The sequence below is a fragment of the Beduini sp. genome (genome assembly GCF_047239305.1).
In the GTDB taxonomy this organism is placed as follows: domain Bacteria; phylum Bacillota_I; class Bacilli_A; order Erysipelotrichales; family Coprobacillaceae; genus Beduini.
Map to the genome: position 1 here is coordinate 230,767 of NZ_JBKTEM010000003.1, position 115,343 is coordinate 346,109.

The window sequence follows — 115,343 nt, forward strand, 5'->3', positions numbered from 1 at the left end:
TGGGAAATTGTATATTCTTCATTGTTAATGATAACTTTTGAACCATAGGGCTTCATCTCTAAAATAGCGTCAACTCCATCATCTAATTCTGGACGCTCATAGCCACAGTTTGGGCAATGATATTTTCCTAAATGGTTGTAAGTGACAAAGTCATAATCATAAGGATGCTTGCACACAATACAGTGCTTTGCATCGGTATTCATTTCGATCTGCTGGTCTTGATCATGGGATATATTAAATCCGTAGTAGCGTTTAGGGTTTGGACAGTCTAAATGCCCTAATAACGGCTCATCACCATTTAGAATTAAAAGGGTATCCGGATGATAGGCAACACCTTTCATGATTTTTTCTAAAGTAGTATAGACTTCTCCATAGCGATCGAGCTGATCTCGGAAAAGGTTAGTAATACAAATAATATCCGGTTTAACATGACGGCAGATCAAAGGCACATTGGCTTCATCAATTTCGATGACCGCGGTTTTTTCTTCTTTTTTAAAGAAACGGTAGTGATCAATGAATGAAGTAATGATTCCCCACTCCATATTAGCACCGCTGACATTGCTGAAAGCAGGAATATCAGTCTTATCTGCCATATGATAGACCATGCTGGTCGTAGTCGTTTTTCCGTTAGTTCCAGTAATTAACACGATCTTGACATGTTTTGAGACATGACGCATGATATCCGGGCAGATTTTACTGGCAATCTTTCCCGGTAAACTAGTTCCCTTTTTAAATCCCTTTTTCAAAATGAACGAAGCACTTTTACTGGCGAGGATGGCTAGGGTCGATTGAATCATATATTGCTCACTCCTTTTAATGGTTCCATTATAGTATTTTGAAACGGATTTGAAAAGATAAATGTCATATTAAATCCGAATTGGCTTTCCTTTGTATTCCTTTTCAATTAACGTTAAGCGTTTTTTTAATGGCAAAGCACAGGCATACAGCTTTGTTGCTTTTAACTCTAAATCAAGTAAAGGGCTTTGAGAGGAAGAAAAATTACTGATGATTGGAATCGGTGATTTCTTTTTGATTTGATTTAAATAGCGTTGACCGACAGCATTCATTCCCAAAACGCGTACATAATCGATCGGATAAAGACCGCGAGGCTGATTCATTAATATAGAAAGAATCGTTCTTTGAATACGGGCTTGAGTATAACGCTTGGAAGTAAGAGAAAGAATGAAGTCTTCCATGGAAGCAGCTGTCACAATCTTTTTAACCATCAGTTTATCGATTCCCTCATCTACTAAATGATATTGGTCTAAATGAGGATTAGAAATCAGCTCATAATAAAGAAGATCATAAAAATCTTCCAACAGGATTGGATTTTTTACTAATTCTTTTGCCATCGGTGTTGTCTCGCTAATATCAGTATGGTCTTTCAAGGCTTGACGAATACTGGTTGCAGAACTGATTTTTCCATGAAGAGAACTATCATGAAAATCATTGGTACGCGCAATAGAGATTGGCTGAATCGGGTAATGCTGTTTCATAATTTCTTTAATATAGCTAAAAGCCAGTAAATCGTTAGGCATTCGGATTTCCTTATTTAATAAGACAGAAAGGGCCTGATTGCAGGCAGTGGGATAGCGAGCGCCTTGCTTCATCGCTTCTTTGACCAGTTGATCATAATGATCCTGCTGTGAATTGATGGCTTGTGCGATCTGACAAAGTTCGTCAGTATTATTCGATTCACTCCCGTAAACTAACATATCAATGCCTAAAGCATTTAACAGTGTCAAAGCACCGCCGGCAAAGTAGTCCGCACTTTGAGTGGCATAATTAAAAGGCAGTTCGATCACAAGATCCACGCCATATTCTAAAGCAAAGCGAGTTCGAGTCCATTTGTCAATCACGCTGGGTTCCCCTCTTTGGGTGAAATGTCCGGACATGACAGCGATCAAAACATCGCAGTTTGTTTTTAAGCGGGCTTGTTTTAAATGATGAATATGACCGTTATGGAATGGATTATATTCGACAATAACTCCGGTAACTGGCATAGAAAACCTCCTTGGAAATAGATATATGTTTACTTTATCATACAATTTATCTAAAATCACCATAAAAAATGTATGGAATTTATAAACAATTAAACATTTTTGAAGAAATTCAAGAAAAATAGAGTGTTTAGGCAAAATTAAAAAATCGAGTAATACATTTGAGAGTGAATTAAGAAAAATAACACAAAAAAAGCTTGAAATCCCATAATTGAATGTGAAAATCATAAATTTTATTCTTCCCAATAAAAATAATTGTTTCGATATATACTAATTTTAACAAAAAATATCATTGCTTTATATAAAAAATCTAAATTTAGACCATTAAAAAAGAAAAGTGTCATAAAAAAGTTGTTGACAATTGTATACATTCCGATTAAACTAGAAGCATGAACCAGGTGCTGCCGGTTCAAGTTTAAAAAATTTATAAGGGGGATTTATAATGAAGAAATTACTCTCATCATTATTAGTCGCAGCAATGGCGCTTACTTTAGCTGGCTGTGGCGGTAAAGGCGATTCTTCAGGTTTAACGACTTATCATGATTATGAGTTGACAAGACAAGAAATCGAAAACTTCAATTTGTTGACATCAGCTCAATCAAAAGATTTAAATGTCTTGACAAACTGTGTCGATGGGTTAGTTGAACATGACAAAGATGGTAACATTATTCCGTCATTAGCGGAAAAATGGGAACCAAATGATGACAAAACTGTTTGGACATTCCATTTAAGAGATGGTCTTCAATGGATTAACAACAGTGGTGAAAAAGTAGCTGATTTAACAGCAGAAGATTTCGTTACTGCATTAAAATACATTTTAACAGCAGATAACCAATCTAACAACACTTCAATGCCAATGGAAATGGTAAAAGGAGCGGCTGAATACTATGAAGCTACTTTAGCTGGTACAGCAACTGATGAATTATGGGAACAAGTAGGAATTAAAGCTTTGGATGACAAAACTGTTGAATATACAATGGTAGCTCCAAAACCTTACTTTGATACAGCAACAACTTATGCTGCATTCTATCCTGCACCAACTGAATTCTTAAAAGAAAAAGGGTCTTCTTACGGTACTGGAATTGATACAATTCTTTACTGTGGTGGTTATTATTTAACTAGCTTTGAAAGCGGAGCAAATAAAACTTACAAAAAGAACCCAACATACTGGGATACAAAAAATATTCCGTTTGATGAAGTATCAGTAGTAATGTTAGAATCTCAGGACAGAGCATTAGATATGTTCGAAGCCGGAGAATTGGATCGTGCATTATTAACACAGGAACAAATCGTTACTCAAAACAAAGCAAATGATGAACGTTTAGTAGAAACAAGAGTAGGACAGCACGTTTACTCATTGTATTTCAACTATACATTAGATGCTTCACAAGATGGTTCAGCAGATTGGAATAAAGCTGTAACTAACGAAAATTTCAGAAAAGCTTGGTACTATGGTATGGACTTTACTGAAATCGTTAAGTTCACAAATCCATATAGTTATGAATCAATGATGTCAAATGTATACTCACCTGAAACTTTATCTAAAAATTCTAAAGGGGTTGACTATACAGATTTAGGTGATTTAGCTGCATATAATCCAGATAAATCACAGGCTCGTTTAGACGATGCTAAATTTAAAGAAGCAAAAGAAACTGCAATGACTGAATTATCTTCACAAGGAGTTACTTTCCCGGTTAAAGTATACTTAGCTTACCAATCAGGAAGTAAAACAGAAGAAGATAAATTCCAAATCTCTAAAAAAGCTTATGAAGATAGTTTAGGAACTGATTTCATACAAGTAATCGGTCAGCCTTATATCAAATCTTCAGTAAGTGAAGTTTACAGCAAAAACTTACAGTCTATCATGGTAGGTGGATGGGGAGCTGACTACGGTGATCCATACAACTTCGTGTTCCAGTTATCATCTGAACCAGGAAACTACATGAATGTTAAATATTCTCATTTCACAGATGAAACTTACAACAAAATGGTAGATGAAGCAAACCAGATTACAGAATTAGATGCTCGTTATGAAGCATTCGCTAAATGTGAAGCTTACGCTTTAGAACATGCCTTAATCGTTCCAGGATTTGTAAACGGTGTTGAATGGCAAGTAACTAAAGTCAATGATTACTCAAAACCATACGCTAAATATGGTATTGCCAATAGAAAAATGAAATATTGGGAAACAAAAGCAGAAGCCTATACTGCAGATGAATATAAAACATTAGCTGAGAAAGCCGCTAAAGCTAACTAAGGATAAAGACGTTTATCAATGGTTAAATATTCGATTAAAAGATTGTTACAATCACTTGTAACAGTCTTTATCATTATTACTGTTGTCTTCTTGTTGTTACGTTTGATGCCAGCTACAGGGTACTTCGCAGATGACGAATTATTAAAGATGACACCAGAGCAAATTAACACTCAGCTAAAAATGATGGGATTATTAGATAATCCATTCGTTCAATTATTCAGATTTTATGGGCAAATTTTTACATTTAACTTCGGGCTTTCGATGAAGCTTGCGAAAAATAAACCAGTGACGTCAATTATTGGATCAAAATTTCCAGTATCTTTAGCATTCGGCGTTGTTTCACTGATTATTAGTATTATTTTAGGAGTATTATTAGGGGTTCAGCAGGCACGTAAAAAAGGGAAATTCTCTGATGCGGCTGGAACAGTGTATACGATCTTCGTAAACTCTGTACCACCGTTAGTAACTTATGCTTTGATTTTGGCATTCGGGACACGTGTATTGGGACTTCCGTCACTTTATAAAAAAGGAAATTTAATTTCTGCCATCTTACCGGTTATCTCAATGTCTTTAGGTTCAATCGCAGGATATGCGCTATGGACAAGACGTTACATGGTAGATGAATTAAACAAAGATTATATTAAATTAGCAAGAGCGAAGGGACTTCCATATTCAACCATCATGACAAAACATGTATTGAGAAATGCGTTTGTACCTTTAGCACAGTATTTACCGGCTTCATTCTTATTGACGATCGGTGGATCACTATTAGTTGAAAGATACTATTCAATTCCAGGGATGGGATCATTATTAGTAGATGCGATTCAAAAGCAAGATAATACAGTTGTACAGACATGTGTGCTTCTATATTCTATCTTAGGGATCGTAGGGGTATTCTTAGGGGATATCTTAATGATGATTATTGACCCGAGAATTTCATTAGATTCAAAAGGAGGTACACGTTAATGGAAGAAACGAATTTAACTGAAAAAGAGTTATTTACATTAGTAGAGTATTCTCCTGAAGACGCAGAAAAAACTGGATATTCTGATTATTCTTATTGGAAATCAGTATTTTCAACATTCTTAAAAAATAAAGTAGCTGTTACTTTATTGGTTTTATTTGTTGCTGTCGTAATTTTTTCTTTCGTCGCTTTAAGTATTGCCAAATTCAGCTACAATATGGCACCAAATACACCGGATATGTTATTAACACCAAACTCTACATATTGGTTTGGGACTGATTCTATCGGGCGTGATATGTGGTCACGTGTATGGTATTCTTCACAGGTATCATTGAAACTGGCCGGTATCGTTGCTTTAGGTGAATGTTTGATCGGGGTTATTATCGGATGTTTATGGGGATATATTAGAAAATTAGACCGTTTCTTTACAGAACTTTACAACATCATCGCAAACGTTCCTCAGATCATTTATTTAACACTGATTGCTTTTATCGTTGGTCAGGGGTTCTGGTCACTGGCTATGGCATTGATCTTTACAGGTTGGCTGGCCATGGCACGTAATGTCAGAAACTTAGTTTTAATGTATCGTGACCGTGAGTATAACTTAGCATCAAGATGTTTAGGAACACCTTTAAGACGTATTTTAACGAAGAACTTAGTTCCTTATTTAGTAAGTGTGGTTATTTTGAGATTAGCATTGTCTATTCCAAATACAATCTCACTTGAATCAACCTTATCTTACTTGGGGTTAGGATTACCGCTTGACATACCATCACTAGGTATTTTACTGCGTGATGCACGTACGGTATTCTTGAATTTCCCTCACTTATTAATCTTTCCGGCATTGATCGTATCGCTGATTACCATTACTTTCTATTTGATCGGTAATGCGTTCTCAGATGCATCAGATCCAAGAAATCACGTATAGGAGGTAAAATCATGGAAGAAAGAAAACCAATCTTATCTGCCCAAGATATTGAGATCGAGTTCACATTACGTGGCAGAAAACTAAAACCTATTCGTAAATGTTCATTGGATCTTTATGAAGGGGAAACCCTAGCAATCGTTGGTGAATCAGGTTCAGGTAAATCTGTATTCACAAAATCATTCATCGGAATGTTAGATAACAACGGGGGAATTAAAAGCGGTTCAATCATGTTTGAAGGGGTTGACATCGCTAAATATACAAAAGAAACAGATTGGCTGAAGATTCGTGGTAAGAAAATCGCAATGGTTTTCCAGGATCCAATGACATCATTAAACCCGCTTAAAGTAATTGGGGAACAGATTCGTGAGGTTATTGAACTGCACCAAGGAATCAAAGGCGAAGAATCAAAAGAATTAGCGATTCAAATGCTTGAAAAAGTAGGGATTACCGATCCTAGAAATCGTTATAACCAATACCCACATCAATTTTCAGGTGGGATGAGACAGCGTGTTGTTATTGCAATTGCGGCAGCATGTTATCCACAAATTCTGATTTGTGACGAACCGACAACGGCTTTAGACGTAACGATCCAAGCACAAATTTTGGACTTGATCAGAAACTTACAAAAAGAAATGGGAATGACTGTTATTTATATCACCCATGACTTAGGGGTAGTAGCAAACGTTGCTGACCGTGTAGCTGTTATGTATGCCGGAGAAATCGTTGAAGTTGGAAAAGTAGAAGAAATTTTCTATGATGCACAACATCCATATACTTGGGCGTTATTATCATCATTACCACAATTAGGGGTAAAAGGTGAGCCTTTAGCAACCATCGATGGGACACCGCCAAACCTTTACAATGAAATTAAAGGAGATGCTTTTGCACCACGTAACCGCCATGCTTTAAAAATTGACTTTATTGAAAATCCACCTTATTTTAATGTCACAGAGACACATAAAGCAAAAACTTGGTTATTGGATCCAAGAGCGCCGAAAGTGGAACATCCACATGCAATTCAGAAGTTAAGAGCTAGACTTAAAAGGGAGGGTAATCAGTAATGGCAGAAAAAGAAAAATTAATTGAAGTCAAAGACTTACAGATTACTTTCAGAGTCGGTAAAAAAGACTTCGTTGCTGTTGATGATGTAAATTTTGATATTTACCGTGGAGAAACGTTCTCATTGGTTGGAGAATCAGGATCAGGGAAAACGACAATCGGTCGTGCCATTGTCCGTATTAATCCAACCAGCAAAGGAGAAATCTTATTTAACGGTAAACAGATTAACGGAAAAATTTCTAAAGAATTAGACCGTGAGGTTATTCAAAAATGTCAGATGATCTTCCAAGATCCAATGGCATCATTAAACGAAAGAGCGAAAGTTGATTATATCATTTCTGAAGGATTAATTAACTTCCACTTATATAAAGATGAAAAAGATCGTGCTGCAAAAGTGCAGAATGCTTTAAAAGAAGTTGGACTTTTACCGGAGTTTGCTTCTCGTTTCCCTCACGAATTCTCTGGTGGACAGAGACAGCGTATCGGAATTGCCAGAGCATTGATCATGGAACCGGAATTTGTCGTAGCCGATGAACCGATTTCAGCATTGGATGTATCTATCCGTGCTCAGGTCTTAAACTTATTAAATAACTTAAAACAAAAACGTGGGTTGACTTATCTGTTCATTGCCCATGACTTATCTGTAGTACGTTTCATTTCAGACCGTATTGCGGTTATCCATAAAGGACGTATTGTGGAATTGGCGGAAACGGAAGAATTATTCCATCACCCATTGCATCCATATACAAAAGCGTTGCTTTCTGCGGTACCGACACCGGATCCGGAAATTGAAAAACAAAAGAAATTAATTGTATATGATCCATCTATCCATGATTATTCAGTGGATAAACCAAAATGGGTTGAAATTCTGCCAGGACATTTCATTTATGCAAATGATAAAGAAATTGCAGAATACAAAGAACAAATCAAAGACTAAGATCGCCTTAGTCTTTTTTTATGCGGAAAATATCGAAATGGCAGAAAGGAAAGCGAATACGTTTTTATTCTGTCGAAAAAATTATACATGTATAGATGTTTTTGTGTGCGAAAATCTAAACAGTTATTGACAAATCGATAGAAAATGATAAAGTAATAATTGGGCAAAAACTAGCCTTAGGATAAGGAGGAAAATTATGAAAAAACTTTTAGGCGCATTGCTTGTTTGCGCTATGGTTTTAACCGGATGTGGATCACAATCTGGTGGAGGAGATCAGCTATCAGTTTATCATGATTACGAAACGGCTAACAGAGAAGTTACATCATTCAACTATTTGGGTGACTATCAGGCGATCAACCTGCAAGTAGTAACAAACTTTGTAGATGGTTTAGTAGAACATGATGAAAAGGGGAAATTGATCAACGCATTAGCGGAATCTTATGAAAAGAACGATGATGCAACTGTTTGGACATTTAAACTTAAAGATGGGATTAAATGGCTGAAACGTGACGGAAGCGAATATGCTGACGTAAAAGCAGAGGACTTTGTAACTGCAGTAAAATATACTTTAACAGCAGCAAACAAATCTTCAAATATACCAATGGTAACTTCATTTATTAAAGGTGCAGAAGAATATTACAAAGCATCTGATGAAGGGACAGCAACTGATGAATTATTTGAAAATGTTGGGGTTAAAGCTTTAGATGACAAAACAATTGAATTTACAATGGTAGCATCTAAACCTTATTTCGATACTGCTTTAACTTATGGATGTTTCTATCCTGTAAATGCTGATTTCTTAAAAGAAGTTGGGGAAACTGCTTTTGGGTCAGATCCAGATAAAATTCTTTATAACGGATGTTATTTAATGAAGGAATTCACTAAAGATTCATATAAAGAATATGTAAGAAATGAAAAATACTGGGATGTTAAAAACGTTCCATTTGAAACAGTGCAAGTAACAATCATTGAATCTTTATCAAGAGCTTACGATATGTTTGCAACTGGTGAATTAGATCGTGCAGTCTTAACACCTGAAAACATCATGGTGTTAAATAAAGAAGGAAGCGAATACTATGATAATTTAGTAGAAACTCCTGCCGGACCTTATTCATATGTTATTTGGTTTAACCATGACCAAGCTGGAAATCCAGATTGGAATGCAGCAACTAACAACATTAACTTCAGAAAAGCTTGGTACTATGGTATCAACCCTACTAAATTCCAAAAACGTACTAACCCAATTAATCCATCTGCATTAAACAACAATACTTATACTGCCAGTGGATTAGTAAGTACAAGTGATGGAACAGATTACACAAAATTAGATGAATTAAAAGCTTTCAACGGAGATGGTATTACTCAATATCAACCAGAAAAAGCAGCAGAATATAAAGCAAAAGCAATGGAAGAGTTAGCAGCTCAGGGAGTTACTTTCCCAATCAAAGTAAGTTATCCATATCAAAACGGTAACCAAACTTCTGAAGAAACATTCCAAGTAGTTAAAGGAAGCTTTGAAGAAAGCTTAGGTAGTGACTTTATCGTTATAGAAGGATTACCTTATATTAAATCAGCTACTTCTGAATTATATTCTAAAAACTTACAGTCTATCCAAATCAGTGGTTGGGGAGCTGACTACGGTGATCCTCAGAACTATTTAGTTCAGTTAACACAAGAAGGAACAATGAATCAAAACTATATTCACTTCACAGATAACGAATTAGATAAAATGGTAGCAGAAGCTGATAAGATCTTAGACTTAGACACTCGTTACCATGAATTCGCTAAGATTGAAGCTTATGTATTAGAAAATGCGTATGTTGTACCAATGATGGTAGATGGTCATCAAGTTGAATTAACTAAAGTTAATGATTACTCTAAACCTAACGCTAAATATGGTATGGCAGCTAAGAAGATCAAGTATTGGGAAACTAAGAACGAACCATATACAAAAGCAGAATACGAAGAAGCGGCTAAGAAATAATAGGCAATTTCTTGCAGTCTTATAAATAAAATTAAACTTGAACACAGCACAAAAAAAGGAACTCCGACGGGAGTTCCTTTTTATTTATAATTATAGAAGCGCCATGATGGCTGAAGGAATAACGAAGCCAACACCGCAAATGATGTTAGAGATTAGTTTTGCCTTTTGCATTTGAATCGGTTTTATTTCCGGATCTTCCTGAATTTCTGTGTCGACATAGTCCAGCATCTGTCTGCTTTTGGCTTTTGTCTTAGGTAAAGGCTTTTGTTTCGTATGACCGGGAATGATACTCACTCCATCTAGTTTTAGGTAATTAAACCACGCCAGCATCAAATAGAAAGCGCCTAAGAAGATCATTGGGAACTCTGCCATCGTCATCGCTGTGGATACACGAAGATATTGAGCCCATAAAAAGGAAAGGATTAATCCAATCACTATTTTAATGATACATTTCTGTAGAATCAACGATTTCATAAAGTACCTCCTGAATAATATGCATTATACCATAATTCGGTATAAAACTATAGAAAAAAGTTAAAAAAAGTAATATTTAGATTGAAAAGTTCACTTATTGTGGTATAATAAACCAGTGCAATCGTGATGCATTCAATATATGGAAGATAGAAAAATATTATGTTTTTCTCATAATAATTTGACATTACGCACTATCTTTTATATAATTGATTTTGCGCTAGTTGAGGTGATTCTTTTGAAGTGGAACTTACAATGGCTTTTAAAACAAAATAATGGAGAATTCTCGTTTTCTGATGAACTTGTTTTTCCTAAAGAAGCATTTCTTAAATTCAATAATTTGTTGGATTTAAAAAATGTTTACGTGCAAGGAAATGGCCGTTTGGTAATCAAGGATCAGCGTTTATATATCGATATGAAAATTACCGGGACGATGGTGTTACCTTGTGCGCTGACTTTAGAAGAAGTCGATTATCCATTTGAGATCGAATCCACTGAAGTGTTTTCTTTCGATAAACCTTCTCCTGATGAAGATGTTCATGAGGTGAAGAAGAATATCGTAGATATAACACCTATTATTTTCCAAAACATTATGGCGGAGGTTCCTTTACGTGTTGTCAAAGAGGGCGCGAAAGTAAAGACCGAAGGCGAGGGCTGGAGAATTATTAGTACCAAAGAAGAAGTAACTGATCAAGAGATCATAGATCCTAGATTAGCGAAATTAAAAAATTATTTTAAGGATAAGAATTAGGAGGGTGTACGATCATGGCAGTACCATTTAGAAGAACTTCAAAAACTGTAAAAAGAAAAAGAAGAACTCATGACAAATTAACCGCACCTACATTAGTGACATGCCCTAACTGTGGTGAATATACATTACCACATAAAGTATGTAAACATTGTGGTCATTACAACGGTAAAAAAGTTCTGTAAAAGATTCATCATAGATTAGATATATCTTTACTATGATCTTAGAGGCAAGATGATTGATTAATTTCAATGATCTTGCTTTTTTTGCTTTTAAAAATAAAAGTCTATGTTATGATATAGACAATATAATAATTGAGGAGGGATATTATGAAAGTAATCGATATGCATTGTGATACGATCATGGCAATCTATGAGGGAGAAAAGAAGAATGAAAAGCTCGAGCTGCGTCAAAGTGACCTGAATATCAGTGTTGAAAAAATGGAAAAAGGGGATTATTTGGCACAGTGTTTCGCAATGTTTGTTCCGCTTGGCAATGTAGAAAATGCGTTTGAAACAGTAAATGAAATGATCGATGTATTTTATCAGGAACTCGATAAAAATTCGGATAAGTTGGCACTTGCTTTAAATTATGAGGATATTATTGAAAATCAAAAAGAAGGAAAAATGTCAGCAATATTAACGATTGAAGAAGGGGGAACAACGAAAGGAAATCTTCACTTCCTAAGAAATCTCTACCGTTTAGGGGTACGTATGATTACTTTGACATGGAATTATGAAAACGGAATTGGATTCCCTAACTTAATGAAAAGTGCAGATGGGACAACCGATTCTACTATTCCAAACACAAAAGATGGATTAACGAAAGAAGGGATTGCCTTAGTTCAGGAAATGGAAAGACTAGGTATCATCATTGATGTTTCCCACTTATCTGATGCCGGCTTCTATGATGTACTAAAATATACGACAAAACCATTTGTTGCCAGCCATTCCAATGCGCGAGGACAATGCAACCATGTTCGTAATATGACAGATGATATGATTTTAAAATTAGCACAGCGTGGTGGAGTGATGGGGATTAACTATGCTGCCAGCTTCTTAGAAGTGCCATCAACTGATGACACTAACTTTATGTCTACCATCGATAATATGGTTAAGCATATTCAATATATTAAAAATTTAGCTGGGATTGACTGTATCGGGTTAGGCAGTGATTTTGATGGGATTCCGCAAAATTTAGAGATGAAAGATGCTTCAGAACTGCCTGAATTAGAGAAAGCAATGATCGAAGCCGGATTTAGTCAAGAAGAAATTGAAAAGGTATTCTATAAGAACGTATTACGTGTTTTTAAAGAAGTACTTTAAAAAGAAATGTGAGCAACTTCAGAGAAGTTGCTTTTTTTTATTAAAATAAGTGTACAAATCAAGGTAATTTGCTTATAATAGTGGTAAGAAGTGTATAAAAGTGGAACAAAGTGGGTGATATAGGCGTGTTCATGGGTGAATTCAGACATAATATTGATACAAAAGGCCGTTTAACATTGCCTTCTAAGTTTCGTGACGCTTTTGATGCTTCTGTCGTTGTGACCCGTGGATTTGACGGGTGTTTAAATGTGTATTCGTTAGACCAGTGGCAAAAAGTATTTGAAAAACTGCAAAGAATGCCGACAAATAAAAAAGAGGCACGTACTTTTGTGCGTTTATTTACAGCCAAAGCATCAGAGATTGAATTTGATAAGCTGGGACGAATTAATTTGCCTAAACCTTTGGTCGATGAAGGACATTTGGAAAAAGAATGTGTCATTGTCGGGGTCGGAGACCATGTGGAAATATGGAATGCAGAGGCTTGGGATGATTACTACAATGACGAAAAAGACAATTTTGAAAATATATCTGAATCTTTAGAAGATTTTGAATTTTAGGAGAGAACAATATGTTTGAACATATCAGTGTCATGCTTAATGAAGCAGTAGCAGGATTAAATATTAAGGAAGATGGAATCTATGTGGACTGTACGTTAGGCGGTGGCGGTCATAGTTCAAAGATTTTGTCACAGCTGACATCGGGACATCTTTATGCGTTTGATCAGGATGAAACGGCAATAAAAGCTGCTCAGGCTAAATTATCAAAAATATCGGATCATTTTACGATTATCCATTCCAATTTTGTGAATTTAAAAGAAAAGCTGAACGAACTGGGTGTGGAAAAAGTAGATGGCATTCTATTTGATTTAGGGGTATCGAGTCCGCAGTTTGATGAAGGCGGACGAGGATTCAGCTATAACTATGATTCTCGTTTAGATATGAGAATGGATCAGCGTCAGAGCTTGGATGCCTATCAGATTGTCAATGAGTATCCTTATGAAAAAATAGTAAAACTATTATATATGTATAGTGACGAAAAATTTGCAAAGCAGATTGCCAGAAAAATTGAAAGCAGAAGAAAAGAAAAACCTATTGAGACTACTTTTGAACTTGTGGAAATCGTGAAAGAAGCGATTCCGGCTCCAGCCAGACGAAAAGGCGGACATCCGGCAAAAAGAACATTTCAGGCATTGCGAATCGCTGTCAATGATGAGCTAAATGTATTTGAATTAGCCTTGAATCAAGGGCTAAGCATGTTAGAGGTGGGGGGCAGAATATCGGTTATTACATTCCATTCCTTGGAAGATCGAATCTGCAAAACAATTTTTAAAGAAAAGACCGAAGTAAAAAATGTACCCGGATTGCCAGTGCTGCCGGATTATCTTTTACCGAAGTTTAAACTAATAAATAGGAAAGCGTACACTGCCAGTGCAGATGAGTTAGAGATGAATCATCGCGCACATTCGGCGAAACTGCGTGTTATAGAGAGGGTGGCTAATGATGAAGAAAAATAAAAAGAAGAGCTTTGAAGCAAAAGCTAAATATTGTTTGATCGCAGCATTTAGTATTTATATCGTTGGTGGATTAGCTATCAAATCCATCGAATCTTCAATGAATGTTGAACAGCAAATTATTGAAGGAAAAATCCAAACATTAAAAAGTGATATTGATGGATTAGATATCGAAAGACAAAATATGACGTCTTTTGCACATTTAAATGACGTGGCCACTGGTCAGGGTTTTTCATACAGCCATAATGATGTAACAGCGTACGTAACAAGTGAGTAGTTGATATGAAGAAGATCAGTCATATTAGCCTGCTGCAGCTTGCCTTCGGCGCTGTTTTTTTGGCGTTAGCTTTAAATGTCATTTATTTATCTATCAGTGGGGTTCATTTTATCAGCGGCAAAAATATTCGTGACTTTGCTACTGGGAACGGAATTACGACACGTACCCTTTATGCCTCTCGCGGAAGTATTTATTCTGCTGATAATGAATTATTGGCTGGGGATATCGTTTCTTATAAATTGGTCGCTTATTTAAGCGAAACCAGAAAAGATATTGGTGATGTTCCTGCCTATGTTACCGATCCAGCTGCCTATGCGAAAGCTTTGTCGCCTATTTTAAATATGCCTGAGGAAGATATGTTGGAGATTCTTCAATCAGAAGGGCAATACTTAGTCGAATTTGGAACCTACGGAAATGATCTGACTCCGGCAACAAAAAGTAAGATCGAAGCCTTGGGATTATCCGGATTAGAGTTGACAGCACAAACAAAACGTAATTACCGTTATGGTGATTTTGCTTCTTATATTTTGGGTTTTGCCTCTAATAATGAAGAAGAACATGAAATTATTGAAGGAAAGATGGGGCTGGAAGCAGTCATGGAAGAATATTTAAAAGGAAAGAATGGAACGATCCAGTATTTAACCGATTCCTTAGGATATAATCTGCCAAACGGTATGACCAATAAAATAGACGCTAAGAATGGAAATGATGTCTATTTAACCATTGATACCAATGTTCAGCGTGATCTGGAGCTGCAGGTCAATAACTTAGCCCAAGTGGATACGGTTGAATCCGTGTGGGCGGCAGTGATGGAGGCCAAGACCGGAAAGATCTTAGCCATTGCGACATCTCCATCATTCGATCCAAATGTCAAAGATATTGAAACGTATAATGATCCTTTTATTAATACACCACACGAAGTTGGATCAGTAATGAAACCGTTTGTTTATCTAACGGCATATGATCAAGGGGTGGATTTGAATCAGACATTTATGTCAGGAAGCTTTGATGTCGGGGATGGCGGACAGTATATTTCTGATTGGAATTTAAGTGGTTGGGGAACCATGAGCTTAAATGACGGACTGATCCGTTCGAGTAATACAGCCATTGCAACTATTTTAACAAACTATGTTTCTAAAGAAACTTTGCGTGATAAATACTATAAATTAGGGTTCTTTCAAGATACCACTGTATCAGGACTGCAAAGTCAAGCAGGATTAGATAATATGGATGGTTCATTACGTGATTTTATTTCTGCCGGTTTCGGACAGTCTTCAAGCTGGACAGCTTTAGAAATGTTGAAAGCATATTCGGTATTTGCCAATGACGGATGTACGGTAGATCCTTATGTCGTGGATTATGTATTAGACAGTGCGACAAAGTCTGTCGTCTTAAAAACAGAAACAAAGAAAAGTGATAAAATCTTCTCAAGTGAAGCGATTGAACATGTTAAATCGTTGATGTCAGAAGTTATTAATAATCCCGAAAAAGGATCAGGAACAGCTTTTAAAATGGATGATATTCATCTGTTTGGAAAAACAGGGACCGGAGAATTAATCGAAAATGGGGCTTATGCCAGCGGAAAATACACATATTCATTAGCTGGGCTTGCTCCTTATGACGATCCGGAGATTATTGTGTTTACAGGAATGCGTAGCCGTGATGTAACCGAAGCGCGTTTTGTAGCTCAGCCGGAATTAGTCAAAACAATGGTGCGCAGTGCCCTGTCAAGCCTGAATCAGAAAAAGACCGGTACAACTAGCCAAAGCAACTTGGAATTTACATTAAATAACTTTACCAACCAAAGCGTTGATTATGCCCGCAGTATGGTCGAATACAACAAAGCCAGTGCAGAAGTGATCGGTGACGGTCAAACCATCATTGATCAATTGCCAAAAGGCGGACAAAAAATAGCGGTTAACAGTAAAGTATTCTTGTTGAGTGACGGATCCAACATTACTATGCCGGATATGAGTGGCTGGTCAAGAAAAGATGTGTCTTCATTTTGTTCCCTGACCAACATGAATATTCAATTTAATGGAAGCGGCTCGGTTACGAGTCAAAGCATACCGGAAGGAACGGCAATCACAAGCGATATGGAAATTAGTGTGAATGCAACTTAAAATAGTGATTCTCCCTTAACAAGTCATTAAGATATTATATAATATTAAGTGCTTGCTTTGCGGGTAAGTCATTTATAAGAAATGACACGCTGGATAAGGCAATAGATTGAAATATCTGTTGACCTTGTCCGGTTTTTTTACTATTAAGGGGGAATATAACGGATTTTTAAATGGTAAAATAAAACCACTTTATCTTAAATAATTATCTGCTGCTTTTGGCAGTGCCTTGATCACTTCGATCTATTCGATTGTCGATATGGCGATGGTTGGACAATATCAGGGACCGGAAGGAACTGCTGCTTTAGCGGTTGTGGCTCCTATTTGGAATATTATCTATAGTTTAGGGCTAATGATGGGAATCGGGGGGTTCTGTATTATTTAGTCACTTGAAAGGAAAAAGCAATCATCAGGAAAATGAAAATGATGATTTTATGGCTGCTTTTATTGGTTCAATCCTATTAGGCATCGTAGCTTGGCTGATCTTCATTCTTTTTGAACGTCAGCTTTTAACTGTGTTTGGGGCAGAGGAGAATCTATTACCGTTAGCACAGCACTATTTGATTCCGATCAAGTTTATCTTTCCATGTTTTTTGCTCAATCAGATGCTGGCTGCTTTTTTTACGCAGTGATCAGAATCCGGATCTGGCAACAGTGGCCGTTTTAATCGATGGTATCTTTAATGTCTTTGGTGATTACTTCTTTGTATTCGTAATGGATATAGGATCTTCGGTGCCGGACCTGCAGCTGTACTGGGTTCACTCATAACGCTTGTTTTCCTGCGGACTCATTTTATCAGTAAGAAAAATACTCTGAGATTGGTCAGACCAGCAATGGGATTTAAGTGTTTTAAAGAAATTTTTTCAACTTATTATTTTCAGGCAGTGCTGGAGCCTCGCATTGTGCTAATCGTGTCTATCATGCGAGGTATGATTATCAGCGGTATTTTGATTGTCTTGCTGCCAAGCTTATTTGGCACTTCTTTAATTTGGTGGGCAATGCCGATTACTGAGTTGTTGGTCAGCGTCTTTGTGATGTTCGTGATGAAGCGCACAAGCGGGCATTTATCCTATATATCAAATTAAACTGGTCTAGATGACCGATTTTTTTCATATTATTTAGGGGTGGTGATCATAATGCTGTACGAAATATCTAAAAAGAAAATGAAATACATAAAATACGGAGCCATCTTTATTTGTTTATGTATCATTTTGAAACTGTTTTATATTCAAATTGTAAGTTACTACACATTAAGTGAAAAGGCAACGACACTGTGGCAGAGAAGTTTCCCGATTGAAGCAACTCGTGGTGAGATTTTAGATCGTAACGGCGATACGATTGTCACAAATCTTACTACTTCATCTTTAGTTGTGATTCCTTCACAGATCAAGGATCCAATCAGTGCAGCCAGTGCCCTAGCACCGATTCTGCAATGCGATGAAGCCACGCTGCTGACGAAGCTTTCTAAAAAAGTTTCGATTCAGCGTATTTCACCAGAAGGACGTCAGTTAAGCGAAGATCAGTCTCTTGCGATTGATAATCTTAAAATTCCCGGGGTATACCTGATCAAAGATACAAAGCGTTATTACCCGAATGGCAATTATTTGGCACAGACCTTGGGATTTGTTGGAATTGATAATCAGGGACTGGCAGGATTAGAGCTGAAATACAATGATTATCTAAGCGGGAAGAATGGCAGCATTGAATATTATATGGACGCTAAAGGGAATAACCTGCCAATTTATTCTTCGGATTATGTCTATCCGACAAACGGGATGGATATTGAACTGACCATTGATAATCGTTTACAGGACATTGTGGAAAGGGAATTAAACAATGCCTATGATACGTATAATCCCGATGGCATTTGGGCATTGATGATGAATCCTAAAACCGGTGAGATTCTATCCATCTGTTCTAAACCGGATTTTGATCCTAATCATTATCAGGATTATGATTCTTCAACGTATAATCAGAATATTCCGGTATGGAAAACGTATGAACCGGGATCAACTTTTAAAATTATTACATTCGCCAGTGCTTTGAATGAAAAGTTATTTGATATGGATAAGGATACGTATTATGATAAAGGCTATGAGATCGTCGGCGGGGCTAGGATCAAATCATGGAAAGCCGGCGGACATGGTCTGCAGACCTTCCGAGAAGTCTTGCAAAACTCTTCCAACCCGGGGTTTGTTGAAATTGGAAGACGTTTAGGAAAGGATAAGCTGTATCAGTATGTGCAGGATTTTGGACTAACCAAAAAGACGGGAGTTGATTTAGTCGGAGAAAGCAGCGGGATCATGTTTAATTATGATAAATTCGGTCCATTGGAACAGGCAACCGTTTCATTTGGTCAAGGAATTTCGATTACGCCGATCCAGCTGGTGACAGCGGTTAGTGCCTGTGTCAACGGAGGACATTTAAATCAGCCATATATTTTGAATAAAGTCATTAATCCTTATACAAAAGAAGCCATCTATGAAGCAGCCACAACACATGTTCGTGATGTCATCAGCGAAGAAACATCGGCTTTAGTACGTGATGCTTTGGAAGGTGTAGTCGCAAACGGCGGAGGTAAAAATGCTTATATTGAAGGATATCGTATCGGTGGAAAAACCGGAACAGCTCAAAAGGCAGTTGATGGAAGTTATGTTGGCGGAGGATATATTCTTTCCTTTTTAGGTGTAGCTCCTGTTGATGATCCGGAAGTTGTCCTGTATATTGCGATGGATAACGCCAAAAATTGTGTACAATACGGAGGGACAACTGTCGCGCCGATTGCAAGAAAAATCTTGGTCGACGTCCTAAATGTCTTGGGGGTTGAAAAAGTAACAGAACAAAAAGAAAAGACGTATACATGGATGGATATTCCAAAATATACAGTAGATCAATATATCGGTTTAAGTAAGAGCGAAGTCAAGAGCGATCATTTCAAGTTTAAATATGTCGGTGAGGGAGATACCGTGATTGACCAGCTGCCGCGCGTAAATGAAAAACAAGAGGATGGTTCGACTATCATCATTATGCTAGGGGACTCTGATTCGTAGAGTCCTCTTTTTTAGACTTGTATATTGTAAGAAAGTATTGTACAGTGAAAACAGCAAGGTGAGACTTGTTTAAAATAGAGGAAAACTATTCATAAAGGTGTTTTTAAAAGATAGGAATAGATAAAAATTGGTGAGTATAAGCGATAAATCGCTGAACGATTAATTTTTGCCTTTGATTGAAAAGAGTGCGTGTTTATGGTAATATGGTTAAGGAAATTAAATAAAGGGGAAATACGATGGAATTCATGAAAATATTTTTCAGTTTTATATTAGGATTCATAATTACATTTATTGCTATGCCGCGTTTCATCCCGTTTCTAACTAAATTGAAATTCGGTCAGGTAGAAAGAGAAGAAGGACCAGAGAGTCATAAAATTAAAGGTGGAACACCAACAATGGGTGGAATTGTTTTCATTGCGGCTTCAGTGATTGCAGTTTACTTGACGTTTCCATCATACATATTGGATCCAACTGTAGGCTTAATCACGTTAATGTTTGTAGGCTATGGTTTGATTGGATTTATAGATGATTATTTAATCGTCGTTAAAAAGACAAATTTAGGTTTGTCAGCTGCAAAGAAATATTTGATGCAGTCTATTTTAGCGGTCTTATTTTATGTTTTAGCACTAAACTTCGTACCAGGTTTTTCAACCGTCATTACGATTCCGGTGATTCGTACATCAGTAGATATTGGTTTCTTATATCCGGTTTTAGTGTACTTTATGTTTACCGCAACATCAAACGGCGTGAACTTATCGGATGGACTGGATGGTTTAGCGACCGGATTGTCAATGGTAGCGATCGCTCCGTTTGTTATTTTTGGATTAATGAGTAAGACGTATGCCATCAGTGTTTATGGAATGGCGGTGATCGGAGCATTGCTTGGATTTATGATGTATAACTATCACCCAGCTAAAATCTTCATGGGAGACAGCGGATCGCTTTCTTTAGGGGGATTGCTGGCTGTACTGGCTATCTTTGCTAAACAAGAGCTTTTATTGTTGTTAGTGGGTGGTGTGTTTGTTGTTGAAACATTATCAGTTATTATTCAGGTAACAAGCTTTAAACTAACCGGAAAGCGTGTCTTTAAAATGGCGCCGCTTCACCACCATTTTGAATTATTAGGATGGGCAGAACAGCAAGTTGTGATCTCATTTTGGCTAGGTGGATTCATCTGCGGAATGGTCGGGATCGTCTTAGGAGTGTTATAGCATGTTGAAAGATAAAAAAGTATTAGTCTTAGGTCTTGCTAAAAGCGGGTTGGCAGCTACTCGTCTTTTAATTAAACTGGGGGCTTTAGTCACAGTTAATGAAGGAAAAGAAGCATCTGAATTGGAGGCTTACGATGAGCTTTGTACGATGGGTGTGGAAGTCATTGCCGGCAGCCATCCGGATGAGCTTTTTGAAAGAGACTTTGATTTTGTTGTAAAAAATCCGGGCATCAAATATACAATGCCGTTTGTTTTACGTTTGCAAGAACGAAATATCCCAATCTATACAGAAATTGAACTGGCTTTTCAGGTGGCTTTACCACAGCATTATGTGGCGATTACCGGAACGAATGGTAAAACAACCACAACGACTTTAGTTTATGACATCGTGCATTCTGTTCATTCAAATACATTTGTAGCCGGAAATATCGGAACCCCTTTATGCGAAGTGGTTTTAAATGAAAACTTATTAGAAAGTGCCGGAAATTATATTATTATCGAGATGTCGAATTTCCAATTGCTGAATATTGAAAAGTTTAAACCGGAAATAGCGACGATCATTAATCTGACACCGGATCATTTAGATTACATGCGAAGTGTAGATGAATATTATGCTTCAAAAATGAGAATCTATGAAAACCAAAATGAAGAGGATTACTTTATCTTAAATAAAGATGATGCAACGATTGCCGATTATATACGACGTTATCCGATTCATGCTTCAATTATTCCTTTTTCTATGGATTCTGAAGATATGGTATGCATTAAGGAAAACACTATTTATTATGACAGTGAACCGATTTTAGCGGTGGAAGACATTCGCTTAGCCGGAAAGCACAATGTACAAAATGTAATGATTGCCTTAACGATCGCCAAATTGCTGGATATTCCATTAGTGGATATTCAAAAAGTGATTCGTGAGTTTAAAGGGGTAGAACATCGTGTTGAGTTTGTGCGTGAACTCCATCAGGTTCGTTACTACAATGATTCGAAAGCAACGAATACCGATGCAACAATCATTGGGATTAAATCATTTAGTGAACCTTTGATTTTATTATTAGGCGGATTTGATAAGGGACTGGATCTGACGGAATTAAAAACCTATACAGATCAAGTTAAAAAAGTTATCTGTTTTGGTGCCGCTGGCAAACGTTTTGCGAAAACGCTGCAAAATGATTGCTTGCTCGTTCATAATTTAAAAGAAGCTACTTTAAAAGCAGCAGAGATTGCGGAAGCGGGAGATGTCGTGTTATTATCGCCTTCTACCAGCAGTTATGATGAATTTACCGGCTATGAACAAAGAGGTCGCTGCTTTAAAGAAATTGTAAATTCGCTGGAGTGTGAATAAGTCACACTCTTTTTTTATATATTATAAATGGGTGAAAATATATGAAAAAAAAGCGTTTGTTAATAGCCACTTTAATTTTAGTCGCAATCGGATTAGTCATGGTGTACAGCTCCAGTCATATCTGGGCAGAAGCCAAATTCAATGACAGCTTCTATTATATTAAAAGACAGGCTTTATTTGCCGTAGTGGGTTTAGTGGGGATGTTTTGTACGATACATATTGACTATCATTTCTATCAAAAACATGCCCTTAAAATTTTAATCGTTTGCTTTATTTTGTTAATACTGGTTCTGATTCCCGGATTAGGAATGGTGCGTGGAGGATCACGTTCTTGGTTTGCGATCGGTTCTATTTCACTGCAGCCTTCCGAACTCTTTAAGATCGGGATGATTATTTTCGCAGCCAAGTATATCAGCATTTACTATCATTATTTAAAAAAAGCGCGTTATGCATTAACTTTGTTGGTAGTAGCTTTCCTAGGCTTTGCCTTAATCATGCTTCAGCCTGATTTTGGAACCGGAGTAGTTATGCTGGCAAGCATTGTGATTATGATTATCGCTTCTCCGTTTAAGTTTATTTATTTTGTTTGGCTGGGTATTGGCGGTGTTGCTGGATTAGTTGGATTGATTGCTTCTGCACCATATCGATTAGCACGTATCGTTGCCTATTTAGATCCTTTCCAAGATCCATTGGGGAGTGGTTTCCAAATGATTCAATCCTTATATGCGATCGGTCCCGGTGGTTTATTAGGAGTAGGTTTTGACAACAGTGTACAGAAGCATTTCTATTTACCGGAACCACAGACCGATTTTATCTTTGCTATTATCTGTGAAGAATTTGGCTTGATTGGTGCCGGGTTAGTCGTCTGTCTGTACCTTTATTTAATTATTCGAGGGGTTCGTATTGCCCTTGATTCAAAAGATTTATTCGGTACTTTTCTAGCTTTGGGGATCACTGCAATGCTCGGTATTCAGATTATGATCAACCTAGGCGTAGTCGTGGGATTATTCCCCGTTACCGGGGTAACATTGCCGTTTATGTCATATGGTGGAACCAGTTTAACCATCGTAATGACCTGTGTGGGAATATTAATAAATATTGAACAATTTAACGGATAATATGATATACTATGAAGTTGAGGAGTGATGAATATGAAAATCATCTTTGCGACAGGAGGAACCGGTGGACACTTATATCCGGCGATTGCTCTGGCAAAATATATAGAATCGCATTATGACTCAACAGAATTTTTGTTTGTTGGGACAACGAATCGTTTAGAATCGAAAGTCATCCCGGAAATGGGATATGCATATAAAGGAGTTCACGTTTTAGGTCTTGCAGGAAACCCGCTGCAAAAAGCAAAAGCCTTAGGTGTTTTCGCGGCATCGCTTAGAGTGACGAAGAAGATCGTAAAGGAATTTAAACCGGATCTAGTCATTGGATTTGGAGGTTATGTCAGTGCATCCATCGTGATGTCAGCGAGTTCATTAGGCGTAAAAACGATGATCCATGAACAAAATTCATTGATCGGCTTAGCCAATAAAATCTTGATTAAAAGAGTAGATAAGATCATCTGCTGCTATGATAAGGCTTATGAAAATTTTCCTAAAGAAAAAACACTTTTATTAGGAAATCCTCGTGCGACAGAGGTTGTAGCAAGTAAGAAAGATCCGGAGGTCAAAAAGAAATATCATTTAGATCCAAGTAAAAAAACAGTGCTGATCGTTATGGGCAGCTTAGGTTCAGCAACCGTTAATGATATCTTAAAAGACACAGTTGAGAAATTTAAAGATAAAACCTATCAGATCATTTTAGTGACAGGAAAAAATGGCTATGATAAAATGATTCAAGAAGTTAAACAGGTACCGCATAACGTATCCATTGTACCTTATATTAACGATATGCCAAGTTTGCTGAGTGCTTGTGATCTTGTTGTTAGCCGTGCCGGTGCATCTACAATTGCAGAGTTAACGGCTTTAGGATCAGCGATGATCTTGATCCCAAGTCCCTATGTAGCAAGCAATCATCAGGAATACAATGCGATGGAACTTGTGAATAAACAGGCAGCTAAAATGATCAAGGAAAATGAATTGACCAGTGATCGTCTGATTGAAGAAATCGATACTCTGTTTAATGATACATTTACATTAGTTACAATGAAAGAAAATGCAAAGAAATTAGGAAAAGTCAATGCCTGCAAAGATATTAGTAAAGTCATGATGGAGTTGATTGGAAAGTAGAGGAATGCTTATGAATTTTGAAGCGATTATCACACAATTAAATGAAGCAGAAGTGGGGGATATTTTAGAATTTGAACCCATGTATAAACATACTACCTATAAAGTCGGGGGACCGGCAAGGGCTTTTATTGAAGTTAAAGACATTCCCGCTTTACAAACGATCATGAAAGTAATTAAAAAACATCGCATCCCTTATTATGTCATTGGCAGGGGATCCAATGTTTTATTTTCTGATAAAGAATTTGATGGAATTATCTTATCGTTGAATCAGTATTTTAATAAGATTGAGATTAGTGACCAGACCGTTATCGCACAAGCCGGTGCTTCGGTGATCAAGATGGCATTATCTGCGGCTAATCATGGATTAAGTGGTTTGGAATTTATTTCCGGTATTCCGGCAAGTGTCGGTGGTGTTGTCTATATGAATGCAGGGGCATATTTAAGCGATGTCGCTGCTGTGCTGTCAGAAGTAACCCTCTTAAATGGAACCGGCGATATTGTGACTTATAAAAATGAGGAGATGAAGTTTTCTTATCGCTATTCAATCTTACAGGATCATCCGGATTGGGTAGTGCTGGAAGCTAAATTTGAATTGATGCCAGGCGATAAAGAGGAAATAAAAGAAGTTATGAAAAACCGCAAGGCAAAACGTATGGCTACACAGCCTTGGGATCGCCCTTGTGCCGGCAGTGTTTTTCGTAATCCCAAAACGCATCCGGCATGGAAATACATTGATGAATGCGGATTACGCGGATACAGCATTGGACATGCGAGAGTATCAACAAAACATTCTAACTTCATTGTCAACAGCGGTTATGCTTCTGCTCAGGATATAAAAAATTTGATCGAACATATTCAATCTCTTGTGATGGAACGCTTTCAAGTGGAGCTGCATACTGAAGTGCGCTTTATGAACTGGTAAATCATGAGTAAGAAAAAGAAGCAGAGAATCAACGAATACGATCAAAATCCAGCAGAAACGATTAAGAAAACCTATAAAAAGAAAAGACGTGTCAGACGTTTGCGTGTGTTTTTAATCCTGCTTATTGCGGTAGCTTTAGGTGCTTATTTCTACAGTCCGTATTCCAGACTGCAAACGATTCATATTTCCGGTAATCATTTCATCAGCAATGAGGAAATCCAACAGGCGATGAATTGTGATGAGGACAGCATTCGCTTATTTTGCTGGTCATCAGCAATCAAGGAGCGTGTCAACAAGATTCCCGGAATTAAAAGCGTTGCGGTAGAAAAGAGTATTTTTGACGGATTAACCGTTTCTATTACCGAAAGTGCCCCCATCGCTTATCAGATGCAGGAAGGAAGCGCAAAAGTGATCTTTGATAATGGAACGATGAAAGACATCAGTGATTCGGAACTTATTCGAAAAGTACAGTCTTTACCACAGCTGAGTCAGTTTAATGATGAAGATATCTTAAAGCAGTTTGCGGAGAACTTTGCCCAAGTCGATGAGAGTGTCCGTACTCAATTATCGGATATTATGTTTGAACCGCAAGAGAGCGATCCTTTAAGAGTGAAGCTTTTAAGTGATGATAATAAAGAAAGCTATGTCCGTATCGATGATATGGTCTATCAATTACAATATTATAATACGGTGGTGAGTCAAAACTCGGAAAATTGTTATTTTGATTTTCTGGGAGGACATGTCTATCAGCGTGCCTGTGATTAGGGAAACCTAATCTTTTTTAGAAAGGAGAAATTATGAAAGCAAAACGCTATGAACCAAACGAATTTTATGAACGCTATCAAGAAGAATTATTAAGGAAAGAAGCTGTATATCAGCTGATCATTACCAACTGTCAAAGAGCGATGGAGGATCCGCTATCAGACTGCTTGATCGGAACTGTTGAGGATGATCAGAAAACTTATCTGTTTTTTCAATATACCCGCCCATATCGCATGCTGATCCATGCGCTCAATGAAGTCAGTGCGGAGATGATTCAGACGCTAATTGATTATTTGAAAATAGAAAAGATTGAAATTACCGGAATCAATACATCAAAAGAAATTGCCGATTTATATTTAAAAATCAGCGGTATCAAAGACTATCAGATTCGTACTAAAATGGATATCATGGAATTGAAAAACGGCGAATTAATCGAGCAAATTTCGACAGGAAAGCTAATTCATGCGACTCTTGACGATCTTGATTTTGCTTTGTCTTGCTATGAGGGGTTTTATGAAGACTGCTTCCATGAGGAAGTCGATGCAGAAAGTTATCGCCCGACGATGAGCCACCATATTGAAAATCAGGAACTCTTCTTTTATGAGGTTAATGACAAGAAAGTGGCAATGTGTGCAATTACACGTCAATTACTTCGCGGGGTGTCTGTCGGAATGGTCTATACCTTACCCCAATATCGAGGGCATGGCTACGCTAAACAGATGATGAGTGAGCAGGCTAAAGTCATTTTTGCTCGTCAGAATGAGTTTGCCTGTCTCTATGTCGATCAGAATAATCCGATTTCAAACAGAGCCTATAAAACGATCGGTTATAAAATAATGGAAGATAAACAAGATATTGTTTTCGCAATTTAACGAAGATGATAAAATTTAGTCAGATTTTTTGGTAATTTCCTTGTCAACATCTTGGAAAAGTATTTAAAATTAAGGATAAATATGATATTATGAGGAAGTAGTATATTATAAGGATGGTGATATTGTGAAGAAAGTCTATGCTAGTTTGGATATTGGATCTTCAACAATCAAATTGGTGGTTGGAGAAATGCTCAATACTAACGTACAGGTGTTATTTGCAAGTCATCTCCCATCACATGGAATTAAAAAAGGGCTTATTATTGATGAGGAAGCGGTGAAGCAGGATATTGCAAAACTGATTCGTGATGCAGAAGCTTCATTGGATGCCAAAATTACAAGCGTGCTGCTTAATATTCCGGCAAATCAATGTCGTCTTTATTCTGTGAGCGGCAGTGCTCAGATCTTATCAACAGATCATAAGATCCGTTCAACGGATATTGAAAAAGCACTGGGAAAAGCTTCTAAGTTTGAAAGAAGAAAGAATGAAGCTCTCGTTTCGATGATTCCGGTGATGTATTATTTTGGGGAGCAGTCAAGCTATGAGGCGCCTTTGAATAAGACCGCTTATTCAATAAAAGTCGATGTACTGGCGATTACGACGACCAAGAAAATTCTTTATCCTTACATTCGTGTAGTGGAAGGATCAGGCTTGGATATTCTATATGTCAGCATCAATGCTTACTCCGCTGCAAAAGAAGTGTTTGATGAAGCTTATTTGCATGATGGAGCAGTGTTGGTCGATGTGGGACATCATTCGTCTACCATCTCATATTTTGAAGACGGCTTCTTAAAGTATGTCACGTTAACGGCGGAAGGCGGATACGATTTATCCAAGAAAGTCGCTATGAACTGGCAGATTCCAATTGCTAAAGCAGAAACCTATAAAATTAAATACGGAAGCTGCAACGTGGAAATGAAGGAACAAGATATCATTCATTCTACGAAAGATGGCAGCGAAGTACACAACTATACGAAATATGATCTTTCTATGCTGCTGTATGGCGGAGTAGAAGAGTTAATGCTTAAAGTGAAAGAGAAATTAGCGATTCTCGGTGAAGACAAGAAATATGAAATTGTCATTATCGGCGGAGGCGCTGAAATCGAAGGGTTCGATAAGGTTGCAAGAAATGTACTGGGCAGACCGGTAAGATGTTATCGTCCGCAGGCAATTGGTGTTAGAAAAATGAATTACGTTTCAGCATTAGGGATGATTTATTACCTAGTGGATCGAAACAAGATATATGGAGATGTCATATCATCGGTCGTATTGCCGGATATTTCCAATACGATGTCTCTTCGATTTAAGGGACTAACGAAAACAAATACGAATCCTACTGAGGGAAAAATAAAAAAACTAATTGATCGCTTTGTCACAGAAGAGGAATAATGGAGGAGAATAGAATGGATTCAAACGGAATGGCAACTGTCGCAAAAATTAAAGTAATTGGTGTCGGAGGCGGGGGCTGCAACGCAGTGAACCGTATGGTGGATGATGGAGTTCAAGGAGTTGAATTTTATGTTGCTAATACCGATGCTCAAATATTAAAAGGAATTAACGTTAAAAACCAATTGGTATTGGGAAAAGAATTAACTAAAGGATTAGGAGCCGGCGGAAATCCGGAAATCGGACGTAAAGCTGCTCAGGAATCAGAGGAAGAAATCAGAGCTGCCTTAGCAGGTGCCAACATGATTTTCGTGGCTGCCGGAATGGGTGGCGGAACTGGAACGGGAGCTGCTCCGGTGATAGCGAAAATCGCAAAGGATTTAGGTGCATTAACAGTCGGTGTCGTTACAAAACCATTCACGTTTGAAGGACCAAAACGTAGCAGTCAGGCATTGCAGGGAATTGAAGAATTTTCAGAAAATGTTGATTCAATCATTATTGTTTCAAACGACCGTTTATTGGAAATCATAGGAAATAAACCATTAAAAGAATCATTCAGAGAAGCTGATAATGTACTTCGTCAAGGGGTTCAGACCATTACAGACTTAATTGCTATTCCGGCATTTATCAACTTAGACTTTGCCGATATTAAATCCGTTATGGCAGATCGTGGAAAAGCCTTGATTGGAATCGGGATGGCTAACGGTGAAAACAAAGCAGTGGAAGCTGCTCAGCGTGCCATTTCTTCACCATTATTGGAAGTGTCTATTGAAGGCGCAAAAGATGCAATCATTAACGTTACCGGTGGAGAATCCTTATCACTCTATGATGCTAATACTGCCGTTGAAGTGATTCGTGATGCTGTTGGCAGCGATTTAAATACAATCTTTGGGGTAGCAATTAACGAAAGCTTAGACGATAATGTAATCGTTACAGTTATTGCTACCGGATTTGAAGAAAACGTTGAACAAACGATGCCTACATTCAATGCAAAACCTGGAGTAAGAACATCATCACCACGATTTGAATCAACTGTACCTGTTGGCGGAAGAAGAAATGCTTCCCCAATTGAAGAAGATGATTATGATGATGACGATGATGAAGAATACTCAGTATTCTTGCAAAGCAGAAGAAACTAATATTGAAAAGACACGTCAGGTGTCTTTTTTTATCAGAGAGGAGAATGAAGATGTTAGGATTTATCGGAATTGGAAATATGGGTTCAGCAATTTTAAAGGGGGCATTAAAACAGCATTATTTAAAGCCGGAAGAAGTGTGTATCTATGACATCGATGGAGATAAAGCAAAAACATTTGCAATGGAGTCGAAGGTCATCCTTTGTGCAACGATCGAGGAGCTGATCGATCAATGTGTAATGGTGATGATTGCCATTAAGCCTAATGTGATAGATGAAACCATTTTGGCGCAAAGAGATCGCTTAAAGCATAAAGCTTTATTATCGATTGCTTTAGGCTATGACTTTGAACGCTATAATACGCTGCTTGATGAAACAACCCGCCATTTATTTATTATGCCAAATACGCCTTGCCTAGTAGGTGAGGGGATGTCACTTTTAGAAGCGCGCCACTCTTTAACAGATGAGGAATTGATGTTTGCGAAAGGACTGTTTGAAAGTATCGGTGAAGTGGAATTTCTGCCAAGTCATTTAATGGGCGTTGGAGGTGCCATGAGCGGATGCAGTCCGGCTTATCTTTATATGTTAATTGAAGCGATGGCAGATGGTGGAGTCAAGCATGGCATGCCGCGAGATCTTGCTTATAAATTAGCTAGTCAGACCGTAGTGGGGGCGGGGAAAATGCAGTTAAAGACAAAACTTCACCCGGGAATCTTAAAAGATCAGGTGTGTTCGCCGGGAGGATCAACCATTCTAGGTGTCAATGCCTTAGAAGACGGAAATTTCCGTTCTACAATTATCAGTGCTATAAGTGAATCATTGAAAAAGTAAGAGAAAGTATTTATTAATGCTTTCCTACTTAAAATAATAATTAAAAAGAGATTTCAAATCTATTCGATGAAGCAATAGATAGAAATCTCTTGTTTTTATTTACTTGCTTTCCTTTTTTAAATATGAAGCATGTTCCTGCTTGAAGTGACGTTCAAGATTGCGCTGGTGTTTTTTCATATACACATTTGAAAATTCTTCGCTGTTAACTTGGTAGCAGCGTAAAACATCTTGATAATACATCATGACATCTGCCATTTCTTCAACAAAAGCTTCCCTTACAATAGGATCATTCATAATATCCTCTTCGGATTTTTTTTTAATGATTGAAATAACCTCTCCAACTTCCTCAATCATCCATAATAACTTACTTTTTCCAGTGGATGGAACTATCGGAGACCAATTATCTTTATTCACCTGATAAAGTTCTTCCTGCAATGCCATCATTTCTGATATTTTTAAATCCACGGTTTCATCTCCTTTTTGAATAATTATAGTACAGTCTTGACTAATCGACAAGTTTTTCATGGATAAACGACTATGATGTAAGGGAGGTGGATCGATGGAAGTCTATATCGAAAGTATTATCCTACAACAAATCTTACTGCATGGAATCTGTTTCCTATCAGCTTTGATTTTTGTCAATAAATTACTGATAAAAAAAGAAATCATCGTTTATTTGATTCTAATTTCTTTAATTTCCTTTAATCTTTATATTAAATTACCTAGTTTGATGATGTATTTCATAATCTTTTTGATCCATCTCTTATTCTATAAAAAAGAAAGCTTCCTTTTTTATTGTTCTTATATGATTTCATATCATTTTTTTGTTTTTGTATTATTAAAGATCAATACATATTCTACGTTTCAGCATGGAATATTCATTATCTATCGTTTTGAGAATCTATTGATCAATATTGTTTTCTTATTCATTATTATCGTGTGCTATTTAGCACATGCCTTCTTTTTAAAAAGAAATCTTGCTCTAAAGCAGCTTTATTATCCGGTGCAGTTTACTTATCGTGGAAAAGATTACCAGTTAAAAGGCTATCTGGACACCGGAAATAAAGCGACTTATCAGGGGATTCCGATTATCTTTATCAAAGAAGGTCTCTTAAAAGAAGACGGCTATGAAACGATTGAGATACAGACAGTCAATGGCTATAGTGATATTAAAATCGTTTATCTGCGCAATATACAAATCGGAAAAGAAAGGTATGTGGAAAGTTATTTAGGCATTGTCAGTGAGATGAGCATTGATGGTGACTGTTTACTGAATGTGGCTTTACTATATAAGGGGTGAGGATATGCAGTTTTTACATTTTTTATTAAGTTTGTTTGATGCCAATAGTGTTTTTTATATTGGACGTAATGATATCTTACCTTCTCCGCTGAATGCGGAAGAAGAGTTGCAGGCCTTAATTGAATTATCGCAAGGCTCATTATCGGCTCGGGATCAGCTGATTGAACATAATCTGCGTTTAGTGGTATATGTCGCTAAGAAGTATGATAACGCTAATAACGGCGGAATCGAGGATTTAATCAGCATCGGAACCATCGGACTGATTAAAGCAGTCAATACTTTTAAAATGGATAAGAATATAAAGTTAGCAACCTATGCAACACGCTGCATTGAAAATGAAATTCTCATGTTTCTGCGTAAGAATAACCGTATTCGCTTAGAAATTTCTTTGGATGAACCGTTGAACGTGGACTATGACGGGAACGAATTACTGTTATCGGATATCGTGGGAACAGATGTGGATATTGTCAATAAAGAGATCGAAGGCAACGAACAGCGTGAACAGCTTTATGAAGCCATCGATGAATTGAATGATCGCGAGCGTAAGATTTTGCTGATGCGTTACGGATTGACCGGACAAAATGAATTAACACAAAAAGATGTGGCAGATATGCTAGGCATTTCGCAGTCTTATATTTCACGCTTAGAAAAGAAAGTAATAAAAAAATTAAGAAATAAACTGAATAAAACACAAGTCTAAAGTAGATATTTATCTACTTTTTTTCTTTAGGTATAAAGACAAGAAAACCGTTAAAACTATCCATATAGACAAAAGGAGGCAAAAGGATGTCGAAATATAAAGTAGACATTTCAGGCATTGATACAAGTCATTTAACGGTATTAAAGAATGCAGAGATGAAAGATTTATTAAGACGATATCGTGATACAAACGATCTTCATTTACGTGATGAAATGATACTAGGAAACTTAAAATTAGTTCTTTCCATGGTATCTCGCTACTCACGAAGAACGGACAATATGGACGATCTGTTTCAAATTGGTGTAGTAGGTCTGATTAAAGCGATTGATAACTTTAATTTGGAATTGGATGTTCAGTTTTCAACCTATGCAGTCCCTTTAATTATAGGCGAAATTAAACGTTATTTACGTGATTTTTCACCGATTAAAATTTCTCGTACGATTCGTGATCATGCCTATTTGATTATGAATAAAAAAGAGGAGTACATAAATGCATATGCGAAAGAGCCAAACGATGAAGAACTGATGGCACTAACGGGACTTAGTGAAAAAGAAATCAATGAAGCAATGTCTTCTTTGCAGTGTGTGCAATCCATATTTGAACAGCCTAAAGGAATGGAAAACGATAATCTGAATTTGATTGATCAGCTGTTTGATAAGACTAAAGATATGGGGGATGTCCTCAATAAAATGGCATTAAAAGATGCGATTAAGAAGTTAGATGATAAAGAACGCTGGATCATCAATGAACGTTATTTCTTAGATAAAACCCAAAATGAGATTGCAGAAAGCTTGAAAGTATCTCAGGCACAGGTATCAAGATTAGAAAAAAATGTGATTTTTAGATTAAAAGAGCTCATGTCCTAATATATTAATATTGGGGGGATAGCATGAGACTGTTAGAATTGCAATGCAAAGATGTCATTAATGTAGAAAACGGATGCCGCATCGGTTATGTCTGTGATGTGGATATTGATCCTCAGTTAGCGAAGATTTGCGCGATCATTGTCGAACAAAGATCGATCATCAATTATCTTAAATTTTTGAAAGAACCAAACGTTATTGTGATACCGATTGAAAACATTGTATCGATCGGAAAAGATGTGATATTAGTCAATATTTTTTGCTGACTTTCTTGGTATTTAATTTAAAATATGCTATACTATAAATGATTTTATAGGAGGAAGTATTATGGGCAAATTAAAAGACTGGATTTTTGCGCCAGAAGAAGATGACGAATACGAAGAACCCTACGTTGAAGAAGTAGATGTTGACCCAAAAACAAGTATGTTTGAAAAGCCTCACTCAGCACGCACTACGGATGCAGTGAAAAAATTTGGCGTGAGTAAAGATAGTCAATTAGTACTTTTTGAACCTAGAGCATATAGTGAAACACAGGATATAGCAAGTTTCTTAAAACAAAAGAAAGCAGCGGTCGTAAATTTACATCGTTTACAAAAAGAACAATCAAAGCGTGTTGTTGATTTCTTGAGTGGTGTTATTTTTGCGATTGATGGGGATATACAACAGATCGGGCCTAAGATTTTCTTGTGTACACCTCGTAATATTGCCGTAGACGGAAGCATCACAATGGATGACAGTGATGACGTCATGGAAGGATAATATAAGAAGCGTTTAGCTTCTTTTTATTGTGGATATGGATAATCTTATTGTACATTTTAAAGGCGAAGAGGAATTTGTGAAAAGGATGCTGTCGATTATCGATCATGTCAGTGTTCAGCAGACTTTTTATCTCAGTGGCTTTCTGAGTCCTTATCATCAATCGATCGTGAAAGCTCTGATTGGCAGAAATCATGATTTAAAAGCGGAATTTTATGGAGGAATTGAAAACGCGGAAATGCAGCGCTGTCTGATTGCTCCCAGCTATTTTTCTTTGAATTTAGAAGATTATGAAATCTGTGTGTTTGAAGTGCTCTATCCAAGCAAATTTGAAACATTAAAGCATTCTGATATTTTAGGGGCATTGATGGCATTGGGGATCAAAAGAGAATTGTTTGGCGATATTGTGATTCATGATGGCATCTACTTTGCTTGTGATAAACAAGTTTCACGATTGTTGGAGATGGATTTTAAAAGTGCCGGGCGAGCCAAGGTTCGTTTAAAGGAAACCGATCAGACTATCACCAGTCAGATTGACTATCAAATAAAAACATTCTTTGTTCGTTCGTTTCGTTTAGATGTATTATTAGCTGCCTTTTACCGTTTATCAAGAAATGAAGTAAATCGGTATATTCAGGCTGGTTTTGTAAAAGTTAATCATAAAGAGGTTGTCGAAAACAATTTTTTGTGTAATAATAATGATGTCATATCTTTTAAGCGCCATGGACGTGTTAAATTAGTCGATTCGATGCGTTTAACAAAGCAGGGAAATCATGTCGTTGAAGGATATTTTTATAAGTAAGGGGATGAGTGGTATGGAGTTTAAGAAACAGTTTCGTGGTTATAATAAGCATATGGTCAATGAATATGTAAAAAAGAATGATGAGATCATACAACTTAAAGACAGTGAAATCGAAACGCTTAAACAAGCAAAAGAGGCACTTGTTAAACAAAACGAGCTGCTTTTGCATCGTGTCAATATCACAGAAAAAACCAATGAGGAAATTGCCCGACTGGCTTTGAAAGAAGCAAGCGATTTGATCGAAAAGGCAAAGCGAAATGCCAATATGATCTTAAAAGAATCATTGGATTATGTTCGTACCCTGAACAGCGAAGTAGAAGGTTACAAGGATCAGGCGATTGCTTTTCGAGCGAATGTTGAAAAGATGTCAAAAGATCTATTGGATACAATTGATCAGTCAGAGATATTCTATCTGATCAAGGAATCAGAAAACCAAAGCAGTGAAGAATAAACAACAAAGAAAGAGACAGCGCAAAAGAACCCCATTTAAGAGAGTCAGTGGCTGGTGAGAACTGACAATGGCATTTTGCAGAATCACTCTGGAGTTGCTGCCTGAAAGATAAGTAAGGTTAGCCGTTCATCGCGTTAAGATGCTAAGGGCATGCGCAAGCATGAACGAAGGTGGTACCGCGTTATTTATGACGTCCTTTGACAGGACGTCTTTTTTTATTAGGAGGGAAAAAAGATGAACTATAAAGACACATTACTGATGCCGAAAACAGATTTTGAAATGCGTGGAAACTTAAATAAGAAAGAACCTAAGTTTGTTGAAAGATGGAAAGAAATGGGACTGTATCAATTAGTGGATGAAGCCACTAAAGAAAATAAGCCGTTTGCTTTTCATGACGGACCTCCCTATGCAAACGGAAATATGCATATGGGGCATATGCTTAATAAAGTAATCAAAGATGTGATCGTCAGAACAAAACAGATGGAAGGGTATTATGTACCTTATATCCCAGGATGGGATACACATGGACTGCCAATCGAAAGTGCCATTCAAAAATTAGGCGTTAACCGTAAAACGATGAGTGTCAGCGAATTCCGTAAGAAATGCGAAGAATACGCTTTAGAACAAGTCAACAAACAAAAAGAACAGTTAGTGCGTATGGGAACGATGGCAGATTATGATCACCCCTATTTAACGTTGCATAAAAGTTTTGAAGCTAATCAAATTGAAGTATTTGCAAAGATGGCGATGGATGGATTGATCTATAAAGGAAAGAAACCGGTATATTGGTCATATTCTTCTGAATCAGCTTTGGCTGAAGCAGAAATCGAATACTATGATGTAAAATCACCAACGATTTTTGTTACTTTTGATGTTCTAGATGGGAAAGGTGTTTTAGAAGGTGATGAAAAATTCGTCATCTGGACAACCACTCCTTGGACTATCCCGGCAAATACCGGAATCTGCCTAAATGCTAATTTAGTTTATGCAGTGGTAGATACAGAAAAAGGAAAACTGATCATGCTGGAAAGCAAGGTAGAAGAACTTTGTGAGAAGTTTGGTCTTGAAAAACATGATATTTTAAAAACTTTCAAAGGACAGGAATTAGAGAATATTACCTGTGTGCATCCATTTAAGGAGATCGATCCTTATTATGAAAGAGAAACTTTAGTGATCTTAGGGGATCATGTTACTGATGAAGCGGGAACCGGATGTGTTCATACAGCTCCCGGACATGGGGTAGATGACTTTAATGTCGGAAATCTTTACCATCTGCCGGTATTGTGTCCGGTTGATGACAAAGGAAAGATGATGGCAGAAGCAGGAGAATTCCTAGCTGGTCAACACGTTGATGCAGCCAATAAAACAGTAGGATTAAAACTGGAAGAATTAGGACATCTGCTGCATTTAGAGTTCATTACCCACTCTTATCCTCATGACTGGCGTACTAAAAAACCAGTGATCTTTAGAGCGACAGCACAATGGTTCTGCTCAATTGATAAGATCAGGGACAAATTGCTAAGCGAAATCGATAATACAAAATGGCTAAATCCATGGGGACATATCCGTATTTATAATATGATTAAGGATCGTGGGGACTGGTGTATCTCACGTCAGCGTTCTTGGGGTGTCCCAATCCCAATCTTCTATTGTGAAGACGGAACACCGGTGATGGATGAAGCGGTCTTTAAGCATATCTCTGATTTATTCAGAGAATATGGATCAAATATCTGGTTTGAAAAAGATGAAGCAAGCTTGCTGCCAGAAGGCTATACAAATGTGCATTCACCAAATGGGATCTTTAAAAAAGAAACAGATATCATGGATGTTTGGTTCGATTCAGGATCAAGTCACACCGGATGTATGAAAGAAAGATTAGGGTATTACCCAATGGAGCTTTACTTTGAAGGAAGCGACCAGTACCGTGGATGGTTCAACTCTTCACTGATCATCGGTACTGCAGTTTATGGAAAGGCACCTTATAAATCTGTCTTATCCCATGGATTTGTATTAGATGGAAAAGGCAATAAAATGTCTAAATCATTAGGAAATGTAGTTGATCCTATCAAATTAGTGAACCAATACGGAGCTGATGTTGTACGTCTATGGGCAACTTCTGTAGCTTATCAATCAGATGTTCGCATCAGTGATGAGATCATGAAACAGATTGCCGAAGGCTATCGTAAGATCAGAAATACACTGCGTTTCTTATTAGGAAATCTAAACGGCTTTAAGGTTAAAGACTTAGTTGGCTTAGATGACCTTGAATTAGTCGATGAATATGTATTAGGGCAGTTAAATGATGTTATTAGACAAACAATGGATGCGTATGACCGATATGACTTCTCAGAAGCCAATCAGCTGATGTCTAACTATATGATCAATGTATTAAGTGCTTTCTATGGAGATTTTACTAAAGATATCCTATACATTGAAAAAGAAGACAATAAAAGACGTCGTCAGGTACAAACCGTTCTTTACTATAATTTAAAAGCATTAACTCGTTTATATGCGCCTATCCTAGTATTTACTACCGAAGAATTACATGATTACTTTGATTTCGGTGAAGAAAAAGCAGTGTCAATCTGTATGGAAAAAATGCCGGAGGTGCTTGCTTTACCGCATTTAGAAGAAGCAAATCATTTAATGAGTCAATTCATGGAAGTAAGAAAAGATGTTCTGAAAGCATTGGAAGTGAAGCGTAATGATAAAGTAATTGGAAAATCACTGGAAGCAAAAGTAACGCTTTCATTAAAGAAAGAGTTTGCTGATGTTGAAAAGTTAAAAGAAACACTGAAACTGATGTTCATCGTTTCAAAATGTGAATTGACAGATGAAACAGATGGTTTGGAAGAATTTGAGACAAGCTATATCAAAGTAGAAAAATTCAATGGTCATACTTGTGCACGCTGCTGGGCAGTATTTGACGAAGATGAAATGCATGATGAAGAATTGTGTGAACGCTGCTTTGACGTTGTCAATGGATAAAATAGGGAGGATATGAGAGCATATCCTCTTTTTTTAAAATATAAGGGCTTTAAAACGAAAGAATCACAGCTTTTTCTTTAAGTATTTGCATTATCGCTCAAAACTTGTATAATGTTATAAGGTGATAAAAATGAGTAAATTCAAAAAAACAGAACTAGTGATATACCCGATTTTTATTGTGGTGATGATCGTTTTAGATCAGATCACAAAGATCATTGCCCAATCCGTACTGCCTTTTGGGGGTACCGGAGTAAAAGTAATTGATCGTTTTTTCTATTTTACATACATGACAAACTATGGAGGAGCATGGTCTTTATTTGAAGGACATACGTGGATCTTTGTGATTGCGGCAGTCGTTGCGGTAGGCGCCTTGGGATACTTTTTCTTTAAAACGAAACCGGAAGATAAATTTGCCCGTTTTGGTTTTGCATTAGTCATAGCCGGAGCGATTGGGAATTGTTTGGATCGTATTATGTTGGGATTCGTTCGTGACTTTGTCGATCTGATTATCTTTGGCTATGATTTCCCTATTTTTAATATTGCAGATATATGTATCGTATTAGGGGTATTTTTAATTATATTAGATACTTTTGAAGAGGAGTTAAAACAATGGAGACAATCGAGAAAATCGTAGAAGCTGCAGATATCGGAAGCCGCTTGGATAAATATTTAGCTAAGATGCTGCCGGATCTGACCCGTACCCGTATTCAGCAGTTTATCAATGATGGATTAGTGCTGATAAATGGGAAAACGGAAAAAAACAGCTATAAAGTACAAAATGAAGATTTAATTGAAATCGAATTGCCGGAAGATAAAGAAATGGAAATTTTGCCGGAGGATATTCCTTTGGACGTGGTTTATGAAGATGCGGATGTGATCGTTGTGAATAAGCCTAACGGAATGATCGTTCATCCTTCAGTGGGGATTAATAGCGGAACGTTAGTCAATGCTTTGCTGTATCATTGTCAGGATTTATCTGGAATCAATGGGATTATTCGTCCCGGAATCGTTCATCGTATTGATAAGGAAACCAGCGGTCTGCTGATGGTCGCAAAAAATGATAAGGCTCATCATCATTTAAGTGATCAGCTTCGTGAGCATAGTGTGGAAAGAAGCTATATTGCCTTGGTTCATGGAAATATCGCTCATGAGTTCGGTACGATTGATGCACCGATCGGACGTGATACAAAAGACCGTCAGAAAATGACGGTAACCGATCATAACTCAAAACAGGCACGTACAAACTTTAAAGTGCTTGAACGTTTTGAAAAGGATGATTTAACGCTGATCGAATGCCGTTTGGAAACCGGACGTACACATCAGATCAGGGTGCATATGGCATTTATTGATCACCCTGTCTATGGGGATCCTAAATATGGCTATCGCCGTGATGATCATTCGTTTGGGCAGTACCTGCACGCGAAAACTTTAGGTTTTGTTCATCCGACAACGAATGAAGTAATGACCTTTGAAGCGGAGCTGCCAAAAGAATTTGAAGAAAAATTAAAAGAACTAAGAAATCGAGATTAGTCATTTCTTAGTTTTTTTCTTGCATAATCATTAAGTTGTGATATAACTAGAATAAGAGGTGAGGAAGATGAGCAAAGTAATTAGCTGGGATGAATATTTCATGGGAGTTGCTAAACTTTCGGCGTTCCGTTCAAAAGATCCCAATACACAAGTAGGAGCCTGCATTGTCAATACAGATAAAAAGATTGTCGGGGTTGGCTATAATGGACTGCCTTGGGGGTGTGAGGATGATGAATTCCCTTGGGAAGCACGTGACGGAGATTTAGAGAAGACCAAATATCCTTATGTTGTTCATGCGGAATTAAATGCAATCTTAAACAGTACACAAAATTTGAAAAATTGTAAGATCTATGTGTCTTTATTCCCATGTCATGAATGTACGAAAGCGATCATTCAAAGCGGAATCAAAGAAATTATTTATGAAGATGAAAAGTATTTAGGTACAAGCAGTGATCTCGCCGCAAAACGTATGCTTGATGCTGCCGGAGTGAAATATACAAAGATGCCGACTTTCGATATAATTATAAAGGAATAGCCATTGGCTATTCCTTGTTTACTAGCTCTTTCATTCTTTTAGTGTTGGTAAGATGTAATTTACCGACTTTGACGAGCATTCTTTCCCCATAATTTTTAATGATTTGTGCACCAATGACGTCCACATTGGCACCGGTTCCTCTTGGAAGTTTAATTTTTAAACTCTTGCACATGTTCGTATAGTACTGCAGATATGCATACTTTGCCAAAATATACGAGCAGCCAACTGCTAGATATTTGAGCTGAGCATTTTCCTCAAAGATTAAATCTTTAACAACGACGACTTCATTTTTTAAATAATTGAAATAAGTCTTGCTTGAAACAAACTGCTCGATGACTTTTGTTTCAATGGGTTGTTGAAGCTTTTGCATCACATTTGTAATCGCTTGATTATGAAGCTGCGCCTTTAATGTTGCTTGATTCGTTCCGTGACTGATCGCATTATTGTAATGCGCATTATCCAAAAGTAAAAGACTGTAAATCATACGGTCTTTAATTGCTTTGGCTTTCGCAACAATTTCCTGATCGGTTAAGGACTGCGGATGGTGTATATCGATCGATTTCAACCAATCGATATCACGTTCATCGACGTAACAGGCTACAATACACATTGGTCCAAAATAATCTCCGGAACCAACTTCCGCCGCACCGATATGACTTTGCAAGAATAATCCTTCCTGATCCGTATCTTTGTTAGGATGATCAATCTTTTCCCAACGGCTTGCTTCGATCAAAGCATTGTTTCCTGCAAATTCAACCTGAAGGTTTTCATAACAGACGATATGACATCCAACTGTTTTGGCAGAAAAAATAATGTTTGACTCATTACTATCTATCATTTGGCTATCATAGAATTTCTTCATTTTTTCTAAAGCAGTCTCATTTGTGACAATGACAATAGGATCCATTTCATTCGCCTCCTAGTCTAATTATAACACTTTTTCAACCTTTTTGACAGCATAAATTTAATTTGTTACAATACTTTAAGAGGTGATCTATATGGGTAACTTAAATCCATCATTTATTTTGGATATTATTGTCATAGGTTTTTTATTAATCAGTATGTTAGTAGGATATTTTCGGGGGTTTACTACGCGTTTCTTTTCATTCATATTAAGTATTTTGGCATTTTTTCTGGCCTTTATACTTTCTAAGCCAGTCTCTTTATTATTTACTTTTCAAATTCGTATATCCGGCGGAGCAATCAGTGAGGTATTAAAAGGATTCTATCCCCTTATTTATCAGGTGATTGCTTTTATTATTTTATTAGTCATTTTTATGATTTTAAAAGTAGTGATCTTATTTGTTTTCCGCAATACGATCAAACGTTTTATTGATACATTGGCATTCAGCCGTTTTATCGACGGAATATTGGGAAGTGCTTTAAGCTTGGTTGAAGGCTTGATTTTCACTTTTATTGCTTTATGTGTCATGATGATGCCGTTTATTAAGGATGGAAATAAAATTATCGATAATTCCACGATTGCCAGTCATATTCTGGATTTGGTTCCGGAAGCAAGCAAACAATTGAACGCATTAAGTGATACTTATAATCTAACAAAAAATTTAGACTTTTCATCGTTCTCATTAGAGAAACTGGATAAGAATTCATTGTCTACCTTAAAAACAATGATTACCAGCGCTCAGGATATGGGATTAGTCACACCACAAGATGTCAATGATCTAGTAGAAAGCTATCGCAGTGACATCGAACAGGCACAGGATGTAAAAGTCGATCAAGAAACAAAAAAACAAATCGACGAATTATTGAATATTCCTGGTATTCCGCAAGATATTAAGGATATTGTCAATAATAAGATTATCGTAGAATAGGAACATTATGAAAAATATATTAGAAATTTTAGAGTTTGATAAAATTAAACAACAGCTGCTCGGCTATACGGCTTGTTCTTTGGGAAAAGAATTAGTGAATAGCCTTGCTATGTATGAAGATAAAAATGAGCTGCTTTATCAGCTGCGTTTGACAGATGAAGCGATTCGTTTGATATTCAGCTATGGGCGTTTGCCGTTAGGGGGATTGCATGATCTTTCTTTAATGTGTCAAAAAGCATCTATGGACGGTATTTTATATCCTCAGCAATTGATGGATATCAATGCCACGTTAGATGCCGTACACAGCATTTTACTGTACCATGAAGAACATGAGATTACAGCTCCTTTGTTTGACGAATTAGTTGAGACATTAGTGGAAATCAAACCGCTACAGCAAGAGATTTTGCGCTGTATCGGCAATGACGGAGAAGTCAATGACCATGCTTCCAGTGCTCTATATTCGATTCGTAAGAAAATTCGTAATATTGAGTCTTCCATTCATGTCAAGATGAATCAGCTGGCAAGCAGTCAGAAAGAATTTTTAAGCGAAGCTATTGTGACGATGCGTAATGACCGCTTCGTTTTACCTGTAAAAACCATCAGCAAAGGCAATGTAAAGGGAATTGTTCACGGAGAATCTTCTACCAGCCATACCTCTTACATTGAACCTGAGAGTGTTGTATTAATGAACAATCAGCTAACTGAAGAAAAAAACAAGGAACAGCGGGAAATTGAACGTATCTTATTTGAACTGTCTCAAAAAGTAAAAGAGAATAGTTCCATTTTATTAGCGAATCAGGAAACTTTGAAAATGTTGGATTTTATGTTCGCTAAAGGAAGCTATGCCGCTTCAATGGATGCTGTTATTGCTCATATCAGCGAAGATTATGATCATTTATCACTAAAACAGGCGCGTCATCCTTTAATTGATTCGGCAAAAGTTATTGCCAATGATATTGAGATGAGCGCTCCTTATGAAATGCTGCTGATTACCGGAAGCAACACTGGTGGGAAAACCGTCACTTTAAAAACGGTGGGATTGTTAGCTTTAATGAGCTTAGCCGGATTAGCGGTTCCTGCCAGTGAAGCTACCGTTCCTTTTTATGATCAGATTTTCTGTGATCTTGGGGATGATCAGTCCATCGAACAATCGTTGTCTACTTTTTCATCACATATGAAAAAGATTGTGGAAATTACCAACGAGGTGACCCATCATTCTTTGATTTTGATTGATGAAATCGGAAGCGGAACAGACCCTCGTGAAGGAGAAAGTCTGGCGCAGGCGGTTCTAGATTATCTGCATGGCTATCATTGTCATGTAGTGGCATCGACTCATTATTCCGGATTAAAAAAATATGCGCAGGAAAAACCTTTTGTATTGTTTGCGAGCGTTGAATTTGATTTAGATACCATGAGTCCAACCTATCATTTATTAACCGGACTGATCGGACAATCCTATGCTTTTGAAATTTCCACCCGTTTAGGATTAAATGACCACATCGTTGCCAATGCTCGTGCTATCAAAGAAGAAAGCATGTCTAAACAGGATCATTTACTAGAAAGCTTAGAAACGGAGTTGGAAAACAATCGTCAGTTAGAAGAGCATTTAAATGAATCGATTGCTTTAAACACGCAGCTGGAAAAACAGCTTCAGCAGCAGCTGTCTAAGCTTGAACAAGAAAAAGAAAAGATGCTTAAAGCAGCAAAAGAAGAAGCAAATCAATTGATCGAGGAAGCTAAAGAGAACGTTCAGCTTATTTTAGATGACTTAAAGGAACAGGCGAAAGATGTGAAAATGCATGTCGTGATTGATGCCCGTCATCAGCTAGATGAAATGAAGCATATCGATCCGCAAGTCAAATTAATTAGTGATGAAAAACATGATTTTGCTGTTGGAGATCGTGTCAAGATCCTTTCAGTCAATCGTGAAGGCGAAGTGACGGCTGTTGCTAAGAACGGTCAGCTCACAATTTCTTTAGGCGGACTGAAAATGCAGCTTCAGCAAAATGAAGTGCAGTATTTAGGCAAAGCCGTTAAACCAAAGATCAAAGCCAATCGAAAATCCCTTAAAAAGGTAGGCGGCGGTCAGTATGAATTAAATATTATCGGGTTGCGTTATGAAGAAGCTATGCGCTTAGTCGATAAATTTTTAGATGATGCATTAGTCAGCAATTATCCGCATGTCCGCATCATTCATGGAATGGGAACCGGTGTGCTGCGAAACGGTGTCCGCAAGATGCTCGATCGCAATAAGAGTGTTGTGTCCTATCGTGACGGCGGACCTAACGAAGGTGGATTAGGTGCCACATTAGTTTATTTTGAATAGGAGAAGCCATGAGTACAACGTTGATTAAACAAAAATTAGCATTGCTCCCGTTAGAACCCGGCTGCTATCTGATGAAAGACAGTGAAGGGACGATCATTTATGTGGGAAAGGCAAAAAAACTAAAGAACCGTGTTTCTTCTTACTTTATGGGGGCACATAACTATAAGACGACCAAGCTGGTCAGTGAAATTGTTGACTTTGACTACATTGTCACCCATTCTGAAAAAGAAGCCCTGCTTTTAGAAATCAACCTTATCAAAGACTATACGCCAAAGTATAACATCATGTTTATGGATAATAGCTATTATCCCTATATCCTCATGACAAAAGAGCGTCATCCGCGATTGAAGATCGTTCGTGATGTTAAGGATAAAAAGAATAAATATTTTGGACCTTTCCCGGATGCTACGGCAGCCAGAGAAATTTATAAATTGCTGAATCGTCTTTATCCATTGAGAAAGTGTAACCATATTCCCAATAAACCCTGTTTATACTATTCTTTGAATCAATGTTTGGGTCCTTGCATCAACGAAGTAGATGAAGAAACATATAATCAAATGACAACACAAATTACAAAGTTTATTAATGGGGATGTTAAAGAGATTATCAGTGACCTTCAAGAAAAGATGCAGAATGCCAGCGAAGCGATGCAGTTTGAACAGGCAAAGGAATATCGTGACCTGATCCGTTATATCCAGCATGTCACCAGCAAGCAGCATGTTCAGTTCAACGATCAAGTCGATCGTGATATCATTGGCTACCATGTGGATAAAGGGTATCTGAGTGTACAGATTTTCTTTATGCGTAACGGTAAACTATTAGCGCGTGATATTAATTTAGTGCCGATCTATGGCGATATTGAAGAAGAGTTATCCAGCTTCATCGTTCATTTTTATGCGAAAAATACATTGCCAAAAGAAATTCTCATGCCTAAATCGGATGACCTTAAATTATTGGAGGAAGTATTGGGATGCAAGGTATTGCAGCCTACTCGAGGAAATAAAGCGGATCTTGTAAAGATGGCATGTGACAATGCTAAGGAAATGCTGGAAAAGAAATTTATTTTGATGGAAACAGCTGAGAATAAGAATGTCACTGCCATCGATGAGTTAGGACTTGCTTTGAAGATTAAGCGTCCTGCCGTGATAGAACTGTTCGATAACTCGAATATTCAAGGAAGCTATTCGGTTGCCGGGATGGTCTGTTTTGTAGAAGGGAAGCCATCTAAAAATGATTACCGCAAATTTAAGATTAAAACTGTCGAAGGACCCGATGACTATGCTAGTATGAAAGAAGTCGTCTATCGCCGATATTTCCGAGTGCTGATGGATGGCTTAAGAAAGCCGGATCTGATTATCGTCGATGGTGGGAAAGGACAAATTAAGGCGGCAAAAGAAGTCATTGACAGTTTAAATATGGATATTTATGTCAGTGGTTTAAGTAAAGATGACAAGCATTCCACAGCATTATTATTGGATCAAAATGGTGAACCGGTAGAGATTGATCGTAAAAGCCAGCTGTTTTATTTGCTGACTCGAATGCAGGATGAGGTCCATCGCTATGCGATCAGCTTCCATAAAAATGTTCGTGCAAAATCTTTATTTGCTTCTATCTTAGATGAGGTCGATGGAATCGGTGAAGTCCGTAAAAAGAAATTACTGCGTAAATTCGGCAGTGTTAAGAAGATGAAAGAAGCTTCTTTGGAAGAATTAGAAGAGATCCTGCCTAAAGAAGTCGCAAAAAATTTAAAAGCAGAATTAGATAAGCGATAACCATTTTTGATTTTACTCATATGATGTACTAAGGGGGTAAAGTCATGCCAGGAATACTTACTAAACGTGAGAAGGAAATTTTTGAGTTGCTTATCAATCACTATACAACAAGAGATATTGCCAAGAAACTCGGTATCAGTGAAAAAACTGTCCGTAATCATATTTCCAATGTCATTCAGAAATTAGGAGTGACTTCCAGAATACAGGCAGTACTGGAACTGATTAAATTGAATGAACTTAAGATACAGTAAGGAACCCTATTAACAGGGTTCTTTTCATATAATAGTGGTAAATAAGTGCCAATTATTATATAATAGGAAACAACGAGGTGATACCGTGAAACTAAAACATTATCATATTTTTTTATTTGCCGGAGTATGCTTTTTAGTTGCTTTCATAGGAATAAACAATAAATATGATCGTTTTTATCGTGTTGCCGGAATGAACAACGAAAGTCGTATATTAATTGAGACCTATATGGATGAAGCACAGCAGAACTACATGGTAGAAAATAATGTAGGAGTCTTTGAATTTATTCGTTATATAACTTATCCAGGGTTTCAAATTCAAAACTATGAATATTACAACAGCGTTGAAAGAAGCGGTACATATACAACTTTACAAGAGGTCGTTACTCAGACGAATACCATTGTAAATCGCTTAAAAGCGGATACACCTTGGTCAGTCGGAGAAAACTTAACGGCTTTGATTAATGCCAAGCTTTTAAATGACTATGTCAGCAATACGAACTTTAATCTTAAACATATTACCATTTATGAGAAACTGAAACCTTTCTATATGATTGATGATTACAGCTATTTAGCTTTAGTAGAGGATAATTTGGAATCATTAAATAAGCTGGGCTATCAGTCTTTGGATGCCTGTACAGAGATTTTGGTGGCTTTGTTTGAATATTATACGCCTAACCAGGTAGAACGTCTGATTTCAGCTTCTACTGCCGCAAAAGAAGTTCTCTTTTTAGAAGAACCGACGGCTTTGGACGCTGTTTTAAAAGGAAAGACAACAGTGGACAGCTATGTGCCAGATGATTTGTCTTTGATCGAAGATTTACCACGCTATACGTATTTCTTATATTTAAGAGAAGACGCTTATCAGGCACTCAAAGAAATGTGTCATGCTTATGAAAACAGTTCGGACTTTGTACCTTATTACGTACTAAGTGCCTATAAGAGCTATGAATCTGCCTTAGCTGAAAATGAACAGCAGGCAGGGCATCTTGAAGAACAATTGGGAATGACGGTTTCTTTTCAAGTCACGAATCTGGCAGTGGAAGACTTTGAAAACGCATCATTCTTTACTTGGCTCGAAAAGAATGCTTATCAGTATGGCTTTATCTTACGTTATCCAAAAGATAAAAGTGAAGAAACAGGAAGAGAATATAATGCTTACACGTATCGTTATGTGGGAAAAGAGATTGCCAAAGAGATGCATGATCAAAATTATAAGACATTAGAAGAGTATGTCAGCAAAAAGAAGTAGGAGATAAACATGAAAAACACAATTGGGATATTTGATTCTGGAGTGGGAGGACTGACAGTTTTACAGACCATGATAAAAGATCTTCCTCACACCGATTTAATGTATATTGGGGACAACAAGAATTGCCCTTATGGGGATAAAAGTAAAGAAGCCTTATATGAATGTGCTTCAAAGGTGGTGGAATATTTTATTGCTCATCAGATTAAAATTATCGTTTTGGCGTGCAATACAACTTCCGCTAACGTGCTGGAAGAATTAAGAGCCGCTTATCCAAAAACGCGCATCATTGGCGTTATCGATTCTACGGTGCAGAATTTTTTGAAAAAGGATATGGAAAAGGTATTAGTCATCGCCACTAAAGCAACCATCGATTCACATAAATACCAAGACACAATTGCCTTGTATAATAAGCAGGTGCAGGTCATGGAGCTTTCTACACCAAAACTGGTTCCCTTAATTGAATCGGGAGAATATAAGCAGGGGATCCAAGAAACCATAAAAGAATATGTTGCTTCTTATCAGGGAAAGATTGACTCAATGATCTTAGGCTGCACACATTATCCAATTATTGATAGTCAGTTTAAAGAAGTCTTAAGTGATATTTGCTATATATCTTCAAGCGAATCTGTCTCTAAGGAAGTAGCTTATTATTTAAGCGAACATCATTTGATTGATACTCAGCATGTCGGTCAGGTAGAAATCAATACAACAGGAGATATTGAAGATTTTAAATTTGCTGCTGCGAGCTTCTTTGACTTTACAGGAAAAAAGGTTCATCATATTGAAGTTTAACTGAACATACGTTCAGTTTTTTTGCATATTTTACAGTCTCATAAATATAATTTGATGAGGTGAGAATATGAGAAAAAAGAAGATCATCAATACGCTTTTGGTCTGTGCTTTTGTTTTAGCGGTTGGCTTTGTTTACATGAAAAACAAAGATCCAAAAGATGAACCGGTATCCAATGTCGTGTATGATCAGCCAAGCGGGAGTTACAAAGAAGTGGTTTACCAAGATAATAGCGGACTTTTAATACCCGTGAATATCGAATTGACAGAAAGTGGTCAGCTGGAAAAAGATGTCATGGACATTCTTTATAAGATGAAAGAAAGTCCATCATCATTGCCAAATCTGTCACCGGTTTTAAGCAGTGATCTGCAGGTCAACAGTACATCATTAAATGACAAACTGCTGACGATTGATTTCAACAGTGCGTTACTAAATCTCAGCAAGGAAGAAAGCTTAAAGTTTATTGAAGCATTAACTTGGACGTTATGTGATTATAACGGTATTGAAAAACTTCATTTCACATCAGATGGGAATGAAATAACCAATCTGCCAGACAGCTATATCTCTTTAAGTGCTAACTATGGGCATAATCTGGGATTAAACAACTTTGAAACCGTAAACGCTTATTTACATAAGACGAGCGCTTTAGTTGTCTATGGGAATAAGCAGATTGACGGACAGGATTTCTATGTGCCGGTTACAAAACGTATCGATACAAGTGATCTTTCTGTACAAGATAAGGTATCTATTTTACTTTCACAAAATTCTATTTCATCTTTAATCAGTGAAAACAAAGCCTTTGAAAATCTGAAAGTATTAAATGGAACACGCATTGAAGACGGTCGCTTGATCGTTAATCTAAGTGATGGTGCCTTACTTGATGAAATGTCACTGAATCCGCAAGTTACGGATATGCTTTTACTTTCTTTAAGACAGATTGACGGAGTGGAAACGATCAGCTTTGAAGTCAACGGAGAAGCTATCGGTAAAGATGAAATCGTATCAAAGAATGTAGTATATAATGTCGTTAAAATGTAAAAAAAGAACAATTATCTTATGGTAATTGTTTCTTTTTTTATCCGCACAAAATGAGGTGCTATTGGTTGAATGTTTTATTATTCTTTATAGACAACGTTTTTATTAGAGCCGCTTATTCTAAATAATTTACCAGGCTCATTTTTTAAAAATATCTGTTTGTGCCTGTAAATACTGGCTATTCTCTTAGTTTCAATTCTATTTATAAAAGAATAGATGTCGCTGGTAAAATAAGAAGAATCCCTTGAATTTACTGGGTATTTATGAAATAATAAAGTTACAGAAAGCGGTATTTACGAGGGTTTAATAACAACATAAGATGTATTTAAAGTTGAGTGTTGTACGATAATATTCTTTATCGTACAGTTTAATAACAACATAAGATGTATTTAAAGTTCGATTATGGAATATAAAAATAAGATCGTTCATGTTTAATAACAACATAAGATGTATTTAAATCACCAATCAACGCACAAATCAAGCGTTTTTTCCACGTTTAATAACAACATAAGATGTATTTAAATCTTGTCAGATTGACGATATTTATCTCGTCCGCAAGTTTAATAACAACATAAGATGTATTTAAATGAAATAAGTTCCACTATATAAACCAAACCGTCAACAGTTTAATAACAACATAAGATGTATTTAAATCCAATAAACAAATAAATAAGGTAATCATTAGCATTTTGTTTAATAACAACATAAGATGTATTTATATTCTGAGGTTGTGTCTGCCTCAAGAGTAGAAATAAGGATATGAAAGTTTATAATTAGGAACATATTTAGATTCGTTATTGAATATTTTAATTAAATTAATGGTTAATTTGTGAACTTGAAACAATTATCGTCTGATGATTGTTTCTTTCTTTTTTTATGTTATACTGTTACAGAGGTGAAAATAATGTTTGATAGAGCAGTATACAACAAAAGAGTAGAGTGGTATAAAGACGCAAGATTTGGGATGTTCATCCACTTCGGAGCTTACGCTGTTCCAGCTAGAGGAGAATGGATCAGAAGCTATGAAGAGATCAGCAATGAGGATTATCAAAAATATATAGATGCCTTTGATCCAGATGACTGTGATATGAAAGAATGGGCAAAAATGGCGAAAAAAGCAGGAATGAAATACGCTGTTTTAACTGCCAAACATCATGACGGCTATTGCTTATTTGACAGTAAGCTGACCGACTATAAAACAAAACGTGACTTTGTCAGAGAATTTTTAGAAGCATTTCGTGCAGAGGGAATCAGAGCGGGACTGTATTTCTCTTTGATCGATTGGTATCATCCGGATTTTCCGCACTATGGAGATAAACAGCATCCGGAAAGAAGAAATGAAGCTTTTAAAGATACATTGCATGACTTTGATCGCTATTTAAAATATATGCATGGACAAGTAGAAGAATTATGTACGCAATATGGACCGATTGATATTATGTGGTTTGACTTTTCTTATGACAATATGACGGCGGAAACTTGGAAAGCTCAGGAATTAGTAGAGATGGTCAGAAAGCATCAGCCGGATATTATTTTAGATAATCGTTTGGAAGTAAGCGGTGAAGGGTTTGGTTCATTAGCTACTCAGCATCCAACGGATTATTCAGGAGACTTTGTTTCCCCTGAACAGGTTATTCCTCCCTATGGTATTTTAGATGATATGGGAAATCCGGTTTTATGGGAAGCCTGCATTACCATGAATGATAACTGGGGTTACCATTCATCGGATCATAACTTTAAGAAACCATCAACAATCATTCGCAAATTAGTGGAGTGTGTCTCAAAGGGCGGAAACATGATCTTAAATGTTGGACCGGATGCACGCGGACGCTTCCCTAAAGATTCGATACGTATTTTAAATGAAATCGGTGAGTGGATGGCAGATTATTCAAAAAGTATTTATGGATGTGGACCGACTGAACTGACAAAGCCGGATAACGGACGCATCACACAAAGAGGAAACAAGCTCTATTATCATATTATGGAAATGTCTATTGGCGGAATTCCGCTATTTGGCATTCGTAAAGAGCAGATTGAATCGATTATTTTATTGAATGACGGAACAGAAGTAAAAGTGATGGATTACTGGACTGTCAATAATTATCCGGATATTGTGTTCATCAATTTTGCCGGAACAAATGATTTACCTAATCCTATCGATACAGTATTGGAGATTACTTTAAAATCGTGAAAAAAATAGTCATCATGTCGGATAATCATGGTCGGGCTGCTGATGTGATTCAGGTGTTAGAAGATAATGAAGACGCCGATTTATTTATCCATTGCGGCGATAACGAAGGCTATGATGATCAGTTATCGGAATTTGTGGCTGTCCGCGGGAATAACGATTGGACATCGGATTTAAAGGATTATGAGATCATTGATTTTGAAGGGTATCGAATAGGCATTGCCCATGGTCAGTATTTTGGCTATTTCAATAAAGAAGAAGCCATGCTTGAATTTGCGAAAGAAAATCAATTAGATATTCTTTGCTGCGGTCATACCCATATGCCAATGAATATCGATATCGAAAACGTCAAAATTATTAACCCGGGATCAACGCATTTACCTCGCGGCGGATCACCGGCAAGCTATGCTGTTCTTTATATAGATAATGAAGAAATGAATGTAGAATTTATTGAAATGAGATCTTAATGATCTCTTTTTTTGTATAATTTTTTATAAGAAACACACATTATATTGAAAGCTATAAATAGAATGTGAGGGATGATGATGAATCATACATTGAAAAAGTTAATAACAGTTTTTATCTTCAGCATGATGATCTTTGTTTTAAGTGGGTGTCAGTCCAGTCCTAAAACAACAGCCGAAACATTGCAAAAGGATGTTGAAGGAATGATTGATAAAGGGAAAAATGAAGCTAAAAACATCGGAAACAATTTAGAAAATGATGTAGAAGAAGCCATTAAATATATTGATACCCATATGCAGGACCCATTTTCAGATTATGAAGTGACAAAACAAATGGGATATTACAGCTCATATTTAGAAAACATTGCCGGAACAAACGAAGAAGCAGGCAATCACGAAATCGCTAAGCTTGGAAAAAACGTACGCAGTTTCATCAGCAATGTCAGCGGTGGAATTGAAAGTGAAACCAGTGAGATTTCGACTGGATTAAAGAATGATATATCGACTGGATTAGGTAAAATCAATGAAGCAAAAGATGATATGGTGCATAAATTCAGCGAAATGATTAAGAACGGATAAGGAGGATAATGATGAATAAAAAAAGTAAGAATAATTTAGAACAGGCAGTTGATTTTGTAGAGGATAATGTGATTGATCCGATTGCCAACAGTGATATGGCAAAGAAAATGGGTGAATATGCAACAGATGCTAAAAGAATGGCAAAAGATGGGGTAGAAGAAGCCAGTGACGGTATGATGGAGTTAGGTGAAAATGTCGCTTCTATGCTGGACGCATTTAAAAATCATCAGGAAGTAGAAAAATTGCAAAAAGACGTGAAAAAGGGATTTGACAAGCTTGGTAAATCGGCTCGTAAAGTCGCTGATGATGTAAAAGATATTGTCGATTAGAAAGAATGAATCTCACACCCATTAGGCTGTGAGATTTTACTAATTTTATCAAAAAATGATTGACTAATAAGATGATTAATGATAATATGTAAAAGCAGTCAGTAAGAGATGTCTACGTAGCTCAGCTGGATAGAGCACACGCCTTCTAAGCGTGCGGTCACAGGTTCGAATCCTGTCGTGGACGCCATTAGAAAATCAACACACTTCGGTGTGTTTTTTTATTATGTTTAAACCTCTTTTAGGAAGTAAATCACAATTAGTTTGAGATATATCTATATACGAGGTGATAATAATTGAGCCAATTAGAGGTGTTAAATAAAAATATACGATTGATCAAAGTTAATAATGACGATTATATATGCATTACTGATATTGCTAGAACAAAAGATATACGTACGGATTACTTGATTTCAAATTGGAGGAGAAATAGGAATACAATTGAGTTTCTTGGAATCTGGGAAATTATTCATAATAGCAATTTTAATCCCATCGAATTCGATGGGATTAAAAAACAAACTGGATTAAACAGTTTTATTCTAACAACTAAGAAGTGGATTGAAAGTATAAATGCAATTGGAATTATATCAAAGACAGGTAGATATGGTGGTACCTATGCTCATAAAGATATTGCTTTTGAGTTTGCGACTTGGATATCTGTAGAATTTAAGCTATATTTAATTACTGAATTTGAAAGATTAAAGGAAATTGAAAATGAAAAATCGGGTTGGAGTTTACATAGAGAAATATCAAAGATTAATTATCGTATTCATACAAGTGCTATTAAAGAAAATATTATACCTAAAATAAATAATCTTCAAACATCAATTATATATGCTAATGAAGCAGATATTTTAAATATAGCAGTATTTGGTTGCACAGCTAAACAATGGAAGAAAATAAATAAAGATTTAAATGGCAATATTAGGGATTATGCTACTATTGAGCAATTATTAATCTTATCGAATCTAGAAAGCTTAAATGCTGAGTATATTAAGCAAGGAATAGAACAATCCAAAAGGCTAATCAAGTTAAATGAATCAGCTATTAGACAAGCTAAAATAATAAATAAGAATATAAAGAAATTAGAAGTATTTTAATCCTAGTTATGCTATCTTTTTGCTACTAAATACTTTCAACACAATAGATATAATGTAATACAAGTACTAGATATAATACAATATATATACTACATGTCACGAGATGCGGTAATATAACTATTTCCTGTCGTGGAAACCATTAGAAAATGAACATACTTTGGTGTGTTTTTTATTATTTATTGTGAAAGTACAGATACTTTATTAATATTAAGTAGAGTTAAATCAGAATTTATCCCGTTCTCTCAGTTTCTGTCCTGTTCTTATTCAATAAAAGTATGTAATATAAGAATAGTAAAAGAAAGGAGTATATGTATGAATCAGCAAAAAATAGGTGTATTTATCTCATGTTGTAGAAAAGAAAAGAGTTTAACGCAAGCTCAATTAGCTGAAATATTAGGAGTCAGTGATAAATCTATTTCTAGATGGGAAAATGGAAAAACAATGCCGGATATATCATTATATGAACCTCTGTGTAAATCGCTTGATATCCAAATATCGGAATTATTTTATGCTAAAAAAATGACAGACGATGAAAAGACAAAACAAGGAGAACAATCAGCTTTAAGTATATTTAAAACAAAATCACAACTCGAAACATTTGAAATTTTTACTGAAATTTTAATACTCGTTGGAATTATTATTACAGTCACGCTTACAAAAATATTAGCAGTTACTGCTATTCAGATGATGATTACAATTATATGTGGTTTTTTTGTATGGGGTTTTGGTTTAATGTTGAGAGTTAAAATCAAAAAAGTAATTATAGCACTAGAAAATCAATGAATTTCAGTTTATAGAAGCGGATAAGTATTTTCATTTGTCTTAGTAAGTATTTTTAAAGTAAAAAAGAAATAGTATGAAAATCAAATAGTAGTTTTAAAATACTGAATTTAGATCAATAGAATTATTAAACGCTGTTTTTAAATTCATGCTATAATGATGAAAACGGAGGGATATTATGTCAAAGCAAATGGAATTATATGAAAACTTATCAGAAGCGAATACATTGCAGGAAGTACAGGAATATATTAAGAAAGTGATTGAACTGCGGGGATTTGATCAGCAGGAAATTGAAAAAACAATGTTGATGATGACAGAAGAGGTGGGAGAATTAGCTAAAGCAATAAGGAAAGACGCAACCGATTTAAGAACTGACAAGAGTAAAATAAGCCATTATGACACGATTGAAAGTGAAGTAGCCGATACTTTTATTGTATTATTAAGTATTTGTAATAAGCTAAATATTGATTTGTTTAAAGCGCTGAAAGACAAAGAAATTCAAAATTGTCAAAGACAATGGACAAAATAAAGGGATAATCATTATCTTTTCTTGACATTTTCCTAGTTTAATGATAATCGTTATATAGATTTATTTGAACGGAGGATGTTATGGGATATTCTATAGGACAGGTGGCAGAGAAGTTAAACTTGCCAAGTTCAACGATTCGCTATTATGACAAAGAGGGATTACTGCCATTTATTCAAAGAAAGAATTCAGGAGTACGGGTATTTTCTGAATCTGATTTAGGGATGCTGGCAATTATTGAGTGTTTGAAAAATACAGGCATGCCTATTAAAGATATTAAGCAGTTTAGTATTTGGTGTGCACAGGGAGACGCTACTTTGCAAGAGCGCTATGACATGTTTTTAGAAAGAAAGCGCATTGTGGAAGAACAGATGGCAGAACTGGAAAGATCAATGAAAACTATCGAACATAAATGTCGTTATTATAAAGCGGCATTGGAAGCAGGAACTGAAAGTATTCATAAACAAGCTGTAACGAAAAAATAGCATGACTATTTTCTTTGTTCAGTTTTTTTATATAGCTTTAAACCTATAAATATATAATCACATATATATTTTATATTATGAAAGCGTTTGTATATAATGGGCTTAAAGGAGGAGTGAATATGAAGCTTGTATCCATATTATTTCAGCAGATTATGATTATGTATATCTTTATGTTTATTGGCGTGATCTTATTTAAGACAAAAAAGTTATCACTGGAAGGCAGTAAGGCTTTAGGAAATATATTGATCTATGCAGTTATGCCGGCGGTTGTCATTAAAGCCTTTTTAAATGAAATGACGGCAGAACGCTTAAAAGGCTTAGGGATTGCTTTTGTTCTTTCCTTTGCCGTCCTTTTGTTAGCGATGGTCGTTTCTTTGTTCTTGTTCAAAAAAAGACCGATTGAAAATTTTGGAGCTTCTTTTTCTAATGCTGGTTTTATCGGAATTCCCTTAGTTTCAGCTTTATATGGGGATGAAGCAGTGTTTTATGTATCGGCTTTTGTAGCACTGCTTAATCTATTACAATGGACTTATGGTGTTTGTGTGATTACTAAAAATAAAAAGGCGATTTCATTAAAGAAAATTCTTACTAATCCCATATTAATCAGCTTAGTGGTAGGACTTATTTTATTTGTTTGTCAGATACAGGTGCCTGCCATTATTATCAGCAGTATCCAAGGAATTGCGAGTCTGAATGCACCACTGGCGATGTTTAGTTTAGGAACCTATTTAGCCCAAGTCTCATGGAAGGAAATATTTACCAATCGTTACGCTTATTTGAGCAGCGTTATTCGATTACTTGTTGTTCCGTTGCTGACACTAGGTATATTGTCTTTTGTTCCTAGTGTCTATTCAACTATGAAGATGGCAATTTTAATTGCTGCTTCAACCCCGATTGGATCCAATGTTGCGATTTTTGCCCAGATACATAATCAAGACTATAAACAAGCTGTTCGTATCATCTGTTTAAGCACTCTTTGTTCCATTCTTACGATGCCAATGATCATGATGCTTGCGGAGAGAGTTTGGTAATCTGTTTAAAGTAATCTATAATATGTTGTGCTAAGGCTTTAGTAGCTCCGTCTTGATATTGATCTTTTTGCCAATGCAGATAAATATAGCGGAAACAATTAATATCCTCAATGGGTTTAATCACTAAATTAGGATAGATATCCTGCTTCCATGTGATTTCCGGGATCAAGGCAACATCCATGCCAAGGGTTAATAATTCACGAAAGGTGTTGGGGTTATCACTGTAAAGATGAATATTAGGTTCAAAATGACACTGCCGACAGTAATAATGAAGTAATTCATAAAGATTGCTTTTAGGATCAAGACTGATGAATAAATCATCTTTAAGATCTTTTAACGCAATATGTTCTTTAGATGCAAGTGGGTGATGAACCGGTAAAACAGCTACCAATCGTTCTTTAAGCAAAAGATAATCATCATTATTGGCTTGAAGGGAAGCGTAGAGAGTAAGGTCACATTCGTTAGGAAAGGTTTGGTCATTGGTGGATTGGCTGATCATAAAATGAATATCAGGATGTCGCTGACGAAATGTTTTAAGTAAATCAGGCAGAAGAGAAGAAGCCGCCTGAATTTTAAGAGAGACAGTAGAATTGTTTATTCCTTTTAAATCAGCAATTTCACTTCGAATATTCTCAAGAGAAGTAAAAATATGCTGGCAATAACGTTCAACGATCTGACCATATTCATTTAGTTGAGGATGTTTTCCATGGCGATCAAATAAGGGAGTATCCAGCTCGTTTTCTAAGCGCTTGATGGTCTGACTCAATGATGGCTGAGCAATGTGCAGCTCTTTGGCAACTTGGCTCATATTTTCCTTTTTCGCAACCTGCATAAAATAGTATAATTGTAGCAATTCCATAGACGTTCCTTCTTTCATTATAATAAAGTATAAAGGAAACCCATGGTTTAAGCAAATGAATAGGAGAGATAAAAATGATCATAGAAACAACATTAGGCAAAATAGAAGGTTATAAAGAAAATAACTTATATTTATTTAAAGGGATTCCTTATGCAGTAGCAGAGCGTTTTCAAGCACCGCAAAGCATATCTTGGAAGGGAATATTGGATTGTACCCATTATCGTGATAAAGCTGCTCAGATCGTAGAGGGAGATATAACGATAGAGTGTAGTGAAAATGGCTTGAATCTAAATGTATATACGCCTTCTTTAAATGAAGCACTGCCTGTTTTAGTAGAAATTCATGGCGGAGCATTTCAAAATGGCAGTAATCAGAAAATGGATCCTTATCATGTGATTGGAAACAGAAGGCTTGTCTATGTTACGATCAATTATCGTTTAGGGGTATTCGGGTATTTGTATTTAGGCAAGGAATTGAAAGAAGAATTTCAATCATCCGGAAATAATGGAACATTAGATCAAATAGCGGCATTGAAATGGGTTCACAATCATATTCATCAATTTGGTGGAGATCCAAACAAAGTAACGGTTTTAGGAAGTTCGGCAGGAGCAAAATCTTTAGGGGCTATCATGATGCATTCAGAGGCAAAACATTATTTTCAACAAGTTATTTTAGTGAGCGGAGCAGCACAAAGTGTTCGTGATATCAATACTGCACAAAAAATCACAAAGCGCTATAAAGAAATTATGAAGATAGAGGATCTTAATGATTTGCTGACGATGTCGGTTTCTGAACTTTTAAAAGGTCAACAAGTTCTATGCAAAGGATTTGGCAGCACCTGTATTTTTGGACCGGTTGCGGATGATGTGGTGATTCCATCAAGCTTTTTTAAGAAGTTAGATTCAAAAGATTATTGGCAGGGCAAGGCGATTATTGGCAGCTCCAAGCATGAACTGGTCTTTTTTAAGCTGATGGGGATTGATTTTCATCTTTACGGTGAACAAATTGCCAGAGAATTATTCGGTCAAAATGCCTCGATTGCGATCGAGGATGCCAAGATATTAATGAAAGAGTATGGAGAGGAGGAGGCTTGGATTAAAGTGCTGTCTGATTATATGTATCGTACATACAGCTATCGTTTAGGCAGAATTTTAACTGAAAATGGCAGCACCGTTTGGCAGTATAGTACAGAATTTCTTCCTGCCTGTCACTGCATGGATCATATCCTTTCGTTTGAACCAAGAGAAAAGCTAAATAAATATTTTCCTGATATTCCTGATAAAAAAGAAATCATAAGGTTAGGTGATATGATTAAAGATGCCTACCTGTCTTTTGTTGAAGAAGGAAAACCCAATATTGAAAGCTGGAAACCATTGAATGAATCAAATTGTCAGATGATTTGGGATGATCCTATCCATATTGAAAAGCTAGAAGATGAAGTGTGTGATCGTTTTCCCGATCAGGTTTATATATTATAATTTAAAGGGGCGATGACGCTCTTTTTATTATGTTTTAATGAGAAGTCCCTAAGCTGATTAAAAAATAAGATGACAAATAGACAAATTCATTATATATTAGTAAGTAATTACTGGATAATTTATAATGAAAGTTGGATATTAATTGAATGAAGTATAAAAATGAAGTCGTTATTGTAATCGTTGTTTCCATGCTGATCTTAGTTTTAAAATGGATCAATGTCTTTCAGATAGAAAATGGTTTTGGAAACCCTTTGGTGATATTAATGATGATCATTGCTTTTAGTGCGATGGGGATTTACCTCCAAAAAAGTATGGATAAAAACTATGAAAAGCAAGCCATCAACTATAAAAATTTAGATGTTTTAAAATATATCTGTGCTATTTTGATTATCATTTTGCATCTGCGCCCATTTTTTGATTACTCTAATCCTCTTGATTTAGCTTTTAATAATATCATTACACGTGTATGTGTCCCTTTGTTTTTTGTCATTACCGGCTATTTTGCCGCTATTAAAGAAAAAGAACAGCCCGCTTATATGAAGGTCCATGTATCAAAGATGATCCCCTTGTATTTAACCTGGAGTGCTCTTTATATTCCTATATTAATAAATGATGCTGTTCATTATTTACCGACAATTCAAGAGCATATGAACACGCTTCAGTTTTCTGCTCCTATCTTAATTCTATTACTCATTGTCCTTTCTCCATTCGTTGTGATTGTGACATTGGTCTATACAGGTGTTTATTATCATTTGTGGTATTTTCCTGCTGTTATGCTGTCTTTACTGGTACTAAGAAAATGGAAAGAACGATTTCCGGTCAAAAATCTGCTGATTTTATCATTTGTTTTATTACTTTTTGGAGCGACGGAAACTTATTATGGGGTATTGCCGCTTACCATTCAGCAGTTAATCACGTTTTATTATAAAGTTTTCTTTACAACGAGAAACTTTCTTTTCTTTGGTCTGTTTTATGTAGTATTAGGGTATAGTATGGGGAAAAAGAAAGAAGTCTATTCAGAACACTGTGTATCTAAACTGATCATTTCAATGTTCTTCTTGGTTTTTGAAGCTCTTATTCTGCATGATTTCGACCGTCTTAACAGTAATATTCTGCTTTCTTGCATCCCTTTAACGTACTATTTGTTTATCTTTACTTTATATGTAACTCGTAAGAAAGAAAAAAGGATAAACCTCCCTTACAGAGATTTATCTAAATACTATTATTTGGTTCATCCAGCCGTTATTGCGTTATGCTTTTCAGTGTTTAACATAATCAGCATAGAAACGGATCCTTACCAACAGATTGCGGTGGTCTTATTATTCACTCATCTTGTTTCCTATTTTTTCATGATTTTAAAACGATATTTTAAGCGATTACCCATTTAATTTAAACCTATCTTTATTCAGAATAAATCTCATAGTTTGAGATGATCGCACTTTCATCATTAATGGTGATGCTGATCGATTCTGCTTGTTGAGTGATTTCAAATACATGAATGTACTTATTGGCAAGAAGGACATTATTTCCTCTGATTTTAATCGCTAAATTTCCTTCTTCAAATTCGGTGGTAATCTCAGTATAATCTAAATCCTGTCCGATTAATATCAAATATTGTTTATTCTCTTGGGGATCCCTTAAAATAAGCGTATTTTCCTCAAATTGAAAGTTCGGACGGGCTAACAGCTTTTTAAGCAGAGTCATTTTTTTATCTTCATCAACATCTTTTAAACCTTCACTTTTATTCTCAATGCTATGTTCAAAATTGTAGTGGCTTAAATCATCAGCAAAAATCTGTAAACCGATTTCAAGCAGTCCGTCATAGTAATAGAGGTCACCTGTGCTAATATCCATGTAATTTCCGTTTTGATTAAAAAGGAAGTATGTTTTTTGATCATCCTGATAAACATGGATTTTTAATAAGGCTTCATTTTGATAGCTGAAATGCATGGTCGCAAGCCATTTTAAATCGGATGGTGAAGTCAATTCCTTTTGGGCAATTTTAATCAGTTGATCTACTTTTATGCTTTTTAGTAGCTGAGTATGTTTCTGGGTATCATAAACATTTAAATAGTATAATACAATACCATTAGTTCCTTGATCAATCGGTTTTGTAGGTGCTTGATAATCTAAAATAGCTTTATTGACCATATCCCCGCTGACCAGTAAATTTTTATTGGTATACTTGCTTTGGAATCCTCTTGAATCACGATAATATAAAAGAGCGAGCCAACAGCATAAGAAGCATAGAATGCCAATCACTAGTTGATAGCGTTTTTTCTTTTGTTTTTCTTTTTTTGCAATATAGGTATTGCCATCCAATAATTCTTCATAATCCAATTCTAAAATTTTCGCAAGTTGGGGAATTGTTTCGATATCCGGATATCCGCTGCCGGTTTCCCAGCGTGAAATAGTTTTATTGGAAACGTGTAATTGATCTGCCAATTCCTTTTGTGTAAGGTGTAATCGAGTGCGTCTTTCTTTGATTAATTTACTGAATTCATTGGTTGTCATAAGAACCCCTCCCTACTTAAAGAATATCGGTTAAATACTAAATAGTCAACGAGATGAGACTCTATGATTCATAGACATGGATTTTATCAGCAGTCTTTTCTAAAAGGGAGTATTTTTATAAAAAAGATAGAATATATAATAAGAGGCAAGGAGAGGATAGGATGAGTTTTGTCGATATCTGTTGCCCTAGTGAAGTGAAAAATGATAAAATAGAGATAGGAAAAGGGAGGGATGGACATGGATATTATGGATATGCTGACAAGCAATCTTCCAGTCATCATAGGTGTTATTATTTTTGCTTTAGTCATCGTCATCGTGGTTACGGGGTATGTGAAGGCTTCTCCGGATACAGCTTATATTATTTCCGGATTAAGAAAACAGCCTAAAGTATTAATTGGGAAAGCAGGGATTAAAATACCTTTCTTGGAAAAGAAAGATGAATTAAATCTGCAATTAATACCGATTGATGTCAAAACATCAAATGCGGTGCCAACAGCGGATTATATCAATATTAATGTGGATGCTGCTGTTAATATTAAGATTAGTGATGATTCCGATCGTTTGAATCTGGCGGCTCAGAACTTTTTAAATAAACCGGTAGAATATATCGCAAATGTCGCAAGAGAAGTACTAGAAGGAAACATGCGTGAAATCGTTGGACGTATGAATCTTGAAGAAATGGTGTCAGATCGTCAAAAGTTTGCGGAGTTGGTAAAAGAAAATGCAGAACCTGACTTAGCCAAAATGGGATTAGATATCGTCTCTTTTAATGTTCAGAATTTTGTGGATGGAAACGGTGTGATTGAAAACCTAGGGGTTGATAACATCGTGAAGATTCAAAAGAATGCGGCTATTTCTCGTGCTGTCAGTGAAAGAGATATTGCTCAGGCACAGGCAAAAGCTTCTCAGGAAGCGAATGATGCGAAAGTAGATGCGGAAACAAAAATTGCTGAACGTAATAATGAATTAGCTATTAAGCAAGCTGAATTGAAAAAGATTGCTGATGCAAAACAAGCCGAAGCAGATGCTGCTTATAGGATTCAAGAGGAACAGTCTCGTAAGTCAATCGAGGTAGCGACTGCTGATGCAAATATCATGAAGCAGGAAAAAGAAATTGAATTAAAACGTAAAGAAGTAGAAGTCAAAGAACAAAGTTTGGATGCTGAGATTAGAAAACAGGCAGAAGCTGAAAAGTTTGCCGCTCAGCAAAAAGCGGATGCTGAGCTTTATAAACGCCAAAAAGATGCGGAAGCTAAACTCTTTGAAAAACAAAGAGAAGCCGAAGCAAAAAAAGCGGATGCCGAAGCAGTAAAGTATCAGATGGAACAGGAAGCTGCCGGGATCACAGCTAAAGGAGAGGCAGAAGCCAGAGCGATTGAAGCCAAAGGGGTTGCGGAAGCAGAAGCATTAGATAAAAAAGCGGAAGCAATGAAAAAATATGGAGAAGCGGCGGTTATGGAAATGTATTTCAATATGCTGCCTAAAGCAGTGGAAGCAGCGGCTAAGCCATTAGAAAAAGTAGATAAGATTACGATGTATGGTGAAGGAAACAGCGCTAAATTAGTATCCGATATCGTCAAAACGGCGACTCAGGTCAGTGAAGGGATGAATGAATCTATTGGGATTGATTTAAAGAGTGCGATTGTTGGTTTCTTAGGTGGTAAAATGACCGACCAAGGAAACGATGAGGATAAATAATAAGTGAGAAGAAGTTCATGGAGAATCCATGATCTTTTTTAGTTAAGAACGAAAATTGTTTTATAAAGTTATTCTATTCTAACAAAAAAACTTGACAATATACATGTGTTAGAATATACTAACATTAGTAAAAAGGAAAGAAGATGATGATGATGCCCTTAAGTATGGTGAAAATTGGAGAACCCAATATTATTTGTAAAGTCGGCGGTAAAGAGGAGACACGACGCTTTTTAGAAAATCTTGGTTTTGTTCCGGGTGGAACAGTGATGGTTGTTTCCGAAATAGGTGGAAATATGATCGTCAACGTAAAGGACTCAAGAGTTGCCATTGGTAAAGATATGGCAAATAAAATCATGGTAAGATAGGGGGGATTTACATGAAAACATTGAAAGAGATTAAATGCGGTGACACGGTAAAGGTGATTAAGTTAGAGGGAGAGGGACCGGTTAAACGACGTATCATGGATATGGGAATAACTAAAGGTGTAGAAATTTTTGTGAGAAAAGTAGCACCATTAGGCGATCCGCTAGAAGTAACTGTGCGAGGATATGAACTGTCATTGCGTAAGGCAGATGCTTCAATGATTATTGTAGAATAATTTTTTTTGATATTTAAGTTAGAGCGAACTAACAAAATAGGAGGGAATAAAATGATTAAGATAGCTTTAGCCGGGAATCCCAATTGCGGGAAAACAACTTTATTTAATGCTTTAACAGGATCCAATCAGTTTGTTGGAAACTGGCCGGGGGTAACTGTAGAGAAAAAAGAAGGAAAATTAAAGGGACATAAAGATGCAGTGATCATGGACTTACCGGGGATTTACTCGCTTTCCCCTTATACATTAGAAGAAGTCGTGGCAAGAAATTACTTAATTAATGAAAAGCCGGATGTCATTTTGAATATTGTGGATGGAACCAATATTGAAAGAAACCTATATTTATCTACACAGTTAATGGAACTGGGAATACCTGTCATTATTGCTGTAAATATGATGGATATTGTAAAAAAATCAGGAGATCAGATTTACATTGATCGTTTAAGTGAAAAACTAGGCTGTGAAGTTGTTGAAATTTCCGCTTTAAAGGGAGATGGAATTAAAGAAGTAGCAGATCGTGCTGTTCGTTTAGCAAAGCAGAATCAAAAGACATCGGCTGTACATCAATTCCAAAGTGACGTTGAAAAGATATTGAATCGTATCGAAGATAAAATAGGAAATCAGATTTCTAATGAACAAAAACGTTTCTTCGCTATCAAATTATTAGAAAAAGATGATAAGATTCTGTCTCAAATGGACATTGTACCTAACATTGAAGATGAAATCAAAGAGATTGAAGAAGCCATGGACGATGATACGGAAAGTATTATCACGAATGAACGTTATCTTTATATTTCATCAATTATTGATGAATGCTGCAAGAAAAACAGCAAAGGTAAGTTAACCGTTTCTGATAAAATCGATCATATTGTGACCAATCGTTTCTTAGCGCTGCCCATTTTTGCCTTAGTCATGATCTTAGTCTATGTTGTCTCTGTTACGACAGTAGGGGGCTGGGCTACCGACTGGGCAAATGACGGTGTCTTTGGGGATGGATGGCATCTGTTCAGCATCGGGACGACTGATTATGAAAATGCAGCCGAAGATTATGAACGTGCTGATCAAATCTTAGTTGCTTTCGATGAAGGGGAAAGTGTTGCGGAAATCATGGACGAAGAGGAAAATGTGACCGAAACTGTGACTCTTAATGATTCTGTTGTGGCTCAAGCGACTGAAATTGTGGAAGCCGGAGAACCGGATCCATCTGAATTTGGTATTTGGGTGCCGGGTATTCCGGGAATCCTTGAATCAGGATTGGATGCCCTGAATTGTGCAGACTGGCTTAAAGGACTGATCTTAGATGGGATTGTAGCCGGGGTTGGAGCAGTTTTAGGATTTGTCCCGCAAATGTTAGTTCTATTCTTATTTTTAGCATTTCTGGAAGCTTGCGGCTATATGGCGCGTGTGGCTTTCATCATGGATAGAATTTTTAGAAAATTTGGTTTATCAGGAAAATCATTCATTCCAATGCTGATCGGAACCGGTTGTGGTGTTCCGGGAATTATGGCATCAAGAACGATTGAAAATGATCGTGATCGCAAAATGACGATCATGACGACGACATTCATTCCCTGCAGTGCAAAATTACCGATTATCGCTCTAATATCAGGAGCCTTATTCGGTGGTGCATGGTGGGTTGCTCCAAGTGCTTACTTTGTTGGAATCGCCGCTATTGTATGTTCAGGAATTATACTTAAAAAAACCAAAATGTTTGCCGGAGATCCGGCTCCGTTTGTTATGGAATTACCTGCCTATCATATGCCTACGATAAGCAATGTTTTAAGAAGCATGTGGGAACGTGGCTGGTCATTTATTAAAAAAGCTGGAACAATCATCTTATTATCAACAATCTTTGTTTGGTTTACTTCATACTTCGGTTGGGTTGATGGTCAATTCAGAATGCTAGATGCAATGGAACTGGATCATAGTATCTTAGCCTCTATTGGAAATGCGATTGCTTGGTTATTTACTCCGCTGGGATGGGGAGATTGGAAGTCTGCTGTAGCCGCTATTACAGGTTTGGTGGCTAAAGAAAACGTTGTTGGAACATTCGGTATCTTGTTTGGTTACTCTGAGGTGGCTGAAAATGGAACTGAAATTTGGACACTACTGGCTGCCAGCATGACAGCAGCAGCGGCTTACTCATTCTTAGTATTCAACTTATTATGTGCACCATGCTTCGCGGCTATGGGCGCTATTAAAAGAGAAATGAATAACGCTAAATGGTTCTGGTTTGCAGTAGGATATCAAACTGTATTAGCCTATGCCGTTGCATTGTGTGTCTATCAGTTTGCGACTTTCTTTATCACTGGGGCTTTTAGTATCGGAACAATCATTGCTTTAGTGATCACTGTCATCTTCTTATTCTTACTATTCAGACCTTATAAAGAAAGTCATCAGTTAAATGTAAGCAGTGTACTGGGGGCTAAATAATCCATTCGGAAAGGAGTCAATTATGGGAACATTATTTGTTGGTTTAATTGTGGTCTTGGTTGTTGCCTTGATCATTCGTAATATGATAAAAGATAAAAAAGCTGGGAAATCCATTCAATGCAGCTGTGGCTGTGGGAATTGTCAGAGGCATTGTCATCATTAGTAAAAGAGAACGTCTTTCTTGACTTTGAGTTCATTCAAAGGTATACAATAAACTTATAGATAGAATTTAACAAAGAAGGCATGATGATCATCGCTGAAGTCAGAAAGAAATTTAGTATTTCACTAGATACCCTTCACAACTATGAGGGATGTTTAATCAGAAAATAAATGAGTATGCCTTAGGGGATACTCATTTTCTTTATAAAAAATAGGCTGTTTTATTTTGAGCTTTTATTAATATCTAATCACCCACTTAATAAAAAAGCCAGCTAAGAAAGCCGGTTGAATCAGAGCCAGTTTAGCTGCTGGGTAAAGGTGATCTTTTGAACACCTTTTTTTATTTTTCCAATCTCATAACAAGGATAGAATTGCTGTATATGCTGCTTTACCTCTTGAACCTGATGTAAAGGAACAACAACGTTAAACCCAACACCGCAGTTAAAAGTATTCAGCATCTCTTCATCGCTGATATTTCCATGGGTTTTAATAAACTTGAAAATAGGCAGTAATTGAATTTTTGATAAGTCAATTTCAGCTGTAAGTCCATCAGGAATAATGCGTGATAAATTTCCCTCTATGCCTCCCCCAGTAATATGTGCCATGCCATGCAGACAATTTTTTGCGAACAAGTCCTTTAATGCTTTATAGTAAGGAGTGTGAGGTTTCATGATCTGTTCAATAAAAGTCAAACCGTCAATCTTATCCAGTTTAATTTGCGGCATCTGATCCATTAATAGACGGACTAAAGAATAGCCATTAGTATGTAAACCATTGGATGCGATCGCTAAAACAATATCTTCTTCTTGAATGGCAGAACCGTCACAGATTTTTTGTTTTTCCACAATTCCGGCGATACTGGAAGTCAGCACATAAACACCTTGATCTAAAACTTGCGGCTGGATGGAAGTTTCCCCGCCGACTAGTGAGCATTCATTTTCCTTGCAGGCGTCTGAGATTCCTTTAACTAATGCCGTGATGGTATCTTTTTGTGCGTTTGCACAGACAATGGTATCTAAAACAGCCAAAGGCTTTGCGCCCATCACGATGATATCATTCACTAAATGATTGATCATGTCGTGACAGATCGATTCACTGTATCCATATTCCATTGCTAATTTCTGCTTTGATCCGGGTTCTTCTGATTTTAAGACCAGTACAGGCTCTTTGATATTTGGGAAGTGAATATCATATAAAGAGGCAAAAGGACCTAATCCGTTTAAAACACGCTGATCTTTTGTTTCTAAATGCTTTGCCATTTCTCTTTTGATAGTATCTGTGTATGTGATATCAATCCCTGCTTTACTGTAGGAAAGTCCAACTTTCGCTTTTTCATTTCCAATGAGTATCTCATCGACACTGACATTTAATGCTGTGGCAAGCTCGTATAACGATTCAATATTAGGATAAGTCGATCCATTTTCCCATTTTGATACGGCTTGAAAAGAAATATTTAAACGCTCCGCTAACTGCTGCTGTGTAAGTCCCAACTCTTTTCTCTTTTCAGCAATAAAACGTCCTACTTTGATACTGTCTAACATATGATTTCCTCCTTGCTTTCTATCTTGATTATAATCGGTGAAGCAAAACAAACACAATAACGCATTGCTAGAATTTCACTGCTGAATTCAACTAAAGATAGAATAAATAAAATAAAGACTCCTAAAAGCCTTTATTATAACCTTATTTTGCTCGTCGCAGGAACTCGAAAAAAGCAAAAATGATAGAAATAATTGTCAATACAGACACTATAAGCTGTGACATGTTGGTTGCATATTCTGATTGCTCAGGCATTACTGCTCCTAGAATCAAAAAGTAGACACACCAGATAAAGCCTAAGATCAAGAAGAGAAAAGTAAGATACTTCACTATATTGGCGACAATCTTTATCATATGTCCAGCCGCAGCTACTTGCTGTTCATTGTAATTCTTTTTGAACGCTAAGCGCAGGGTTCCGGCAAAAAAACCACCAATAATTCCTAGGGAAATGCCTATGCAAATATTATAAAACAAATCCATATCTATTTCCCTGCTTCAAAAATCAGATCAATTTTTCGAATACAGCCATTGGCACTGATTTCTGTTGGAATCATACCAATATAGGTATATCCTTTTTGTGCATATTGATCAATAATCTCTCGATGCTGATTCATTGAAGCCATTACCATGTTTGAAGCTGAATAACTAAGACTGACATATTCATATTTTTTCATACACTTATCTCCTTTTCATTCTTATTCCATATTAACATGAAATTTATAGATATGTTACATGAACTACAAAAAATCAGAAAAATCATGATGATTCTCCTGATTCAATACTTTATTTTACGGGCATTAATTCACCTGTAATAGAATCCATAATATAGCCATAAATATGAATGTCATCTGGAATCAGTGGATGCTTTTTCAGCATTTCCACACTTTTCTTAACGGCAGTGCTGGCATCTTTAAACCCCGCCAGCCAACTTTCAAATTGAATTCCACAATATTTAACGAAATCAATGGAGTCTTCATGAATGCCTCTTTCTTTCATTTTATGAATCATCGCTTCATAATTAACAGACTGAACTCCGCAGTCTGTATGACCGATAATCATAATATCCTGTACCCCAAGCTCATAAATCGCAATCAGTAAACTTCTGACAGCACTGCCAAAGGGGTGAGTGATCATACCCCGGCATTCTTAATAATTTTAGCATCACCGTTTTTGAGCCCTAGAGCTGCCGGCAGCAGTTTTGTCAGACGGGTATCCATGCACGTTACAATAGCAAGTTTCTTTTTAGGGTATTTACCGGTTTCATAAGGTTTATATTTTTTATCTTCAACAAATTGTTTGTTGTAATTTAAAATGTCATCCATCATATGATTTCCTCCTTCTTGGGATTATAGCACTATTCTTCATCATCACAAGGGAAAAATAAAAAAGTCTGTAAAAAAACTTGACTTAGAGTTAACTCGAAGGTGTATCGTAAAAGCATGGAGGTGGTAAAAATGACGATTGCAGAAGTAAGCAGACAGTTTTGCCTTTCTGGTGATACGCTTCGATATTATGAAAGAATCGGATTAATTCCGCCTATTCATAAAAATAAAAGTGGGATTCGAGACTATCAGGAAGAGGATTTAAAATGGATTCAGTTTGTAAAATGCATGCGAGCTGCGGGACTTCCAATCGAGGTTCTTCTTGAATATATGGAATTATATCGTCAGGGGGATGAAACCTATTATGCTCGACAGGCTTTGCTGGAAGAACAGCGCGACCGCTTAATAGAACGTATTAACGAAATGAATGATACATTGGATAAATTGAATCATAAGATTGATCGCTATCATCAGATGGCAATGAATGGAAAACTATGATTGCTTGGCTGCTTCATTGAATCATGTTTAAACTCCCTGTTTGAAATATTCATATATTTTGAGCAGCCAAGTCAATTTAGGGGATCTGTTCTTGAATTAAGGTAAATGGAAAGAAGGGAGCATCTAGTGGATAAATTACATGCATTAAAGCAAAGATTAACAGATTATCAAAAAGTAGCCATTGCATACAGCGGTGGGTGCGATTCCAATTTCCTATTAAATGTTGCGCTGCAGACATTGGGAGAGAAAAATGTGCTAGCGATCTTATGTGTAGGAGACATGATGTCAAGAGAAGATCTGGCAGAAGCCAGAGCGCTGTTAAAAGATGTACAGCACGTAGAGATTCCGATCAATGTATTAAGTGTCGAGCAATTCGCACATAATGCACATGACCGTTGTTATCACTGTAAGAAGATGATTATGAGCAAGGTGATCAAAGCGGCTCATGCACAGGATTTTAAATTTGTCCTTGACGGTAAAAATAAAGATGATGAAGGTGTTTATCGTCCCGGTATTCAGGCTTGTTTAGAATTAGGTATTCTATCACCGATGGCAGAATGTCAGCTAAGCAAACAAGAGATCAGAGAATATTCTAAGATGTTAGGCATCGTAACACATGATAAGCCGGCAAATGCGTGTTTGGCATCACGTTTTGACTACGATACGCTTTTAACCAAAGAAGAATTAGAAAGAGTGGATAAGGCTGAAGCATTATTTCATCAATTAGGAATTTATTATGTAAGGGTAAGGGTGCAGGATGAGCTGGCACGCATAGAAGTAGAAAAGAAAGATTTTGCCAAAATAATCGAACATTCAGAAGTGGCAGAAGCATTAAAAGCCTTGGGCTTTCGATATGTCACCTTGGATTTGGATGGAATCATAAGCGGCAGCTATGATAAAAAATAAATGTTCCAGCATATTGAAATGTATGAAGAGTTATAGAAGTAACTGCGAAAGGGAACAATGAAGCAATTAATAAAGAAAATAATTTTATCGATATTGCAATTCTGGGAAGAAAGCATTGTCATGGGCTTTGGGAGCTATTGAACATGCGATAAAGTAGAATTTCCGGACTTTTTGGCGTTTCATCAACAATTCATACATGGATAAGAAATGAGAGGTGGTTAAGATGAAAGTAAAAGATATATTGGAAAAAGTTAAAAAGAATGAGTTATCTATAGAAGAAGCGAGTGAATTAATCGATAATCCATTAGACTATGCCACGATTGATTTCAATCGTGAAAAAAGAACAGGGGCCTCGGAAGTGATTTATGGGGCTGGGAAGACCAAAGAACATATTGCCGGCATTATCCAAAATATGTTGGATCATGAAGTTCCTAATATTTTAGTCACACGCTTAGATGAAGCTAAGCATGATTATTTAAAAGGACTTTATCCCGATTTTGTTTATGATGCGCTTGCACAGACATTTTTATTGAATCGAATACAAAGACCAAAAAATAAAGGCTTGATCGTTGTCGCGTGTGCCGGAACATCGGATTTGCCTGTCGCAAAAGAGGCGGTAATTACAGCTAGATATTTGGGTAATGAGGTGGAATTGATTACAGATGTCGGCGTGGCAGGCATTCATCGGCTTTTTAACCGCATGGATGTCATTGAAAAGGCAAGTGTCATTATTGCCATAGCAGGAATGGAAGGCGCATTGGCATCGGTAATCGGTGGTTTAACGGATAAGCCTGTTATTGCAGTTCCAACTTCGGTTGGGTATGGGGCAAATTTCAATGGCTTGGCGGCTTTATTAGCCATGTTGAACAGCTGTGCCAGCGGAATCAGTGTTGTCAATATTGACAATGGGTTTGGTGCCGGATTTATGGCACATACGATTAATAATTTAGGAGGAAAGAAAGAATGAAAGCATTATATTTTGACTGCACCAGTGGGATTAGCGGAAATATGACATTGGGTGCTTTAGTAGAGATTTTAGGAGATCATACTTATTTACTTAATGAATTAAAGAAGCTTCATGTTGACGGGTATCATATCCATATCTCTAAAAGTGTGAAAAATGGGATTACTGGGACTTATGTCGATGTTCATTTAGAAAATATAGATCATCATCACCATCATGAGGGGCATAGCCATGAACATTCTCATGACCATGAAGAACACGATCATAGTCATCAACATGTACATCGTAATCTATTTGATGTCAATAAAATCATTGATGATAGTGAAATAGCCCCATCGGCAAAAGCGTTGGCGAAACGTATTTTCTTACGTGTCGCAAAAGCAGAAAGCAAGGTGCATAATGAAACATTAGAGAATGTTCATTTCCATGAAGTGGGCGCCATCGATTCGATTGTGGATATTATCGGAACTGCTGTACTAATCGATAAAATCTCACCGGATATTATTTACAGCAGTGTTGTCAATGACGGATACGGTTTCATTGAATGTGCTCATGGAACGATTCCTGTTCCGGTACCGGCTACAAGTGAAATCTTTGCAGCCAGCAATGTCATTGCCAGACAGATCGATATTGATACGGAATTAGTGACACCGACAGGGGCAGCAATTATTGCTGAACTTGCCAGCAGTTATGGTACAATGCCGGCAATGAATGTAGAAAAGATCGGCTGGGGAAGCGGAACCAAAGATTTAAAGATCCCCAATGTCTTAAAAGTAGTCTATGGAGAAATCAAGAAAGAAGACGATGACATTATTGTCATTGAAACAAATATTGATGACTGCAATGGAGAAATATTGGCATATACTTTAGAACAGTTATTTAAGAATAAGGCTTTGGATGCTTTCTTTACTCCTATTTATATGAAAAAGAATCGTCCTGCTTATCGATTAACTGTTGTCTGCAAAGAAGAAGAGCTGCAAGCTATGCAGGATATTATCTTTAAGCAGACAACAACGATTGGAATGCGTTATCGTCGTGAACAGCGAGCGGTATTAGAGCGTCAGATTAAAGAAGCAGATACGCCTTATGGGAAAGTAAGGATAAAGGAAGTATCTCATCAAGGAAACACATATCTGTATCCTGAATATGAAGACCTAAAGCGAATCGCAGATGATAAGGGGATTGCGATCAAGGAACTTTATACATTGTTTAAATAGACCGTACAGCGGTCTTTTTTTGATAAAAATCTTGACTTAGAGTAAACTCTAAGTGCTATGATGGGTATAAGGAAGATCGAAGGGAGAATAAAGAATGGAATATGTAACTTTAGGAAGAACACAAATAACAGTTAATAGAAATGGCTTTGGTGCTTTACCCGTACAACGTGTTTCAAAAGAAGAAGGGGCTGGACTGTTGAGAAAAGCCTATGAGAATGGAATTAACTTTTTTGATTCCGCAAGAGCTTACAGTGACAGTGAAGAAAAAATTGGATTAGGATTAAGCGATGTACGTCAGCATATTTATTTAGCGACAAAAACTATGGCAACAACAATAGAAGGCTTTTGGAAAGATTTAGAAACAAGCTTAGAAATGATGAAGACCGATTATATTGATATTTACCAGTTTCATAATCCTTCATTCTGTCCAAAACCGGGAGACGGAAGCGGATTATATGAAGCGATGCTGGATGCTAAGGAACAAGGCAAGATTCGTTTTATTGGTATTACCAATCATCGTTTGCCAGTAGCAATGGAAGCAGTAGAATCCGATTTATATGATACTGTACAGTTTCCGTTTAGTTATATTGCGGATAAAAAAGAAGAAGATTTAGTGCGTGCATGCAAAGAAAAAAATATCGGTTTTATCTGTATGAAAGCTTTATCAGGGGGATTGATTACACGTGCCGATGCGGCTTATGCTTATCTAGCGCAGTTTGATAATGTACTGCCCATCTGGGGAATCCAAAAAGACAGTGAATTAGATGAATTTATTCAGTTTAATGAACAGCCGCCGGTAATGAATGAGGAGATCAAGGCATTGATCAAGCATGACCGTGAGGAATTGGCTGGTGAGTTTTGCCGTGGGTGTGGGTATTGTATGCCATGTCCGGTTGGTATTCAGATCAATACCTGCGCGAGAATGTCCTTGTTGCTGAGACGTTCACCTGCCGGTGGACATTTGTCAGAAAAAGGGCAGGAAATGATGAAAAAGATCGATGACTGTCTCAATTGCGGTCAGTGTAAAGCACATTGCCCGTATGGATTAGATACACCGGAATTATTAAGAAAGAATTATGAGGATTATAAGACCTTTTTAAAGTAAAATAAGGGGGAAGAAAAATGGAATATCGTATTTTAGGGAGAACCGGCATTAAAGTCAGTGCTGTTGGTTTAGGTGGTGAAGGCTTTGAAGGGAAAAATAAGGAAGATACTAAGGTCATTGTGGATAAAGCAATGGCGGAGGGGATCAACTTTATTGACATCTATAATTCCAATCCAGAAGTAAGAAGTCATGTAGGGGATGCTTTAAGCCACTATCCGCGGGAAAGTTTTGTGATTGAAGGACATTTAGGCTCTATGTGGGAAAATGGACAATATCGCCGTACACGCAATATGACAGAAGTAAAAGTGTCCTATGAAGATTTTTTAAGACGTATGCAGTTAGATTATGTCGATGTAGGCATGATTCATTATGTGGATGATCAAAAAGATTTCGATCAGATATTCAAGGGATCGATGATTGATTATGCCAAAGACTTACAGGAAAAAGGAATTATCAAACATTTAGGATTGTCAACACATAATCCGGATATTGCCTTTAAAGCGGTGGAAAGTGGAGTGATCGATGTCATTCTATTTAGTATCAATGCAGCTTATGATATGCTGCCAGCCAGTGAGGATGTTAATATCTTGTTTGAAGACAGTACCTATAATGATCGTACTTATGAGGGAGTTGATCCTAAACGTGACCGCCTGTATCAGACTTGCCAAAATGCAGGAGTAGCACTAACTGTGATGAAAGGCTTTGGTGCCGGTATCCTGTTAAAAGATGAAACCTCACCGTTTAAAAAAGCATTAACACCTGTTCAATGTCTGCATTATTGCTTAACCCGCCCGGCGGTTGCTTCCGTAGTGGTCGGCATCAGCAATGTAGAAGAATTATTGGCAGCGTCAGCTTATGCAGCAAGCACAGATGAAGAAAAAGATTACAGCCAAGTATTGGCGAATGCACCGCGCTCAGTCTTTAATGGACATTGTATGTATTGCGGTCACTGCGCACCCTGCACGAAGAAAATTGATATTGCCATGGTCAACAAATATTTAGATTTGGCATTGATTCAAAAAGAAGTGCCGGAAACATTACAAAATCATTATGACTTATTGGAACACCATGCCAGTGAGTGCATCGAGTGTGGCGCTTGTATGCGTAATTGTCCATTTAGTGTGAATATCATTTCTAAAATGAAACAAGCCGCAAAACTATTTGGACATTAAAACATTATTTAATTAAAAATAATGTTTTTTTCCTAAATAAAAGTTATTTTTTTAATGTTTGACAATAAATTTTTATTGTGTGACAATCAACCTAGGGTTAGCGCTAGCTCTCAAAAAATGCAAAAGGAGAGCAACTATGAATCATTCAGAATTTAAAGGAACACATTATCAATCAGGCTATGATTATGGCTGTCATTTATTAAAGGAAGGGATATCTTTAACCAGTCTGCCTATTATCTTCAATGAGCCAAAGAGGCTAAATTATGTCAGAGAAAGTCAGAAAATCTATGCTGAATATTATCCGGAAATTTTAGAGGAAATCAAAGGCATTGCCGATGGACAACAGATAGATGCTCAGATTTTAATCAATTTTTTATTAAGTATGTACAGTTATACCGCAGATAATTTTTGTACTAGTTTTGTCATTCATAAAAATGGAAAGACATTCTTTGGACGTAACAGTGATTTTGCCTGTCATTTAGAAGAATCTTATGACAGCTGCTATTATCATTTAGAGGATTGTTTTGCCTTTATTGGCAATACTACTGCATTTAGTCAAATAGAAGACGGGATTAATGAGCATGGCTTAGCTGTGGGATTGACTTTCGTCTATCCGGTAGTGCTAAAACCGGGATTTAATGTCGGCTTCTTGGTTCGCTATATCTTAGAAAAGTGCAAAAATGTCAAAGAGGCGATTGAAGCCTTAAAAAGATTGCCGATCGGTTCTTCCCAAACACTGGTGCTTGCTGATCGTCAGGGAGATTTTGCTTTAGTGGAGTGCAACGCTGAAAATATCGAAATTCAGCGTGCCCCAAAGGAAGGCTTTGTAGTCGCAGCAAATGATTTCCATTTACCGATGATGTCGGCTTATCAAGCTCCGATCGAAGATGGTATTCATTCTCACGAACGCTACCAGACTGCTTTTGAAGCATTAAGCCACTGTGTGGATCCCGATCTTACATTTATTCAAGATCTGCTGTCTGGAAAAATGGGGTTTATGTGTCAATATGACCGCAGGCAAGGCATGGATACAGTATGGTCTAGTATTTATGATTTAAATACTAACCGAGTTTATCGTGCGGAGGGTAATCCTTCACACATTGATTTTCAAGAGGATCACCGATTAAATATAAAATAGTATATTATGGGAAAAGCAATCTGACTTTTCCTTTTGTTCTATTGATGAAATGATTAGACTAAAGATAAAGAAAAGTGAAATCTAAAGACAAAAGACCTGTTTAATTAAAATAGGAGGTATAGCATAGTAACTTATGCGGTAGTTGGAGTGTTAGATGAAAAAACAACGCAATATTTTAAAAAAATGTGGAAGGATTTAAATGAACGTCATCTAACGGATTATGGGACTAGCTATAATCATCGATACCCTCACATCACTTTTGCTGATTATGATGAGATCGATCAGGATAGATTCATCTTTTTATTAGATAGTTCACTTCACAATCAACAGCAAATCGAATTATCGCTTTCTATCTTGGGAACATTCATTCAATCAAAAACATTATTTTTGGCGCCTTTTGGCGCCGGCTTTTTCGCAAAAATTATATGATCTGCATGCTTGTATCCATAATAACATGAAAGAATTTGATCTGGATCATAGTTCTTTTTATCTTAAGGATCGTTGGAATCCGCACTGCACGATTGCCAGTCGTTTAAAGGTATCAGAAATGAGTGAGATCATTCATTATTGTCAGCTGTATTTAAAACCGATGGTAGTGCGATTGGCTGAGGTAGCACTCATCGAAATTACTTTGAATGCTTCTAACATAGCAGTAAGTGACCGCGTTTTGTATTCAAAAAAATTGAAATGATGGCATTTATTGGGCTTTAAATTAAGTTATTTACCATACTAAGAATGGGAGATGATAATGAAAGGAGGCACACATGAAAAAAATAAGAGATGTGCTTTTGGCAAGTACGCTAGTGATGTCTTTATTATGGCAGTCTGCTGGGATTTATGCGGCAGCTCCTGAAGAAGAAATTATGAAAGATGAAGTACAGTTTGTGACAATCAGCAATGATACCTATCATCTTTATGGAGCGGAAATCAATGTGGTGATCAAACATATTGAACACGTGGAAAACAAGGAAGTAGAAAAGAGAATTAATGCCTTGATCGATCAGTCGATCGAAGATATTCTAACTAAGCAGGAACAGGAATTAAAAGATGTCTATCAGGAAAATCATCAGATTCATACTGAAATCGGTTTGAATTTAAGTGATTATTATGTAGATGATAACCTAGTTTCATTTAGTATTGATTTTTTGCAGATTATGGCTTCCTCTTTTCAGGAGAAAACGTATCATACGATTGATTTGAAAACCGGGGAAGATTACAAGCTTGATCATTGGTTAGGTAAGGATTATGCAGCAATGGTTAAAAATGAGGTCGTTAGACAGATTGATTTACAAAATAAAGAAAACGGCAGTGATCTTTATTTTATGGATGAAGTCAACAAACTGACGATTCCGCCAGATCAATCCTATTATATTAATAAGGATGGACAAGTGGTGGTTACCTTTCCAAAATATCAGATTGCTCCCGGTTATCTAGGTATGCCAGAATTTATCATGCCCGTTAACATAAAAGAGGTCACTGTGAAGTGATCTCTTTCCTATATAAATTGATGAACATCGCCGATGCAAGTTAATTGTCTGTCCTCTACGATGACAGCTCCTTTATCACCGATCCCATATACTGGCAAATGATAATCGCTGATCGCTTTTTTAATAGCATTTTGTTGAACGGGGGTATTTTCAAAATGGCATTCTATGTCAAAACCATGCAGAATATCTAAGCCATTCATATAAAAATAATGATCGTAGTCATCATCGGGTGTCACGTGAGCACGATGAAGCTGGATCATTGCTCCTGCACTAAAGCCCATGATTAGACCGTTGAATTGCTGTAAAGAGTCTATTAAATCAAATTCAATCAAACGAACCTTCAGCTGATCCGGTAAACCACCAGTGAAATAGATGATATCTGCTTCACGGACAAGCTGTTTAGCGTTGGTTTTATCTTCTGTACTGAAATAATTAATCCAGTAGATGTGTGAAGCAGGAATGCCATAGCTATGAAAGCCATTCGTGATGGATGAATAATACTTTCCTGAATCAGGATGATACAAGGCATCAAAATCTTGCTGGGATTGAACTTCATTTCGTTTGAAAGAAAACGGAATAATCAGAACCTTATCAGTAGGATGAATGTAATTTTTAAAGGTTTCAAAGCACCATGGTTCAGCCGATATGTTTTCCATATGCAAAATATTTATCATGATTGGAAGCCTCCTTTTTTTCAGTATATTCCTTTTGAAAAGAAATTGATAGAAGATAATTCTAAACAATAGAACAAAATGATTGATTTAATTTTAAGATATGATATAATCGTAGCAGAACAGTTAGCACTTATGTAGTGTGAGTGCTAGAATGGAGGTGAGGATATGGTAGAAGAATATATTGAAGCCGGTGAATACAGCGAGGCCTTAAATTTACTGCAAGACATTGATGATGAAAGAACGCGTTATTTGCGGCTGGTCTGTTTATTTGGACTAAAAGAATTGAAGCGGGCTAAAGAGGAAGGCAAGGTTGCTAAGGCAATAGCCGGAGATACTTATTATGATGTTGTATCGATCTATTTATCCGTTTTAAAAGAATTAGAGGAATATGAAGAAGCTATTGATATTGTGGTAGAAGAGCTATCCATGCCATACATTCCTTATCAATATGAAGCTTTGTTTAATGCTGCTTATGATGAATTGCTTTTAGCTAAGCAGGAAGCGAATGCTTTGATTGAAACAAAGACAACCATCTTTAAGGAAGAAGAAATCGAACGTGTTTTGACTAATTTTACGAATGAGGATTTGCTTTATATGGCGATCGATCAGATGCAGTCCATGAATATTCGTGCTTTGCTTTATTGTATTCGTCCGTTTCTTCTAAGTCCCGATGCCCCCTCATTAGCGAAGTCACTGATTATTGAAATACTGATTGATCAGCAGGTGGATGAGGAATTAGAAATATGGAAACATGATCAGCGCTATGAGATCAACCCTTCTTATTTAAGCAGAACAGATGAAAGTGAAGCTTACAGTGAGATTGGCGATCAGCTGATGAACCATCTTGAAAGTGATAACCCATCCTTATTATTAGTGTGTTTGGAATTCTTGAATTACTTTATGTACGATCAGTTCCCACGCTTTATTGATGAAGAGGAATTTGCCTTGATTGCCGCTGCTATTCACTATTATTTAGCGACACTTCAGTACATCGAATTAGATCTTGAAGAGCTAAGTTACAGCTACGGAGTTGAAAGTCAGGAAATATTAGATAAAATTCAAATATTGAAGCAAATCACGATATAAATTGTTTGATATATGCCTGATTATCATGTATAATAGGGTACGATTGAAATTGGAGGAATTATAAAATGAAAAGTAATTGGACAAAATTAGAAGGTAGCGTTGGGGAATTAACAGCTGAATTCACTGGTGCTGAATGGAAAAAAGCACAAGAAGAAGCTTTCAATAAATTAGCCAAAAACGTTAAATTAGATGGATTCAGACCTGGTAAAGCACCTGCTGCTTTAATCAAGAAAAGAATCTCAAAAGCAACAATGCTTCAAGAAGCATTAGAAATTATCTTATCAAAAGAATATGCAGCTTTATTACAAGAAAACAATGTAGAGCCAATCGCTCAGCCGGAATTAAGCGTGGACAGCATTGATGAAGAGAAATTAGCTGTAAAATTCAAAGTAACAGTTAAACCTGAAGTAACTTTAGGACAATATAAAGATTTAGATATTAAGAAAGCAGCTGTCAGAGTCACTCAAAAAGAAATTCAAGCAGAATTAGAAACTTTAAGAAATGAATTTGCAGTGCTTGAGATAAAAGAAGAAGGAACAGTTGAAAACGGAGATACAGCTGTGATCGATTTCGAAGGTTTCTTAGATGGTGTTGCGTTTGAAGGTGGAAAAGGTGAAAGCCATCCATTAGAAATTGGTTCGGGATCATTCATTCCGGGATTTGAAGAACAAGTAATCGGAATGGGTGCAAATGAAACAAAGGATATCAATGTAACATTCCCAAAAGATTACCAAGCACCTGAATTAGCAGGAAAAGAAGTTGTGTTCAAAGTCACTGTTCATGAAATCAAAACAAAAATCTTACCTGAATTAGATGATGAATTAGCAAAAGATACAAATATTGAAAATGTAGAAACTTTAAAAGATTTAGAAGCTCATGTGAAAGCTCAGTTAAAATCTCAAAAAACTACAAAAGCGGAAAATGAATACAGTGAAGCTTTATTCAAACAAGTGGTTGAAAATGCAACTGTAGATGTACCGGAGGTCATGGTTGAACAAGAAATGCAGCAAATGTTGCAGGAAATCATGGGGAACTTACAACAGCAGGGATTAGACTTTGAGACATTCAAAGCGATCACTGGAAAAACAACTGAAGATATTAAAGAAGAAATCAAAGAACAAGCTGAAAGCAGAGTGAAGTTAAACTTAGTATTAGCTGAAATCGTAAAAGCTGAAAAATTAGAAGTAACTGAAGAAGAAATGAATCAGGAATTAGAAAATATTGCGAACTACTATGGTAAAGATGTTGAAGAAGTGAAGACTGTATTTGCTGGACAAATGGGGGCTATCGCAAGTGACATCTTAAATAGAAAAGCCATTAAGGTGATTAAGGGCGAATAATTAAGACGCTTCGAGCGTCTTATTTTAAACACTTAAGGAGGTGTACGTTATGTCAAATGAAGATAAAGTGGTATTAGAGTTACCGGTCATCTGTACAAGAGGAATGCTGGTATTTCCTGGGAATCGCTTGTCATTAGACGTCGGAAGACCAAAGAGTTTAAATGCGATCAATGATGGAAACAATTTGTACGATAAAAATATCGTCTTTGTTTCACAGGTCAATCCTTTGGATGAAGATCCTGGATATGAGGCTGTTTATCATGTCGGAACACTTTGCAAAATCCAAAAGAAAATTAGACGAGATAACAGTGGGGTTATTAAATTAACGGTTGAAGGTGAAAAACGTGTCAATATTCTTTCACTGGAAACTAAAAATGAATGTTTATATGCAAAAGTAGAAGTCTTGATGGACGAACACGGTGATGAAAATGAAGAAGTAGCCTTAGTTAGAAGAATCGCTTCTTCTTTAGAAAATGCCGGAAATCAAATGGTGGGAATGCCGCGTGATGTATTAAACAGTTTAACGGCGGGGGTATCTGCTGGATTCCTATCTGATTCTATTGCTCATTATTTACCAATGAAATTGGAAAATAAACAGAGATTGTTAGAAACGTTGAATGTCAATGATCGTTTGATGCTTGTGATTAATGAAATGGAATCTGAAAAGATGATCAATGAAATTGAACAGAGCATCAATAAGAAAGTAAGAGACAGCATTGATGAAAATCAGCGTGAGTATTACTTACGTGAAAAAATCAGAGCGATTAAAGATGAATTAGGTGACACGACTAATAAAATGGATGATGCCGATTCAATTCGTGAAATGCTTGAAAAGAATCCTTATCCACAATACGTTAAAGATAAAGCAGAAGAAGAATTGAAGCGTTTTGAAATGATGCCGCCGGCATCTTCTGAAGCTAATGTCGTACGTAACTATTTAGATTGGTTATTGAAGACACCTTGGTATCAGGAAACACAGGATAACGAAGATTTAGAAGCAGTTGAAAAAGTCTTGAATGAAGATCATTATGGCTTAGAAAAAGTAAAAGAACGTATTTTAGAACAATTGGCTGTTAAACAAATGACACAATCATTAAAAGCACCGATTATCTGTTTATACGGTCCACCGGGAGTTGGGAAAACCAGCCTAGGAAAATCGATTGCACGTGCGTTAGGTCGTAAATTCGTGAAAGCTTCATTAGGTGGGGTAACCGATGAATCAGAAGTAAGAGGACATCGTCGTACTTACTTAGGAGCAATGCCGGGACGAATCATTCAAGGAATGAAAAAAGCGGGTGTAGTTAACCCTGTCTTCTTGCTGGATGAAATCGATAAGATGTCAAGAGATTATAAGGGTGATCCTTCAAGTGCGATGCTGGAAGTATTGGATCCTGAACAAAACTCTCAATTCTCTGACAATTATTTAGAAGAAGCCTATGATTTATCAAAGGTTCTGTTTATCGCAACGGCAAATAGTTTAGATACAATTCCGGGACCGTTAAGAGATCGTTTGGAAATCATTGAGTTGTCTTCTTACACGGAACAAGAAAAAGAAGTCATTGCTAAAGAACACTTAATTCCTAAGGAATTAGTGGCACATGGCTTAAAATTAGATCAATTAGCTTTCTCTGATGAAGCGGTGATGTGTATTATCCGTCACTATACAAGAGAAGCAGGTGTGCGTCAATTAGAAAGATTAATTGCGAAAATCTGCCGTAAAGTAGATGTCAAAATCTTAAAAGAAAAAGTAGAATCTGTTTATATCGATGAAAAAGATATTGAAGATTATCTTGGTAAAAAGATCTTTGATCATACAAAGAAATTAAAAGAAGCACAAATTGGTGTTGTTACCGGATTAGCTTATACGCAATATGGCGGAGATATTTTGCCAATCGAAGTTAACCATTTCAAAGGAACGGGTAAATTGATCATCACCGGTCAGTTAGGTGATGTCATGAAAGAATCTGCATCGATTGCATTCAGCTATATTAAAGCAAATGTAGAACGTTATGGAATCGATCCCGAAATCTTCGAAAAACAGGATATTCATATCCATGTTCCGGAAGGCGCAATCAAAAAAGACGGTCCAAGTGCCGGGGTGACATTAACGACAGCGATTTATTCTGCCTTTACGAATAAGCCGGTAAGAAGCGATGTTGCGATGACCGGAGAAATTACATTACGTGGGAATGTACTGCCAATCGGCGGATTAAAAGAGAAATCAATCTCTGCCCATCGTTCAGGCATCAAGAAAATCATTATCCCTAACGATAATCAAAAAGACATTGAAGATATTCCACAAATTGTCAGAGATGAATTAGAAATCGTTTTAGCGGATAATATTGACACAGTATTAGAAAATGCATTAGTATAATAAGGTAGTGTAAGACTACCTTATTTTTCTTAGTAAAGCAGGTGAAAAAATGAAAGTAATAAAAGCAGAATATATATTAAGTGCGGCATGGCAGTCACAGTGGCCGGAAGAAGGTGTACCGGAAGTTTGTTTAGCGGGGCGAAGCAACGTTGGGAAATCCAGTTTTATCAATACAATGCTTTCACGCAATGGATTAGCGAAGGTATCAGGCACTCCGGGAAAAACACGAACATTAAACTTCTTTAATGTAAATGACAGTTTGTACTTTGTCGATGTTCCCGGATATGGTTATGCGAAAGTAAACAATAAGATTAAAGAACAGTTCGGTGAAATTATTGAGACCTATTTAAATCATCGTAAAACTCTGAAATGTATGATTTTATTAGTAGATTTACGCCATAAACCGACACATGATGATATTACTATGTATGAATATGTTAAATACTATAATATTCCCGTTATCGTAGTAGCAACAAAAGAAGATAAAGTAAAACGCAATGACCTGAAAAAGAATGAGAAACTGATTAAAGAAACGCTTGGTTTTCATGAAGAAGATTATTTTGTTCGTTTCTCTAGTCTAAAGAAAATAGGAATTGATAAAGCGTGGTCATATATCTTAGAATTATGTGGATTAGAAGACAACGAAGCCCAATAAGGGCTTTTTTTATTGACTTCTTTTCTTTTTATCATATAATTAAACTATAAGTTTAATTAATTAAGGAGAAATTATGGGAAGAAGAAAAAAACAACCTGCCAGTCTTCATCGTGAAAGCATTGCCTTATCCGCTCAAGAGTTATTTTTTAATAAGGGGATTGAAGCGGCAACGATGGATGATATTGCCAAGGCGGCGGGTTACAGCAAAGCAACACTATATGTTTATTTTGAAAATAAGGAAGAAATTATCGGTGTTTTAGTATTAGAAAGCATGAAAAAATTGCTTTTTTATATAACTAAAGCCATAAAGTCTAATTCGGATACAAAAACACGCTATGAAGCAATCTGCAGGGCTTTAGTTCAATATTATCAGGATTATCCTTTCTATTTTGAACTGGCACTCAGCAAAATTAATATTGATTTTAATAATGAAAAATGGCTTCCGGAAGAAAAAGAAACGTTTCGGGTAGGGGAAGAGATCAATGCATTGCTTATAAGTTTTCTAAAAGAAGGGATCCTATCTCAAGAATTAAGAGAGGATCTGGCGATTTTACCAACTCTATTTGCCTTTTGGGGAATGCTGTCAGGAGTCATCACTTTAACCGATCATAAAAAAGAGTATCTTCAAAAAGAATTGAGTCTCTCACCTGATGGGTTTCTTCAATACAGCTTTATGATGCTGTATCAATCAATTGAGAAAGGAACTGAAACAAATGAAGAAATTTAATAAGAAGATTATTTACGGCAGTATTATTATTTTATTAATCGGACTGGCAGGATTAGGAATTTATTTGAAACAGGTTAGTGACTATCAACATAAAGTCAGTGAACTCTCTATTCAAAATATATCGCTCCAATCTATAAAAGATGGTGTTTATAAAGGAGAGTGTGATGTTCATTTTATTAAGGCGGCTGTAGAAGTTACAATTAAAGATGGTAAGTATGCACAAATCATTTTAGTTGAACACAAAAATGATCGTGGAAAGGCAGCCGAAGTCATCATTGACGAAATCATGGCACAGCAGAGTTTAGATGTCGATATAGTATCAGGGGCAACCAATTCCAGTAAGGTGATTTTAAAGGCAATTGAAACAGCGTTAATCAGTGAAATTAAATAATGATTTGGTTCTGTCTTTGACAGAACTTTTAATTTGCAGATAATGAATAGAAGATTGCAATAGCACTGAAACATCTTGAAAATTATATTCAAAACGCCTAAAATGAAGATAGTGAGGTGTTGCATGATTGAAGGTTGAGCAATGTCTAAAGGGGGAGTGTTGAATGTTAGATGTAGAAGAACAGTGGATTGCAATGACCAGAAAGATAGTAGGATTCTATTTTGTATCACATGAATATGAATTACTCACCTCGTTTATTTCAAAACAGATTTCTTGGATTGGGACATTAGAAGATGAAATATGTCATAATAAAGACGATATCTTGTATTTCTTTAATAAAGAATATGGTCTTTACAAGGATCAATATAAATTATCCAATGAACAGTATCATGCGGTTAAAATAAATAATCAAACAGGAATTGTCTGGGCTACTTTAAACATCAATGCACCGGACTTGCCTAATGTCTTGGTACGACTTTCCGTGGTATGGGGGAAAGAAGACGGTGAATGGAAGATTTTCCATGTACATAATTCGATTCCCGATCATATACAGGGCGAATATTATTTTAATATTGAAAATGCAAAAGCGGCTTATCAGGTCATGGATGAACGGGTAAAATTAGCGGCTACTACGGACAGTGTCACCCATATTAAAAACAGAAATGGCTTTTGCAATGCTGTTAGTAAGCTTATGCATGAACATCGAAAACAAAACTACGCCTTAATCAAGTTTAAGGTGCAGAATTTTCGCTATATTAATCAGCGCTACGGCTACAGCAATGGCGATCGTCTGCTTGAAAATATTGCAAAGAATGTTAAACGTTCATGTAATCAAGAAGAGACTTGCGGAAGAATTGAAAAAGACACGTTTGCGATTCTTTATCAATTTGAAGACCGTGAATCCTTAAATCAGCGCTTATATCAGTTGAATGATGATTTAATAGATAGGAGAATGAAAAGGAAACTGTTTTCAGAAGTGTATTTGCTGATCGGGGTTTACTTGATCCCGCAAAATTCCAAAGAAAGCATTCCGGCAATGCTGGATAAGGCATTGATCGCACTCAATCAGATTAATGAAACACAGCGTGAAAAAAATATCTTTTATTATCAAGAAGAAATGATGAAGCAGCAGTATCATAATAATTTCATTTTGGAGCAGGCAATGATTGCTTTTGAAAAAGATGAATTCAAACTTTTTATTCAGCCACAGTTCGATATTGAAAGCGGGAAAACGGTTGCCGGTGAAGCGCTGACAAGATGGATAACGGAAAGCGGTGAAATGATTATGCCAAATGAATTTATTCCTTTATTTGAACAGCATGGATTTATTTGTGAATTTGATTTTCATATGCTGGAAAAACTATGTCAGACCTTACGCCATTGGATGGATGCCGGTATGGATATTCAGCCAATCAGTATCAATCAGTCGCGACTGCATATCAATGAGTCGGATTATTTGGAGCGTTTTTGTCATATTGTCGATACGTATTCGATACCACACTGCTATATTACGTTTGAATTAACAGAATCTGCTTTCGTAGAGGAGAATGAGCGAATGTTGACATTAGCCAGTCAGCTTCATCAGATGGGCTTTCAGTTAGCAATTGATGATTTTGGCACCGGATATGCTTCATTAAGCTTACTGAGTGTGGTGTCGGCAGATATTCTCAAAATCGATAAAAGCCTGCTGGATGGCAGTGAAGTTAATCAGAGGTCTTATGTCATTTTAGAAAAAGTGATTGAAATGGCTCATGATATGGGAATGATTGTTGTGACCGAAGGCATTGAAACAAGAAAACAACTGGACTTTTTAAGAGAATTGAACTGTGATATCGGTCAAGGCTATTTGATCAGCCGTCCGATTGCCGCAGATGAGTTTAAAAAGTATTGGCTGAGTCCTGCCCTTTCATAAATAATGGAATTAACACACATATCAGAAACTATATGTGTGTTTTTATATGCTGAGAAATTTATGGATAAGAAAAATCTATGGCATTTCTTTCTCATGTTTTAAAGCTTTCTTTCATATACCATATCCATGTAGAGGAGAAAAACAATAGGGTATACGATGATATTTGCCTGCATAGAGAAAATATATGTTTTAGATGAAGAAAAGCATCATTTACTAATGAACTAAAGAGTCCATCCCAGCTCTTTTCATTTTCAGTAAAAGGATTCTAAATATTGTCCGTTCTATGATACACTAGAGCTAATTAGAATTAAAGGAGCAAATTATGAAATACTTATTCTTTGATATTGACGGTACTTTAGTTGATGAGCATAAACATTTACCTGACAGTACAAAAAGAACGCTTGAAAAATTAAAAGAAAAGGGACATTTCATTGCCATTGCGACAAGCCGACCTTATGTTTTGACTTATTTACAGGCGGAAGCATTAAATATTGAGAACTATGTCTGCGATGGAGGAGATGGCTTAGTAATAAAAAATAAAATTGTTGAACTGCTGCCGCTTAACTTGGAAGATTGCCTAGCCGTGGCAAAAGAATGTATTGCCCATCAAATTCCTATTGCCACATCGATCGATACAACCAACAATCGCTATAGCACCGATGGCAGATTTATTGAATTAAACAGTTCTCTAAAGAATGCTTTTGATTTTATCACAAAAGCTGATTTTGATGTATTTCAAGCTAAAGCTATACATAAAATGTGTCTGCATCTTACTATGCAAGAGGAATTTCTTATTCCTTCTTTGAAAAAAGTGCCGCATTATCGTATTTCACCGAGTTGTATCCTAGTAGAAGCCATTGACAAATATCGCGGCATTGAAAAAATGGTGGCTCTCTTAAATGGAAATCATCAGGAAATCATTGTCTTTGGCGATGGTATGAATGATTTAAAGATGTTTGAACAAGCACCTTACAGTGTAGCGATGGGGAATGCGGTAGAACCATTAAAGAAAATAGCTTCTTATATTACTGCGGATATCCATGCAGACGGAATTGAACAAGCCTGTAAACATTTAGGACTGATTTAAGCATAAATCTGTCCTTTTTGCATATTCTTTTTTTAGGAGGGGAAAAATATGCAAAAAATATATCTCGAAAAATTAGTGGATTTAGATCATCAAATGAATGAATTATTGAGTATCTCAGTAGATGAATCCATCAACTACAAAATTGAAGAATCCGGAATGCGCGCACAAGGCAGAATCGATATTACCGGAGAATATTTAAAGATGGCTTCAAAAGAACGTTTCAATGAATTCTTAGAGATCGATATCTTAGCACCATTTGAAAAGATTACCGATCAGCGTGATTTTAGTATCAAAGTAGAAGATTTTGATTATAAAATTCAAAGCGGGAATTTATTAGTGACTATTCAGGCAAATATTTATGGCGTAGAAGCCAGTGAAGATCGTTTTTATAATGATCAAAGTTTAAGAGAAGATGAAGAATTAGATCAGGAACTGATTGATGAAATCAAAGATGTCATTTCTGCTGAACCGCCGGAAGTTAAAACAGAAGAGGCTGAACATGTTCATGAAAAACGCATTGATGTTATGCCCGAAGTAGCAGAAGTCATTGAAAAAGCGGTTGTAAAGCCGATGCCGGAACCTGCACCCTTAGAAGCGGAAGTCATTGCTCCGGTGACAAAAGAGGTGATGAAAGAAGCAGCGGTTGAGACACCCGTTGCTAAACGTGACCCATCTATTGATGATTTAATTGAAATCTCAGATCAGAGTGATCTTGTTCCTTATTATATTTATGTGGCATTAGATAATGACGATTATGATACCATTGCTACTAAGTATAATGTACCATCGGCAATGATCAGAGATTACAATCATGATGTCATGATCTCTAAAGGTACTTTGATCATTGTTCCATACTATGAATCATGATCGATCTGATAAAAAATGAATATAATTTAGATATTATTGGAATGATCAAAGTTAATGAAAATGTATATAAATTAAAAGTAGCAGACGGTTTCATAGCTTTGAAGTTTACTGAATCATATTCATTTGCACATAATTATTATTATATTAAAACGCTGCGTATCAATTGCTTTGTGCCGGTTATCTTAAACCTCCAGCAAAGCCCTTTGACACGTTATCAGAATCAATACTTTTATCTGATGCCGTGGTATGAATCAGATCTTGTACCGATGCGGGAATTAAAGCTGAAGTTTTATTTTGAAACCTTGGCATGGCTGCATAATCATACTTTTTATAATGTGAAAGTCAGCAAACAATATTATGAAAAGCTGTGCAAGGATATTTATGGCATCATTCAAGAAAGAGCGAATTATTACTATCAGCTGTTAGTGTATTGTGAACAGTCGTTTGACCGTTCACCGTGGCAGTGGATGCTTTTGATGAACTACTATCGCATTGAAAACAGCTTAAACTGTGCTTATAAGTATTTAGAACAGTTTCAATCAATGGTCTGCAATAAAGAGTATGTCCGAGTATCGCTTGTCTATATGAATTTTAAATATCAGCATATTTATCTTAATTATCAAAAACTGATTTCAATTGATCATATGAAGATTGATATGCCTATCTATGATATTTTTAATATGTATCAGCAAACCACCGATACCTTATTCGATTTAGACAGCTTATTTCAATTTTATTTAAATAAAGTAGTGCTTTATAATGATGAGCGAGTTTTGCTGGCAGCCTTGCTGTCTATTACACCAATCGTTGAATTAAAAGGAAAGAATATTGATAATGTCATACAGTTATCACGTCTTGTCTATTACATGGATTCTGTTTGTCGCTTGTCAAGTCAGCTGGTTAACTTTGAGTGCTAAAGGGGTAGGAAATTGAGAGATTCCTATGCCTTTTTATTTTTATGTAAGCGTTGACATCTTGCGGTAGGTTTGATACGGTAAAAACAGGGAGGGAGAGAATATGAAAAAAATAATTGTCTTGTGATTACTGGTATGTCTGCTGGGCTGTCAGTCAAAGCAAAAAGAACAGGCACCGGATGAGCCATATGTGAAAAACAGCGAACGTTATCGTTATACGTTTGAATCAATGCCGATCAGTGAAGAATTAAACAATCTTTTAAATGAGGACAATAAAGCTAGATTTTTTAAAGCGTATAATGGGAAACTTCTGTTTGAACAAGGAGACGATACGGTGACAGATCAAGTAGGAAGAACTCAAGCCTTATATGAATATGATCTTGAAACACAGGAATTAAAAAGCTTAGAATTACCGGGAGAGAACATTAAAATTTGGGATGCTGTTTATTATCAGGATCATTATATCTATATTGTACGAAATAAAGAAGACGGTTTAACAAGTATTATAGCGGAGAAGCAGAATCATGAAACAACGGTGCTGTTTGAAGAAATGGGAATTAGCTTTATGGGACATCCATCTTTTGAAGTTGCCGCAGACGGACTTTATTATTGTTTTTTTTTCAGGAACTTAATAATCAGCATTATACCAAGTATTAGCGAATTACACCGAAGTTAGAAACAGAGGTATTATGGGAAAGGAAAGATAAAGAAGGTGAACTGTTAAGCAGTTTGTATTTATCAAAAAATAAAGCGTTGGTTATAAATGACGATAGTTATATTTATATAAAAGATGGAAAAGAACACGTCATTGATTATACATCAAGAAGTCAGTTCATCTATCTGCTTACCGATTATTTAATTCTCGATGAGGAACAGTATTTTGATTTAGCGACAAAAGAGTGGAAAAGTCTGAATGATGCAAAACTGCCGGATCCTAAAAAATCAAGCTTTATTGATAATAATTCTGTTTTGTATGTCAATGAATCAAATGAAGTCCACGTTAGTTATTTTAATGATGGTAATATAGAAGATGAAAAAATTGGTGAAATCGATTTTGATATTCCTTCTTTATATTATTGGATCAATAATGAGCAGATTTTCGCAGCCAATTTGCCTTTAAAAGGTGAAACGAATTATAATTTTTATCTTATTCATCGCGAACTGATTGAAGAATAGATACAAATTAAGTAATAAATGATGAAGTTGATTGACTTCATCTTTTCTTTTTGCTATGATTTTATAAAGTGAAGAACAGGAGGAGTACTCCATATTTGAAATGAAGAGAGTCTTTGGCAGGTGGGAAAAGACATTCAGAGTGGACGAAGGTAGCCTGGGAGCTTATTTGATGAAGGAAGAGTAGTTAAATACGTGTCGCCGCGTTAAGGTGTTGAGGCATAGAAATATGCGAATTAAGGTGGTACCACGATGATTTCGTCCTTAGACAGGACGTTTTTTTATTTAAAAAATGGAGGAAATGAATATGTTAATGGTAATTTTGCAGGTATTTTTAGCTTTCTTTATTGCGTCAATGGTAGTCTCAATGTTTAAAAACAAAAAACAAAAGGGACAGCAGATGGCAGATTTACAAGAAAAACTAGCTGCTTATGAAACGATCACCGAAGAACAGATTTTAAATGCTACAGATGATGAAGTGATTGAAGCGGTGACGTATCATATGCTGGATAAAGTCGATTCCGATTATAAAGCGGCAATGGACGAATACAACGAAGAAGAAAAACAATTCTTTACGATGTATCAGCTTCAGGCAGTCTGTGAATCACCAAGAAATTCTGTCAATGATTTCTTTGTCAGTGCCAAAGAATTAGTGAAATATGTACCGATCATGTTTGATGAATTGGGAATGCCGGAAGGCAGTGCGATTTTCAATGAAGCAAGAGCCTTGTATTTAAAATTTGAAGAAGAGTATAAACGTGATATCGATGAAGTGGTCGATGAGCTTTACAATGAAGAAGAGGAAGAAGCAGAAGAAAAGAACTTCTTTGATTATACAAAAGAATTAAAAGAGATTTTTAAATCAGAAACATACAAAACCGCTTTAGCGAAATATGTGAAAGATCATGCTGAAAGCTTTGTAGGATAGGGGGATTTATATGAAGAAAGAATTAGCGCCTAAATATGACCATCATTTGGTTGAAGAAGGAAAATATGCTTCATGGCTGGAAAAGAAATATTTTGAAGCGGGAGATACAAGCAAAAAGCCTTATGCGATTGTGATTCCTCCGCCTAATGTTACAGGGAAACTGCATTTAGGTCATGCCTGGGATACGACACTGCAGGATATGATCATTCGCTATAAACGTATGCAGGGATATGATGCTTTATGGCTGCCGGGAATGGATCATGCCGGAATTGCTACTCAAGCAAAGGTTGAACAGCGACTGCGTGGAGAAGGACTGTCACGCTATGATTTAGGACGTGAAAAGTTCTTGGAGCAGGCTTGGAACTGGAAAGAAGAATATGCCGCTACGATTCGCCAACAATGGTCTAAATTAGGGTTATCATTAGATTACAGCAAAGAACGTTTTACTTTAGATGAAGGATTAAGCAAGGCGGTACGTAAAGTATTTGTTACCCTTTATGAAAAAGGACTGATCTATCAAGGGGAACGTATCATTAACTGGGATCCAGCACAGCGTACGGCGTTATCGAATATTGAAGTTATTCATAAAGAAGTAGAAGGCGCAATGTATTATTTCCGTTATCAGTTAGTAGACAGCGATGAACAATTAGTCATTGCGACGACCCGTCCGGAAACAATGTTTGCCGATACTGCCATCTTTGTTCATCCTAAAGATGAACGCTATCAGCATCTGATTGGTAAAAAAGCAATCAATCCGGCAAATGGGGAAGCTTTAGAAATTATGGCAGATGATTATATTGATATGGACTTTGGGACAGCTGTGATGAAATGTACACCGGCACATGACCCGAATGACTTCCAATTAGGGAAAAAATATCATATGCCAATGCCAATCTGCATGAATCCTGATGGAACGATGAATGAATTGGCACATAAATATCAGGGGATGGATCGTTTTGAATGTCGTAAAGCGTTAGTGGCTGATTTCCAAGCGGCAGGAGTCGTTGAAAAAATTGAAAAACATATTCATCAGGTGGGGCACTCTGAAAGAAGCGATGCGATCGTTGAACCTTATTTATCAAAACAATGGTTTGTTAAGATGGAACCACTAGCAAAACAATTATTAGATAATCAACAAACAGAGGGTAAAGTAAACTTTGTACCGGAGCGTTTTGAAAAAACAGTAACACAATGGATGGATAATATCGAAGACTGGTGTATTTCTCGTCAGTTATGGTGGGGACATCAGGTGCCGGCATGGTATCATAAAGAAACCGGAGAAATCTATGTCGGGATGGAAGATCCAAAGGATAAAGAAAACTGGATCCAAGATGAAGATGTTTTAGATACATGGTTCTCAAGTGCGTTATGGCCTTTTAGTACACTGAATTGGCCGGATGAAGAAAATGAATTATATCAACGTTATTTCCCAACTAATGTATTGGTTACGGCTTATGATATTATTTTCTTTTGGGTAAGCCGCATGATGTTCCAGTCATTAGAGTTTACTAATCAAAGACCGTTCCAAGACGTTTTAATTCATGGGTTGATCAGAGATGCTGAGGGAAGAAAAATGTCGAAGTCTTTAGGAAACGGTGTCGATCCGATGGATGTTATCGATCAATATGGGGCAGATGCTCTGCGTTTCTATCTTACTACGAACTCAGCACCGGGAATGGATCTTCGCTATGTTCCAGAAAAAATGGAATCTACTTGGAATTTTATTAATAAAATATGGAATGCTGCACGTTTCGTATTAATGAATACACCAGAAGATCTGGAATATCAGGATATTGCTTTAGAAAACCTAAATATAGCCGATCAATGGATCTTATCAAGATTAAATTCAGTGATTAAAGTGGTCGATGAACAAATGGATAAATATGAGTTTGTCAATGTCGGAAGTGAACTTTATAAATTTATCTGGGATGATTTCTGTTCATGGTATATCGAATTATCGAAAGTAAGTTTAAACAGTGAAAATGCACAAGAAAAAACAGCGACGGTTCATACCTTGGTTTATGTACTGAACGCTATTGTGAAACTGCTTCATCCGTTCATGCCATTTGTAACAGAAGAGATTTATCAGTCCATTCCACATGCAAAAGAATCGATCTGTATTGAAGAATGGCCGGTGGTAAATGAAGCGTTTAATTTAGCGAAAGTGGAAGAAGAAGTCGCTTATTTAATCGATATTGTTACCGGAATACGTGAAATACGTGCCAACTATACAATCAAAAATGCTAATGAGATTCATTATATGATCATTTCTTCTGATGACCAGTTAGCAAAACGCTTAGAAGCTTATGCTCCTTTTGTGAAAAAGCTATGCAATGCGATCAGTGATGGAACGAGCGGTGAAGTGGCTTCTAAAGATGCAGCGACGGCAACCATTAAAGGCGGAAATATTATTCAGGTATCTTTGGTTGGATTGATTAACCTTGAAGAAGAAAAACAAAAATTAGAAAAAGAATTAAATAAATTAACTGGGGAGATCAAACGCTGTGAAGGAATGCTGGCAAATCCAAACTTTGTGGCAAAAGCTCCGGCAGCGAAGATTGAAGCAGAAAAAGAAAAGCTAGAAGATTATCGCAAAAAATATGAAGCAGTGAATGAACAATTAAAACAAATGATACAAGGGTAGAGATGTTCTCTATCCTTTTTAGTATGCTGGAATAAAGCGCAGTATAGTAAAAGTGGGGAAGGGAAGGAGGAAAACATGAAAGAGTTAAACCAACAAGAGATGCAGGAAGCAAGCGGAGGATTTTTTGAAATTTTTGCGGTATTAGCCTGCAGTTACCTATTTTATCAGTATATGTGTGAACGTGGTTATTTCCAAGCTCAGGATTTTGGGAGATGGCTTTGATGAAAGAGTTAAAGAAAGAAGAGCTATCCGCTTTGAATGGGGGAGCAAGCAATATCTTTTTTGAAACAATTTGGCTGATATTAAAACGTTGTGTTTATTATAGGGGGTGAAACAATGAATGAATTATCAATGAAGGATATGGAAGCGATTGATGGGGGGAGTTTTTTAACCTGTATTTTGTATATTGCGATTGGTGGGGCGATCTATAAGATTATCACCTCTAATGCCGGACGTCTTTCAATTCCCAATATTATTTCTATTGAGTGGCGTTAAGTAATTTATGCCTTTTACTTTGCATATTCCCTTTTTTCTATTCATAGATTATAGGGGAGGAATAAAAGATGATTAAAAAAAGAAGATTCGTCGTATTAATGGCAGCAGTTCTTACCGTTGTTTTTGGCAGTTTGTATGTTGTGGCTTGTAAGCAGTTAGTTAAACAGTATAATCAAACCTTTTATGTTGTACAAGTAGGAGCGTTCTCTACGCAGGAAAATGCCGATGAAATGGTCGCTAAGCTGCAAAGCAACGGACATACACCCTACACTTATAATAAGGATGGGCTGATCTATGTGTTGAGCTGTTTATCTACTGATGAACAGGAAATAACAAACGAGATGCAGTCTCTTAGCTCGCAGCAGATTTCAAATGTGAAAAGAGATTACACATATACAGGCAGTGCGCCATTATCTGTAGATACTATGCTAGCCTTTTTAGGGGGCAATGGGTGATTATCAGAGAAATGGCAAACAGTGACCGCCCACGTGAAAAAGCCTTGCATTTTGGAATAGAATCGCTTTCTCACGTAGAGCTGCTGGCTTTGCTGATCCGCTGTGGAACTAAAGAAGAATCTGCCTTGATGCTCTCTCAGCGGATCATTAATGAAGCAGGCGGATTCAATCAGCTTGTTGGGATCAGTTTAGCTGAACTCATCGCCATTAAAGGCATTAAACAGGCAAAGGCTTTGGAAATTTTAGGCTGCATTGAGCTTGCGAAACGACTGCAGCAGATTAAATTCACTGAAAATGCGACAGTGCAAACAGCACGGGAAGTCTATGAATATATAGGCGCTAAATTAAAATTTGAACAGCAGGAAAAATTTTATGCACTATTTTTAAATACAAAGAATCAGATCATTAAAGAAAAACTGCTTTTCATCGGAACCTTGAATATGAGCATCGTTCATCCCCGTGATGTTTTTAAAGAAGCGGTTTTAAGCAATTGTGCCGCAGTGATCTGTGTACATAATCATCCAAGTGGAAACCCAGCTCCTTCAAAAGAAGATATTATAATGACAAAAAAATTAGTTGAGATCGGTGAAATGATGGCAATTCCGATTTTAGATCATATTATTATCGGTCAGGAAAACTATTACAGTTTAAAGGCAAATCATTTAATCTGACAATTCTGCCAAGTCGGATGTGGCAGTTTAATGTATTGAGTTCCAGTGAAAATGAATGCTACCATTATAATAGATAGAAAGTGAGGGAAAAAGGATGAAATTAATTATTCAATCAGATGACTATGGAATTACCGAAGCCGTAGCCTGCGGTATTGTCAAAGGAATCAAAGAAGGAGTTATTAAATGTACAGGAATGTTTACAAATATGCCTTCTTCAAAAAAAGCAGCAGAGATGATCAAAGAATGCCCTGACGTATGTTTAGGTATCGACATCAATCTTGTTGCCGGAAAACCATGTGCTGATCCTAGTAAAGTACCATCATTAATCAAAGAAAACGGTTATTTCTACACTTCACGTGAAAGAAGAGCAATGGATGAAAAATGTGAAGATCATGATCATTTAAGTGCCCATTTAGATGAAGTGATGATTGAAGCGGAAGCACAGATCGAGAAATTTATTGAATTAAACGGTAAACTACCGGAATATTTGCACGGACATGCTTATTCATCTCCTACAGTTTTTAAAATGCAGGATGCAATGATGGAAAAATATGGGGTAGGAACAAGCCGCGGATTTATGGAATGCAACCAAATAAATCGTGGGAGCAGCAGCTGGTATACAGTTCCTTTTGGACTTGAAGATCAGATTAAAACAGATACCAAGGATTTCATTATCCATGATAAAATGGAGATCTTAAACAGTGAGTATGCAGCAATTATTTCACATTGTGGTTATGTGGATGCCCCATTATTTGATGTATCTTCATTCACCGTCATTCGTACAAAAGATTTGGCAGCAATGCTAAGTGATGAAGTGAAGCAATGGATCAAAGAGAATCAAATTGAATTGATTACCTATCGTGATCTGCCTCATCATCCGTTAAAAAAATAATAGTTTAGGGAGCAGTGATTCTTGCTGCTTCTTTTTATTTTGCTAAAATAAGTAAATTATAAAAAATATTTTATTTTAGAGGGACTATGGTATAATATAGAATTGAATGAATGAGAGGTACGGACGATGAGAGAAAGAAAGAAAGCAATACAAAAAAAGATACTATGGGCAATCGTTATTGGGATTATGACGTTGTCGTTTGTGGGGCTGTTTTTTGGCAGAAAGAATACAGCTTTTGAACAGGTACTTAAAGAGACGTTCCAATCTATAGAATACTATTGTATTAAACGTCCATTGCAATTCTTTTCTGACTTAAAGGATGAGTATGTCTCAATGCGTAATGTTTATGAAGAAAATGAGCGCTTACGTGCTGCCTTGGATGACTATGCCGCAGTTTCCGGACAAAATGAAATTCTGACAAAAGAAAATCAAGATTTAAAAGATTTATCGGGGATTGAAAATTTGCCGACAGATTTCAAAGCGAAGAATGCATCGGTTATTTCCCGTGATGTCGAAAGCTGGAATAATAAATTAATGATCAGTGTCGGGTCTCAAAATGGAATTGAAGAGGGACTGGTGGTGATGAGCAGCAGCGGAATGATCGGAAAGATCACATCTGTCAGCGAATTGACGTCTACTGTTACTTTACTGACTTCGGAAAACAATACGTCTCAGGTGCCGATTATGATTAAAAAGAAAGATTCCGACGAATATGCCTACGGCATGCTGAAGGAATATGATGTGGAAAAGAAATGTTTTGTCATCGATATGATCGAACAGATTGAGGTAGAGGTCGGAACAGAAATCTTTACTTCCGGCTTAGGCGGAATTTCTCCGAGAGGAATTTTAATTGGCTATGTCGAAAGCTATTTAGTCCCTGAAGATCAAATCCTACCAAAGATTTATGCAGCCCCTTCAAGCAGTTTTAATGATTTAAACTATGTAACTGTTCTGCAAAGGAGTGATGTAGGTGAATAATAAGCATTTACCCCGTATATTTCTTCTTTGGCTGGCATTTATGATGGATAGTGTACTGAGTTTCTTTCTTCCTTTTGATTTCACAAAATCAAGTCCGATGCTGATTAGCTGCATGGGGCTGATGATGTTTACTTTAATTAATAACGAATTAAAAGATGAAGAATATCTGCCTTATGCGGTCATTGCCGGCGGATACTATTCTATTTTATATGCCGATTCTTTGTTTATTTACATTCTGATTTATTGTGTTATTGCCTATTTTGGGCGCAAATATATGAAATATTCTTCTTATTCTTTCATAGAATCATATATTTTTATTTTTTCGACAATAATCTTTCAGGAGGTTGTGATATATATAATGATGATCATATCACAGGTAACCAAACTGGGCGTATTGAAATATCTGACTTTACGATTATTGCCGACTCTGGTATTAAATTCGATCCTGTTTGTTTTCGTGTTTTATGGTTATAAATGGATATCACGAAAATTTCAGGAGAAGAGCGTATGAATGTAAAAATTAAGGGAATCAATGATTATTTATATTTTGAACTTAATGAACAAGTTCAGTTTAACTGCATATTAGAAGACTTAAAAAGCATTTTGGATTCTTTGCCGAAAACGACACACGGCTATTTTCCGAAGGCTTTTTTTGATTTAAAGAGCCGAATCTTATCGAATAAGGAAATGTGCTGTCTGATTGACATGCTTTATGGCAGTCAAAAAGTGCTGTTTGGCGGTATTAAGGAGCAGCTTGAAGGACGTACGATGAAATTAGTTGAAAAAGATATTTATAATGGAGAAGTAGTAGAAGTCAATAATCAGGATTTATTAGTCATCGGCAATGTTCATGTTGGGGGAATTGTACGTGGAAACAAAAACATTTATATCATTGGCAAAGTAGAAGGGGCTGTGGAAGCATTGGCAAAAGAATCAACAATCAACCTTTCTAGTGCTAATCATGCAAGAATCAGCATTTTTAATCGATTATGGCAAGATGTGACAATCTTCACTTTATCATTATTCTATTATAAAAATGATCAAATCCATATGTTAGATCAACAATACATAAACAAAAACAGTAGGGGGTAAAAAATATGGCTAAGACAATAGTAGTAACTTCAGGAAAAGGTGGTGTCGGGAAAAGCAGCGTAAGTGTCAATCTAGCCTACGCATTAAGTGAGCATAATTATAAAGTCTGTCTGATCGATGCTGACTTTGGTTTAAAGAACCTGGATGTGATGCTGGGTCTGGAAAACAGAACATTGTATGATATGCAGGATGTGATAGATGGAAAATGCACCATTGAACAGGCTTTGGTAAAGGATAAGCGCTATAAATCCTTATCTTTACTGCCGGCATGTAAATCACTGCAATTTGATGACATCAACAGTGATCATATGAAAAATATCATTAATGTCATAAAAAAAGATTTTGACTATATTATTATTGATAGTCCGGCTGGAGTTGAAAAAGGATTCAACTATGCCATCTCGCTTGTTCAGGAAGCGATTTTAGTAGTCAATTTAGATATTGCCAGTCTGCGTGATGCGGATCGTGTAGTAGGCTTATTGATGAAAGAAGGCGTTCATAATATTTCAATGGTCATCAACAAAGTCAATCAGGAGGATATCGACAAACAGCGTTCGCTCAATATCGATGATGCCAAAGAAATCTTGTCTTTACCTATTTTAGGTATTGTGTTTGAAGATCATTTGATGATCGAGGCAAATAATAAAGGAGTTCCGCTGTTTATGAATAAACAATCGGATATTCATCGTTGCTTTATGAATATTGTAGGAAGAATAGAAGGAAAAAGCATTCCATTTGCCACACTCAAAAAGCAGACTTTCTTAAAGAAACTATTCAAGATACATGCATAAATATAATCAGTATGTTTATTTACTGATTAATGGTGCTTTGCTTTTTCTCTTATTATGTGTTGGGTATTTATTGAGTCCGCTCTTTACAACGCTTTTTTCTACTTTGTTTAAAGTATTAAGCCCCTTTGTTTTCGGCTTTATCTTAGCGTCCCTGATTTATCCGGTGATCGCTCATATTCAGTCCAAAGTATTAAAGATGCTTGTGATATTACTTATCTATTTAGGATTGGTATTTGCCTTTGTCACTTGTATCCTGGTGACATTACCACATCTGATCAATGATTTTTATCGCTTCTTAGCATTCTTCCATATTGATCTATTTAAGATGAACAAGCAGGTTTTTACATCCTTGCAGCTGTCATCGCAAGTTTTAATGGGCATCATGAATGCCGCTGTTATTAGTTTATTCTATTTATTTGATGAGGGAATGGTAGCGAAAATCTATTACCGCATTCCTCATCATAATAAATTATTAAGCCGTTATTATGATTTTATTGAATATTTCTATGCCCTTGTTCTTCATATTCTTATTCGGCTGGGGCTGGTTTTATTACTCATGCTCGCGATTAAGCAGCCCTATGCCTTAATTATCAGCTTGTTAGGGATTGTTTCCTTAGTGCCAATCGTGGGCAATATTATTTTTTATGGAATCATGGTCTTATGTTTAGTGTATAATCCGATCATTTTAATTCCGTTATTGCTGTTGGTGCTTTTTGATCTGTATTTTTATCGTACACATCGTTATAATCTCTTAAAAATGTTGGTGATTTTTATCGCATTAAGGATCATTAATATATATTTGGTCGTATTTACTTTACCTGTCTATTTTATGGTGATAGAAACAAAGAAATCATCATATATTATAGCAGGGGAGGAAGACCATGAACGACGTTGATTATATTAAACACAGAATGAAAGCCAGAAAAGTTCGGCGATTGAATGACAATCATTTCAAGCATTTTTACAATTACATGGTCAAAGTAATGATAGCGATCATGATCGGTATTGGGGTTATGACCTATTTCAAAGTTTGGCCGGAGCAAACCGTCATTAAAAAATTTATTATGGAAGATTTAAACGTGAATGCATTAGTACAAAATATCTCTGCTTACTTCAGTCCATTTTTTGGGAAGAAAGATGAAGCGGTGCCTGTTGCCAATGTGACAGAATATCAGCTGATCGATAAGAATTATTATAAAAGCGGAAGTAATCAGGTATCTATTCTTTGCGAAGGAACAGTTATTTATAAAGGACATCAGGATATTTTAAAAGATTACGTCATTATTCAGGGAATCAATGGATTAAAGATTACGTATGGATGTATCAATGATTCAAATCTTAATTTATATGATTATGTACATGCCGGAGATACGATTGGTGTTTACGATAAGCAGTTTATTATGATCTTTGAATATGATAATAAGGAAATTACTTATGAAGAAGCTAAGCAGATGCTTTAAGGTCCATCCAATTACTTTTATTTATTTTTTGATTGCCTTGCAAGTGGGATATTTTAAAAACTATTTAATTATCTTTTCGATCGTTTTGTTCCATGAAATGTGTCATCTGCTGATGGCATATTTTTTTAACTTTAAGTTAGGGAAGATGACACTGCTGCCTTTTGGTGCCTATTTGGAAATTATGTATTACGGGAACTACCATGTATTAAAAGAACTGATCGTCAGTATCATGGGTCCGTTAAGTCATATCATTATTTGGGCAGCTTTACTTTATTTAAGACCCCATTTGGGTGCGGGGACATTTCATTATGCAATGCAGTTTAACTTTCTGATGCTGCTTTTTAACCTGCTTCCGTTGTATCCGCTGGATGGCAGCAAGGTGGTCTTGATCGGACTGTCCTTTATTTTTCCTTATAAGCTTACTTTATATTTAACCGGAATTTTATCTGTCCTGTGTTTAATTTTGTTATGTGGGTATTATATAGGGGTGGAAGTTCTTTTGATTTATGCCTATCTTTGGTTGCAGCAGATCCTTTATTTTAGGCGAATCGGTGAAATCTACACACAGCTGTTAATGCTGCGCAATCAGTTTGTTCACTATAAACACATTAAATGGAATAAGGGCTATTCGATTTATCGCCCATATTTCAATATTTATTTAAAAAAAGAAGAATAAAAGATTGAAAATCAAATCATTTTATGCTAACATATGAAATGTTGTAGACCTCTAGCTACAACCGCACATATAAGGTATTAAAGCTTAGCTGCCTTTGTTGGCGAGTCTTAGAGAAAATTATAGGAGGTGCGAAATTAATGTACGCAGTAATTGAAACAGGTGGAAAACAATTAAAAGTTGAAGCTGGACAAGCAATCTTTGTAGAAAAATTAGATGTTAATGAAGGTGACGTTTATACTTTTGATAAAGTATTATTCGTTGGTGGAGATGACACAAAAGTGGGTGCTCCTTATGTTGATGGGGCTACAGTTCAAGCTAAAGTAGAAAAACACGGAAAAGATAAGAAAGTGATTGTCTACAAATATCAACCTAAAAAACATTACCACAAAAAACAAGGTCATCGTCAACCTTATACTAAATTAATCATTGAAGCTATAAATGCTTAATCATGATTAAAATCATTGTTGAAAAAAAAGAAGATAAAATAAGTCGACTGACTGTTACAGGTCATGCTTTATTTGCGAATCGCGGAAAAGATATCGTTTGTGCCGGTGTAAGTACCGTTATAATCGGGGGAATTAATGCAATCAGTGAATTTGGTTTGATTGACTATTGTGAATACACAGTAGAAGAGGGATATGTCGACATGTTAATAAAGGATTGTTTACACACAGAATTGCAAGTGATACTAGAGACACTTCATATTCAGCTGAAAACAATCGAGGAAAGTTACTTTGATTATATATCTATCCAGGAGGTGTAACGCATGTTATTAAAATTAGATTTACAGTTATTCGCTTCTAAAAAGGGAGTTGGGTCAACTAAGAATGGTCGTGACTCTGAATCAAAAAGATTAGGAGCTAAATTAGCAGATGGACAAACTTGTACAGCTGGGTCTATCATTTATAGACAAAGAGGTACTAAAATTCATCCGGGTACAAATGTAGGTAAAGGTGGAGATGACACTTTATTTGCAAAAGTAGACGGTGTGGTTAAATTTGAAAGATTAGGTAAAAAGAAAACTAAAGTTTCAGTATATCCAGTTGCTTAATTAAAATCCCAAAAAGGGATTTTTTTGTTAAAAGTGTGAATAATGAAATTGAGGTGAAATCATGCAATTTATTGACAAAGCAAAAATATATGTAGAAGCCGGAAGCGGCGGAGATGGTGTTGTTGCCTTTAGACGTGAAGCCCATGTACCAAGAGGCGGACCTGCCGGCGGCGACGGCGGACGTGGAGGAAGCATTATCTTTGAAGCGACGACTTCTTTATCGACATTGTTGGATATCCGCTTTAAGCGTGAATACCGTGCTCGCAGCGGAGCTAACGGGATGGCTAAGAAAATGGCAGGTGCCAGCGGTCAGGATATGATTGTAAAAGTACCGGTCGGAACAATGCTGATTAACGAAGATACAGGAATGACTATTGCCGACTTAACGACAGATAAACAGCGCGTTGTCTTAGCTAAAGGCGGACGTGGCGGACGTGGAAATGCTCGTTTTGCAACGAGTCGTAACCCAGCTCCCACAATTTGTGAACGCGGTGAGCCGGGAGAATCCTTTAATGTGATCTGTGAATTAAAGCTGTTAGCGGATGTGGGACTGGTTGGATTCCCGTCTGTAGGAAAATCAACTTTATTATCTGTTGTATCTCGTGCCAGACCGGAAATAGCGGATTACCATTTTACGACCATCGTGCCTAATTTAGGTGTGGTTCAGGCAAAAGACGGACGTTCTTTTGTAATGGCGGATTTGCCGGGCTTGATCGAGGGTGCCAGTCAGGGAAAAGGACTAGGACACCAGTTCTTGCGCCATATTGAAAGATGTCGTGTCATCGTACACGTGATTGATATGGGGGCAAGTGAAGGACGTGATCCGGTTGAAGATTATCGTATTATTAATGAAGAATTAGCAGAATATAAATATCGTTTATTAGAACGCCCTCAAATCATTATTGCCAATAAGATGGATATTGAAGGGGCTAAGGAAAACCTAGAACGATTTAAAAAAGAAGTAGGAGAAGATGTTGAGATCTTCCCGATAAGTGCGATTACCCATGATGGACTGGACCTGCCAATCTATCGTATTGCGGACTTGTTGGCACAAACACCGGAATTTCCTATGGACGAAGAAGAAATCCAAGAAAAGAGTGTTTTATATACATTTGAAGGAGACTCTGCACCAGAATTCAATATCCATAATTTAGGTAACGGAATCTGGGAAGTCACTGGAGAAAAGATAGAAAAAATTGCAGCAATGACCAGCTTCGTATCGGATGACTCATTTAAGCGTTTTGCTTTAAAAATGCGTAATCTAGGGTTAGATGAAGCTTTGCGTATAGCAGGTGCTGAAAATGGTGATACGATACGCATCTTAGATTTTGAATTTGATTGGATGGATTAAGAGGAAGCAATTCCTCTTTTTTTATTTCTATTTAAACAGTATTGAAAGAGCAATAAGGTCTCTATCTAACTGCTCATTTCTTAAAATAAAAACGCAAACTGCAAATCACATATTATATTCTGTGTATTCGCTTTGCGTTTTTTATATATTCAATTATTCTTAAATACCGCTGGCATCATTCAATTCAAACAGATTGCCTTCGGGATCTCTGAAATATGTACAGCGCATTCCCCAATCTTCAATAAATTGCGGTTCTCCTAGAAAAGGAACACCGGCAGCTTTTAGACGCTGATAATCTCCATCTAAATCAAGTGTAGGGATAATAGCAGCGACAGTGTCGGGCTGATTGGTTGTTTCCGGTTGAGTATACCCCTGAAACATAGACATTGCTTCCCCGGAAAAAATAGCGAAGCAAGGCGGTGTATCACTGCTTACGGCAAAAGAAGTATAAGGTCCGTTTCGATCTCCCCATACAGGAATCAAACCTATTTTCTCTGTGTAAAAATCATAGCATTCTCCATAGTTTTTTCTTACTAAAATACGGATAGTAGTTTCATTAAATTTCATCTTTATTTATCTCTCTTTCTGTATGTTTTACATCTTCTATTATAGAATTAATACTTCGCTATTTCATTGTAAAAATCGGACATATGCAAGCGATATTCTTGCGGAGTAATGCCACAGACAATCTTAAAATCCTTAACAAAATGAGAGACATCATAGTATTCTAGTTTTTCACATACAAAAGCTAATGTGTGGGTTGTTTCATTCAGCATAGTTATCGACTTATTTATACGGACTAATCGTGAAAAAGCTTTTATGCTCATCCCTAAATATAAATTAAATAGTCGATTTAAATGACGGGTACTATAAAAAGAACGGTTGGAAATTTCAGAAGCAGTGATGCTGCCTTGGGCTTGAATGATGAGGTTGATGGCAAGGGTAAGCTCTTTTGGATATAATAGCTGAATGCTGGATATCAGTTTTCTTTCTATTTCGGTTAATAAAAGGTCAGCGTCTGAAGCAGCAGTCAGGGTATTTCGTAAAGACTGATCCAATGCTGCATCGACGGATGAAAAGGGGAGTATGTTATCGGTGAGGTCTTTTTGATTGATTTTGCTGAAAGGAAAGAAGCCTGCCGGCTGAAATTCAATGATGAAGATCATATCACAAGTGCTAGCTATATCTCCAACCTTTTGCGGCTTTGTAGTGGGACCAAATAATGGGCTCTGAAGACCTCCGGTATTATAGAAAAGAACCAGTGTAACACTGCCATGAGGCATGATGGTATACGCATCGGAGATCATTTTTTATTGGGAAAGGTAATCGTAAAATTAGAGATGAGATTTCTCAGGGACTCATCAGGTAATACATAGGCGAAATCTTTTCCGCATGAAAGAATTTGTCTGTTGTGTGTAAGGGTATTTAAACTGCTTTTCTTGATCATAATAGGTTACCTTCCTTGTGTGAGTGATGTCTGCTTATAGAATAACACGAACACTAAAATTTTTATATAAATTTATTTATTATAAAAAAAGATCTATCTTGCGATAAATCTCTCATTTAGATTATTGAGTTTTCCATCTTTTTAAATGTGGGAAGAATTCCTGCATCATTTTTCTGGCTTCTTCAGGTTTCATCTCTTCCATCATCGGAACACAAAATTCAATCATTTCCTCCATTGTGCATTCTTGGGTAAATTTTCCCTCCTGATAACAGTATTTACAGTAGTCTTGATTTAAACTTCCATCCTCATTTGTTCCTAATACTTCATTTGTAAGCGGCATTCCACAGCTTTGGCAAAATTTTTCCATTGTCTTGCTCTCCTTTCATTTACAAGCTCATTATACAATGGATAACCTGACAACTAGCTGTCATATTTATGTTGAATATCTTCGATTATTTTTAATAAACCTTCTTTGATCTCCAAGGGAGCAAGAACAGTGACCTGACTGCCAAAAGATAAAAGGTAGCTGTAGACCCATTGCTTATCTTCCAAGTCAACTTCTATGATCATGCTGCCATCTTCCAGTGGCTGAACGTTGCTGTATTCATCACGCACTCGAAAAGCCGCTTCCTGTTCAAATTTTAGTGTCAGATGAATTTTCTCTGTGTTTGTCTGCTGATGCTCTTGGGGCAGGGCATCTTGATGATCTGTTTCAAAGTGTTTTTTGGTACTGACTAAATCTTCCATCCGATTCAATTTAAAGTAACGATAGTCTTCACGCATATGACAATAAGCATATAAATACCAATCCTGATATTTAAAGATCAGACGGATCGGTTCTACTGTCCGATGACTTTTTTCGCCATTATTATTGTAGTAAGTGAAAGTCATCATTTTTTTAGAAAGAATCGCTTCTTTTAGCTGATTGAAAAAATTATTGCCCTGCTGATTGCTCCAGCTGTTGAAGTCAACCTCGATCCAGGTACTTTGCTCCTGCTGGAAAAAGTGGCTGAGTTTATCCATGATTTGCTTGGAAGCAGAATTATCTAAACGGCGAATACATTCGATCGCTGTCAATATTTCACTTTGCTCTTCTTTGGAGAAATAAGCCTTATTTAAAATAAAATTATCTAACAGACCGATGCCTCCGCCTTTTCCCTGCATGGTATAAACGGGAATCCCCGCCATGTTTAATGTATCAATATCACGGTAAATGGTGCGTGTAGAGACTTCAAAATGTTCTGAGAGTTCAACTGCTGTCACATTCTTTTTGTTTAATAAGATATAAACGATTTCAAATAATCGACTGATATGCATAGAATCACCTCTTTTCTATTCTAACATAAAAGTCATCAGCTAGGCTAATGACTTATCATAAGAACCGATAACTTTTCCCACACAGGTAATATCCATCGTCGGCTTAAATAGGATATCCGGATAATCGGGATTATGAGAAATCAGTTTCTTTTTCCCTAATTCTTTTACGAATGCTTCTCCGTCAATGATGAATAACCCTTTTTCTCCTAAATTAATTTGATCCTGTTTTTTAATTAATAAAATTTCGCCATCATAATAAGTAGGCTCCATACTATGTCCGTTAACTCCTATGGCAAAATCAGCGGAACAATTTTCATCAACCAAGATGCTTTCACTAGGAATTCCTTCAAATACATATTCGCCGCTTCCACAGCTGGCAAGACGCGGATAGCAGTCGATATAGCGCTGTGGGATCGAAATAACCGGATCAATGATCGGTGGTACATCTGTTGTGAGACGTGACATTTCTTTGTCTAAGATGAAATCAATCATTTCCTGACCGGCTTTTTCGATCTTTCGATACTTTTGAATGAGTACCTGCTCGGCAATAGTAAGCTGCAGCGATTCAAAATGGCTTTCACAAAAGTAGTTTGCATCCACTTCTAAAATCCAACATAGCTTTTCAATCATATCGAGATCAGGTTTGCTTAATCCTTTTTCCCAGTTGCTGACAGTTGTATTTTTTATATCAAGCATTCGTGCCAATTCGGATTGCTTCAACTGTTTATTTTTTCGGGCACTTTTAAGTTTATCTCCAAACATCGTGTCACTTCCTATCTATTAGCATTATACCATGATTGATGTATTTTTCAACATAATATTCCATGTTAAATGTAATATTATGTTTAAATCCATTGACAATGGATAAAATATGGATTATTATGTAAATAGTTCAAGATAAATGTAATTAAATATATAAATACAATATAAATGGAATTAAAGGAGAGATGGATTATGTTGAGTGAAGCACAGCAGTTATTGTTATTTGTTATCGTTGGGGTGGTATTGGTACCTTTATTTTTGTCAGTTGTTAACTGGCGCAATGTGAAATATTTAATTCGCGGACAGGTGATGGTGATTGCCCGCAATGTTTATTTTAGATTAAGATAACAGAATGAAAATAAAAAACGGTACTTGTAATGGAGTGAATCTTCCTCGTCGCTTATTCAACGTTGGGATTCATGATCTGATGAGTACCGTTTTTTTGTTTATTCAATTTCCATTGCGTTTGGCTGTGCCATGAATGGATGATCTTTATTTATGTAGTCATAAAAAAGCTTTCCGTCAAAATGATCCAGTTCATGCTGATACACGATCGCATTATACCCTCTGGCTACAATAGTGACGTCTTGTTTTGTCAGCTCATCATAACCTTTAATAGTGACTTTTGCATGGCGATGAACATAGCCTTCATGTTCGTTGAGTACAGAGAGGCATCCTTCACCGGCTTTTAAATAAGCCATTTTCGGTGTATAAGAAACAATTTTAGGATTAATTAAGGCATAGGCTTCTTTTTTAATGACGTTTCCATCTTCATCATAATCCTGAATCAAGATAGCACACATTCTTTTAAGCACACCTAATTGAACAGCAGCAATGCCAACTCCGGGTCGTAATCCATATTTTTCAGCAATTTCATCATCTTGCGAATTTTCTAAGTATTCATACATAGATAAAACTAAGTCGTGATCTTCTTTTGATAAAGGAAGAGGGACTTCTTGAGATTTCTGTCTTAGAAGTTCGTGTGAATCATCTAAGATGTCTTTCATTGTTAACACATTTATCACCCCTTCCCCATTTTAACAAATAAAAACTGCTAAGGGAAGACCCTTAGCAGATTTTAGTACAACCACAGATGATTAATAATAAGAAAACAACAAGGACGATTGCAAACCAGCTACTACCTCCGCCGAATCCGCCGCATCCACCGCCGAATCCTCCACATCCGCCACCGCATCCGCAAGACATAGGGTAGAATGAGCAAGGATTGCAGTAGCTTTGGCATCCACAACCAGTGTAATTATATCCACAGTTCATATTGTTCCCTCCTTTCATCATATCATATTCGCAATCCAATAAAATGTTTGGATATTAGCCCAAATTACTTTATTCAATTTATATTTTGTAGTAAAATAAAAACGGGTGATTAAAATGGACTATGAATATCCTTTTGAGAATGACTGGTCAATGGAGGAAATTGTGACAGTCATCTCTTTTTATAACTGTATTGAAAAAGCTTATGAAGAAGGCATTGCACGCGATGAACTTATGGATGGGTATCGTGAATTTAAGAAAGTGGTGGATTCTAAAGCACTGGAAAAACAACTGGATCAGCGGTTTAAAGAAGCTTCAAGCTATTCTATTTATGAAACGATGAAGCAGGCAAAAGAAAATGATTATATAAGGATGAAGCTATGAAGCGCTATAAATCGCAGGATCGTTTAATCTTTTTAGCGATTACTGTACTTTCTATTTTGGGGATTGTGATGGTCGGATCGGCTTCGATCGGGGCTGCGACGACAAACGGAAGTACCTGGGCAATAACCAATATCGTTAAACAGTTGGTTTTTTGTTTAGTCGGTTTGTTTTTGATGATTGTTATATCCCGTTTATACAACAGTGCGATTATTAATCGCCGTACTTGGATAATTGTCTATGTGATCATGATCGGCTTGCTTTTATCCTGCTTGCTTTGGACAGCAGAAAAAGGGACACAGGCGTGGATTCGTGGGTTACCTTTTGGACTGACTCTGCAGCCATCGGAATTTTCAAAGATTGTTTTGGTTATGATTCTAGCGTATCTGTTAGTGGATATGCCCAAAAAGTATCGTTTGAAGCATCCTACGACTTATCGTAGTTTGCAAAGTTATGAAAATGCTTTGAAAATGCGGCGCATTCACTGCATTTATAAGCCGCTGTTTGTTGTATTGGTCGCTATTGCGGTTATCGCTTTAATACAGAACGACACCGGAACAGCAGTTATTACTTTAGCGATCTGTCTTGCCAGCTTCTTTGTGGCAAAGGAACGGATTTATATAAAGGTACAGAATTTGATGCTGATCGGTGTGGCCGTCGTTATTGTCACGCTGCCGCTTTGGTATAACTTTATTATTAAAGGATATATGGCGACACGTTTTCAAACTTGGCTGAATCCCTTGTCGGATGTGACGAATACTTCTCAGCAGGTGGCTAATGCTTTGATTGCCATTACTAATGGTGGAATCTTTGGGGTTGGCTTAGGAAATTCAACACAGAAATTCGGGTACATTCCCGAAGCACACAACGACTTTATTTCAAGTATTATATTAGAAGAATTAGGATTGATTGGCTTGGCCCTGATCCTGATTCCTTATATCATCATTATTTATCGCTTATTAAAATATGCAAAATATGCCAGTGATCCTAAAACAACGATTGTTTTAACCGGAATAGCCTCTTATTTTTTCTTGCACCTGTTTATCAATCTTGGCGGGGTTTCAGGGTTGATTCCAATGACAGGAGTGCCGCTGCTGTTTGTTTCTTCCGGGGGATCCAGCACAATGGCAGCCTTTGTTGCTATCGGGGTAGCACAAGCTTTAATATCAAAAGAAAATAAAATTGCCGAAATGAAGTCACAATCTTAAGCTTCCTGAATATATTAGATTAGGTGATAGAATATGGCGAATCTTGATGAATTCAAACAGTTCGTAAGAACAATACCAGGAATCAGGAACGAAGTACTGGATGGGCATTATACCTGGCAGCAGCTTTATGAAATTTATACAATTTATGGTGAAAAAGATAAAGTATTTGAACGTTATGTCAATGAAACAAAAGAAAAAGATCAGTCATTAGACTTGTCAAAGTTAATGTTTATCTTAAAGAATATTGATTTGGATGCAGTAAGCAGAAGCTTGGATGGGGTACAGAAAATACTGAATATCGTCGTAAAAATGAACGATAAAGGATCGGATGAAGACTCTTTCTATAAGGATCGTCGTTTATGAGACATGCGTTATTTTATGAATTAATGCAAAATAATGCTTATATGGCGTATATTCGTACACATCCTAAATGGTATAAGCTGCTTTATCGTCATCCGGAGATGATGAAAGAATTTATAGAAGAATATAAAATTGAAAACAAACTGACTTTTACTGATAAAATCGATAAAATGAGTTTGCTTTTACAAATGGTTGAAATGATGATGTAGGAGAATGTATGGAAGAAATGCTGGACGAATTGATCGAAGCAATATGCAGCGATCCAACTTATTCTAACTTTAAAGAATGTGAAAAAAAATTACCGCAGGAAGAATTACTGCTTATAGAATACCGTCGGGTACTTGATGAATATCAGCAGATGAAGCAATATGCGCAGTATGTCGATATCTCATCTACGAAAGAGAAGCTGAAAACGGTGCAGAAAGCAATGAATGAATCTAAAATCATTCAGGACTATTATGCTGCCTATCATCAGCTTAACGACTTCTTGTCAGATTTGACAGGGATAATCTTTCAAGATTTATCAGAAGATTTATCCACTTCTCCCTATCAGATGAAGCAGGTGAAATCATGCGGGTAATTGCCGGAAAATACAAAAGCCGTAGTTTGCAGACGATCCAGTCTTCTTCAACACGGCCTACAACGGATAAAAATAAAGAGAATTTATACAATATTATCGGTCCGTATTTTAACGGCGGAAACTGTTTAGATCTATTTGCCGGATCGGGGGGACTGGGAATAGAGGCCTTGTCACGAGGAATGGAGTGTCTTTACAGTGTCGATAATAATTATCGTGCGTACACGATTATTAAAAAGAATATTGAAGCCTTAAAGATGAGTGAGGAAACACATGTCTTAAAAAGTGATTATCGCAAGGCAGTCGATAAATTAAGTAAGGAAGCCATCACTTTTGATTTGGTGCTGCTTGATCCGCCATATGGGAAAAAGATCATTCAGCCTTTATTAATAAAATTACAGGAATTAAAATTACTAAATGAAGGATGCATCGTAGTGTGTGAAGACTTGAAGGAAGAAGAATTTGAGGAAACCTATCTTTCTTTAAGAAGAATCAAGCAAGTGAGTTATGGGATCACTGCTTTACATATCTACCAATTTGAGGAATAGACGATGAGAAAACATACAATTGGGGTTTATGCCGGGACATTTGATCCGGTGACAAACGGACATATTGATATTATTGAAAGAGCGAGCCGCCTTTATGATCAGCTTTATGTGACCATTTTTGAAAACAGCGCAAAAAATAAACTGTTTACATTAGAAGAAAGGTTGTCCTTTTTACGTGGAGCAACAAAAGATTTGGATAACGTGATTGTCGATTACAGTGATTTATTAGCCGTGGAATACGCTAAAAATGTAGGTGCGACGGTTTTAGTCAGAGGATTAAGAGCGACAACTGATTTTGAATATGAATTGCAGATGGCTTTTACGAATCAGTTTTTGGATGAATCCATTGAGATGGTATTTTTAATGACCAAGTCACAGCAGTCTTTTATTTCGTCATCATCAGTAAAAGAAATTGCCTCTTTACAGCATGATGTCAGTGAGTTGGTTCCTCCTTGTGTTAATGTTGCCTTGAAGGAAAAATATAAACGCTAAGCAACCGAAATAACGGTTGTTTTTTTATTCCATGAAATAAATCATAGATTATGTTGAAAAAGCAAGTAATTTTTGATAAAATTAATTGGGTAAAGAAACCCCGTTAAAGAAGTGGGTATAATAAAATAGAACAATCGATCTGTTTGATACCTGCTGAAGGTATTTTTTTTGTATAAAATGAGACAAAGGAGAGAGACGATGAAAAATATTGTAAATTTAGAGTATTTAACCAATGAAGAAATTTATGAAATATTAGATGAGGCAGACGCCTTTGCTAAAGGTAAAAAAGTAGACTATCATGGGAGTAAGTGTATCGCTTATCTTTTTTTTGAACCTTCAACCAGAACGCATTACAGTTTTGAAAAAGCAGCACTGAATTTAAACTGTAAAACACAGAACCTGGATATCCAGAATTCAAGTGTTCTCAAAGGAGAATCTCTCTATGATACGGTTCGATTCTTCGAGTCTATCGGAAGTGATGCGGTCGTGATTCGTCATCCGGAAAATGATTATTACAAGCAGCTGATTGGGAAAATTAATATTCCGATTTTAAGCGGTGGTGATGGAACCGGTCAGCATCCAAGCCAATCATTATTGGATCTTTTGACCATTCGTCAGGAATTCGGGAGCTTTGAAGGCTTAAAAGTAGTCATTGTAGGCGATGTTCAGCACAGTCGTGTCGCTCATACCAACTTTAAGATCATGGAACGATTAGGGATGAGTGTTTATACATCAGGACCTCTTGAATATAAAGAAGATGGTATGAATTATGTGAACTTTGATGAAATTATTCCGCAAGTCGATGTCGTGATGCTGCTAAGGGTACAGCATGAACGTCATACATCAAATATGAGTCTAAGCAAAGAAGAATACCATCAGCAATATGGCTTAAATCGCCAAAGAGTCGATACTATGAAAGAAAATGCGATCATCATGCATCCAGCTCCATTCAATCGTAATGTTGAAATCGCAGATGATATCGTCGAGTGTAAAAAGGCAAGAATATTTAAACAAATGGAAAACGGGGTCTATGTGAGAATGGCATTGATCAATCAGGTACTGAAAGATGAATAAGATATTATTTAAAAACGGGCTGGTGTATTATCATCAAAAACTATCTTCGCTAGATGTTTTAGTTGAGGGGGATACGATTAAAGCGATTGAAGAAAAGATCGATGAAAAGGATGCTCAGGTCATTGATTTGAAAGGAAAGCTGCTGACTCATTCCTTTATTGATATTCATGTTCATTTAAGAGAACCGGGATTCGAATATAAAGAAACCGTAGCAACCGGATCAAAAAGTGCATTGTATGGAGGATACAGCCATATTGTAGCGATGGCAAATACCCTTCCTTGCATGGATAATGAAGAGACGATTGAACGATTTGAAAAGATTGTCGCTAAAGATGCTTGTGTACATACCTATACGTATTCGGCAATCACAAAGGGGTTAGCTGGCAAGGAATTGGTAAACATGGAAGATAATCTGCGTCATCAGATTGTGGCAGGATTCTCAGATGACGGTAAAGGTGTACAAAGTGATGCGATGATGAAAGCGGCGATGACCAAAGCAAAAGCATTGGATTCTATTATTGTGGCACATTGTGAAGATGAAAGTGAATTAAAGCCGGGGGGATGTATCCATGAAGGCAATTATGCGAAGGAGCATGAACTAATAGGCATTAATAATGAGAGTGAATTTAAGCAGGTAGCACGTGATTTAGATATTGTCAGAACAGTTCATAACCGATATCATGTCTGTCATGTGTCCACACATCAAACTGTCGACTTATTAAGAAAAGCCAAGGCAGAGGGATTGCCTGTCAGCGGTGAAGTCAGTCCGCATCATTTGGTATTAACCGATGAGAATATTAAAAACTGTGATCCAAATTATAAGATGAATCCGCCGCTTCGTTCTAAAGAAGATCGTGAAGCTTTAATAAAAGGATTGAATGATGGGACATTATCTGTCATTGCGACAGACCATGCTCCTCATAGTGAAGAAGAAAAAGAAAGACATATTTCTAAAGCACCATTTGGCATTATTGGACTTCAGCATTGTTTCCCGCTGATTTATACTTATGTAGTTAAAACAGGAGAAACAACATTGGAAACGGTACTGGAAGCAATGAGCGCCGCTCCGGCAAAAGTGCTGAAGATGCCTGTTGAATTCGAAGTTGGAAGCAAGGCAGATTTGTGTGTCTTTGACTTAGAAGA

At 36.6% G+C, this 115,343-nt stretch carries 131 protein-coding genes, 1 tRNA gene, 1 CRISPR repeat array and 3 other annotated features (2 of these 136 only partly in view); of the genes, 112 read left to right on the plus strand and 20 right to left on the minus strand.

Going from position 1 to position 115,343, the window contains the following annotated elements:
* Both ACLRVU_RS07425 and ACLRVU_RS07430 read right to left on the minus strand, forming a co-directional pair.
* Positions 1-797, minus strand: partial view of a MurT ligase domain-containing protein gene (locus ACLRVU_RS07425; RefSeq protein WP_412891391.1) — the 5' portion only. The gene continues 550 nt to the left of window position 1, outside the view; 797 of the gene's 1,347 nt are visible here — the first part of the coding sequence; the start codon lies at positions 795-797; the stop codon falls past the left edge of the window.
* Positions 798-866: 69 nt separating this feature from the next.
* A complete protein-coding gene (locus ACLRVU_RS07430; protein ID WP_412891392.1) occupies positions 867-2,003 on the minus strand; it encodes a nucleotidyltransferase in 1,137 nt (378 codons plus the stop codon).
* Positions 2,004-2,442: 439 nt separating this feature from the next.
* Between ACLRVU_RS07430 and ACLRVU_RS07435 the strand changes: the two genes are divergently transcribed.
* The 6 genes from ACLRVU_RS07435 (at position 2,443) to ACLRVU_RS07460 (ending at position 10,129) form a co-directional block, all read left to right on the plus strand.
* A complete protein-coding gene (locus tag ACLRVU_RS07435) occupies positions 2,443-4,257 on the plus strand; it encodes a peptide ABC transporter substrate-binding protein (protein WP_412891393.1) in 1,815 nt (604 codons plus the stop codon).
* A gap of 18 nt (positions 4,258-4,275) precedes the next feature.
* Positions 4,276-5,223 carry an ABC transporter permease gene (locus ACLRVU_RS07440; protein WP_412891394.1) on the plus strand — a complete coding sequence of 316 codons (948 nt, stop codon included), beginning with the start codon at positions 4,276-4,278 and terminating at the stop codon, positions 5,221-5,223.
* Entirely contained in the window at positions 5,223-6,149 is a 927-nt protein-coding gene (locus ACLRVU_RS07445; RefSeq protein ID WP_147550277.1) for an ABC transporter permease, read from the plus strand. The genes ACLRVU_RS07440 and ACLRVU_RS07445 overlap by 1 nt, the downstream gene beginning before the upstream one ends.
* An 11-nt stretch (positions 6,150-6,160) precedes the next feature.
* Positions 6,161-7,210 carry an ABC transporter ATP-binding protein gene (locus ACLRVU_RS07450; protein ID WP_412891395.1) on the plus strand — a complete coding sequence of 350 codons (1,050 nt, stop codon included), beginning with the start codon at positions 6,161-6,163 and terminating at the stop codon, positions 7,208-7,210.
* On the plus strand, positions 7,210-8,145 hold the full coding sequence (locus ACLRVU_RS07455) for an ATP-binding cassette domain-containing protein (protein ID WP_147550271.1): 936 nt from the start codon (positions 7,210-7,212) through the stop codon (positions 8,143-8,145). Before ACLRVU_RS07450 ends, ACLRVU_RS07455 begins: the two co-directional genes overlap by 1 nt.
* Before the next feature lie 196 nt (positions 8,146-8,341).
* Positions 8,342-10,129, plus strand: coding sequence for a peptide ABC transporter substrate-binding protein (locus ACLRVU_RS07460; protein WP_412891396.1), 1,788 nt, complete (start codon positions 8,342-8,344; stop codon positions 10,127-10,129).
* A 90-nt stretch (positions 10,130-10,219) separates the two neighbouring features.
* Here the strand turns inward: ACLRVU_RS07460 and ACLRVU_RS07465 are convergent, their stop codons facing one another.
* A complete protein-coding gene (locus tag ACLRVU_RS07465; RefSeq protein WP_041138726.1) occupies positions 10,220-10,603 on the minus strand; it encodes a hypothetical protein in 384 nt (127 codons plus the stop codon).
* Positions 10,604-10,829: 226 nt separating this feature from the next.
* Here ACLRVU_RS07465 and ACLRVU_RS07470 point away from each other — a divergent pair, with 226 nt between their 5' ends.
* From ACLRVU_RS07470 to proC, 21 genes are all read left to right on the plus strand, one after another.
* Positions 10,830-11,351, plus strand: a complete 522-nt coding sequence (locus ACLRVU_RS07470) for a YceD family protein (protein ID WP_082029302.1) — start codon at positions 10,830-10,832, stop codon at positions 11,349-11,351.
* A gap of 14 nt (positions 11,352-11,365) precedes the next feature.
* Positions 11,366-11,533, plus strand: a complete 168-nt coding sequence (rpmF, locus tag ACLRVU_RS07475) for a 50S ribosomal protein L32 (RefSeq protein WP_041138724.1) — start codon at positions 11,366-11,368, stop codon at positions 11,531-11,533.
* A gap of 144 nt (positions 11,534-11,677) precedes the next feature.
* Positions 11,678-12,673 carry a dipeptidase gene (locus tag ACLRVU_RS07480; RefSeq protein ID WP_412891397.1) on the plus strand — a complete coding sequence of 332 codons (996 nt, stop codon included), beginning with the start codon at positions 11,678-11,680 and terminating at the stop codon, positions 12,671-12,673.
* 131 nt (positions 12,674-12,804) lie between these two features.
* Entirely contained in the window at positions 12,805-13,230 is a 426-nt protein-coding gene (gene mraZ, locus ACLRVU_RS07485; RefSeq protein ID WP_412097045.1) for a division/cell wall cluster transcriptional repressor MraZ, read from the plus strand.
* 11 nt (positions 13,231-13,241) lie between these two features.
* Positions 13,242-14,186 carry a 16S rRNA (cytosine(1402)-N(4))-methyltransferase RsmH gene (rsmH, locus tag ACLRVU_RS07490; RefSeq protein ID WP_147550258.1) on the plus strand — a complete coding sequence of 315 codons (945 nt, stop codon included), beginning with the start codon at positions 13,242-13,244 and terminating at the stop codon, positions 14,184-14,186.
* A complete protein-coding gene (locus tag ACLRVU_RS07495) occupies positions 14,173-14,460 on the plus strand; it encodes a hypothetical protein (protein WP_412891398.1) in 288 nt (95 codons plus the stop codon). Before rsmH ends, ACLRVU_RS07495 begins: the two co-directional genes overlap by 14 nt.
* A 5-nt stretch (positions 14,461-14,465) precedes the next feature.
* Entirely contained in the window at positions 14,466-16,583 is a 2,118-nt protein-coding gene (locus ACLRVU_RS07500) for a penicillin-binding protein (RefSeq protein ID WP_412891399.1), read from the plus strand.
* A 226-nt stretch (positions 16,584-16,809) separates the two neighbouring features.
* The gene (locus tag ACLRVU_RS07505; RefSeq protein ID WP_412891400.1) at positions 16,810-16,965 is read left to right on the plus strand and encodes an MATE family efflux transporter; all 156 of its coding nucleotides are present in this window, start codon (positions 16,810-16,812) and stop codon (positions 16,963-16,965) included.
* Positions 16,966-16,969: 4 nt separating this feature from the next.
* Positions 16,970-17,212, plus strand: coding sequence for an MATE family efflux transporter (locus ACLRVU_RS07510; RefSeq protein ID WP_412891401.1), 243 nt, complete (start codon positions 16,970-16,972; stop codon positions 17,210-17,212).
* Between the two features lie 201 nt (positions 17,213-17,413).
* Entirely contained in the window at positions 17,414-17,665 is a 252-nt protein-coding gene (locus ACLRVU_RS07515) for a hypothetical protein (RefSeq protein WP_412891402.1), read from the plus strand.
* A 51-nt stretch (positions 17,666-17,716) separates the two neighbouring features.
* Complete coding sequence (locus ACLRVU_RS07520) at positions 17,717-19,630, plus strand: penicillin-binding transpeptidase domain-containing protein (protein WP_412891403.1); 1,914 nt, start codon at positions 17,717-17,719, stop codon at positions 19,628-19,630.
* A gap of 236 nt (positions 19,631-19,866) precedes the next feature.
* The gene (mraY, locus tag ACLRVU_RS07525) at positions 19,867-20,841 is read left to right on the plus strand and encodes a phospho-N-acetylmuramoyl-pentapeptide-transferase (protein ID WP_412891404.1); all 975 of its coding nucleotides are present in this window, start codon (positions 19,867-19,869) and stop codon (positions 20,839-20,841) included.
* A gap of 1 nt (position 20,842) precedes the next feature.
* The gene (murD, locus tag ACLRVU_RS07530; protein ID WP_412891405.1) at positions 20,843-22,189 is read left to right on the plus strand and encodes a UDP-N-acetylmuramoyl-L-alanine--D-glutamate ligase; all 1,347 of its coding nucleotides are present in this window, start codon (positions 20,843-20,845) and stop codon (positions 22,187-22,189) included.
* 41 nt (positions 22,190-22,230) lie between these two features.
* The gene (gene spoVE / locus ACLRVU_RS07535) at positions 22,231-23,307 is read left to right on the plus strand and encodes a stage V sporulation protein E (protein ID WP_412891406.1); all 1,077 of its coding nucleotides are present in this window, start codon (positions 22,231-22,233) and stop codon (positions 23,305-23,307) included.
* 33 nt (positions 23,308-23,340) lie between these two features.
* On the plus strand, positions 23,341-24,429 hold the full coding sequence (gene murG / locus ACLRVU_RS07540; protein ID WP_412891407.1) for an undecaprenyldiphospho-muramoylpentapeptide beta-N-acetylglucosaminyltransferase: 1,089 nt from the start codon (positions 23,341-23,343) through the stop codon (positions 24,427-24,429).
* 10 nt (positions 24,430-24,439) lie between these two features.
* Complete coding sequence (gene murB, locus ACLRVU_RS07545) at positions 24,440-25,351, plus strand: UDP-N-acetylmuramate dehydrogenase (RefSeq protein ID WP_412891408.1); 912 nt, start codon at positions 24,440-24,442, stop codon at positions 25,349-25,351.
* 3 nt (positions 25,352-25,354) lie between these two features.
* Positions 25,355-26,116: a cell division protein FtsQ/DivIB gene (locus tag ACLRVU_RS07550; RefSeq protein ID WP_412891409.1), complete on the plus strand. Its 762-nt coding sequence runs from the start codon at positions 25,355-25,357 to the stop codon at positions 26,114-26,116.
* A 32-nt stretch (positions 26,117-26,148) separates the two neighbouring features.
* On the plus strand, positions 26,149-26,985 hold the full coding sequence (locus ACLRVU_RS07555) for a GNAT family N-acetyltransferase (protein ID WP_412891410.1): 837 nt from the start codon (positions 26,149-26,151) through the stop codon (positions 26,983-26,985).
* 124 nt (positions 26,986-27,109) lie between these two features.
* Positions 27,110-28,372, plus strand: coding sequence for a cell division protein FtsA (gene ftsA / locus ACLRVU_RS07560; RefSeq protein WP_412891411.1), 1,263 nt, complete (start codon positions 27,110-27,112; stop codon positions 28,370-28,372).
* A gap of 14 nt (positions 28,373-28,386) precedes the next feature.
* Positions 28,387-29,508, plus strand: coding sequence for a cell division protein FtsZ (gene ftsZ, locus ACLRVU_RS07565; protein WP_041138708.1), 1,122 nt, complete (start codon positions 28,387-28,389; stop codon positions 29,506-29,508).
* Between the two features lie 50 nt (positions 29,509-29,558).
* Entirely contained in the window at positions 29,559-30,335 is a 777-nt protein-coding gene (proC, locus tag ACLRVU_RS07570; protein WP_412891412.1) for a pyrroline-5-carboxylate reductase, read from the plus strand.
* A 99-nt stretch (positions 30,336-30,434) separates the two neighbouring features.
* Here the strand turns inward: proC and ACLRVU_RS07575 are convergent, their stop codons facing one another.
* Positions 30,435-30,800: a MazG nucleotide pyrophosphohydrolase domain-containing protein gene (locus ACLRVU_RS07575; RefSeq protein ID WP_412891413.1), complete on the minus strand. Its 366-nt coding sequence runs from the start codon at positions 30,798-30,800 to the stop codon at positions 30,435-30,437.
* Between the two features lie 94 nt (positions 30,801-30,894).
* Between ACLRVU_RS07575 and ACLRVU_RS07580 the strand changes: the two genes are divergently transcribed.
* From ACLRVU_RS07580 to ACLRVU_RS07630, 11 genes are all read left to right on the plus strand, one after another.
* Positions 30,895-31,635 (plus strand): hypothetical protein, encoded by a 741-nt coding sequence (locus tag ACLRVU_RS07580; protein ID WP_412891414.1) that lies wholly within the window; start codon positions 30,895-30,897, stop codon positions 31,633-31,635.
* Positions 31,636-31,639: 4 nt separating this feature from the next.
* Positions 31,640-32,335 (plus strand): RNA polymerase sporulation sigma factor SigE, encoded by a 696-nt coding sequence (gene sigE / locus ACLRVU_RS07585; RefSeq protein WP_147553492.1) that lies wholly within the window; start codon positions 31,640-31,642, stop codon positions 32,333-32,335.
* 86 nt (positions 32,336-32,421) lie between these two features.
* Positions 32,422-33,201, plus strand: a complete 780-nt coding sequence (locus ACLRVU_RS07590; protein WP_147553491.1) for a sigma-70 family RNA polymerase sigma factor — start codon at positions 32,422-32,424, stop codon at positions 33,199-33,201.
* A gap of 23 nt (positions 33,202-33,224) precedes the next feature.
* A complete protein-coding gene (locus tag ACLRVU_RS07595) occupies positions 33,225-33,464 on the plus strand; it encodes a YlmC/YmxH family sporulation protein (RefSeq protein WP_147553490.1) in 240 nt (79 codons plus the stop codon).
* Between the two features lie 61 nt (positions 33,465-33,525).
* Positions 33,526-33,957: a cell division protein SepF gene (locus ACLRVU_RS07600; protein WP_147553489.1), complete on the plus strand. Its 432-nt coding sequence runs from the start codon at positions 33,526-33,528 to the stop codon at positions 33,955-33,957.
* Positions 33,958-34,042: 85 nt separating this feature from the next.
* Complete coding sequence (locus ACLRVU_RS07605; protein ID WP_412891502.1) at positions 34,043-34,756, plus strand: RNA-binding protein; 714 nt, start codon at positions 34,043-34,045, stop codon at positions 34,754-34,756.
* Positions 34,757-34,769: 13 nt separating this feature from the next.
* Positions 34,770-35,207, plus strand: coding sequence for a DivIVA domain-containing protein (locus tag ACLRVU_RS07610; RefSeq protein ID WP_412891415.1), 438 nt, complete (start codon positions 34,770-34,772; stop codon positions 35,205-35,207).
* Positions 35,205-35,408: a binding site (T-box leader), on the plus strand. It overlaps the preceding gene by 3 nt.
* Positions 35,409-35,441: 33 nt before the next feature.
* A complete protein-coding gene (gene ileS / locus ACLRVU_RS07615) occupies positions 35,442-38,195 on the plus strand; it encodes an isoleucine--tRNA ligase (protein ID WP_412891416.1) in 2,754 nt (917 codons plus the stop codon).
* A 130-nt stretch (positions 38,196-38,325) separates the two neighbouring features.
* Complete coding sequence (gene lspA, locus ACLRVU_RS07620) at positions 38,326-38,829, plus strand: signal peptidase II (protein WP_147553486.1); 504 nt, start codon at positions 38,326-38,328, stop codon at positions 38,827-38,829.
* The gene (locus ACLRVU_RS07625; RefSeq protein ID WP_412891417.1) at positions 38,805-39,725 is read left to right on the plus strand and encodes an RluA family pseudouridine synthase; all 921 of its coding nucleotides are present in this window, start codon (positions 38,805-38,807) and stop codon (positions 39,723-39,725) included. The genes lspA and ACLRVU_RS07625 overlap by 25 nt, the downstream gene beginning before the upstream one ends.
* 67 nt (positions 39,726-39,792) lie before the next feature.
* Positions 39,793-40,260, plus strand: a complete 468-nt coding sequence (locus ACLRVU_RS07630) for a dCMP deaminase family protein (protein WP_147553484.1) — start codon at positions 39,793-39,795, stop codon at positions 40,258-40,260.
* Between the two features lie 7 nt (positions 40,261-40,267).
* On the opposite strand, the gene rnhC is transcribed toward ACLRVU_RS07630, so the two are convergent.
* Entirely contained in the window at positions 40,268-41,167 is a 900-nt protein-coding gene (gene rnhC, locus ACLRVU_RS07635) for a ribonuclease HIII (RefSeq protein ID WP_147553483.1), read from the minus strand.
* 91 nt (positions 41,168-41,258) lie between these two features.
* Here rnhC and ACLRVU_RS07640 point away from each other — a divergent pair, with 91 nt between their 5' ends.
* The 17 genes from ACLRVU_RS07640 (at position 41,259) to ACLRVU_RS07720 (ending at position 56,994) form a co-directional block, all read left to right on the plus strand.
* Positions 41,259-42,092 (plus strand): CvpA family protein, encoded by an 834-nt coding sequence (locus ACLRVU_RS07640; protein WP_412891418.1) that lies wholly within the window; start codon positions 41,259-41,261, stop codon positions 42,090-42,092.
* A gap of 7 nt (positions 42,093-42,099) precedes the next feature.
* Entirely contained in the window at positions 42,100-44,418 is a 2,319-nt protein-coding gene (locus tag ACLRVU_RS07645) for an endonuclease MutS2 (protein WP_147553481.1), read from the plus strand.
* An 8-nt stretch (positions 44,419-44,426) separates the two neighbouring features.
* Positions 44,427-46,190: an excinuclease ABC subunit UvrC gene (gene uvrC, locus ACLRVU_RS07650; protein ID WP_147553480.1), complete on the plus strand. Its 1,764-nt coding sequence runs from the start codon at positions 44,427-44,429 to the stop codon at positions 46,188-46,190.
* 44 nt (positions 46,191-46,234) lie between these two features.
* Positions 46,235-46,441, plus strand: a complete 207-nt coding sequence (locus tag ACLRVU_RS07655; protein WP_147553479.1) for a helix-turn-helix domain-containing protein — start codon at positions 46,235-46,237, stop codon at positions 46,439-46,441.
* Positions 46,442-46,526: 85 nt separating this feature from the next.
* Complete coding sequence (locus tag ACLRVU_RS07660; protein WP_147553478.1) at positions 46,527-47,690, plus strand: M15 family metallopeptidase; 1,164 nt, start codon at positions 46,527-46,529, stop codon at positions 47,688-47,690.
* A gap of 9 nt (positions 47,691-47,699) precedes the next feature.
* Positions 47,700-48,482, plus strand: a complete 783-nt coding sequence (gene murI / locus ACLRVU_RS07665) for a glutamate racemase (protein WP_147553477.1) — start codon at positions 47,700-47,702, stop codon at positions 48,480-48,482.
* Between the two features lie 67 nt (positions 48,483-48,549).
* Positions 48,550-49,518 carry a GerMN domain-containing protein gene (locus tag ACLRVU_RS07670; RefSeq protein WP_412891419.1) on the plus strand — a complete coding sequence of 323 codons (969 nt, stop codon included), beginning with the start codon at positions 48,550-48,552 and terminating at the stop codon, positions 49,516-49,518.
* A gap of 298 nt (positions 49,519-49,816) precedes the next feature.
* Positions 49,817-50,233: a CRISPR direct-repeat array (repeat unit 27 nt; unit sequence GTTTAATAACAACATAAGATGTATTTA).
* Positions 50,234-50,419: 186 nt separating this feature from the next.
* Positions 50,420-51,706, plus strand: coding sequence for an alpha-L-fucosidase (locus tag ACLRVU_RS07675; RefSeq protein ID WP_147553475.1), 1,287 nt, complete (start codon positions 50,420-50,422; stop codon positions 51,704-51,706).
* Complete coding sequence (locus tag ACLRVU_RS07680) at positions 51,703-52,170, plus strand: metallophosphoesterase family protein (RefSeq protein WP_147553474.1); 468 nt, start codon at positions 51,703-51,705, stop codon at positions 52,168-52,170. The genes ACLRVU_RS07675 and ACLRVU_RS07680 overlap by 4 nt, the downstream gene beginning before the upstream one ends.
* A 78-nt stretch (positions 52,171-52,248) precedes the next feature.
* Positions 52,249-52,746, plus strand: coding sequence for a hypothetical protein (locus ACLRVU_RS07685; protein ID WP_147553473.1), 498 nt, complete (start codon positions 52,249-52,251; stop codon positions 52,744-52,746).
* Between the two features lie 11 nt (positions 52,747-52,757).
* Positions 52,758-53,075 (plus strand): hypothetical protein, encoded by a 318-nt coding sequence (locus tag ACLRVU_RS07690; RefSeq protein WP_147553472.1) that lies wholly within the window; start codon positions 52,758-52,760, stop codon positions 53,073-53,075.
* A 110-nt stretch (positions 53,076-53,185) separates the two neighbouring features.
* Positions 53,186-53,262, plus strand: a tRNA-Arg gene (locus ACLRVU_RS07695).
* Between the two features lie 106 nt (positions 53,263-53,368).
* Positions 53,369-54,172 carry a KilA-N domain-containing protein gene (locus tag ACLRVU_RS07700; RefSeq protein ID WP_147553471.1) on the plus strand — a complete coding sequence of 268 codons (804 nt, stop codon included), beginning with the start codon at positions 53,369-53,371 and terminating at the stop codon, positions 54,170-54,172.
* A gap of 312 nt (positions 54,173-54,484) precedes the next feature.
* Complete coding sequence (locus ACLRVU_RS07705; protein ID WP_147553470.1) at positions 54,485-54,955, plus strand: helix-turn-helix domain-containing protein; 471 nt, start codon at positions 54,485-54,487, stop codon at positions 54,953-54,955.
* Positions 54,956-55,130: 175 nt separating this feature from the next.
* A complete protein-coding gene (locus ACLRVU_RS07710) occupies positions 55,131-55,481 on the plus strand; it encodes a MazG nucleotide pyrophosphohydrolase domain-containing protein (RefSeq protein WP_412096942.1) in 351 nt (116 codons plus the stop codon).
* Between the two features lie 80 nt (positions 55,482-55,561).
* Positions 55,562-55,963 (plus strand): MerR family transcriptional regulator, encoded by a 402-nt coding sequence (locus ACLRVU_RS07715; protein ID WP_147553468.1) that lies wholly within the window; start codon positions 55,562-55,564, stop codon positions 55,961-55,963.
* Between the two features lie 119 nt (positions 55,964-56,082).
* Positions 56,083-56,994, plus strand: a complete 912-nt coding sequence (locus ACLRVU_RS07720; protein ID WP_412096943.1) for an AEC family transporter — start codon at positions 56,083-56,085, stop codon at positions 56,992-56,994.
* On the opposite strand, the gene ACLRVU_RS07725 is transcribed toward ACLRVU_RS07720, so the two are convergent.
* On the minus strand, positions 56,966-57,853 hold the full coding sequence (locus ACLRVU_RS07725) for a LysR family transcriptional regulator (protein ID WP_412891420.1): 888 nt from the start codon (positions 57,851-57,853) through the stop codon (positions 56,966-56,968). The two genes, ACLRVU_RS07720 and ACLRVU_RS07725, sit on opposite strands and share 29 nt — an antisense overlap.
* Before the next feature lie 74 nt (positions 57,854-57,927).
* Here ACLRVU_RS07725 and ACLRVU_RS07730 point away from each other — a divergent pair, with 74 nt between their 5' ends.
* Both ACLRVU_RS07730 and ACLRVU_RS07735 read left to right on the plus strand, forming a co-directional pair.
* Positions 57,928-59,331, plus strand: coding sequence for a carboxylesterase family protein (locus tag ACLRVU_RS07730; protein ID WP_147553465.1), 1,404 nt, complete (start codon positions 57,928-57,930; stop codon positions 59,329-59,331).
* A gap of 146 nt (positions 59,332-59,477) precedes the next feature.
* On the plus strand, positions 59,478-60,719 hold the full coding sequence (locus ACLRVU_RS07735) for an acyltransferase family protein (RefSeq protein ID WP_147553464.1): 1,242 nt from the start codon (positions 59,478-59,480) through the stop codon (positions 60,717-60,719).
* A 13-nt stretch (positions 60,720-60,732) separates the two neighbouring features.
* Here the strand turns inward: ACLRVU_RS07735 and ACLRVU_RS07740 are convergent, their stop codons facing one another.
* Positions 60,733-61,845, minus strand: a complete 1,113-nt coding sequence (locus ACLRVU_RS07740) for a helix-turn-helix domain-containing protein (protein WP_147553463.1) — start codon at positions 61,843-61,845, stop codon at positions 60,733-60,735.
* A 237-nt stretch (positions 61,846-62,082) separates the two neighbouring features.
* On the opposite strand from ACLRVU_RS07740, the gene ACLRVU_RS07745 reads away from it, so the two are divergent.
* The 5 genes from ACLRVU_RS07745 (at position 62,083) to ACLRVU_RS07765 (ending at position 66,734) form a co-directional block, all read left to right on the plus strand.
* Entirely contained in the window at positions 62,083-63,543 is a 1,461-nt protein-coding gene (locus ACLRVU_RS07745) for a flotillin family protein (protein ID WP_412096945.1), read from the plus strand.
* Positions 63,544-63,686: 143 nt separating this feature from the next.
* A complete protein-coding gene (locus ACLRVU_RS07750) occupies positions 63,687-63,908 on the plus strand; it encodes a FeoA family protein (RefSeq protein ID WP_412096946.1) in 222 nt (73 codons plus the stop codon).
* An 11-nt stretch (positions 63,909-63,919) separates the two neighbouring features.
* On the plus strand, positions 63,920-64,141 hold the full coding sequence (locus tag ACLRVU_RS07755; protein WP_147553462.1) for a FeoA family protein: 222 nt from the start codon (positions 63,920-63,922) through the stop codon (positions 64,139-64,141).
* A 51-nt stretch (positions 64,142-64,192) separates the two neighbouring features.
* Positions 64,193-66,571, plus strand: a complete 2,379-nt coding sequence (feoB, locus tag ACLRVU_RS07760) for a ferrous iron transport protein B (protein WP_147553461.1) — start codon at positions 64,193-64,195, stop codon at positions 66,569-66,571.
* A 22-nt stretch (positions 66,572-66,593) separates the two neighbouring features.
* Positions 66,594-66,734 carry a FeoB-associated Cys-rich membrane protein gene (locus ACLRVU_RS07765; RefSeq protein ID WP_147553460.1) on the plus strand — a complete coding sequence of 47 codons (141 nt, stop codon included), beginning with the start codon at positions 66,594-66,596 and terminating at the stop codon, positions 66,732-66,734.
* Between the two features lie 286 nt (positions 66,735-67,020).
* Here ACLRVU_RS07765 and purM read toward each other — a convergent pair whose 3' ends face one another.
* The 5 genes from purM to ACLRVU_RS07790 form a co-directional block, all read right to left on the minus strand.
* A complete protein-coding gene (gene purM / locus ACLRVU_RS07770; protein WP_147553459.1) occupies positions 67,021-68,271 on the minus strand; it encodes a phosphoribosylformylglycinamidine cyclo-ligase in 1,251 nt (416 codons plus the stop codon).
* A 142-nt stretch (positions 68,272-68,413) separates the two neighbouring features.
* Positions 68,414-68,749, minus strand: a complete 336-nt coding sequence (locus tag ACLRVU_RS07775) for a transporter (RefSeq protein WP_412096947.1) — start codon at positions 68,747-68,749, stop codon at positions 68,414-68,416.
* A 2-nt stretch (positions 68,750-68,751) separates the two neighbouring features.
* Entirely contained in the window at positions 68,752-68,943 is a 192-nt protein-coding gene (locus ACLRVU_RS07780; protein ID WP_147553458.1) for a DUF4177 domain-containing protein, read from the minus strand.
* A gap of 109 nt (positions 68,944-69,052) precedes the next feature.
* Positions 69,053-69,403, minus strand: coding sequence for a beta-class carbonic anhydrase (locus tag ACLRVU_RS07785; RefSeq protein ID WP_412096948.1), 351 nt, complete (start codon positions 69,401-69,403; stop codon positions 69,053-69,055).
* Positions 69,400-69,594, minus strand: coding sequence for a hypothetical protein (locus ACLRVU_RS07790; RefSeq protein ID WP_412096949.1), 195 nt, complete (start codon positions 69,592-69,594; stop codon positions 69,400-69,402). Before ACLRVU_RS07790 ends, ACLRVU_RS07785 begins: the two co-directional genes overlap by 4 nt.
* 129 nt (positions 69,595-69,723) lie before the next feature.
* Here ACLRVU_RS07790 and ACLRVU_RS07795 point away from each other — a divergent pair, with 129 nt between their 5' ends.
* The 10 genes from ACLRVU_RS07795 to ACLRVU_RS07840 all read left to right on the plus strand — a co-directional run bounded on the left by ACLRVU_RS07795 (position 69,724) and on the right by ACLRVU_RS07840 (position 78,078).
* The gene (locus ACLRVU_RS07795; protein WP_147553457.1) at positions 69,724-70,089 is read left to right on the plus strand and encodes a MerR family transcriptional regulator; all 366 of its coding nucleotides are present in this window, start codon (positions 69,724-69,726) and stop codon (positions 70,087-70,089) included.
* Positions 70,090-70,215: 126 nt separating this feature from the next.
* Entirely contained in the window at positions 70,216-70,995 is a 780-nt protein-coding gene (larE, locus tag ACLRVU_RS07800) for an ATP-dependent sacrificial sulfur transferase LarE (protein ID WP_412891421.1), read from the plus strand.
* Between the two features lie 223 nt (positions 70,996-71,218).
* Positions 71,219-71,962, plus strand: coding sequence for a nickel pincer cofactor biosynthesis protein LarB (gene larB, locus ACLRVU_RS07805; protein WP_412891422.1), 744 nt, complete (start codon positions 71,219-71,221; stop codon positions 71,960-71,962).
* On the plus strand, positions 71,959-73,176 hold the full coding sequence (gene larC / locus ACLRVU_RS07810; protein WP_147553454.1) for a nickel pincer cofactor biosynthesis protein LarC: 1,218 nt from the start codon (positions 71,959-71,961) through the stop codon (positions 73,174-73,176). The genes larB and larC overlap by 4 nt, the downstream gene beginning before the upstream one ends.
* A 94-nt stretch (positions 73,177-73,270) precedes the next feature.
* The gene (locus ACLRVU_RS07815) at positions 73,271-74,281 is read left to right on the plus strand and encodes an aldo/keto reductase (RefSeq protein WP_147553453.1); all 1,011 of its coding nucleotides are present in this window, start codon (positions 73,271-73,273) and stop codon (positions 74,279-74,281) included.
* A 17-nt stretch (positions 74,282-74,298) separates the two neighbouring features.
* Positions 74,299-75,453: an aldo/keto reductase gene (locus ACLRVU_RS07820; protein WP_412891423.1), complete on the plus strand. Its 1,155-nt coding sequence runs from the start codon at positions 74,299-74,301 to the stop codon at positions 75,451-75,453.
* Between the two features lie 136 nt (positions 75,454-75,589).
* Entirely contained in the window at positions 75,590-76,591 is a 1,002-nt protein-coding gene (locus ACLRVU_RS07825; RefSeq protein WP_412891424.1) for a C45 family autoproteolytic acyltransferase/hydolase, read from the plus strand.
* A 147-nt stretch (positions 76,592-76,738) separates the two neighbouring features.
* Complete coding sequence (locus ACLRVU_RS07830; RefSeq protein WP_412891425.1) at positions 76,739-77,020, plus strand: hypothetical protein; 282 nt, start codon at positions 76,739-76,741, stop codon at positions 77,018-77,020.
* A 25-nt stretch (positions 77,021-77,045) separates the two neighbouring features.
* Complete coding sequence (locus ACLRVU_RS07835; protein ID WP_412891426.1) at positions 77,046-77,282, plus strand: hypothetical protein; 237 nt, start codon at positions 77,046-77,048, stop codon at positions 77,280-77,282.
* Between the two features lie 73 nt (positions 77,283-77,355).
* On the plus strand, positions 77,356-78,078 hold the full coding sequence (locus tag ACLRVU_RS07840) for an RsiV family protein (RefSeq protein WP_412891427.1): 723 nt from the start codon (positions 77,356-77,358) through the stop codon (positions 78,076-78,078).
* A gap of 8 nt (positions 78,079-78,086) precedes the next feature.
* On the opposite strand, the gene ACLRVU_RS07845 is transcribed toward ACLRVU_RS07840, so the two are convergent.
* Positions 78,087-78,752 (minus strand): Type 1 glutamine amidotransferase-like domain-containing protein, encoded by a 666-nt coding sequence (locus ACLRVU_RS07845; RefSeq protein ID WP_412891428.1) that lies wholly within the window; start codon positions 78,750-78,752, stop codon positions 78,087-78,089.
* Between the two features lie 165 nt (positions 78,753-78,917).
* Here ACLRVU_RS07845 and ACLRVU_RS07850 point away from each other — a divergent pair, with 165 nt between their 5' ends.
* From ACLRVU_RS07850 to obgE, 30 genes are all read left to right on the plus strand, one after another.
* Entirely contained in the window at positions 78,918-79,838 is a 921-nt protein-coding gene (locus ACLRVU_RS07850) for a DUF3196 family protein (RefSeq protein ID WP_412891429.1), read from the plus strand.
* Between the two features lie 65 nt (positions 79,839-79,903).
* Positions 79,904-81,178, plus strand: coding sequence for a trigger factor (tig, locus tag ACLRVU_RS07855; RefSeq protein ID WP_147553446.1), 1,275 nt, complete (start codon positions 79,904-79,906; stop codon positions 81,176-81,178).
* A 49-nt stretch (positions 81,179-81,227) separates the two neighbouring features.
* On the plus strand, positions 81,228-83,552 hold the full coding sequence (gene lon, locus ACLRVU_RS07860) for an endopeptidase La (RefSeq protein WP_147553445.1): 2,325 nt from the start codon (positions 81,228-81,230) through the stop codon (positions 83,550-83,552).
* A 49-nt stretch (positions 83,553-83,601) separates the two neighbouring features.
* Positions 83,602-84,207: a ribosome biogenesis GTP-binding protein YihA/YsxC gene (yihA, locus tag ACLRVU_RS07865; RefSeq protein WP_147553444.1), complete on the plus strand. Its 606-nt coding sequence runs from the start codon at positions 83,602-83,604 to the stop codon at positions 84,205-84,207.
* 73 nt (positions 84,208-84,280) lie between these two features.
* Positions 84,281-84,934, plus strand: coding sequence for a TetR/AcrR family transcriptional regulator (locus tag ACLRVU_RS07870; protein WP_412891430.1), 654 nt, complete (start codon positions 84,281-84,283; stop codon positions 84,932-84,934).
* Positions 84,921-85,325, plus strand: coding sequence for an FMN-binding protein (locus ACLRVU_RS07875; RefSeq protein ID WP_412891431.1), 405 nt, complete (start codon positions 84,921-84,923; stop codon positions 85,323-85,325). The genes ACLRVU_RS07870 and ACLRVU_RS07875 overlap by 14 nt, the downstream gene beginning before the upstream one ends.
* A 163-nt stretch (positions 85,326-85,488) precedes the next feature.
* Complete coding sequence (locus ACLRVU_RS07880; protein ID WP_412891432.1) at positions 85,489-87,237, plus strand: EAL domain-containing protein; 1,749 nt, start codon at positions 85,489-85,491, stop codon at positions 87,235-87,237.
* Between the two features lie 322 nt (positions 87,238-87,559).
* Positions 87,560-88,324, plus strand: coding sequence for an HAD-IIB family hydrolase (locus tag ACLRVU_RS07885; protein ID WP_412891433.1), 765 nt, complete (start codon positions 87,560-87,562; stop codon positions 88,322-88,324).
* Between the two features lie 48 nt (positions 88,325-88,372).
* On the plus strand, positions 88,373-89,191 hold the full coding sequence (locus ACLRVU_RS07890) for a hypothetical protein (RefSeq protein ID WP_412891434.1): 819 nt from the start codon (positions 88,373-88,375) through the stop codon (positions 89,189-89,191).
* Entirely contained in the window at positions 89,188-90,108 is a 921-nt protein-coding gene (locus tag ACLRVU_RS07895; RefSeq protein WP_412891435.1) for a hypothetical protein, read from the plus strand. The genes ACLRVU_RS07890 and ACLRVU_RS07895 overlap by 4 nt, the downstream gene beginning before the upstream one ends.
* A gap of 187 nt (positions 90,109-90,295) precedes the next feature.
* Positions 90,296-90,781, plus strand: coding sequence for a hypothetical protein (locus ACLRVU_RS07900; protein ID WP_412891436.1), 486 nt, complete (start codon positions 90,296-90,298; stop codon positions 90,779-90,781).
* A gap of 53 nt (positions 90,782-90,834) precedes the next feature.
* Positions 90,835-91,281: a hypothetical protein gene (locus ACLRVU_RS07905; RefSeq protein ID WP_412891437.1), complete on the plus strand. Its 447-nt coding sequence runs from the start codon at positions 90,835-90,837 to the stop codon at positions 91,279-91,281.
* Positions 91,282-91,343: 62 nt separating this feature from the next.
* Positions 91,344-91,547, plus strand: a binding site (T-box leader).
* Positions 91,548-91,585: 38 nt separating this feature from the next.
* Complete coding sequence (locus ACLRVU_RS07910; protein ID WP_412891438.1) at positions 91,586-92,206, plus strand: hypothetical protein; 621 nt, start codon at positions 91,586-91,588, stop codon at positions 92,204-92,206.
* A gap of 10 nt (positions 92,207-92,216) precedes the next feature.
* Positions 92,217-94,850 (plus strand): valine--tRNA ligase, encoded by a 2,634-nt coding sequence (locus tag ACLRVU_RS07915; protein ID WP_412891439.1) that lies wholly within the window; start codon positions 92,217-92,219, stop codon positions 94,848-94,850.
* A 75-nt stretch (positions 94,851-94,925) separates the two neighbouring features.
* The gene (locus tag ACLRVU_RS07920) at positions 94,926-95,072 is read left to right on the plus strand and encodes a hypothetical protein (RefSeq protein WP_412096951.1); all 147 of its coding nucleotides are present in this window, start codon (positions 94,926-94,928) and stop codon (positions 95,070-95,072) included.
* A 114-nt stretch (positions 95,073-95,186) separates the two neighbouring features.
* Positions 95,187-95,345, plus strand: coding sequence for a hypothetical protein (locus ACLRVU_RS07925; protein WP_412096952.1), 159 nt, complete (start codon positions 95,187-95,189; stop codon positions 95,343-95,345).
* A gap of 68 nt (positions 95,346-95,413) precedes the next feature.
* A complete protein-coding gene (locus ACLRVU_RS07930) occupies positions 95,414-95,800 on the plus strand; it encodes an SPOR domain-containing protein (RefSeq protein WP_412891440.1) in 387 nt (128 codons plus the stop codon).
* Positions 95,797-96,471: a RadC family protein gene (radC, locus tag ACLRVU_RS07935; RefSeq protein ID WP_412891441.1), complete on the plus strand. Its 675-nt coding sequence runs from the start codon at positions 95,797-95,799 to the stop codon at positions 96,469-96,471. Before ACLRVU_RS07930 ends, radC begins: the two co-directional genes overlap by 4 nt.
* Before the next feature lie 94 nt (positions 96,472-96,565).
* On the plus strand, positions 96,566-97,363 hold the full coding sequence (locus tag ACLRVU_RS07940; RefSeq protein ID WP_412891442.1) for a ChbG/HpnK family deacetylase: 798 nt from the start codon (positions 96,566-96,568) through the stop codon (positions 97,361-97,363).
* Positions 97,364-97,489: 126 nt separating this feature from the next.
* Positions 97,490-98,341, plus strand: coding sequence for a rod shape-determining protein MreC (gene mreC, locus ACLRVU_RS07945; RefSeq protein ID WP_412891443.1), 852 nt, complete (start codon positions 97,490-97,492; stop codon positions 98,339-98,341).
* Positions 98,334-98,852, plus strand: a complete 519-nt coding sequence (locus ACLRVU_RS07950) for a hypothetical protein (RefSeq protein WP_412891444.1) — start codon at positions 98,334-98,336, stop codon at positions 98,850-98,852. Before mreC ends, ACLRVU_RS07950 begins: the two co-directional genes overlap by 8 nt.
* Entirely contained in the window at positions 98,849-99,433 is a 585-nt protein-coding gene (locus tag ACLRVU_RS07955) for a hypothetical protein (protein WP_412891445.1), read from the plus strand. Before ACLRVU_RS07950 ends, ACLRVU_RS07955 begins: the two co-directional genes overlap by 4 nt.
* A 5-nt stretch (positions 99,434-99,438) precedes the next feature.
* Complete coding sequence (minD, locus tag ACLRVU_RS07960) at positions 99,439-100,224, plus strand: septum site-determining protein MinD (RefSeq protein ID WP_147553429.1); 786 nt, start codon at positions 99,439-99,441, stop codon at positions 100,222-100,224.
* Positions 100,217-101,119, plus strand: coding sequence for a hypothetical protein (locus ACLRVU_RS07965; RefSeq protein ID WP_412891446.1), 903 nt, complete (start codon positions 100,217-100,219; stop codon positions 101,117-101,119). Before minD ends, ACLRVU_RS07965 begins: the two co-directional genes overlap by 8 nt.
* On the plus strand, positions 101,106-101,684 hold the full coding sequence (locus ACLRVU_RS07970; RefSeq protein ID WP_412891447.1) for a hypothetical protein: 579 nt from the start codon (positions 101,106-101,108) through the stop codon (positions 101,682-101,684). The genes ACLRVU_RS07965 and ACLRVU_RS07970 overlap by 14 nt, the downstream gene beginning before the upstream one ends.
* The gene (locus tag ACLRVU_RS07975; protein WP_412891448.1) at positions 101,659-102,360 is read left to right on the plus strand and encodes a site-2 protease family protein; all 702 of its coding nucleotides are present in this window, start codon (positions 101,659-101,661) and stop codon (positions 102,358-102,360) included. Before ACLRVU_RS07970 ends, ACLRVU_RS07975 begins: the two co-directional genes overlap by 26 nt.
* A 49-nt stretch (positions 102,361-102,409) precedes the next feature.
* Positions 102,410-102,478 (plus strand) — a sequence feature (ribosomal protein L21 leader region).
* Positions 102,479-102,497: 19 nt separating this feature from the next.
* Positions 102,498-102,806 carry a 50S ribosomal protein L21 gene (rplU, locus tag ACLRVU_RS07980; RefSeq protein ID WP_412891449.1) on the plus strand — a complete coding sequence of 103 codons (309 nt, stop codon included), beginning with the start codon at positions 102,498-102,500 and terminating at the stop codon, positions 102,804-102,806.
* A 2-nt stretch (positions 102,807-102,808) separates the two neighbouring features.
* Positions 102,809-103,123: a ribosomal-processing cysteine protease Prp gene (locus ACLRVU_RS07985; RefSeq protein WP_412891450.1), complete on the plus strand. Its 315-nt coding sequence runs from the start codon at positions 102,809-102,811 to the stop codon at positions 103,121-103,123.
* A gap of 3 nt (positions 103,124-103,126) precedes the next feature.
* Positions 103,127-103,411 (plus strand): 50S ribosomal protein L27, encoded by a 285-nt coding sequence (gene rpmA, locus ACLRVU_RS07990; protein ID WP_041138634.1) that lies wholly within the window; start codon positions 103,127-103,129, stop codon positions 103,409-103,411.
* A 61-nt stretch (positions 103,412-103,472) separates the two neighbouring features.
* Positions 103,473-104,762, plus strand: a complete 1,290-nt coding sequence (gene obgE / locus ACLRVU_RS07995) for a GTPase ObgE (RefSeq protein ID WP_412891451.1) — start codon at positions 103,473-103,475, stop codon at positions 104,760-104,762.
* Between the two features lie 159 nt (positions 104,763-104,921).
* On the opposite strand, the gene ACLRVU_RS08000 is transcribed toward obgE, so the two are convergent.
* The 5 genes from ACLRVU_RS08000 to ACLRVU_RS08020 all read right to left on the minus strand — a co-directional run bounded on the left by ACLRVU_RS08000 (position 104,922) and on the right by ACLRVU_RS08020 (position 108,288).
* Positions 104,922-105,329: a VOC family protein gene (locus ACLRVU_RS08000; RefSeq protein WP_412891452.1), complete on the minus strand. Its 408-nt coding sequence runs from the start codon at positions 105,327-105,329 to the stop codon at positions 104,922-104,924.
* A gap of 47 nt (positions 105,330-105,376) precedes the next feature.
* Positions 105,377-106,045, minus strand: a complete 669-nt coding sequence (locus ACLRVU_RS08005) for a helix-turn-helix domain-containing protein (protein WP_412891453.1) — start codon at positions 106,043-106,045, stop codon at positions 105,377-105,379.
* A gap of 285 nt (positions 106,046-106,330) precedes the next feature.
* Positions 106,331-106,576, minus strand: coding sequence for a zinc ribbon domain-containing protein (locus tag ACLRVU_RS08010; protein WP_147553420.1), 246 nt, complete (start codon positions 106,574-106,576; stop codon positions 106,331-106,333).
* A 53-nt stretch (positions 106,577-106,629) separates the two neighbouring features.
* Complete coding sequence (locus ACLRVU_RS08015; RefSeq protein WP_412891454.1) at positions 106,630-107,526, minus strand: helix-turn-helix transcriptional regulator; 897 nt, start codon at positions 107,524-107,526, stop codon at positions 106,630-106,632.
* Between the two features lie 39 nt (positions 107,527-107,565).
* A complete protein-coding gene (locus ACLRVU_RS08020) occupies positions 107,566-108,288 on the minus strand; it encodes an XRE family transcriptional regulator (protein WP_412891455.1) in 723 nt (240 codons plus the stop codon).
* Positions 108,289-108,480: 192 nt separating this feature from the next.
* Between ACLRVU_RS08020 and ACLRVU_RS08025 the strand changes: the two genes are divergently transcribed.
* Complete coding sequence (locus ACLRVU_RS08025) at positions 108,481-108,636, plus strand: hypothetical protein (protein WP_412096955.1); 156 nt, start codon at positions 108,481-108,483, stop codon at positions 108,634-108,636.
* A gap of 98 nt (positions 108,637-108,734) precedes the next feature.
* On the opposite strand, the gene def is transcribed toward ACLRVU_RS08025, so the two are convergent.
* Positions 108,735-109,295, minus strand: a complete 561-nt coding sequence (def, locus tag ACLRVU_RS08030; RefSeq protein WP_412891503.1) for a peptide deformylase — start codon at positions 109,293-109,295, stop codon at positions 108,735-108,737.
* Between the two features lie 61 nt (positions 109,296-109,356).
* Positions 109,357-109,563, minus strand: coding sequence for a hypothetical protein (locus tag ACLRVU_RS08035; protein WP_412891456.1), 207 nt, complete (start codon positions 109,561-109,563; stop codon positions 109,357-109,359).
* A gap of 114 nt (positions 109,564-109,677) precedes the next feature.
* Between ACLRVU_RS08035 and ACLRVU_RS08040 the strand changes: the two genes are divergently transcribed.
* The 9 genes from ACLRVU_RS08040 to ACLRVU_RS08080 all read left to right on the plus strand — a co-directional run.
* Complete coding sequence (locus ACLRVU_RS08040) at positions 109,678-109,944, plus strand: UPF0223 family protein (protein WP_412891457.1); 267 nt, start codon at positions 109,678-109,680, stop codon at positions 109,942-109,944.
* Positions 109,941-111,149, plus strand: a complete 1,209-nt coding sequence (locus ACLRVU_RS08045; protein WP_412891458.1) for an FtsW/RodA/SpoVE family cell cycle protein — start codon at positions 109,941-109,943, stop codon at positions 111,147-111,149. Before ACLRVU_RS08040 ends, ACLRVU_RS08045 begins: the two co-directional genes overlap by 4 nt.
* A 33-nt stretch (positions 111,150-111,182) precedes the next feature.
* Complete coding sequence (ylbD, locus tag ACLRVU_RS08050) at positions 111,183-111,512, plus strand: spore coat protein YlbD (RefSeq protein WP_147553414.1); 330 nt, start codon at positions 111,183-111,185, stop codon at positions 111,510-111,512.
* Complete coding sequence (locus tag ACLRVU_RS08055; RefSeq protein WP_197066534.1) at positions 111,509-111,718, plus strand: YlbE-like family protein; 210 nt, start codon at positions 111,509-111,511, stop codon at positions 111,716-111,718. The genes ylbD and ACLRVU_RS08055 overlap by 4 nt, the downstream gene beginning before the upstream one ends.
* A gap of 8 nt (positions 111,719-111,726) precedes the next feature.
* Positions 111,727-112,089, plus strand: a complete 363-nt coding sequence (locus tag ACLRVU_RS08060) for a YlbF family regulator (protein ID WP_412891459.1) — start codon at positions 111,727-111,729, stop codon at positions 112,087-112,089.
* Complete coding sequence (gene rsmD / locus ACLRVU_RS08065) at positions 112,080-112,634, plus strand: 16S rRNA (guanine(966)-N(2))-methyltransferase RsmD (RefSeq protein WP_412891460.1); 555 nt, start codon at positions 112,080-112,082, stop codon at positions 112,632-112,634. The genes ACLRVU_RS08060 and rsmD overlap by 10 nt, the downstream gene beginning before the upstream one ends.
* A 3-nt stretch (positions 112,635-112,637) precedes the next feature.
* Entirely contained in the window at positions 112,638-113,126 is a 489-nt protein-coding gene (gene coaD / locus ACLRVU_RS08070) for a pantetheine-phosphate adenylyltransferase (protein ID WP_412891461.1), read from the plus strand.
* 198 nt (positions 113,127-113,324) lie between these two features.
* Entirely contained in the window at positions 113,325-114,200 is an 876-nt protein-coding gene (locus tag ACLRVU_RS08075; RefSeq protein ID WP_412891462.1) for an aspartate carbamoyltransferase catalytic subunit, read from the plus strand.
* Positions 114,193-115,343, plus strand: the 5' portion of a protein-coding gene (locus tag ACLRVU_RS08080; RefSeq protein WP_412891463.1) for a dihydroorotase. It continues 121 nt past the right edge of the window; the window shows 1,151 of its 1,272 coding nt (coding positions 1-1,151); it begins with the start codon at positions 114,193-114,195; its stop codon lies off the right edge, out of view. The genes ACLRVU_RS08075 and ACLRVU_RS08080 overlap by 8 nt, the downstream gene beginning before the upstream one ends.

Excerpts from the sequence above, each read along its gene's own strand:
- ACLRVU_RS07600 (WP_147553489.1), top strand. The coding sequence starts at position 33,526 with ATGGGCAAATTAAAAGACTGGATTTTTGCGCCAGAAGAAGATGACGAA.
- ACLRVU_RS07725 (WP_412891420.1), bottom strand. The coding sequence starts at position 57,853 with ATGGAATTGCTACAATTATACTATTTTATGCAGGTTGCGAAAAAGGAA.
- ACLRVU_RS07880 (WP_412891432.1), top strand. The coding sequence starts at position 85,489 with ATGTTAGATGTAGAAGAACAGTGGATTGCAATGACCAGAAAGATAGTA.
- ACLRVU_RS07745 (WP_412096945.1), top strand. The coding sequence starts at position 62,083 with ATGGATATTATGGATATGCTGACAAGCAATCTTCCAGTCATCATAGGT.
- ACLRVU_RS08010 (WP_147553420.1), bottom strand. The coding sequence starts at position 106,576 with ATGGAAAAATTTTGCCAAAGCTGTGGAATGCCGCTTACAAATGAAGTA.
- ACLRVU_RS07790 (WP_412096949.1), bottom strand. The coding sequence starts at position 69,594 with ATGATGGATGACATTTTAAATTACAACAAACAATTTGTTGAAGATAAA.
- ftsZ (WP_041138708.1), top strand. The coding sequence starts at position 28,387 with ATGGATTCAAACGGAATGGCAACTGTCGCAAAAATTAAAGTAATTGGT.
- ACLRVU_RS07920 (WP_412096951.1), top strand. The coding sequence starts at position 94,926 with ATGAAAGAGTTAAACCAACAAGAGATGCAGGAAGCAAGCGGAGGATTT.
- ACLRVU_RS07435 (WP_412891393.1), top strand. The coding sequence starts at position 2,443 with ATGAAGAAATTACTCTCATCATTATTAGTCGCAGCAATGGCGCTTACT.
- lon (WP_147553445.1), top strand. The coding sequence starts at position 81,228 with ATGTCAAATGAAGATAAAGTGGTATTAGAGTTACCGGTCATCTGTACA.
- yihA (WP_147553444.1), top strand. The coding sequence starts at position 83,602 with ATGAAAGTAATAAAAGCAGAATATATATTAAGTGCGGCATGGCAGTCA.
- murI (WP_147553477.1), top strand. The coding sequence starts at position 47,700 with ATGAAAAACACAATTGGGATATTTGATTCTGGAGTGGGAGGACTGACA.
- ACLRVU_RS07430 (WP_412891392.1), bottom strand. The coding sequence starts at position 2,003 with ATGCCAGTTACCGGAGTTATTGTCGAATATAATCCATTCCATAACGGT.
- ACLRVU_RS07845 (WP_412891428.1), bottom strand. The coding sequence starts at position 78,752 with ATGATAAATATTTTGCATATGGAAAACATATCGGCTGAACCATGGTGC.
- def (WP_412891503.1), bottom strand. The coding sequence starts at position 109,295 with ATGAAAGACATCTTAGATGATTCACACGAACTTCTAAGACAGAAATCT.
- rsmH (WP_147550258.1), top strand. The coding sequence starts at position 13,242 with ATGTTTGAACATATCAGTGTCATGCTTAATGAAGCAGTAGCAGGATTA.
- ACLRVU_RS08045 (WP_412891458.1), top strand. The coding sequence starts at position 109,941 with ATGAAGCGCTATAAATCGCAGGATCGTTTAATCTTTTTAGCGATTACT.
- ACLRVU_RS08015 (WP_412891454.1), bottom strand. The coding sequence starts at position 107,526 with ATGCATATCAGTCGATTATTTGAAATCGTTTATATCTTATTAAACAAA.
- ACLRVU_RS07670 (WP_412891419.1), top strand. The coding sequence starts at position 48,550 with ATGAGAAAAAAGAAGATCATCAATACGCTTTTGGTCTGTGCTTTTGTT.
- purM (WP_147553459.1), bottom strand. The coding sequence starts at position 68,271 with ATGTTAGACAGTATCAAAGTAGGACGTTTTATTGCTGAAAAGAGAAAA.
- murD (WP_412891405.1), top strand. The coding sequence starts at position 20,843 with ATGTTGAAAGATAAAAAAGTATTAGTCTTAGGTCTTGCTAAAAGCGGG.
- larC (WP_147553454.1), top strand. The coding sequence starts at position 71,959 with ATGAAAGCATTATATTTTGACTGCACCAGTGGGATTAGCGGAAATATG.
- ACLRVU_RS07460 (WP_412891396.1), top strand. The coding sequence starts at position 8,342 with ATGAAAAAACTTTTAGGCGCATTGCTTGTTTGCGCTATGGTTTTAACC.
- ACLRVU_RS07720 (WP_412096943.1), top strand. The coding sequence starts at position 56,083 with ATGAAGCTTGTATCCATATTATTTCAGCAGATTATGATTATGTATATC.
- ACLRVU_RS07455 (WP_147550271.1), top strand. The coding sequence starts at position 7,210 with ATGGCAGAAAAAGAAAAATTAATTGAAGTCAAAGACTTACAGATTACT.
- ACLRVU_RS07850 (WP_412891429.1), top strand. The coding sequence starts at position 78,918 with ATGGTAGAAGAATATATTGAAGCCGGTGAATACAGCGAGGCCTTAAAT.
- sigE (WP_147553492.1), top strand. The coding sequence starts at position 31,640 with ATGCAGTTTTTACATTTTTTATTAAGTTTGTTTGATGCCAATAGTGTT.
- ACLRVU_RS07465 (WP_041138726.1), bottom strand. The coding sequence starts at position 10,603 with ATGAAATCGTTGATTCTACAGAAATGTATCATTAAAATAGTGATTGGA.
- ACLRVU_RS07970 (WP_412891447.1), top strand. The coding sequence starts at position 101,106 with ATGAACGACGTTGATTATATTAAACACAGAATGAAAGCCAGAAAAGTT.
- ACLRVU_RS07625 (WP_412891417.1), top strand. The coding sequence starts at position 38,805 with ATGGAGACAATCGAGAAAATCGTAGAAGCTGCAGATATCGGAAGCCGC.
- ACLRVU_RS07835 (WP_412891426.1), top strand. The coding sequence starts at position 77,046 with ATGAAAGAATTTGATCTGGATCATAGTTCTTTTTATCTTAAGGATCGT.
- ACLRVU_RS07440 (WP_412891394.1), top strand. The coding sequence starts at position 4,276 with ATGGTTAAATATTCGATTAAAAGATTGTTACAATCACTTGTAACAGTC.
- ACLRVU_RS07450 (WP_412891395.1), top strand. The coding sequence starts at position 6,161 with ATGGAAGAAAGAAAACCAATCTTATCTGCCCAAGATATTGAGATCGAG.
- coaD (WP_412891461.1), top strand. The coding sequence starts at position 112,638 with ATGAGAAAACATACAATTGGGGTTTATGCCGGGACATTTGATCCGGTG.
- lspA (WP_147553486.1), top strand. The coding sequence starts at position 38,326 with ATGAGTAAATTCAAAAAAACAGAACTAGTGATATACCCGATTTTTATT.
- uvrC (WP_147553480.1), top strand. The coding sequence starts at position 44,427 with ATGAGTACAACGTTGATTAAACAAAAATTAGCATTGCTCCCGTTAGAA.
- minD (WP_147553429.1), top strand. The coding sequence starts at position 99,439 with ATGGCTAAGACAATAGTAGTAACTTCAGGAAAAGGTGGTGTCGGGAAA.
- spoVE (WP_412891406.1), top strand. The coding sequence starts at position 22,231 with ATGAAAAAAAAGCGTTTGTTAATAGCCACTTTAATTTTAGTCGCAATC.
- murB (WP_412891408.1), top strand. The coding sequence starts at position 24,440 with ATGAATTTTGAAGCGATTATCACACAATTAAATGAAGCAGAAGTGGGG.
- ACLRVU_RS07495 (WP_412891398.1), top strand. The coding sequence starts at position 14,173 with ATGAAGAAAAATAAAAAGAAGAGCTTTGAAGCAAAAGCTAAATATTGT.
- ACLRVU_RS07780 (WP_147553458.1), bottom strand. The coding sequence starts at position 68,943 with ATGAAAAAATATGAATATGTCAGTCTTAGTTATTCAGCTTCAAACATG.
- ACLRVU_RS07870 (WP_412891430.1), top strand. The coding sequence starts at position 84,281 with ATGGGAAGAAGAAAAAAACAACCTGCCAGTCTTCATCGTGAAAGCATT.
- ACLRVU_RS07710 (WP_412096942.1), top strand. The coding sequence starts at position 55,131 with ATGTCAAAGCAAATGGAATTATATGAAAACTTATCAGAAGCGAATACA.
- ACLRVU_RS07730 (WP_147553465.1), top strand. The coding sequence starts at position 57,928 with ATGATCATAGAAACAACATTAGGCAAAATAGAAGGTTATAAAGAAAAT.
- ACLRVU_RS07785 (WP_412096948.1), bottom strand. The coding sequence starts at position 69,403 with ATGATCACTCACCCCTTTGGCAGTGCTGTCAGAAGTTTACTGATTGCG.
- mraZ (WP_412097045.1), top strand. The coding sequence starts at position 12,805 with ATGGGTGAATTCAGACATAATATTGATACAAAAGGCCGTTTAACATTG.
- ACLRVU_RS08035 (WP_412891456.1), bottom strand. The coding sequence starts at position 109,563 with ATGAACTGTGGATATAATTACACTGGTTGTGGATGCCAAAGCTACTGC.
- ACLRVU_RS08040 (WP_412891457.1), top strand. The coding sequence starts at position 109,678 with ATGGACTATGAATATCCTTTTGAGAATGACTGGTCAATGGAGGAAATT.
- ACLRVU_RS07605 (WP_412891502.1), top strand. The coding sequence starts at position 34,043 with ATGCTGTCGATTATCGATCATGTCAGTGTTCAGCAGACTTTTTATCTC.
- proC (WP_412891412.1), top strand. The coding sequence starts at position 29,559 with ATGTTAGGATTTATCGGAATTGGAAATATGGGTTCAGCAATTTTAAAG.
- ACLRVU_RS07555 (WP_412891410.1), top strand. The coding sequence starts at position 26,149 with ATGAAAGCAAAACGCTATGAACCAAACGAATTTTATGAACGCTATCAA.
- ACLRVU_RS08000 (WP_412891452.1), bottom strand. The coding sequence starts at position 105,329 with ATGAAATTTAATGAAACTACTATCCGTATTTTAGTAAGAAAAAACTAT.
- ACLRVU_RS08055 (WP_197066534.1), top strand. The coding sequence starts at position 111,509 with ATGAGACATGCGTTATTTTATGAATTAATGCAAAATAATGCTTATATG.
- ACLRVU_RS07840 (WP_412891427.1), top strand. The coding sequence starts at position 77,356 with ATGAAAAAAATAAGAGATGTGCTTTTGGCAAGTACGCTAGTGATGTCT.
- ACLRVU_RS07515 (WP_412891402.1), top strand. The coding sequence starts at position 17,414 with ATGGGATTTAAGTGTTTTAAAGAAATTTTTTCAACTTATTATTTTCAG.
- ACLRVU_RS07915 (WP_412891439.1), top strand. The coding sequence starts at position 92,217 with ATGAAGAAAGAATTAGCGCCTAAATATGACCATCATTTGGTTGAAGAA.
- ACLRVU_RS07500 (WP_412891399.1), top strand. The coding sequence starts at position 14,466 with ATGAAGAAGATCAGTCATATTAGCCTGCTGCAGCTTGCCTTCGGCGCT.
- ACLRVU_RS07930 (WP_412891440.1), top strand. The coding sequence starts at position 95,414 with ATGATTAAAAAAAGAAGATTCGTCGTATTAATGGCAGCAGTTCTTACC.
- ACLRVU_RS08020 (WP_412891455.1), bottom strand. The coding sequence starts at position 108,288 with ATGTTTGGAGATAAACTTAAAAGTGCCCGAAAAAATAAACAGTTGAAG.
- ACLRVU_RS07765 (WP_147553460.1), top strand. The coding sequence starts at position 66,594 with ATGGGAACATTATTTGTTGGTTTAATTGTGGTCTTGGTTGTTGCCTTG.
- ACLRVU_RS07825 (WP_412891424.1), top strand. The coding sequence starts at position 75,590 with ATGAATCATTCAGAATTTAAAGGAACACATTATCAATCAGGCTATGAT.
- ACLRVU_RS07690 (WP_147553472.1), top strand. The coding sequence starts at position 52,758 with ATGAATAAAAAAAGTAAGAATAATTTAGAACAGGCAGTTGATTTTGTA.
- ACLRVU_RS08005 (WP_412891453.1), bottom strand. The coding sequence starts at position 106,045 with ATGCCTCATGGCAGTGTTACACTGGTTCTTTTCTATAATACCGGAGGT.
- tig (WP_147553446.1), top strand. The coding sequence starts at position 79,904 with ATGAAAAGTAATTGGACAAAATTAGAAGGTAGCGTTGGGGAATTAACA.
- murG (WP_412891407.1), top strand. The coding sequence starts at position 23,341 with ATGAAAATCATCTTTGCGACAGGAGGAACCGGTGGACACTTATATCCG.
- ACLRVU_RS07755 (WP_147553462.1), top strand. The coding sequence starts at position 63,920 with ATGAAAACATTGAAAGAGATTAAATGCGGTGACACGGTAAAGGTGATT.
- mraY (WP_412891404.1), top strand. The coding sequence starts at position 19,867 with ATGGAATTCATGAAAATATTTTTCAGTTTTATATTAGGATTCATAATT.
- ACLRVU_RS07630 (WP_147553484.1), top strand. The coding sequence starts at position 39,793 with ATGAGCAAAGTAATTAGCTGGGATGAATATTTCATGGGAGTTGCTAAA.
- rnhC (WP_147553483.1), bottom strand. The coding sequence starts at position 41,167 with ATGGATCCTATTGTCATTGTCACAAATGAGACTGCTTTAGAAAAAATG.
- ACLRVU_RS07595 (WP_147553490.1), top strand. The coding sequence starts at position 33,225 with ATGAGACTGTTAGAATTGCAATGCAAAGATGTCATTAATGTAGAAAAC.
- ACLRVU_RS07685 (WP_147553473.1), top strand. The coding sequence starts at position 52,249 with ATGAATCATACATTGAAAAAGTTAATAACAGTTTTTATCTTCAGCATG.
- ACLRVU_RS07955 (WP_412891445.1), top strand. The coding sequence starts at position 98,849 with ATGAATGTAAAAATTAAGGGAATCAATGATTATTTATATTTTGAACTT.
- ACLRVU_RS07910 (WP_412891438.1), top strand. The coding sequence starts at position 91,586 with ATGTTAATGGTAATTTTGCAGGTATTTTTAGCTTTCTTTATTGCGTCA.
- ACLRVU_RS07750 (WP_412096946.1), top strand. The coding sequence starts at position 63,687 with ATGATGATGATGCCCTTAAGTATGGTGAAAATTGGAGAACCCAATATT.
- rplU (WP_412891449.1), top strand. The coding sequence starts at position 102,498 with ATGTACGCAGTAATTGAAACAGGTGGAAAACAATTAAAAGTTGAAGCT.
- ACLRVU_RS07445 (WP_147550277.1), top strand. The coding sequence starts at position 5,223 with ATGGAAGAAACGAATTTAACTGAAAAAGAGTTATTTACATTAGTAGAG.
- ACLRVU_RS07520 (WP_412891403.1), top strand. The coding sequence starts at position 17,717 with ATGCTGTACGAAATATCTAAAAAGAAAATGAAATACATAAAATACGGA.
- ACLRVU_RS07580 (WP_412891414.1), top strand. The coding sequence starts at position 30,895 with ATGGAAGTCTATATCGAAAGTATTATCCTACAACAAATCTTACTGCAT.
- ACLRVU_RS07975 (WP_412891448.1), top strand. The coding sequence starts at position 101,659 with ATGAAGAAGCTAAGCAGATGCTTTAAGGTCCATCCAATTACTTTTATT.
- ACLRVU_RS07550 (WP_412891409.1), top strand. The coding sequence starts at position 25,355 with ATGAGTAAGAAAAAGAAGCAGAGAATCAACGAATACGATCAAAATCCA.
- ACLRVU_RS07715 (WP_147553468.1), top strand. The coding sequence starts at position 55,562 with ATGGGATATTCTATAGGACAGGTGGCAGAGAAGTTAAACTTGCCAAGT.
- ACLRVU_RS07885 (WP_412891433.1), top strand. The coding sequence starts at position 87,560 with ATGAAATACTTATTCTTTGATATTGACGGTACTTTAGTTGATGAGCAT.
- ACLRVU_RS07480 (WP_412891397.1), top strand. The coding sequence starts at position 11,678 with ATGAAAGTAATCGATATGCATTGTGATACGATCATGGCAATCTATGAG.
- ACLRVU_RS07875 (WP_412891431.1), top strand. The coding sequence starts at position 84,921 with ATGAAGAAATTTAATAAGAAGATTATTTACGGCAGTATTATTATTTTA.
- ACLRVU_RS07815 (WP_147553453.1), top strand. The coding sequence starts at position 73,271 with ATGGAATATGTAACTTTAGGAAGAACACAAATAACAGTTAATAGAAAT.
- ylbD (WP_147553414.1), top strand. The coding sequence starts at position 111,183 with ATGGCGAATCTTGATGAATTCAAACAGTTCGTAAGAACAATACCAGGA.
- ACLRVU_RS07640 (WP_412891418.1), top strand. The coding sequence starts at position 41,259 with ATGGGTAACTTAAATCCATCATTTATTTTGGATATTATTGTCATAGGT.
- ACLRVU_RS07820 (WP_412891423.1), top strand. The coding sequence starts at position 74,299 with ATGGAATATCGTATTTTAGGGAGAACCGGCATTAAAGTCAGTGCTGTT.
- ACLRVU_RS07705 (WP_147553470.1), top strand. The coding sequence starts at position 54,485 with ATGAATCAGCAAAAAATAGGTGTATTTATCTCATGTTGTAGAAAAGAA.
- ACLRVU_RS07740 (WP_147553463.1), bottom strand. The coding sequence starts at position 61,845 with ATGACAACCAATGAATTCAGTAAATTAATCAAAGAAAGACGCACTCGA.
- ACLRVU_RS07645 (WP_147553481.1), top strand. The coding sequence starts at position 42,100 with ATGAAAAATATATTAGAAATTTTAGAGTTTGATAAAATTAAACAACAG.
- rpmF (WP_041138724.1), top strand. The coding sequence starts at position 11,366 with ATGGCAGTACCATTTAGAAGAACTTCAAAAACTGTAAAAAGAAAAAGA.
- mreC (WP_412891443.1), top strand. The coding sequence starts at position 97,490 with ATGAGAGAAAGAAAGAAAGCAATACAAAAAAAGATACTATGGGCAATC.
- obgE (WP_412891451.1), top strand. The coding sequence starts at position 103,473 with ATGCAATTTATTGACAAAGCAAAAATATATGTAGAAGCCGGAAGCGGC.
- larB (WP_412891422.1), top strand. The coding sequence starts at position 71,219 with ATGAAAGTAAAAGATATATTGGAAAAAGTTAAAAAGAATGAGTTATCT.
- ACLRVU_RS07925 (WP_412096952.1), top strand. The coding sequence starts at position 95,187 with ATGAATGAATTATCAATGAAGGATATGGAAGCGATTGATGGGGGGAGT.
- ACLRVU_RS07890 (WP_412891434.1), top strand. The coding sequence starts at position 88,373 with ATGCAAAAAATATATCTCGAAAAATTAGTGGATTTAGATCATCAAATG.
- ACLRVU_RS07675 (WP_147553475.1), top strand. The coding sequence starts at position 50,420 with ATGTTTGATAGAGCAGTATACAACAAAAGAGTAGAGTGGTATAAAGAC.
- ACLRVU_RS07965 (WP_412891446.1), top strand. The coding sequence starts at position 100,217 with ATGCATAAATATAATCAGTATGTTTATTTACTGATTAATGGTGCTTTG.
- ACLRVU_RS07795 (WP_147553457.1), top strand. The coding sequence starts at position 69,724 with ATGACGATTGCAGAAGTAAGCAGACAGTTTTGCCTTTCTGGTGATACG.
- ACLRVU_RS08075 (WP_412891462.1), top strand. The coding sequence starts at position 113,325 with ATGAAAAATATTGTAAATTTAGAGTATTTAACCAATGAAGAAATTTAT.
- feoB (WP_147553461.1), top strand. The coding sequence starts at position 64,193 with ATGATTAAGATAGCTTTAGCCGGGAATCCCAATTGCGGGAAAACAACT.
- ACLRVU_RS07985 (WP_412891450.1), top strand. The coding sequence starts at position 102,809 with ATGATTAAAATCATTGTTGAAAAAAAAGAAGATAAAATAAGTCGACTG.
- ACLRVU_RS07775 (WP_412096947.1), bottom strand. The coding sequence starts at position 68,749 with ATGGATTTGTTTTATAATATTTGCATAGGCATTTCCCTAGGAATTATT.
- ACLRVU_RS07895 (WP_412891435.1), top strand. The coding sequence starts at position 89,188 with ATGATCGATCTGATAAAAAATGAATATAATTTAGATATTATTGGAATG.
- ACLRVU_RS07590 (WP_147553491.1), top strand. The coding sequence starts at position 32,422 with ATGTCGAAATATAAAGTAGACATTTCAGGCATTGATACAAGTCATTTA.
- ACLRVU_RS07610 (WP_412891415.1), top strand. The coding sequence starts at position 34,770 with ATGGAGTTTAAGAAACAGTTTCGTGGTTATAATAAGCATATGGTCAAT.
- ACLRVU_RS07940 (WP_412891442.1), top strand. The coding sequence starts at position 96,566 with ATGAAATTAATTATTCAATCAGATGACTATGGAATTACCGAAGCCGTA.
- rpmA (WP_041138634.1), top strand. The coding sequence starts at position 103,127 with ATGTTATTAAAATTAGATTTACAGTTATTCGCTTCTAAAAAGGGAGTT.
- rsmD (WP_412891460.1), top strand. The coding sequence starts at position 112,080 with ATGCGGGTAATTGCCGGAAAATACAAAAGCCGTAGTTTGCAGACGATC.
- ileS (WP_412891416.1), top strand. The coding sequence starts at position 35,442 with ATGAACTATAAAGACACATTACTGATGCCGAAAACAGATTTTGAAATG.
- ACLRVU_RS07655 (WP_147553479.1), top strand. The coding sequence starts at position 46,235 with ATGCCAGGAATACTTACTAAACGTGAGAAGGAAATTTTTGAGTTGCTT.
- ACLRVU_RS08060 (WP_412891459.1), top strand. The coding sequence starts at position 111,727 with ATGGAAGAAATGCTGGACGAATTGATCGAAGCAATATGCAGCGATCCA.
- ACLRVU_RS08025 (WP_412096955.1), top strand. The coding sequence starts at position 108,481 with ATGTTGAGTGAAGCACAGCAGTTATTGTTATTTGTTATCGTTGGGGTG.
- ACLRVU_RS07735 (WP_147553464.1), top strand. The coding sequence starts at position 59,478 with ATGAAGTATAAAAATGAAGTCGTTATTGTAATCGTTGTTTCCATGCTG.